We start from the raw sequence: 115,343 nt of genomic DNA on the forward strand, positions 1-115,343 counted from the left end.
GTAGGCGACCATGCCGGTGTGGCTGTAGACGCCGGCGAGCGGATGCCCAGACAGCCCTTCCGCGTGTCCGGCGCTCATGTCGTGGTGCGGGAAGATCAGGTCGGATCCGCCGCCCTGCACGGTGAAGTCGGTGCCGAGCTCCTTCAGGGCGATGACCGAGCACTCGATGTGCCAGCCGGGTCGCCCCGCACCGACGAGGGATTCCCAGGCAGGTTCTCCGGCCCTGGCGGCCCGCCAGAGCAGCGGATCGAGACGGTCGCGCTTGCCCAATCGGTCAGGGTCTCCCCCGCGCTCAGCGAACAGTCGGAGCATGCTCACGAGGTCGAGGTTGCTCTCCTCGCCGAGCGTCCAGCCCGTGTTCGCTTGCGCTGCTGCGATATCGAAGTAAAGATCGGCGGCGATCTGCCCGTCAGCACCGGCCACGGCATCGTCGGTCGGCACGGGGTAGGCCAGCCCGGCATCGCGAAGCGCGGCGACCGCCTCAGCGATCTCGTCAATGACCTCGGTCACGGCGACGAAATCGTTCGGTGGAATGATGCTGAGCGCTTGCATATCGGTGCGGAACAGCTCCACCTGAGATGCGGCGAGTTCGCGCCAGTCCACGCCGGTGGCCGTCGCCCGCTCCAGGAGCGGGTCATCGACATCCGTCACATTCTGGGCATAGTGCACCCGGAAGCCGGCGTCGATCCAAACCCGCTGCAGGGTATCGAAGGCCAGGTAGGTGTTGGCGTGACCAATGTGCGTCGCGTCGTAGGGCGTGATGCCGCAGACGTACAGACGGGCCGCATCGCGTGGCTGTGCCAGCACCAGGCTGTCCGTTTTGGTGTCGTGGAGCCAGGGAGCACTGGATTCCCCGGGGACAGAGACAATTTCGGGTCGTTCCCATGCACGCATACAACCAGCCTAGCTTTCAAAGGGCGGTCGCCTTGCGAGCGGGCTACGCGGAGATGACGTTCGTGCCGAGGAGCACGAACAGCACGATGCCGAGCACGATGCGGTAGATCACGAACGGCAGGAAGCTGCGCTTGGAGATGTAGTTCATGAAGAACGCGATCACGGCGAGGGCCACGAAGAAGGCGATGACGGTGGCCACGAGCGTTTCCAGCGGGCCGAAGATTTCGGGCGTGCAGTTGGCTGCGCCAGCCAGACACGGCTCGGCAATGGACTTATAGATCTGGAAGAAGCCGCTGCCGAGCACCGCCGGAATGGCCAGTAGGAAGGCATAACGGGCGGCGGCAGCGCGCTCATAGCCGAGAAACAGTCCGGCCGTGATGGTTCCGCCGGAGCGCGACACCCCAGGGATGAGGGCGAGGGCCTGGGCGAATCCGAAGATGACGCCGTGACCGACCGTGATGTCCTGCAGCCTGCGCCGTTTGGCTCCGACATGATCGGCGATTCCGAGCAGAATGCCGAAGACGATGAGCATGGTCGCGGTGATCCACAGCGACCGCAGCACGGTCTCGATCTGGTCCTGGAACAGCAGTCCGAGGATGATGATCGGCAGCGAGCCGAGAATGATGAGCCAGCCCATGCGGGCATCCGGATCTGTGCGGGGAACGCTGCCCCCGAGCGATCTGGCCCATTGGCCGATAATGCGCACGATGTCGCGCCAGAAAAAGATCACCACGGCCGCCTCGGTGCCGATCTGGGTGATGGCGGTGAAGCGTGCCCCCGGATCTTCGCCGGTGCCCAGAAACTGGCCGACGATGGCGATGTGCGCGCTCGAGGATACCGGGAGGAACTCGGTCAGGCCCTGGACCAGACCCAGGATGATCGCATTCAGAAAGTCCACACGCTTCGCTTTCTCAGATTATTCAAGGGATGCCCGCTCCGTGTCGGATCCAGGGCTTGCTAGTAGCTGGAGAGCAGGTCGGTCAAAACCCGCCTGCCAAACACTAATGCGTCGAGGGGCACTCGTTCATCCACGCCGTGGAACATGGCCGGAAAATCGAGGTAGGCCGGCAGCCGCAGCGGGGCAAACCCGTAGCCCTTAATGCCAAGCGTGCTCAGTGCCTTATTGTCCGTTCCGGCGGACAGCAGGTACGGCAGCACCGGCGCTCCGGGATCGTGGCGCTCCAGGGTGCTCACTACGGCGTCGATCAGCGGACCGCTGAACTCGGTCTCCAGGCCGATATCGCGGTGCATCGTCACGATTTCGATGTCCGCACCGACGATGTCCTGAATCTGAGCGAGCACGAGGTCTTCCTCCCCCGGCAGCGAGCGGATGTCGATCAGCGCCTCGGCCGCATCCGGGATCACATTGTGCTTATATCCGGCGGTGAGGCCGGTCGGGTTGGCGGTCGTGCGCAGGCTGGCCTGGATGAAGCCGGAGGCGGTGCCGGTCGCCAGGGCGAGCTCGTCGGGGCCGACCCGCTGCGGATCCACGTCGAGAATGCGTGCGATCTCGCCGAGCAGCTGTTCGGTTGTGTCGGTAAGCCGAATCGGCCACTCGTGACGCCCCAGTTTTGCCACGGCCTCGGCGAGCCGGGTGATCGCGTTGTTCGGATGCATACGAGAGCCGTGCCCGGCCTCGCCGCGGGCCACCAGTTTGACCCAGATGAGGGCTTTCTCGCCGGTTTGCAGCAGGTAGGCGCGTTGGCCGCCGAGGGTGATGGAGTACCCGCCGACCTCGCTGATCGCCTCGGTCGCACCGTCGAACAGGTGCGGGTGTTCGTTCACCAGAAAATGGGAACCGAGCACACCGCCGGCCTCTTCGTCGGCGAAGAAGGCGATGACCAAGTCGCGCTCCGGCGCACCGCCGGAGCCGATCACGTCCTGCAGGGAGGCCAGAATCATGGCGTCCATATTCTTCATATCGACCGCACCGCGCCCCCAGAGCAAGCCGTCCTTGATGACGCCGGCGAAGGGGTCGACACTCCAGTTCGCCGGGTCGGCCGGCACCACGTCGAGGTGCCCATGCACGACCAGGGCCGGGCGGGACGTATCGCGACCCTGCACCCGCGCCACCACACTGGTGCGGCCGGGTTCGGAATCGAACAGTTCGGGCACGAGGCCCAGGGCTCGCAGCTTCTGGGCAACGTACTCGGCGGCATCCGTTTCACCGTTTGAACGACCCTCACCATAATTAGTGGTGTCGAAACGGATGAGATCGCGCGCGATTTCGGCGGTCAGATCGAGTTTCGCCGCGGCCGTTCCGGGTGACGCACCCGCTGAATCAGCGGAACTTGCGGCCGGAATCGTGTTCGGGGAGGAAGCCATAACCACACGCTACCCGTCGCCAACGGGTGCAGTGACACAACGGGCGTTCTAAACCGTGCTAAGTTATTACCTCGGCAGCCGGTTCATCCGGAGGCCGTTTCACCCAGTCCGGGTGGCGGAATTGGTAGACGCGCTGGCTTGAGGTGCCAGTGCCCGTTAAGGGCGTGTGGGTTCAATTCCCATCTCGGACACGGAGATTTCTTTCAAGAAATCAACGAGGACTGGTTGAGACAGTTCACAAGGCCGGATCCCCTGGATCCGGCCTTGTCTCGTTAAGATTCATAGCAGTGACGGGAGTCGGTCAGGACAGGATGTCCCTGGTCACGAATCGGCTATAGGCCAAAGCCCCGAAAACGGCCACGTAGCAAAACTGCACGATCGCGTTCTGGCCGAACGAACCCAGGTCGAGCGGTTGCCGAAGCAGATCGGCGAAGCCGAGCCAGTAGTGGCTGAACAGCCACGGGTGCAGCCAGTCGAGCTGCGGGATGACGTCGAGTATCTGCGCGATCACCGAGACCACGATTGTTGCCGCCATGGCTCCGACGGGCACATCGGTGAGGGTGGAAAAGAACAGTCCGATCATGGACAGTCCGAGCAGCGACACCGTGACGTACGCGGCCACCAGCAGCGACCGCAACAGCGATTCAGGCACGCTGATGGTGTCGCCGGAGAGCAGCGTCACTGGCCCGACCGGGAACAGTGCCGCACCGATGAATGCGCCGGACACGGTCAGCGTCAGCGTCGCGACGAGGCAGAACAGGGCAGCGCCGGCGTATTTGACCAATAGCAGCCGTACGCGGCCGGCTGGGGCCACCAGGAGGTAGCGCAGGGTGCCAAGGCCAGCCTCCCCCGCGATGGTGTCTCCGGCGACGACTCCGATGGTTAGTGGCAGAAACAGGGGAATGGCGACCACCATGGCGGTGAAGCCGACGAACAGGCCGTTCTGGGTGACCCGGTCGAGGAACGGCGGCCCCTCCCCCGGTTCCAGCGTCGACGAGGACAGACGCACGGCCACGGCTAGCAAAATCGGGATGAGCGCCACCGCGATGAGCATGGCCCAGGTACGACGACGACGAAACAGCACGGAGATCTCCGAGCCGAGCAGATCCCAGCCTCCCGCGCGGGCTGACAGAACGCGCTCCGGCGTCTGCGGCAGGATTTCACTGGACGACATCAAAACCCTCCCCGGTCAGTGCGACGAAACGTTCTTCCAGGCTGGGTTCCACGATGGCGAAACCACGGATGCGCACGCCACCGGCCACGAGAGCCGTCACGATGGCCTCCGGCTGCCAGTTGGTGTCTCCGAGCGGCGCAACGACGACCGCGTCGGCGGCATCGCTCGTGGCGTGTGCTGGCCCGAGCCCGAGGTGGGTGAGCACCCGGAGGGCGCCGGCGGCGTCCGGTGTGCGCAGGTGGACCCGTGATTCGCCCACCTGCCGCAGCTGGGCCAGGGTGCCCTGCGCGACGAGGCTGCCCGCACTCATCACGGCGGCGTGCGTGCACATCTGCTCGACTTCGGCGAGCAGATGGCTGGACACGAACACGGTCGTGCCCTCGGCGGCCAGCGAGCGCACGAGGCTGCGCACTTCACGCATGCCCTGCGGGTCGAGGCCGTTGGTGGGCTCATCGAGCACCAGCAGCTCGCGTGGGAGGATGAGGGCGTTGGCGATGCCGAGCCTTTGTTTCATGCCCAGTGAATAGGCGTGCACCTTCTTATCGGCAGCATGGGAGAGACCGACCCGTTCGAGAGCACCCTGAACTCGGGCCCGACGGGTACCGCGTGGGGCGAACCGATCGGCGGTATCGAGGCGCCGCAGGTTTGCCGCACCGGACAGAAACGGGTAAAAGGCCGGACCTTCAACGAGGGCGCCGACGCGGGGCAGCACCTCGCGCAGTCGGGCGGGCATGGGCTGACCGAGCACGCTGATGGTGCCGCTCGTCGCCTGGGTGAGTCCGAGGAGCATGCGGATGCTCGTCGTTTTGCCCGATCCATTGGGCCCGAGAAAGCCGAAGACCGAGCCGCGCGGCACCATGAGGTCGATGCCGTTCACCGCCGTTTGCGAGCCGAATTTTTTGGTGAGCCCCCGGGTCTCGATCGCCAGGCCGTCACCCTGGCTTGCGGTTGTCACGGTGCCGGTCATCGTGCCGTGCGCAGGATGCCGGTCCCGGACACCGTTGTCACTCCGCGGCGGCCTGCAGCGCGGCGAGCGGAACCGCGCCGGCGAACACCCGCCCGTCGTTGCTCAGGAACACCGTGACGAGGGAGGTGGTCACGGCACGGCCACCGTCGACGGCCGTGGTCAGCTGGTCAAGCAGGGGGTTGGCGCTCAGCTCGGCCGGCACGGCCGCTGCTGGCACCTCGACGATGGTGGACCAGCCGGTACCCGTCATGACGGGAACCTGACCCGCTGCCGAGCTGTGATCGCCCGGCTGGTCGCCGGTAGCGCCTTCCGTCGGAGCCGGCATGGCCTGTTCCGTCACGGTGGCCGTGGCCGGGGGCGTGAAGGCGAACAGGTCGGCGTTCGGGGCCGCGAAGTCGATGGCGGTGAAGCCGACCTGGAATGCCGGCGAGCTCTGCCCCTGGGCCAGCACGGTCACCTGAAGCGGCAGCCCGGTTTCGGAGTCAACGGCGATAGAAACGGATGCGACGAGCGTTTCGGTCGTTTTTGGCGTGAGGACCAACTCGTACACGCTGCGCCCCGCGACTCGGGCATCGGTGCCGACCGAGACCGTCGTGCTCGGGTCGAGCTCGCCGAGGAAGCGCTCGGCGAGCTGTGCTGGCGTCGCGAGGTCGGTGGGCAGCTGTGACTGCAGTTGGGCGGACTTCGCCTGGGCGGTGGCTTCGAGGTCGAGGCTCAGGTGGGTCGCCGCGTTCGTGTTGGAGTCATACAGCCAGATGTCTCCGCCGTTGTGCACAACATCACGTTCGGCCATGCGGTCTTTGATCTGCACCCGGGACTGGCTTTCGCCGCCGACATACACTCGAAATTCGTGCGAGCCGCTCAGCAATTCGAGGGCCGTGGTCACTCCCAAAGGAATAACGCTGTCGTTGCCTTCGGGCAGGGCTCCCGTCATGGATTCGCTCATGCCCGCGCTGAGGTCTAGTGACGGAAGGCCCAGTTCCGCTGATTGTTCAACGGTTCCCGAGAAAGCGGACACCGTGCTGTCGTTCACCAGAAGGAGAACCTGCTCCGGTGTCTTGTCCGGCAGATCGACGGTGGCACCGGCCTGGAGCGGCACAGCAATGACGGCAGCGACAACGACTGCCGGAACGACGAACGCCGGGAGCCAGCGGAGAGAATTTCGAGACACGAGCTTCATACCGCGATCGTACGCCCCGTACGCCGCACTCAACCGGTGGGGTCAGCGTATTTACAGGTCCCCGGACTCGCTGCTATCGCGGGTCGGTTCGCTCCGGCTCGGTGCCTCATCGGTGATGCCGATGAATTGACTGCCGATGCCGTCGCACTCGGTGCGTCCGAGGCCGTCGGCCGGATCGGGCAGTTCATCCGCCCGGTGGTTCGAGCAGGTGATGTAGGTGAAGGTCGGCCACCACTTCTTGGGCCGCACGGCCTCGGTGTAGCCACAGATGGTGCAGGTGAGCTGCACCCAGACCGGCTTCTTTCCGGTGCGATTCGCGCGCGACTGCAGCAACCAGGCCGGCGGTTCGGCCTCCAGCCTGGCCAGCTGAGCTTCGCTTAGGCGCGACGGAATACCGTGGCGGGTGGCCATTTCCAGGGGGATATCCAGGCGCAGTGCTACTTCTCGTCGCGTAATCATCTCAAACTACGATAGGCGCTTTTTAGGGGCCGCGCGGAGCATCCGTTCGCAGCAGGCGCCCGTCACTATGGGAGAATGACCCAATGTCAAACACTCCGTCCCCGCTGGGGCTGCTCTTGGACGTGGACGGGCCGATTGCGAGCCCGATCACCCGCACGATCAGTACGCCGAGCATTGTGACCGACCTGATCACCCTGGCCGGGGCGCACGTGCCGATCGCCTTCATTACGGGGCGGTCTGCCGATTTCATTCGCGAGCAGGTCGTCGCGCCGCTCGTGGCCGCGGGTCTGCCCGAGAATTTTCGCATGTACGGGGTGTGTGAAAAGGGTGCTGTTTGGTTTCCGATCGGGTCAGACGGCATGGGCACAGTCGTGGTTGATCGGGCCGTCGCCCTACCGCTGGCCGTCACCGACGAAGTGCGCCAACTGGTCGCCGACTCATTCGCCGCCGAGATGTTCTTCGACGAGACCAAGCAGGCGATGATCTCGGTTGAGCAGCGCACCGATGTCAGCCGGGCGGCCTTTCAGGCTCGCCAATCCGAGTTCAATGACGCCGCTTTCGCCATTATGGTCGGGCACGGGCTCGGCGTTCGATTCGAGGATCGCGAAAGCGCCGATGCCTCGGGGCAGATTCCGTTTCGGCTGGACGCCACCATCATCTCGACCGATATCGAATCGGTCACCCTGGACAAGAACCATGCGGCCAAGCGGGCACTCGCTTTCTTTGCCGAGAGCGGTCCGCTTCCCCGGTTGTGGCGGTCGGTGGGTGATTCGCGCAGCGACTACCGCATGGCCGACCACCTGCACGAGGCCGGCTACGACGTGTCGCACGTCGACGTGCGCCCGGCCGATGGAATTCTCGACCGGCCGTATCCGGTCATCGTCATCGGTGATCAGATTCACGATGAAGCCGGGGCAACTTTTCTGCGTTACTGGGTCGACAAGTTGGCGCTACCCGCCTGATCGTCACGCATTAACGAAGCGGATGCCATTCTGCAGCGTGCTGCGCAGCTCGAAGACCTTCTCGAAGCTGCCCCGTTCCATGCCGATCAGTCCTTCACGCACCACGCCGACCAGTCGTGACCGCGGAATGCCGATGATCATCGGGCGGCGGCCGCGCTTCGGCAGGGACACCGCTTCGTCGAGTGCGCCGTCGGGCAGCACGATAATGAGGGCGGTGAAACGCACCTTGAGGGCACGCGTAATCGATTTGGCGGCGTCTTCGAACTGATGGATCGGGCGGTCGTCGGGGTCGAGATCGTCACCGACCAGTTCGCCGCGGCGCAGCTGCACCGGGCCGCCCCAGTCTTCGGAGAGGATGCCGAACAGGCCGGCCGGGCCGAGGATGATGTGGTCGAGTTTGTCGGTCTGCGGGCCGGTGTCGATGTCGTGCCAGGCGGTGAATCCGATGCCGAGGTTGGCCACGAGTTGGGCGGTGGCCTCCTCGGCGAGGGCCTTGGCGAGGCAGTGGCGCACGAGACGTGGGGCGCTGCGGATCAGGGCTGGCGCGTACGGATCGTCGATGACGGTACCGCGGCCGGCCCATTCGCGCACGAGATCCAGGTATCTCAGGCGTGCCTGGCCGCCGGGGTGACCGTGCATGCGGGTTTTCAGGCTGGATTTCGTGGCCGGGCCACGGGCGGCAGGAGCGGCGTAGGCATCCGCTTCTGGATCGGTGTCACCGAAGCGACGGCGATCGTAGGCCGCCCGGTGATCGGGAGTACCGATGCGTTCCCACGCCAGCTGAACGGCATGAAACCGGGTCGCGCTGCCTCCGACGTCGGGGTGAGTTTTGCGCAGGAGGAGCCGGTAGGCACGGCGCAACTCGTCGTTGGTCGCCGTCGGGCTCACGCCGAGCACCTCGTAGGGGGTGGATGCGGCCGGGCTGTCATGCATCCTGAACGGTACCTTTCTGCGGGTGCGAGCAGATCGTCTCAGAGACGATGAGAGAATTTACCGTATCGCGGGAATCTGACATCCCGCCGAGGGCGCCGGTCTCACAGCAGCGAGGGTTCAGCGTGGCTGCTAGTCGCGCAACAAGTGGAACGGGATCGCCATAGAGAGAGACACGCATAGAATTCCGGCTACGAAGGTCAGTCCCATCAGCGACGTGACGGAGAACGCCAGACCGAACAGCCAGAGGCCGAGGACGAAGATCGCGAACGCGGCGATAAAGGCGACAATGTGCATGGGAAACCCTTTCACGGCAGTGCCCGGTGTTTTCGCCCAGCAACTGGTTTGAACGTACTTATTCGAGCGTACCGGCTGGGGCCGATCGGAATTACAGGGAATCGCCGACGATCGCGTCGAGCGGCTCGATCAGTTCGGGTCCATTGCCGACGACCGGCGCTACCGCGTAGAAGTTCAGTGTTTCCACAACCTCATGGGATGCGGCGACGGCAGCATCGACGAGCGTCTGGTCGCCGTCCGTGGCCGAATCCAGCCACTGGTCCCACCACTCCTCGGGCAGGGGAACCGGGGTGCGGTCGTGAATCTGCGTGAGAGGGCCCAGAGCATCCGTTGTCAGGATTGTGGCGGACAGCACCCACCGCGCTGGGTCGTCGTCGGCGGCCGCCGGATTCTTCCACCAGGCGTACAAGCCGGCGAAGGCGAGCGGAAGGCCGTCGTCCGAGTGGATGAAGTACGGCTTCTTCGTAGTTCCGTCGGTGTGCCACTCGTAATAGCCGGTGGCCGGCACGAGCGCACGCCGGGAACGCACCGACGTTTTGAAGGTCGGTTTCTCGGCGGCGGTCTCGGCTCGCGCATTGAAGGTCGGGAACTTCGAGGTGGGCTCGGTGGCGAAGGCCGGAATCAGGGACCAGCGCGCCGATTCCAGCCGGCGCACGGCCGGATCGGTGCGCGCCGACTCGAGCACGATGGGGATCTGCTCCGTTGGCCGAATATTCCACGAGGGTTCCGGCAGGTTCTCTCCCTCATGCTCGACGTCGAACATGGCAGCCAGATCGGGCGCCGTATCGGTAATGATGAATCGACCACACATGTCTCCAGAATACCGTTGCCTACCTAACGTATTGGTGAGCATCAGCTAGCGTCGATGCAATGGACGATCGATACAGCGCAGACGTGCTCTCCCCCGGCTGGCGCGAGGCCGGTCGCATCATTATTCCGACCCAGGAAGCGACCAGGGACCTCGTGGTGGAAGAGGTTGCGACCGGGTTCTGCGGGGCCGTCATTCGGGTCGAGAAGAAGATCGTCACTCTGGAAGACCGCCACGGCAAGCTCCGCCTGTTTCCGCTCGGCTCGGGGTTTCTTATCGACGGTAAACCGGTCACACTGATAGCTCCGACCATGGCGGCAGGCCTCGGCCGAGTGCGCACCGCCTCGGGCTCAACGGCGGTTCCGGATGCCCCGGCGCGCGTCGCGCGCGCCAGCCGGATCTTCGTTGAGGGCCGGCACGACGCCGAACTCGTGGAGAAGGTCTGGGGTGCCGACCTGCGTATCGAGGGCGTCGTCGTCGAGTACATCGAGGGCGTAGACAACCTGGACGAGATTCTGCGCGCGTTCCGACCGGGTGCCGGGCGCCGCGTCGGCGTGCTCGTCGACCACCTCGTGCCGGGGTCGAAGGAGAGTCGCATTGCGGAGGCTGTGGCGCGCGGGCCGTTTGCGGCGAACGTGCTGGTGGTAGGGCATCCGTTTGTCGACGTGTGGCAGTCGGTGAAACCGGCTCGCGTCGGCCTCGCCGCCTGGCCCGAGATACCGCGAAACATCGAGTGGAAGCACGGAATCTGCGCGACACTCGGCTGGCCGCACGAAGAGCAGGCTGATATTGCCAGGGCCTGGCAGCGTATCCTCGGCCAGGTGCGCACTTTTGCCGATCTGGAGCCGCAACTTCTCGGCCGGGTGGAACACCTGATCGACTTTGTGACAGCGGAATGACGGTTTTGTCGTCGTTTTCGGTAATTTCGCATTCGCGGTCATTCCCAGTGGTGGACCCGGAGTTCACCCCTTTTCCGCAGCAAACGACACGCTTTCCGGTAAAAAAGGCGCTGAATTCCGAAACCATCCAGACTTGTGGGCTAGTGTTGGACTCGAAGTTGTAGTGCTTGCACGTCTTAAACGCATTGATCGTGATTCATCTGGATCACAGTTAGTGCGCCACATTCCTTTCGGAAGCGGACGACGAATACCGCGACGAACGGTCCCGACAGTCGGGGCCGGTCTAACACTCCTGGAGGAGTTTTACAAATGGCAACAGGTACCGTGAAATGGTTCAACGCTGAAAAGGGCTTCGGCTTTATCGCACCCGACGACGGAAGCGCCGATGTTTTCGCGCACTACTCCGCGATCGCGTCGAATGGCTACAAGTCCCTCGATGAGAACCAGAAGGTCGAGTTCGAGGTAACCCAGGGCCCCAAGGGTCCTCAGGCCGAGAACATCCGCGCCCTCTAAATAGAGCTTGCGAAGAACGCCTCCCGCTCAGGCGGGGGGCGTTCTTGTTTTAATCCTCGTGGCTGACCGGTCTACTTCACCAGGTCCTGCCACCCATCACCGTCGACATACTCGAAGATCAGGTTGGTCTCGGTGTGGGCGACGGCCGGATGCTCCGCGAGATGTTCCAGCACAAAGTCGCGCAGGTGCGAGGCATCCGCTGCAGCCACGTGCAGCAGGTAGTCGTCGGCACCGGCCGTGTGGAAGAGCCCGATCACACCGGGCCAGTGCGGGGCTGCATTCCGAAAGTCATCGATCTGCACCCGGGCATGTTTGGCCAGCCGCACCGAGATAAGCGCCTGCAGGCTGGCGCCGAGCGCGGCCAGGTCGATATTGGCCCGGTAGCCACGGATATGGCCGAGCTGCTGCAACCGACGCAGTCGCAGCGATACTGTGGACTCGGCCACTCCGATCTCGCTGGCCAGGGCCGCACCGGAGGCCCGAGCATTGACCGACAGGGCGCGCAGCAGTGCACGGTCGACCCGGTCAAGTTCCGGCTTCTTTGATTCCATCAGCAGACTCCCTTATTCCTAGCAAGCTTATGCGATTCGGGTTTGTTATTTGCAAGGGTCTGCATAGTCACTTGCGTTCAAGGGCAGAACCTGTTTCTGTTGGCTCATGTTGCCACCGCTGTCACATATCGAAACCGTTGCCGTGCACGCCGGAATGGACGGTCTTACCGAGGCCGGAACGCACGTTCCGGGCATCGATCTGTCCACCACCAATCCGCTGCGCGGAGTGGAGTCTGGCGGGGATTCTTACGAAAACCTCGCCACCGGCGGCACGCCGGAACCCGGCGATTCCGCCGTCTACCAGCGACTGTGGCAGCCAGGCGTCGCCCGGTTCGAGAACGCACTGTCGGCCCTGGAACGAACCGCCGGCACCGTTGCCTTCGCCACCGGAATGGCGGCCCTGACCGCAACCCTTATTGCCACCGTGACGGCCGACAAACCGCACATTGTGGCGCTGCGTCCCCTGTATGGCGGTACCGATCATGTTCTCGCGAACGGGCTGCTCGGCACGACGGTCACCTGGACCGACCTGGCCGGCGTTGGTGCGGCCATCCGCTCAGATACCGGTCTGGTCATTCTGGAGTCACCGGCCAACCCGACGCTTGAGTTGACCGACATCCGGGCGGTGGCGGATGCTGCCGGTTCGGTTCCCGTGCTGGTGGACAACACCTTTGCGACGCCCGTGTTGCAGCGCCCGGTCGAGTCGGGCGCCACGCTCGTGCTGCACAGTGCGACCAAGTTTCTCGGCGGTCACGGCGATGCTATGGGCGGCACGGTGTCCGGGCCGGCCGAGTGGATGGTGCGGCTGCGACAGGTACGCGCGCTGACCGGCGGCCTGCTGCAGCCGTTCAACGCATACCTGCTGCATCGCGGGCTGCGCACCCTGCCGATTCGGGTGCGCGCCCAACAGACGAGTGCTGGCGAGATTGCTGACCGGCTCAGCGCCCATCCGGCGCTGACCCGGGTGCTCTACCCCGGGCTGCCGGGCCAGGACCCGCACGGGCTGATCGGCAGGCAGAGCGCCGGGGCCGGGTCCCTGATCGCGCTCGATCTCGGCTCCTTTGCCGCCGCTGTGCGCTTCACCGAGGCGCTGCGACTGATCACCCACGCGGTGTCACTCGGCGGGGTTGATTCGCTCGTGCAGCATCCGGCCTCGCTCACCCACCGACCGGTGGCGGCTGATGCACGACCGGGGGCCGGCATCGTGCGGCTGTCGATCGGGCTCGAGCACGTCGACGATCTGATGGACGACATCCTCACAGCCCTGCTGGTCGCCCGCGTGCCGGTGGGAGCAGTCGCGACGGCCTAGCTGCGACCGAGGCGGCGGCGCAGCAGATCGATCCGCATCTGCAGCTGGGTCACGCTGGCCTGGGCGACGGCGGGCCCGCCGCAGATCCGACGCATCTCCGCGTGGATCATGCCGTGCGGTTCATTGGCGAGCTTGGACCACATGCCCACGAGGCTCGACAGCAGGGTGCGCTGTTCCTTCAGGGTTCGGTACAGGGGCGGTGGCTCGAGCGGGGCGATCTCCCCCGTCACCGGATCCTTGCGCTTGTCGGTTGAACGTTTGGACTGCCGTGACTGGCGTTGACGCAGCAGCTCCGACACCTGTTCCGGTTCGAGCAGGCCGGGGATGCCGATGAAGTCGAATTCCTCGTCGGTGCCCGGTTCGGCAAGCTCACCGAATTCGTCGCCGTCGAACATGACCATGTCGAAAGTGGCCTGCGAGTCGAGGGCCTGCCAGGTGAAGTCGTCCAGGCCCAGGTCGTCTGACGCCTTGTCTTCCTTGTTCGCCGCGGCGACCAAGGCATCTTCGGGGTTGTACATGCCGTCGTCGCCGTCGTCACGATTGCTGCGATCGAGGGCGTGATCGCGTTCCAGCTCGAGCGCGTTGGCGAGGCTGAGCAGCCCGGGCACGTTGGGCAGAAAAATGGATGCCGTTTCGCCGCGTCGGCGCGCGCGCACGAACCGGCCGATCGCCTGGGCGAAGTACAGCGGTGTGGCCGCGCTGGTCGCATAGACACCGACGGCAAGCCGCGGCACGTCGACGCCCTCCGACACCATGCGCACGGCGACCATCCACCGACGGGTGTTCTTGGAGAACTCATCGATCCGGTCGCTGGCTTCCTTCTCGTCGGAGAGCACAATGGTGACCGGTTCACCGCAGATGTCTTCGAGGATGACGGCGTAGGCGCGTGCGGTGGTCTGGTCCGTGGCAATGACGAGGCCACCGGCATCCGGAATGCCGCGCCGCACCTCGGTCAGTCGGGAGTTCGCGGCGCGCAGCACCGAGGGAATCCACTGCCCGCTGGGCTCGAGCGCGGTGCGCCAGGCCTGGCTGGTGATGTCCTTTGCGTTGCCCTCGCCGAGCTTGGCTTCCATCTCGTCGCCGGCCCGGGTACGCCACTTCATGTGCCCGGCGTAGACCATGAACATCACCGGGCGCACAACACCGTCGGCGAGGGCTCGGCCGTAGCCATAGGCATAGTCGCTTTGCGACATACGGATGCCGTGTTTGTCGGGCAGATAGCTGACGAACGGGATCGGCGAGGTGTCCGAGCGAAACGGGGTGCCGGTGAGTGAGAGGCGCCGGGTGGCCGGGCCGAAGGCCTCACGAATCGCGTCGCCCCAGCTGAGGGCATCTCCCCCGTGGTGAATCTCGTCGAGGATGACCAGGGTGCGGCTGGACTCGGTGAGCTGCTTGTGCAGGGCGGCTCGGGCAGCCACCTGGGCATAGGTGACGACGACGCCGTGATAGTGGCTGCCGTAACTGCGGTCGGCGTTCTTGAACATGGGATCGAGACGGATGCCGGCGCGCGCCGCAGCATCCGCCCACTGGTTTTTGAGATGCTCGGTCGGCGCGACAACGGTGATGCGGTCGATTGTGCGCCGGGAGCGGAGTTCAGCGGCCAGGCGCAGGGCAAACGTGGTCTTTCCCGCTCCCGGCGTTGCCGCGGCGAGAAAGTCGCGTGGCTCGTGCACGAAGTAGGCCTCGAGCGCCTCGGCCTGCCAGGCGCGCAGCTTGCCGGCGGTACCCCAGGCCGCGCGTTCGGGGAAGGACGGCGACAGGTGTTCGGCTGCACTCGTTCCCTGCGCGGGACCGAAAACCGATGGAGTATTCACTTCTCACAAATCTACCAAAGACCACCGACGTTCGTCGCCGACGGCACCGTTTGCACCAATGGCTCAGGGTTCAGACACAATGGTTTGATGACGAAGCAACAGCATCCATGGTCGCGCTACGTCGCGCTCGGCGATTCGTTCACCGAGGGCATCGGTGACCCGGAAGAGCAGAGCCCTGGTGGGCACCGGGGCTGGGCCGACCGGGTCGCCGAGGTACTGAGCGAAGGGACCGATGATTTCGCCTATGCCAACCTGGCCGTGCGCGGCAAACTCATCCGGCAGATCGCCGACGAACAGATCGAGCCAGCGCTGGCCCTGCGCCCGGACCTGATCACGATTTCGGCCGGCGGCAACGACGTCATTCGCCCCGGAACTGACCCGGATTTCATCGCGGCCCGCTGCGATGAGGTGGTTTCCGGGCTCTCCCGGGACGGCGCGACGGTCGTGCTGTTCACCGGAGCCGACGTGGGATTCTCTCCCGTGTTTCGTAGCATTCGCGGCAAGGTCGCGATCTACAACGAGAACATCCGGGCCATTGCCACGAAGTACGACTGCATCGTGGCCGACATGTGGCAGCTCACCGAAATTCAGGATCCGCGCATGTGGGCGCCCGACCGGCTGCATCTCAATGCCCTCGGGCACCACACCGTGGCGCGCATGGTGTTGCAGACCCTCAATGTGAAGAACTCGCTCGAGCCGAGCGAGCCGGAGCCCATGCCCGGAACCACCTGGCGGCAGGCCCGCACCGAAGATTTTGCCTGGGCGCGGGAGTACCTCGTGCCGTGGGTGCTGCGCCGGGTGCGCCACCAGTCCTCCGGCGATCACGTACTGCCCAAACGTCCCAAAGCCGGCCCCTCCACGCTCCCCCGCGTCTGACCCGCATTTCGGTCCACTAGACGGAGCTGGTCATGGCCGGGCGGGTGGGCAGCCGGGCGGGTCAGCCGGCGGCGAGTTCGCCCGGGTGGCCCATGCGCCAGGCCGGGCCGGGATCAGTGACGCTGTCCTGCAGTTCAAGCGGCACCGTCACCGGAGATCCCGTGCCGATCGCGAACGACAACTCGCCGACGTCGTCGCCGGCCCGGCCCAGCTGCAAATCGGTCGCCGTCGCGGAACCCGAAATAGGTGAGTCTGACCAGACCAAAGCGGATGCCGCCCGCGCGGCGACGATATCGCTCACGTCACCCCACTGGGTCCTATAGCTGCCGTACACGGTGCCAGCCTCGGCCAGGACGACGTCGTGGAACCCGGGCTGCACACTCTGGATCAGCGCGGCGATCGCCGAATTGAGTTCGGAGTGGGTGTCGCCACCCAGCATCACGCCTACGAGCGTGACCGTGTTGTCGCCGACGGTGAAATCGGTGGAAAAGAGCAGGCAGGCGCCGGCGATGTCCGTTGTACCGGTCTTGATGCCGTCGACGCCGTCGCGACCGAGCAGCTTGTTGGTGTTGGTGATGGTGCCGATGACCGGCAGCACCGCCGAGGGCAGGGCGACGATTTCGGCCAGCGCCGGGTGACCGATGACGAGCTTGCCGATCTCAACGAGGTCGGCCGGAGTGCTCACGCTCGACGACGAGATGCCGCTCGTGTCGGCGACGCTGGTCTGGCTGAGTGAGTTGTCGGCCAGCCAGGTTTTCGCTGCCGCCAGGTAGCCGTCGGTCGAGCCGAACGCCCACACCGCGAGAGACGCCGCATAGTTGTTGGCCGAGGGCAGCAGCATCGCTTCGAAAGCCTGCCGCTGGGTCAGTTCCATTCCGGCGACCACGGGCGCAACCGACCCGTTTTCGGCGATCACCTCGTAGTAGATATCGACGTCGGCGTCGGTGAAAGTGATCGCGGGGCCGTCCTCCCCCGCGCCCAGCGGTTTGGCATCGAGGATGACGAGGGCGGTGACCATCTTGGTGATGCTCGCGATCGGCACCGTGTCCTGTTCGCCGCTCGAGGCCAGAACGCCGGGAAAACCGACTGCGCCGATCGCGCTTTCACCGAAGGTCGGCCAGACCAGAGCGGCGGCTGGTTGGGTCAGCGCCGCCGGCTGCACGATCGTGGCAGCGCTCTCCGGAACGGGAGCCAGGGTGGTGGCGCCGACATAGCCGACGCCGCCCAGCACCACGAGCAGAACGCTGGCGACGGCGAGTCGACGCCGTCGGAGGGTGACACGCCGGGAGGGAGACATCCGCTCAGCCTAACTTCTTCGTCGCGCTCAGCGGGTCGGCGCGCTCACGCACGCGTGCGCAGCGCGTACAGCGCGACCGCGCTCGCGGAGGCGACGTTGAGCGAGTCGACGCCGTGCAGCATCGGAATGGTCACGACCGTGTCGGCGGCTTCGAGCGCGTGCTGGCTGAGCCCGTCGCCTTCGGCACCGAGGATGATCGCGAGCCGCTCGGGCGGCGCCTCGGCAAACACGTCGAGGGAGACCGCATTGTCGGCCAGCGCCAGCGCGGCGAGGTGAAAACCGGCGGCGTGCAGCAGCGGGGTGGCCACGCTCCATTCCGGGAGGCGGGTCCACGGCACCTGCAACACCGTGCCCATGCTCACGCGCACGCTGCGCCGGTAGAGCGGGTCGGCGCAGCGCGGGGTGATCAGCACGGCATCGGCGCCAAGCCCGGCCACGGAGCGAAAGATGGCCCCGACGTTGGTGTGGTCGACGATGTCTTCGAGGATCACGATGCGGCGGGCATGGGTGAGAAGCGCCTCGACCGGCTCGAGCACCGGCCGGTGCATCGCGGCGAGGGCACCGCGATGCAGGTTGTAGCCGGTCAGCTGTTCCAGCACGCTCGCCTCGCCGACATAAACAGGAACGTCGGGCCAATCGGCGAGCAATCGCTCGGCGTCGGGCATCCACTGTTCCTGAATAAGTAGGGAGCGCGGGCGATGGCCGGCCCGAAGAGCACGAGCAATGACCTTGGGTGACTCGGCGATATAGAGGCCGCCGGCCGGCTCCAGCACTCGTCGCAGTGCCACGTCGGTCAAACGCGAATAGTCGGCGAGACCCGGGCTGGACAGGTCGGTAATGCGGGTGATCTGCACGGAAAAGTGCCTTTCAGAAGGGGTATTGAGCTCAAGCCTGACAGGTGGGTAGTCAAACGGGAAAACAGACGAGTTTAGAATCAAGGGACCAACATCTTTTGCTGCCCGTCTCTGCCCGAAAGGAACGCCGATGACTGCCGACCCGGTCGTGCCCAGCGACACGGTCCTGGTGGACGCGCTCGAGCCCACCGACGCCCCCGACGCCGCCGCCGCGCTCACCTCGACGGTCGCCCTCGATTCCGAGCGGGCAGTGGATGCCGTCGCCACGCTCCTACGCGGCAAGCGCGCCGCCGTGCTCACCGGTGCCGGCCTCAGCACCGATTCGGGAATTCCCGATTATCGCGGGGAAGGCGCGCCGAAGCGCACGCCGATGACCTTTCAGACCTTTGTCGCCGACGAACGATCCCGCAAACGCTATTGGGCCGGCAGTCACCTGGGCTGGAGCGTTTTTCGACGGGCCGAACCCAACCTCGGACACCGTTCTCTCGTGCAGTTGGAAAGCGCCGGCGCCATTGCCGGGGTCATCACCCAAAACGTCGACGGACTGCATACTCGGGCCGGATCGCGCCATGTCGTCGAACTGCACGGGTCCCTCGACCGGGTCATCTGCCTGGACTGCGGGCAGGCATTCGGCCGGGATAGCATCGCTGCCCGGCTGGAGGCCGACAACCCGGTTCTGCGTGATTCGGACAGCATCCGAATCGCTCCCGACGGCGATGCCGACGTCGGCAACATCGACGACTTCGTGGTGCCGGCCTGCACGGTCTGTGGCGGCATGCTCAAGCCCCGGGTGGTCTTTTTCGGTGAACTCGTGCCGACGGAAACGTTTCTGGAGGCAGCCGCTTTGATTCAGGCTGCGGATGCCCTGATCGTTGCCGGGTCGTCGCTCGCGGTGAATTCGGGCATCCGTCTGGTCGAGCAGGCCAGGCGCCGCAAACTGCCGATCATCGTAATTAACCGTGGGGTGACCAAGGGCGACGGGCGAGCCCTGCACAAGCTCGAGGCCGGAACCAGTGAAACCCTCGCCGCACTGGCCGACCGGCTGCTGGGCTGACCGCGCTTGTGCGCGGCCCGGGGAATCACCGGTGAATCGGGGCAATCACTCGTGACCAGGTTCGCCATTGTGCGTCATGGCCAGACCGACTGGAATTTGAACCAGCGGATCCAGGGCCGCACCGACATTCCCCTCAACGCCACCGGGCGCGCCGAAGCCGTCTCCGCCGCTGAGCGTCTGCAGAGCAGGCAGTGGGATGCCATCGTGACCAGCCCTCTGATGCGCGCTGCGGAATCGGCCAGAATTATTGCCGCGGAGCTCGGGTTGGAGGAACCCGAGGTGGTTCCCGCCCTGACCGAACGTCACCACGGCGCCATCGAGGGCCTCACCTTCGCCGAGCGTCAGTACCGTTTTCCTGACGGTGTGGCTGTTCCCGGACTCGAGACCCGCCGCGACGTCATTGACCGGGTGCTCGCTGCGCTATCAGCACTTGCCGCCGGGCATGCTGGCCAATCCGTTCTCGTGTTGAGTCACGGCGGCATCATCGGAACGCTGCTGCGTCACCTCACGGACGGCGACCGCCCTCGGCACGGCGAGTACATCGCCAATGGGTCCGTGCACGATTTCGCCTGGGCGGACGATCAGCTGCTGCTGACCCACTTCGATGCGTCGATGCGCGAGCCGGGCGACCGCGGCTCGTCGCCGGTGCTGTGACGCCTCCAGCTGATCTGCGGGCGCCTTTAGGGCGCTGAAATTGGCACCTCGTGTTCAGTGGAATGCCTCAGCGGAGCAAGGTGCCACTTTTCGCCCCTTCGTTTTCGCCAGCGGCGAGCACCATGGGGCCAGAGTTGGCACCTCACCCGTGGCCACAAGCCCTGCACGCGTGACCTTCGCTGCTACTCAAATTTGTCGGCGTTGACCCTGGCCGCTGGAACGGCATCGCCGGTCGGGGTTCCGCGGCGAATGCTCACGCTGACCACCGCGGCGATGATGCAGAGGCCAGCGGCGCCGATCCAGGCGACCGTGTAGTGCCCGGTTTCCTCGCGCACGATCCCGGCGGCGACCGACGCGATTCCAGCGCCGATCTGGTGCGCGGCGAACACCCAGCCGAAGACGAGGGGACCGCGATCGCCGAACAGCTCCCGACAGAGCGCGATCGTCGGCGGAACGGTGGCGACCCAGTCCAGACCATAGATGACGATGAAGATCACCATGCTGGGGTGCACGGTTGCCGACAGCAGAAATGGTAGTGCGAGCAACGACAGGCCCCGAAAGGCGTAGTATCCGGCGAGCAGAATTCTCGGGTTGTACCGGTCGGTCAGCCAGCCGGAGGCGATCGTTCCGACAATGTCGAAGATTCCGACCACGGCCAGCAATCCAGCTGCGGTGGTCTCCGGCATGCCGTGGTCGTGCGCCGAGGGGATGAAATGCGTGCCGATCAGGCCATTCGTCGTCGCCCCGCAAATGGCGAATCCGGCGGCGAGAGCCCAAAATGTGCGATGCCGGCTGGCAAATTTCAGGGCGCTGAGGGCTTCGACTGCCGGGTTTCGTTTCGGCGTCGCGACAACGTTCGACAGAGCGGATGCCGCCGGTCCTGCAGCTCCGTCGGCCCGTTCGGGCAGTTCCGGCGTGCCGTAGGGCGTGGTGCCGAGGTCGGCCGGAGAGTTGCGCATCCAGATGAGCACGATCGGCACCACCAGGATCGCGCCGAGTGCGATCAGAAGCGACGCGCTTCGCCAACCGGTCGTGACGGCGAGCTGGGCGATGAAGGGGAGAAAGATGAGCTGGCCGGTGGCGCTTCCGGCCGTGAGCACCCCGGCGATCAAGCCGCGCCGCTTCACGAACCAGGTTTGGCTGATGACGGCCGCGAACACGAGCGCCATCGACCCCGTTCCGGTGCCGATCAGTACCCCCCAGGTGAGCATGAGGTGCCACGGTGACGTGGCGAAGGTACTGAGCGCACTTCCCGCTGCGACGATGAAGAGCGCACCCGTCGTCACTCCGCGAATGCCGAATCGCTGCATCAGGGCAGCGGCGAACGGCGCGGTCAGACCGAACAACAGCAGGTTCACCCCAACGGCTGCCGCGAGTACCCCCCGCGACCAGGAGAATTCCTCCTCGATCGGCACCATGAGCACTCCAGGGGCCGCACGGAATCCGGCCGCACCGACGAGCGCAAGAAAGGCCACGGCGGCGATGATCCAGGCCGGGTGGATGCCGCGGGGCCACAGCAGAGAGAGACCCGACCCGCTTTCCGTGCTGGGGCGGCGCCGGCCGAATCGTGTCATCGTTTGAGAATAGCGAATTCGCAGGCGACTCTCGGTCGATTCACGGCATTAGGTCACGGACCGCGAACGGCTATGCCGGGGGCTCGGTACCTTCCAATACCTCGAGCAGGGTTCGGGCCGAAGCGGCCCAGGTGAACCGCGCCGCCTGATCGACTGACTGGGCCGATCTGGCCGCCCACTCCCCCGGCTCGGCGAGGCGCCGAACAGCCGTAGCAATGGAATTCGCGCTGCGAGGGTCGAAATACAGGGCGGCGACCCCGCCGATCTCCCGAAAAATGGGAATGTCGCTGACCACAACGGGGATGCCGAGGCTCATCGCCTCGACCAGCGGAATTCCAAAGCCCTCATCGAACGAGGCGGTCACCAGTGCGGTGGCCGAGCGCAACAGCCGGTGATAATCGGCATCGCTGACCCCATCGTGAAAGACCAGGCGCGCCTGCGGGGCACGGCGGCTCAGCCGGGAACGTTCGGCTGCGGACACCCGGCTGAGCAGATGCAGCTCGTATTCCGGCAGGTCGGCCATGGCCAGAACCAGGGTGTCGAGGTTCTTGTACGGCATGAACGAGCCCATGTAGACGAGCCGGGTGGTCTCCGGAATGCTGCGATGACGCATCGCCCCCAGAACGGGATCGGCGGCGTTGGCCACCACCGTGACCGGTCGCCTGGTGAGCTGGTGCTCTGTGATCAGCGTCCGGGTGGTCTCGGACACGGTCACGACGCCGTCGGCGCCGTTGAGCAGCATCCGCTGTGGCCACCAGGAGAGGTGGTACGCCCGCCAGAGCAGACGGATAAATGCAGGCAGATCACGCGGTGGTGTGCGGTTGCGGTAATAAATGAGGTCGTGCACGGTGAGAAACAGCCGATACTTGCGGCCCCACGAGCCCATGGTCTGCATCGGACTGAACACCACGTCGGGCTTCAACCGGTTGACCGACAGCGCGATCAGCGGTTCGAGCAGACTGGTCGGTGCCCGCACAAGCTGCCACGGCAAGGCCGGCAGCATCGCCAGTTGCCGATGGTCGCTGATCAGCATGATGAGCGGATGCAGCCGGCCGAGTTCGGTCACCAAACCAGCGGTGTATCGGCTGATGCCGTCGTGTTGATCCAACCGGACGTAGCGGCAGTCGACCACGATTCTCACTCCGGTCGCTCCTCGGCAAGAAATTCACGAATGTAGGTGGCCGCCGGTTTCGGCGTTTCGTAGTGGATGAGGTGACCCACGTTGTCGACGACGCGCAAGGTCGCGTTCGGGAACAAGCTCTGCAGCCGATATTGCGCGGCGAGCGGCGTGATGTCGTCGCGGTCGGCCGCGATCAGCAGCGTCGGTTGCGGAATGCGTGCCGCAAATTCGCTCACGTCGTGGCTGACCGAAGCGGTGAACGCGGCCATGACCACCTGACGATTTGCGAAGGCGCTGAAGTATCGATCATGCTGGTTGTGGATCCAGCGCCGCAACGCCGGGTCCTGCGTCTTCGCCATGCTCACGCTCATGACGCGCACAATAGCCCGGTTCTGCAGCAGGGCGTAGCCCCACCGCTCCGGAAAGGAGGCTGAGGCCCAGTAGTAGAAGACGGCCAGTCGGGTCAGAATTCCACGCGGTCCGGACAATGCCGGGGCGGCGATCGGGTTGACCAGAACGACGTCGTCGGCGGCCAGACCCTCAGCGACGGCCGCGGCGACCACGATCGATCCGAAGGAATGCCCGAGCACGACCAGACGCCCCGTGCGGGCCAGTACCTTCAGAAATTCGCGCAGCCAACGGGAGTATCCGGCCAGGGAATGGTCCCCGTCGGGGAGCGGCTCCGACCGGCCAAATCCGGGCAGGTCCGGTGCGATGATGCGCAGGGCGGGAGCTGCGGCATCCGTTTCGACGGCCCTGGGCAATTCACCGGCACCGAGCAGCTCGGCCACGACCAGTTGCAGTCCGTGGTGATCGCCGCGAAACCCGTGCACGAGAACCAGAGTGGTCGTGGCAGCGGGGTCGCCGTATTCCCAGTACTGGGTGGCGCTGCTTCGCCCGTTGGCGCCGAGAACGCTTGCCGTGAGTTCGCGCACCGTCAGGCCAGCCAGGACTTTGTCGTAGGGAGAAGAAACGATCACCGGCCCTAGTTTAGGCGGGAGACTTCCGCAAAGCTGGACTTGAACCGGATCGCTCGATCTAGACTCAAGCCACGACGCGCAACGAGAGAGAGCCCTTTGCGGGGACGGAAGGACAGCCGTGAGTTTCACTGCACCCATTCAGTTACCCGGATTGGCCCTCGACCCGCTGTGGTATCGCCGCGCCGTCTTCTACGAGGTGATGGTTCGCTCCTTCGTGGACAGCAACGCCGATGGATCCGGCGATCTCTCCGGGCTGGTATCGAAGCTCGACTACCTGCAATGGCTCGGAATCGACGCCCTGTGGATTCCGCCGTTCTTCAACTCTCCGCTGAAAGACGGCGGTTACGACGTGGCCGACTACCGCACGATTTTGCCGGAGTTCGGTACCCTTGAGGAATTCAAGGATCTCGTCACCAAGGCGCACGAACGTAACATGCGCATCGTGATCGATTTTCCGCTCAACCACACCTCGGACCAGCACGAATGGTTTCAGCAGTCCCGTGAAGACCCGGACGGGCCCTACGGCGACTTCTATGTCTGGAGTGACACCGACGAGCGGTATCCCAACATTCGCATCATCTTCACCGACACCGAGGAATCGAACTGGGCATTCGACCCGGTACGTCGGCAGTTCTTTTTTCACCGCTTCTTCTCGCACCAGCCCGACCTCAACTTTGAAAACCCGGCCGTGCAGGAGGCGATCTTCGACGTCATCCGCTTCTGGCTCGACCTCGGCGTCGACGGCTTTCGACTCGACGCGATCCCCTACCTGTTCGAGTCCGAAGAGGGCAACGGTGAGGGCGAGCCGCCGACTCACGAGTTCGTCAAGCGTCTGCGGGCCATGGTCGACCGCGACTATCCTGGCCGAGTCATGATCGCCGAGGCCAACCAATGGCCCCGCGAGGTCGCCGCCTTCTTCGGCACCGAGGAAGAACCGGAATGCCACATGGCGTTCGACTTTCCGGTCATGCCACGCATTTTCTACTCTTTACGCTCCCAGCAGGCCAACGAGCTGGTGCGCGTGCTCTCCGAGACGACCGACATCCCCGAGGGCGCCGGCTGGGGCGTATTCCTGCGCAACCATGACGAGCTCACCCTCGAAATGGTCAGCGAGGAATACCGGCAGGCTATGTACGGCTGGTACGCCTACGACCCGCGGATGCGCGCCAATATCGGCATCCGCAGACGGCTCGCCCCGCTGCTCGACAATTCGCGGGCCGAGCTGGAACTGGCCCACGCCCTGCTGTTTGCCCTGCCCGGCAGCCCCTTTCTTTACTACGGCGATGAGATCGGCATGGGCGACAACATCTGGCTGCCCGACCGGGACAGTTCACGCACGCCCATGCAGTGGACCCCCGACCGCAATGCCGGTTTTTCGGATGCCGATCCGGGCAAGCTATTTCTGCCCATTGTGCAGTCCCTCGTCTACAACTTCACCCAGACCAACGTGGAGTCGCAGCTGGCCCAGTCCGGGTCGCTCCTGCACTGGATTCGCAATGTGATCCACGTGCGCAAGGCACACCAGACCTTCGGACTCGGCACGATCCGCGTGCTCAACACCAACCACGAATCGGTGTTGGTGTTCACCCGCAGCTACGCCGGCTCCGGCTCGATGTTCGGCGACCAGCCCGAAACCGTGCTGTGCGTGTTCAGTTTCTCGCACAACCCGGTCGCGTTCACGATCGACGACGTCGACATGGCCGGAACGCGGTTGTACGACCTGTTCGGTGGAGCAGTCTTTCCGAGCTTCAACGACGAGGGATCGCTCACGCTCACCCTGGGTGCGCAAAGCTTCTACTGGCTGCACTGCGGTTGACACGCAATTAAACGAATGGTACGGCAGATAAACCGATGCTGCGAACTCGGCAAAAGCTCATCCGCTGTCTTTCTTGCCGCAACCGATGGCACGTATCCTTAAGACCAGCAAGCTGTCGTCCTAGGTCTGGGGGCTGGTCGATCGTGCCTGAACTGTCCAGCTCAGATTGTGGCGTCGAGGACGTGGCGCTGTGCGCCAAATTTCTCGACGCGTTGCCGGTCACCGGTGCTGCGGTTTCGGTGTTTGGCGGGGCCGTTCCCGAAACGGTCGTCTGCGCCACCGATGAGCTGGCCGCTCGCCTCGATGAGCTTCAGTTCGATTTGGGCGAAGGCCCCCGGTGGGAGGCGGTGCGCACGCGCATCCCCGTGCTCGAACCTCGCGTGCGCGAGGGTGAGCATCCACTCTGGCCGGTCTTTTTCTCGGCGCTTTTGGACACCGAGGTGGAGGCGCTCTACGATTTTCCACTCACCCTCGGCGCGCTCGATGTGGGCATCGTCGAGCTCTACAGCACCACCTCCGGAGCGCTGGATCGCACCGACCGGGCGAAAGCACTGGTCCTGGCCAACCAAACCGCCTGGAACCTGTTGGATCGGCTGCTTCGGGTCAAGGAATCCACCGCGTCAGCGACGATTACGGAGGCTTCTCCCCTGTCGAGGCGGGAAATTCATCAGGCCACCGGTATGGTGCTCGTGCAGATGAATGTCACGCCGACGGATGCGCTGCTACTCCTGCGCGGGCACGCGTTTGCGCACGGCAAGACCGTGCGCACAATCGCCGGTGACGTGGTTGCGCGGCGGTTGCAGTTCACGCCGGAAACCGAGTAAAAAAACAGGAAAGGTCATAGAATTAACCCATGGTCACTCAGACTCGCGCCTCGATGGTGAGCGCCGCCTTCGTGAAGTTGACGGACACTCTGGTGGGCGAATATGACGTTCTCGACGTGCTGCACACCCTCGTCGAGGAATGCGTTGAGTTGCTCGACGCCTCAGCTGCCGGCCTCCTGCTGGCCGATCCGAGCGGCGAGCTGTAGGTCGTCGCCTCAACCAGCAAGGAAAGTTATCTCGTCGAAGTTTTGCAACAGCAGGCCGGGGCCGGGCCGTGCGTTGACTGTTACCTCACCGGCAAGGTCGTCACCATGGGCGATATTGCCGCTTCCGGCGATACCTACCCCGTTTTCAAGGCGGCCGCGCTGTCCCAGGGTTTCCGCTCGGTGCACGCCATTCCCATGCGGGTACGTAACCGGGCGATCGGCGCTCTCAATCTGTTCCGTACCGAGACCGGCGATGTCACACCCGAAGACGCTGCTATCGGCCAGGCCATGGCTGACGTTGCAACGATCAGCATTCTGCAGGAACGCACCGTGCGCGAAGACGCCGTGGTCAACGAACAGCTGCAACGTGCCCTCAACAGCCGCATCGTGATTGAACAGGCGAAGGGGGTCATCGCCCAGCTCAGCACCGTCGACATGGACGAAGCCTTCAAGAGATTGCGAGCGGATGCCCGCGCCCGCAACCACACCATGCGCGAGAGCGCCGAGAATGTCATCAACCGTCGCATTCGGCTCTAACGAATTCCCCGCCGATAGCCGACCCCACTCCGGGACGTAACCGCGTTGGTTGCTGGCAACAGACACTGCGGCGCCGAAGTCCAGCATTGTGCCTCGCGTACCGACCGCCTACGCCGGACGTGAGCCACCCGCAACTCCTAGGTCGATCTCAGCGCTCGCGGCCAGTTCTCTCGCCGGAGAGTGGCGCCGCGGAAGTGTGTCGGTGGTCGGCCCTAGGGTTGAAGTATGAGCACCTGGAGCGATCACCTCGCCGTATTCGACCTTGAGACCACCGGCATCGACGTAGAATCCTGCCGCATCGTGTCGGCCACCGTCGCAGTCCTCGACGCGAGCGGCACCGCCATCGAGCGCATCGACTGGCTCGTCGATCCGGGCGTTGAGATTCCCGCCGGTGCCACCAACGTGCACGGCATCACGACCGAGTACGCCGTGCAACACGGTCGCGTCGCCACCGAAGCCGTCGCCGAGATTGTTGCGGCACTTCGCGCGCACCTGGCCGACGGACTGCCCATCGTCGCCTACAACGCCCCGTACGACCTCACCCTGCTCAATCGTGAAGCCGTGCGCTATGGCATCGCCCCGCTCGTCTCCCCCAGCCCGGTGGTCGACCCCCTCGTCATTGACAAGGCCGTCGACAAGTACCGCAAGGGGAAGCGCACCCTCGAGGTGACGAGCGCGTTCTACGGTGTCAGCCTCGATGAAGCGCACGATGCCGGAGCGGATGCGATCGCCGCCGGCCGGGTCGCCCAGGCGATTCATCGCGCGCACCGCGTGGCCCTTCCGACCACCCTCGATGAGATGCACGCCCTGCAGGTCACTTGGTATCGCCAGCAGGCCGAAAGCTTTCAGGAATACATGCGCCGCGGCCGCGATCCCGAATTTTTGGCCGATACTGCCTGGCCCCAGCGCTAACTAGGACCAGCGCTGAGCAACAAACTCTAGATAAAAAAAGCGACCAGCCGAGGCTGGTCGCTTTTTCATTGGAACTAAAAAACAGGTGCTATTTGCCGAAACCCTTGTAGCGCGAGTTGAACTTCTCCACGCGTCCGGCGGAGTCCATGATGCGCTGCTTGCCCGTGTAGAACGGGTGCGACTCGGAGGAGATTTCCACGTCGATGACCGGGTACGTGGTTCCGTCTTCCCACTCGATGGTCTTCTTGCTGGAGACCGTCGAACGAGTCAGGAAGGTCGCACCGGAGGCGAGGTCGCGAAAGACCACGGGAGCGTACTCGGGGTGGATGTCAGACTTCATGAGAATTTCCTTTTGCACTTCTGGTGAACAGACTTGTAACTGGTCACAGTGCTGTTCGAATGTTGGGCCCGCAGCCCCAGGAGGCGACAAGCTGGTTGGCCAAATGGCCAGCCATTAACTTTAGCAGAACACCGTGGCCTTGGAGCGCTGGGCGCGCGGCGAAAGCAACCGCCCTAGATCGCTCGTGCCGCGTAGCGTCCATCTGTCTCGGTGAGCTCAATCTTGAGACCGAAGGTCTCGCTGAGCGCCGTGGCGGTGAGCGCCGTGACGATCGGGCCGGCGGCGACGATCTTGCCCTCCGACAACAGCAGTACGTGCGTGAATCCGAGAGGAATTTCTTCGACGTGATGGGTCACCATGATGATGGCCGGAGAGTTCGTCTCGCGGGCAAAACCACTCAGCAGTTGCAGCAAGGATTCCCGGGCACCGAGGTCCAGGCTCGCGGCGGGCTCATCGAGCAGCAGCATCTCCGGATCGGTCATGACCGAGCGGGCGATTTGCACCCGCTTCTGCTCGCCGTCACTGAGGGTGCCGAACTTGCGATCGGCGAGGTGATCGAGGTTCCATTCCTGCAGAACGCGCTGGGCACGGCGTTCATCGATGGTTTCATATTCTTCATTCCAGCGGCCGGTCACCGAGTACGCGGCCGTCATGACAACGTCGATGACCTTTTCGTTGCCGGGAACCTTGCGCGCCATGGCGGTCGAAGCGAAGCCGATACGGGGCCGCAGCTCGAAGACATCCGTTCCACCGAGGGTCTCATCGAGCACCTCGGCCTGCCCGGTCGACGGGTGTATGAAGGCGGCGGCGATCTGCAACAGGGTGGTCTTGCCGGCACCGTTGGGGCCGAGAATCACCCAGCGTTGGTCGTCGTCGACGCTCCAATTCACTGAGTCGAGGATGGCGGTGCCACCCCGGACGACGGAGACGTCGGTGAAATGCAAAACGTTGACCATACAACCATGTTATCGGGCGCCGCGCTTGCCGACAGACCGTGCGAACATGCCTCGGCGCGTCGCAGTGGGACGCGCCGAGGCAGCAGATACGGCCAGCTCAGAGCAGGGCGGCGTAGATCTCCCGTGTGCGGGTGGCGATCTGAGCCCAGCCGAATACTTGCTCGGCACGGACCCGACCGGCGCGCCCCATCTCGGCCGCGCGAGCCGGATCGCTCACGACCTCGGTGAGGGTGCGGGCCAGGTCGGCGACGAACTGTTCGGGGTGCAGGGGCGTTCCGGTGCCGTCGGTGAGCTGCTCGATCGGCACGAGACGTCCGGTCTCGCCGTCAGCGACGACCTCGGGGATTCCACCGGTTGCGGTACCGACCACGGCGAGGCCGCAGGCCATGGCCTCAAGATTGACGATTCCGAGGGGCTCGTAAATAGACGGGCAGACGAACACCGTTCCCTGCGTCAGGACCGCGGCGAGCTCGTGCTGGGCCAGCAGCCGATTGATCCAGACCACGCCGGAGCGTTCCTGCTGCAGGGATTCGACACCGGCCGTAACCTCGGCCAGAATTCCGGGCGTGTCCGGTGCGCCCGCGCACAGCACCAATTGCACCTCCGGAGGCAGCAACTGCGCCGCACGCAACAGGTAGGGCAGGCCCTTCTGTCGAGTGATGCGCCCCACGAAGACGACGGAGGGGCGCTCGGGGTCTATTCCCAGGCCGCGCACAAAATCGTCATCTCTGGTCGGTTTCCACCGCTCAAGATCGATGCCGTTATAGACCGTGTGCACCCGGCTGGCGTCGAGTGCGGGGTAGCTGCGCAGGATATCGCGACGCATGCCGTCGCTGACGGCGATCACAGCATCCGCTGCTTCAAAGGCGGTTTTCTCGATCCAGCTCGACACCCGATAGCCGCCGCCGAGCTGCTCGGCCTTCCACGGTCGCAATGGCTCCAGGCTGTGCGCCGTGACCACGTGTGGGATGCCGTGCAGCATTTGGGCGAGGTGCCCGGCCGCATTCGCGTACCAGGTGTGAGAGTGCACCAGATCGGCGCCAGCGGCGTCCTGCGCCATCTGCAGGTCGACCCCGAGGGTGCCCAAGGTCGCATTGGCGTCGGCCAATTGCGCGGGGACGTCGTAGGCGAACGTGTCGAGGTCGTCACGCGGCGCGCCGAAGCACCGAACGGACACCTCGATGTCATGTCGGAGCGCTCGCACCAGTTCGGTCACGTGCACACCGGCTCCCCCATAGATTTCCGGGGGGTATTCCTTGGTCATCAGATCCACTCGCATGGAGCAAAGGTAGCAAAGGGCGACACGGCGCACAGCCATGTTGCGAGTCGGCTTGCCGGGGAGGCCCTACTCTGTACACATGAAGGCCAAGAAGATCTTTGGAATCGTGCTCGCGGGTGGTGAGGGAAAACGTCTGATGCCGTTGACCGAAGACCGGGCGAAGCCTGCCGTCCCCTTTGGCGGGCATTACCGCCTGGTGGATTTTGCCCTCTCCAATCTGATCAACTCGGGCGTGACCCAGATCGTCGTGCTGACGCAGTACAAGTCACACAGCCTGGACCGCCACGTGTCGCAGACCTGGCATGTCTCCGGTGGGTTATTCAACTCGTACATCGCCTCGGTACCGGCGCAGCAGCGCCTCGGCAAGCGCTGGTTCAGCGGCTCCGCCGACGCCATTCTGCAGAGCCTCAACCTCATTCACGATGAAAAGCCCGACATTGTCGTCGTGGTCGGTGCCGACCATGTCTACCGAATGGACTTCAGCCAGATGATCGACGCACACATCGCGTCGGGGTTGTCCGCCACCGTCGCGGCCATTCGCCAGCCGATCGGTCTCGCCGACCAGTTCGGTGTCATCGAAGTGGATGCCGCCACCCCGGATCGAATCAGCGACTTTCGTGAAAAGCCCAAGGATTCCGTCGGACTCGCTGATGCCCCGCACGAGGTATTCGCCTCGATGGGCAACTACGTCTTCAACACCGACGCCCTGATCGAGGCCGTGCTTCGTGACGGTGAGCGCACCGACTCCAGCCACGACATGGGCGGCGACATTATTCCCGATTTCGTCTCGCGTGGTGACGCCGGCGTCTATGACCTGAAGCGAAACGAAGTACCCGGGTCGACCGATCGCGACCGCTACTACTGGCGCGACGTGGGAACGATCGACTCGTTCTTTGAGGCGCACCAGGACCTCATTTCGGCCCTGCCGGTGTTCAACCTGTACAACCAGAAATGGCCGATTTTCAGCATGCAGTTGAATTCGCCGCCAGCCAAGTTCGTGCGCGACGGCCAAGGCGCCCTCGGCACTATGATCGACTCGATCGTGTCGCTGGGCTGTGTCATCTCCGGCGCGCACATCGAGCGCAGCGTGCTCGGTCCCTGGACGTCGATCGGCTCCGCCTGCGAGGTCGTGGACTCCATCATCTTCGACCGGGTGCAGATTCGACCCGGCGCCATCGTGCGGCGCGCCGTCCTCGACAAGGAAGTCATCGTCGAAGCTGGCGCCACCGTCGGTGTCGACCGGGATCGTGACCTGGCGCGGGGCTTCAGCGTGACCGAATCCGGCATCACCGTCGTCGGCAAGGGCGTGCTCGTTACTCCGTGATCCTTAGCTGCGCAGCACGTTTTCTCGTCGTTCTGGACGCCGACTCCACCCTCATTCAAGACGAGGTGATTGAGCTGCTCGCGGATGCCGCAGGCGCGCGCGAGCGCGTCGCCGAGGTGACCGACCGTGCCATGCGCGGTGAGCTCGACTTTGCCGAGAGCCTGCGTGAGCGGGTGTTGACCCTGGCGGGACTGCCCGAGAGCGTTTTTGCCGACGTGGGGCGACGCATCCGCCCAACCGACGGCGTGCACGAGCTGATCGCGGGCATTCATGCCGGCGGTGGCGTGGTCGGGGTGGTGTCCGGCGGCTTTCATGAGCTGCTCGACCCGCTGGCCGCCGAGCTGGGGCTTGATCATTGGCGGGCTAATCGGCTTGAGGTACAGGCCGGCCACCTGACCGGTCGCGTTATCGGACCGATCATCGATGCCGAAGCCAAGGCTGTCGCCCTGCGCGAATGGGCCGCACAGGAGCAGATCGCGCTCGCGCAGACTATTGCGGTCGGGGACGGTGCCAACGACTTGCGCATGATGGACGCGGCCGGACTCGCCGTCGCGTTCAACGCGAAACCGCGGGTGAAACGTGAGGCCGACCTGGTGATCGACCTGTGCAACCTCAGCCAGGTGCTGCCGCTTCTCGGCCTGCGCGGCTGAACGGACAGCTGCAAAAAGACGGTCAGTGCCCCATGCCGAGACCGCCGTCGACGGGAATGACCGCACCGGAAATGTAGCCGGCATCATCGCCGGCCAGCCAGCTGACGACGCGCGCAACCTCGCTCGGCGTAGCGAACCGGCCGGCCGGAATATTGCGTTTGTATTCGACCTGCTGCGCTTCGGGCAGGGCAGCGGTCATATCGGTTTCGATGAAGCCGGGAGCGACCACGTTCGCGGTGATTCCGCGGGCACCGAGTTCGCGGGTGACCGAGCGGGCCAGGCCGATCAGGCCGCTCTTCGACGCCGAGTAATTCACCTGCCCGGCCGAGCCGTACAGGCCGACGACGCTGGAGATCAGCACGATGCGCCCGAATCGGGCCTTGAGCATACCCTTGCTCGCGCGCTTGACCACGCGAAAGGCACCACTCAGGTTGGTGTCGATAACGGCGGTGAAATCATCCTCTGACATGCGCATTAGCAGGGTATCGCGGGTGATTCCGGCATTGGCCACAACAACCTCGACCGGGCCGTAGGTCGCTTCGATCTCGGTGAAGGCGGCGTCAATGGATGCGGCGTCTGTCACGTCGGCCCGCACTGTGAGGCTGCCGGACGGTCCATGACCGGAGCGGGACGTCACTGCAACCCGATGTCCCTGGGCCAGAAACTCCTCAGCGATGGCGAAGCCGATTCCACGGTTGCCGCCAGTGACGAGCACTGTTCGAGTCGTTGTCATGATGTTCCTGTCCTGGTGCGCTGGGTATCGTAAATCGGGTTCAAGGAAACACCCGGCAAATTCAAGTTTAAGGCGTGCCACAAAGTCGCCGGGCAGACGTAGTCTTGTTAGGTGGAGTTTCCACCGTAGACGAACCCGATGGACCTATGAAGCAGCAGTCGATCACCTCCCTCCCCGCCTCCCCCGAGGTTGAACGCCGCAACCGAATGATCAAATACTCGATTGCCATGGGAGTGCGTGTCATCTGCATTGTGCTCATGCTCTTCGTACAAGGTTGGTGGCTCGTGGTCTGCGCGCTCGGCGCTATTCTGCTGCCGTACTTTGCCGTCGTGGTCGCGACCGTGAAAATTTCCCCTCCGGCAGCAGAAGTGCTCCGGCCCGGCGGCGTCGAGCTCTACCGCGGCAACGACGAGGTCAAGTGAGTGCTGACGCGGTTGCTGGCGGCAGTCCGATGATAGGCCTGGGTCGACCTCTGGAATCTACGACTTGTTCGCGGGCGGACTGCCGCGCTGCAGGAAGGTGGCGGCTGGACTGGCGCAACCCGCGCATCCACTCTGCTGATCGGGTGAAAACCTGGCTGGCCTGCGACGAACACGTGGACTACCTGCGCGAATTCCTGGCCTCACGGGACTTTCCGCTGACGGTGAGCGCACTCGAGACGTGCACGCCCGACTCCTCCGGAGACCAGCAATGACGGGCTGGAAGTTCGCCTTCAGCCGCCGCTGGGCCGGATATCTCGTGCTGACCATGCTGTTCGCCGCGGTCTGCGCCGGGCTGGGCTTCTGGCAGCTGGCCCGCCGCGATGAGGCACTGACCGAGCTGTTCAAGATCGATTCCAACTTCGACTCGAACCCGGTGCCCGTCGCCGAGGCTCTTGAAAACCTGGCCGCCTTCGACGAATCGCAAAAATGGATGCCGGTGGAACTGACCGGAACCTACCTCACCGCTGACGAGATGCTCGCGCGCAACCGCCCGCTCAACGTAAACCCGGGCTTCGAAGTACTGACCCCGTTGCTGCTTACCGACGGCACGATCTTTATCGTCAACCGCGGCTGGCTGCCCACCGGGCAGAAACAGGATGCTCCTGACACCGTTCCGGCGGCGCCCTCCGGAACGGTCACCGTGGTGGCCCGGCTCAAGGCCAGCGAACCTGATCTGCCCGGCCGCACGGCCAGCGGCAACCAGGTCGCGACCATCAACCTCACTACCATCGCAGAACGACTCAATGCCCCGACCTATACCGGCGCGTACGGGCTGATGGACACCGAGAGCCCCACGGCGACCGAGAAGCGCCCGGCCGCCGTGCTTAAACCGATCCGCGATGAGGGCCCACACCTGTCCTATGCGTTCCAGTGGTTCGTATTCGGGCTACTCGCCTTCATCGGACTCGGCTGGGCACTGCGCGAAGAATACCGCAGCGTCAATGCTGAGGACCCCGAGGAGCGCGAACGCGCCGAGGAACGCGCCCGCAAGCGCGCGGCGAAGCCACGCAATGATGCCGAGATTGAAGACGAGCTGCTCGACCGGCAGCGGGGCTAGCCACCTCAACTCTCGAGCTGGCCCACTTCGCTGGTCGAGCCCGCCGAGACGGCTCCTCAGGCGACGGCGCGGTGGTGCTGCCGGGCCTCGGTCGCCTCGTCGAGGAGACCGCGGTACACCCGCACCAGCGACGCTGCCGAACGGTTCCAATCCAGACCGAGGGCATGCTTGCGAGCAGCCAGCGACAGTTCGCGTGCCAGGGTCGGATCGGACAGGATCTGCGCCATCGCGTCGGCCCAGACCCGCGGTTCGCGGGATTCCAGGACCAGTCCGGTGATCCCATCGACAACTGCTTCACGCAGGCCACCGGCCGCCGAAGCGACGACGGGCACACCGCTCGCGGCCGCTTCCAGTGCCACCAGACCGTATGTTTCCGAGTGCGAAGGCACGAGCACCAGGCGGGCACCGCGAAACAGTTCAGCCAGGTGCGCATGGGACTGCGGCCCAACAAAGCGGATGCCGGACAGACCGGCCCGTTCGGCGAGCTGATGGAGCTCCTCAACGTAACCGGAGTAGTCGACTGAGGCATCACCGGCAACAACTAGGTCGGGACGCAGGCCCGCCGGTAGTGCCGCAATGGCCTGAATCGCCAGATCAAGGCCCTTCAGCGGCTGCAAACGCGCGGCGACAACGGCGTAACCGCGGTCGACCGCGCTGCCGGCGGGCTGGCGTTTGGGTGAGAACAAGTTGCTGTCCACCCCTGGAAGCACGATGTTGGTTCGGCTCGCCGAGCCGCCGAGCCGCCCGGAAATCGTGGCGGCCTCCGCCGCACTGATCGCCACCAGCGCGTCGGATTCCCGCGCCAGCCGCGCTTCTCCGCGCATCCGTCCCGGTGATTCGGCGCGTTCTCCGGCCGAAAGCGGGGACGCATCATCCGCTGCAATGCTATGGAAACTCTGAACGTGCGGGACGCCCCAGTTGCGGGCGACGGGAAGCGCTGCCATGCCGGAAAACCAGTGATGCGAGTGGATGATGTCGACCGGCTCGAGAGCGTTGAGCCGGTCGGAGAACTCATCGATATAGTTCTCGTGCGTGCCCTTGGACAGCGCTCGGGCGGGCCCGGCGGCCAGAAAGCGCAGCGTGAGGCCCTCGGCCAGCTGTTGCGATTCGGGCTGATCCGCCGCTGACCGCCGAGTCAGAATCGTCACACGGTGACCAAGGGCGGCCAGCCGCTCGGCCTGATGCCGCACGACGACGTTCATACCGCCGGCATCGCCGGAGCCAGGGTCCGTGCCCGGCGACGTGTGCAGGCAGACCAGCGCGATGCGCAGTGGCGATCTCATCGATATCACGCTCTAGTCCTTTTGCCTGGGTCACCGACAGGTGACCGGGTCACGGAATTGGTTACGACAGCTCGATCAGGTCGAGGTAGTCCTTGTTCCAGTGGTCCTCTGTGCCCTCGGGCATGATTAGGACGCGCTCGGGATTGAGGGCCTGCACGGCGCCCTCATCGTGGCTGACCAGAACGACGGCGCCGGCGTAGTGGGCGAGGGCGTCGAGGATCTCTTCGCGGCTGGCCGGGTCGAGGTTGTTAGTGGGCTCATCGAGCAGCAGCACGTTGGCACCGGAGACCACGATCATGGCCAGGGCCAAACGTGTCTTCTCTCCACCGGAGAGTACGCCGGCCGGCTTGTTCGAGTCATCGCCGGTGAACAGGAACGAACCGAGCACCCGACGTGCTTCCATCTCGGTGATGCTCGGCGAGGAGGAGACCATGTTCTCGAGCACCGAACGCTTCACGTCGATGGTTTCGTGTTCCTGGGCGTAGTAACCGATGCGCAAACCGTGACCGGGTTCGATCGAACCGGTGTCGGATTCATCGACGCCGGCGAGCATGCGCAGCAGTGTGGTCTTACCGGCACCGTTGAGGCCAAGGATGACGACCTTGGATCCGCGGTCGATCGCGAGGTCGACCGCGGTGAAGATTTCGAGGGAACCATAGCTCTTCGAGAGGTCCTTGGCCATAAGCGGTGTGCGACCACACGGCGCTGGCTCGGGGAAGCGCAGTTTGGCAACGCGCTCAACGGCACGCACGGCGTCGAGGCCGGAGAGCAGCTTCTCGGCCCGGGCCACCATTTGGTGGGCTGCGGCGGCCTTGCTGGCCTTGGCCCCGAACTTCGCGGCCTGCAGCTGCAGGGTCGAGGCCTTCTTCTCGGCGTTCGAGCGTTCCTTCTTGCGGCGGTCGGCATCCGCTGTGCGCTGGAGGAGGTAGTTCTTCCAGTTCATGTTGTAGATGTCGATCATCATGCGGTTCGCATCGAGGTAGAAGACCCGGTTGACCGTTTCGCCGACGAGTTCGATGTCGTGGCTGATGATGATGCAGCCGCCCTTGTAGTTCTTGACGAACTCGCGCAGCCACGCCACCGAGTCGGCGTCGAGGTGGTTGGTGGGCTCGTCGAGGATCATCATCTCGGCGGCCGAGAACAGGATGCGAGCGAGTTCGATGCGACGACGCTGGCCACCGGAGAGGGTGCTCAAAGCCTGGTCGAGAATGTGGTCCGGCAGTTTCAGGTTGCTGGCAATGGATGCGGCTTCGGCTTCGGCGGCGTAGCCGCCAAGGCCGTTGAACTCATCGGTCAGACGCCCGTACTTTTTCATGGCGGCGGCGGCGATCTTGGGATCGGAATCGGCCATGGCCATGCTGGACTCCTGCATGCCCAGGGCAATAGTGCCGAGGCCGCGGGCGTCCAGAATGCGCGTACGGGCAAGCATGCTCGGGTCGCCCGCGCGCGGGTCCTGCGGCAGGTAGCCGATCTCGCCGGAGTGGCTGATCGAACCCTTGGTCGGGTTTGTCTCCCCGGCGAGAGTCTTCGTCAGCGTCGTCTTGCCGGCACCGTTACGGCCGACGAGGCCGATCTTGTCGCCGCTCGCGACGCGGAAGTTGACGCCCTCCATGAGCACGCGGGCTCCAACGCGGATTTCGAGATCTTGCACGTTGAGCACAGCAATAGTCCATTCGAAGTGTTTGTACGGGTGTGAAGTGTGGGTGGGCCAGAGCGGTCCAACTCACTAGTATATTTGCCCTCAGGCTGTGCTCGGCACACGGCGCCTACAGTAGGGACGCCAGAAGCGACTTTTCCAGCCAATTCAGGTACGCCTCCGTCGACCAGCCGAGGGACAGCACGAGGGTACGAAACGTGTGCGGGTGGGCCAGCGCCCACATCGTCGCGGCCGCCTCGTGGTCGCTGATGCCACCGCGCAGTCCGCGCTTTTCCCGAAGCGCAGCCGCCACTTCGCCGAAGCCGTGCAGCCGGGCAGCGTCCCGTTTCTGCTCGAACTCCCCCACGTCCGGATCGACAACGGCCGCTTCGCTGACAATGCGCAGAATGCCCGAGGTGCGCTCATTCACGAGCGCACTTGACCGGGCCAGAATGCGGATGACCTCTGTCGCCGTTCGGGCCTCAGCAATGCGCTCGCGTGTGGCCCCCGATAGCAACGCCGGTGCCCCCGGTTCCGCGGCCACTCGATCAAGAACCGCCGCGAGTAATTCCGCTTTCGACCCCACGGAGTTGTAGATGGTCTGCACCACCACGCCAGCCTCCGCCGCGATCGCCGCAACCGAGGTGCCCACGTATCCGCGCTCGAGCATGAGGCGCCCCGCCGCCATAACAATCTCCGCCCGAGTACTCGCCGCCTGCGCCGCACGCCGTCTCATGGCCCCGTTTTCCCCTATATCCATACAACTAGCATACAGTTCTACTGAGTGGAAACCTTTTCTAAAGCGGATGTCGTGGTGTGACGCGCCGGGACGGGTCACCTGCTATTGCTCGGACATTGAGGTTTCGGCGCGACCCGAACCAGGCAGACCGAAGGCCCCTCCTGCGGTGCAGGCGGGGCCTTCAAGATAGAACTAGAGCTACATAGCGAAGCCGAGGGCTCGCATCATGTCGCGACCATCGTCGGTGATCTTCTCCGGACCCCACGGCGGCATCCAGACCCAGTTGATGCGGAACTGGTCGACGACGCCATCGAGCGCCTCCGCCGTCTGCTCCTCGATCACGTCGGTCAGCGGGCAGCCAGCCGAGGTGAGCGTCATGTGCACGATGAGCGCGTCATTCTCGTCGTCCCAGCCGAGGTCATAGATGAGTCCAAGGTCGACGACGTTGATGCCGAGCTCCGGGTCCATGACGTCCTTGAGAGCTTCTTCGATTTCGTCGAAGCGGGCCGGACTGAGTGTTGAGACCATACGACTAGCCTACGTTCGACGGGACAAGAAAGCGATCGTAACCTTCGTCCTCGAGGCGGTCGGCGAGCTCGGGGCCGCCCTGTTCGGCGATGCGTCCGTTGACGAAGACGTGCACGAAATCGGGGTGGATGTAGCGCAGGATGCGCGTGTAGTGCGTGATGAGCAGCAGTCCAAGGCCGGTGTTGGCCTTGGCACGGTTGACTCCTTCGGAGACGATCTTGAGCGCGTCAACGTCGAGGCCGGAGTCGGTCTCGTCGAGTACGGCGAACTTAGGCCTGAGAAGTTCAAGCTGCAGGATCTCGTTGCGCTTCTTCTCGCCACCGGAGAAGCCCTCGTTGACGTTGCGCTCGGCGAAAGCCTTGTCCATGCGCAGGTTGGCCATCGACTCGCGCACATCCTTGATCCAGGTGCGGATCGGCGGGGCTTCGCCCTCGATGGCCGTTTTGGCCGTGCGCAGGAAGTTCGTGACGGTGACTCCGGGAATCTCGACCGGGTACTGCATGGCGAGGAACAGGCCGGCGCGGGCACGGGCATCCACTGTCATCTTGAGCACGTCAGCGCCGTCGAGGAGGATGGAACCGCTCTCGACGTGATACTTGGGGTGGCCAGCGATCGTGTAGGCGAGGGTGGACTTGCCGGAGCCGTTCGGGCCCATGATGGCGTGGATTTCGCCCTCGTTGATGGTGAGGTTGACGCCGCGCAGAATCTGCTTGGTGCCCTGGTCGGTCTCGACGCTGACGTGCAGGTCGATAATTTCAAGAACAGACATGAATGTCTTATCCCTTTCTAAAAATGGCTGGTGAGGCGGTTGCTTTAAGGTGTGACTAGACCGCGACGGTGACGGAAGGATCGACGAAGACAAAGCCGTCGATGAGTTCAACGTTGTAGACCGGGACCGGGTCGTAGGCCGGCAGCGAGAGCGGCTTTCCTGTCGTGAGGGAGAACATCGAACCGTGAGCCCAGCACTCGAGAGTCTGGCCTTCCACGAATCCCTCCGACAGGGAGATATCACCGTGCGTGCAGGTATCACCGATGGCGAAAACATCGCCAGCGGCATCACGCACAAGGGCGATGGCGACCCCGTCGATTTCGACCTTGACGGCCTGGTTTACTTCGAGCTCATCGAGAGCGCAAATCTTCGTCGCGGCCATGCTTAGTCCGTTCCAATAAGTTCGGCTTCGATTGCGAGCTGCAACCGAGCTTCGAGTTCCGGGGAACCGATCTGCTGCACGACCTCGGTGAGAAATCCGCGGACGACGAGCCGACGCGCTTCGTCCTCGGTGATGCCGCGAGACTGCAGGTAGAACAGCTGCTCATCGTCGAAACGACCGGTGGCACTAGCGTGACCGGCTCCGACGATGTCGCCGGTTTCGATCTCCAGGTTCGGGATGGAATCGGCGCGAGTGCCCTCGCTGAGCACGAGGTTGCGATTCTGCTCATAGCTGTCGGTACCAGCGGCCTTGTTGCCGATCAGCACGTCGCCGATCCAGACCGTGCGGGCGTCCTGGCCCTGCAGCGCACCCTTGTAGTTGACTCGGCTGCGGCTCTTCGGAGCGTCGTGGAAGACGTACACCTGCTGTTCCAGGTGCTGACCAGCATCGGCGAAGTAGAGACCGAGTAGCAGCGTGTCGGAGCCGGGTCCGGCCAGACGCACAGACGGGTTCACCCGCACGATGCTGCCACCGAGCGAAACGACGACGTGCTTGAGGCGCGCATCGCGACCAATGGATGCAAAATGGTTGGCCAGGTGCACCGCCGAGTCGTCCCATTCCTGCAACGAGACGACCGTGAGGTTGGCGGACTCGCCGAGGATGATCTCGACATTTTCGCTCAACCGGGCGTCACCCGTGTTCGCCAGGATGACCGTGGCCTGGCTGAACGGCTTGGCCTCGATGATGGTGTGCGCTCCGCGGGCGGAACTCCCGAGGGCCGATCGCGTGACCGTGATCTCCTTGGCCTCTTCGCCGCTCACCGTTATGGCGAGGGCGTCCTCGAAAACGCCCCAGGCGTTCGCGGCGGCGCGTTCTTCCGGCAGACCGGCGGTGCCGATGCGGGCATCCGTTCTGGGGACCCACTCGACGGAGACGTCCTCTGACGGGGTGGACGTTATCTCGTAGCGCGAGCCGTCGAGGGTACCGGCGGTGAGATCGGTGAACTTCGCGACGGGCGAGAGCTTCCAGACGGCTTCGCGGCCGGTGACGGTCTCGAAGTCGGCGACGTTGACACTCTTGAAACGATCCGATCGGGTTTGTACCGGCACGTAGCCGAAACGTCCGTCGGAGTGTTTCTTGATTCCGTGCTGACCGGCTGGCAGAACCGGCTCGGGTGCGGGTGTGGATGATTCGGGCACAGTTGTTGACGCGCTCTTCGAAAGCGCTGAAGCGGCGGACATTTAGCCGACGGATCCTTCCATGCCCATTTCAATGAGCTTGTTGAGTTCGAGGGCGTACTCCATCGGGAGCTCCCGGGCGATCGGTTCGATGAATCCGCGAACGATCATGGCCATGGCTTCGTCTTCGGGCATGCCGCGGCTCATCAGGTAGAAGAGCTGCTCGGCGCTGACCCGGGAAACGGTGGCCTCGTGACCGAGCTGCACGTCGTCGACGCGAATGTCGATGGATGGGTAGGTGTCGGAGCGCGACGAGGTATCGACGAGGAGTGCATCGCAGCGCACGGTGTTGGCGGAGTGGTGCGCGGAGGCATCCATTCGAACCTCACCGCGGTATCCGCTGCGCCCGCCACCGCGAGCGATGGACTTGGAGACGATCGACGACTGCGTGTACGGAGCCATGTGGATCATCTTGGCGCCGGCATCCTGGTGCTGGCCCGGGCCAGCAAAGGCCACCGAGAGCGTCTCGCCCTTGGCGTGCTCGCCCATCAGGTAGATGGACGGGTACTTCATGGTGACCTTGGAACCGATGTTGCCGTCGATCCACTCCATCGTCGCGCCTTCGCCGGCTGTGGCCCGCTTGGTTACGAGGTTGTAGACGTTGTTCGACCAGTTCTGGATGGTCGTGTACCGAACGCGGGCGTTCTTCTTCACGACGATCTCGACCACGGCGGAGTGCAGCGAATCGGACTTGTAGATCGGGGCCGTGCAGCCCTCGATGTAGTGAACGTAGCTGCCCTCGTCGGCGATGATCAGCGTGCGCTCGAACTGGCCCATGTTCTCGGTATTGATGCGGAAATAGGCCTGGAGGGGAATTTCAACGTGCACGCCCGGGGGGACGTAGACGAAGGATCCGCCGGACCAGACGGCCGTGTTGAGCGCGGCGAACTTGTTGTCGCCGGAGGGAATGATGGTGCCGAAGTACTCCTCGAAGAACTCCGGGTGTTCCTTGAGCGCTGTGTCGGTGTCCATGAAAATGACGCCCTGAGCTTCGAGCTCCTCGTTGATCTGGTGGTAAACGACTTCAGACTCGTACTGGGCGGCGACACCGGAGACGAGGCGCTGACGCTCGGCCTCGGGGATACCGAGCTTCTCGTAGGTGTTCTTAATGTCGTCGGGCAGGTCTTCCCAGGTCTGGGCCTGCTTCTCCGTGGACCGCACGAAGTACTTGATGTTGTCGAAGTCGATCTCGGAGAGGTCGGCGCCCCAGGTGGGCATGGGCTTGCGTTCGAACAGCTGAAGTGCCTTCAGCCGTCGCTGCAGCATCCAATCCGGCTCGGATTTCAGGTTCGAGATGTCAGTGACAACCTCGGGAGAAATACCACGACGAGCGGATGCTCCGGCCTTGTCTGAGTCGGCCCACCCGAATTCGTAGGTGCCGATCCCCTCAAGGTCGGGACGGTCTAGCAGGACATCCGACATATTAACCTCTTCTCTACCCATCACAACCCGGATATTAGTCCGGTCATTCCCACGGTGCCTCCAACGGAGACGGGGGAACGGGTTGTCTGGACAGCTACGTTGCGTACCTAGAATATTCATGGAGTATCGCGATGACCCCGAGCCCTGCGGCCCGGATTGAATCCCTCGATCGGATGACCGCGGGAAGGATCTCCATGGATGTTGCAATTCTACAGGTTGATCAGTGGGATTCGCGTGCTTGCCGGTCGATTCACATTTGGACACGGCACGATGAAAACGCACGGGTGATAAGCACGACAGAGAGAGCAGAATCGGTGAATCGGAAAAATCAGGGCTTGTCCAGTGCTATCGGCGCAGGATACCGGGTCGTCAGCCAGAAAATTCGCTACTGGTTACCGAGCGCTGTCGACCGACGAATCCGGGTCGTCGCCTGGCTGTCACTCGTGACGGAGATCCTGATCGTCGGCACCGGAGGCGCTGTACGCCTCACCGGTTCCGGACTGGGCTGCCCGACCTGGCCGACCTGTGTTGCCGGATCGCTCGTGCCGACGCCGGAGATGGGCCTGCACGGCGTTATTGAGTTCGGCAATCGCCTGATGACCGGACTGATCGGCATTATTGCGATAGCGGCCGTCGTGCTGCTGTGGCGACTGCGCACCGAGCGCAAGGATCTGTTCACGCTCGCCGTCATTCTCGGCGTTGGCGTTCTCGCGCAGGCCCTCGTCGGCGGGGTCACCGTGCTGACCGGTCTCAACCCGTTCATCGTCGGATTTCACTTCATGGCCTCGCTGATCATGGTGTGCATCGCCACCGTGCTGGTGCACCGGGTCTACCTCCCGTCGGGTCCGCGCGCCCTCGTCGTACCGGTCGGCTTCGCCGGGCTCGCCCACGCCACGAGTTTCGTGGTGGCACTGACCGTGGTGATGGGAGTCGTGACCACGGCCTCCGGACCGCATTCGGGTGACGCCGAGGCTGGTCGTACTGGGTTCAACGCTGAATTGCTCGAGCACCTGCATGCCTGGCCGGGCTACGCGACGCTGGTCCTGACGATCGTGCTGCTCGCGGCATCCGTTCGAGGCAAGCTGCCCGTGCGTAAACTCGTCGTCACGTTACTCGTGGTCGAGCTTGTCCAGATTGTGGTCGGCCTGCTGCAGGCAAACCTGGGCCTGCCGCCGGTGCTCGTCGGGCTGCACATGGTGCTCGCCTGCGTGCTCGCCGCGGCGATGACCGCCGTCGTGCTGAACCTCAAGGCTCCGACCACCCTCACGGACCGGGTATCCGAAACGACGCACGAGCACGCTCGCAGCTAACTGAACACGATCGAGAGTCGCGAGACGACACCTTCGCCCCACGGACACGCCCTGGGACGGGCGAGACGACACATCCGGCACCGTGAGTTGCTTTGAATGGGCCGAATACGTCATCTCACGCGCATGAAGGAGCCGAAGATGGCACCTCACGGCGCAGCGCAAATACCCCGATCGGAAATTGCCGCGCGGCACTCCCCCGGCGGTGGTCTCCGGTGTATTCTCCAGACATGCACCTCGCGCCGGGAGCCAAGTCGAAGCCGCCAGACGACGCGGCGCGCCTTGCCCTGTTCGGACCGCCGGTGTTCGGCTTCGTGCCGCAACGGCGCATTCAGGAACGCGGCTGGAGTTGGTACGGCAATCACGGCCGCACACTCGAAGCGCAGGCCCATTACTGGCTCGCCGATCCCGCGGGCAATTTCTGGTTCGAGAATTCGCCGGCCGGCCCGATCGGCATCGCCGAATTGCGCGGATTCGTCTTCACCGACGTGCCGGGTTCAACAAATCGGGGCGGAGACCCCATTCGTGATGCACTCAACCAACACTTGCAATACATCGTGATGAACTATGCCAAGAATCCCTACGAGTTCGGGTCTGAACTCTGGGCCGGACGGCACACGCAGCAGCAGGCGGAGATCGAGCTAGCGCTGGCGCACCGATCGAACCTGATCGTCAACGACATGGCCCTGCCGGCCATCACCGTGACGGCCTCCGATTTCACAGGTACCGCGATGGCCGTGGCCGGACGCGTGGTGACCGTCGTGATTCACTCGGCCGATGTCGGCAAGATCGACACCCGCCTCACCCGCCGGGTCTAGCGCGGGCTGTGGCTGGTCCCGATTAGAACGGCAGCAGCGGGTCGATTCCGACGGCCACGAACAGCAGGGTCAGGTAGGCGATCGAGCCGTGGAAGACGCGCATCGGCGATACATGCTCGTGCCGGATGGCCAGGCTGTACAGGCGGTGCGTCTCGTAGATGAACCAGCCGCCGGTGACGAGCGCGACGAAGGTGTACAGCAGCCCCATGTCGGCAATCGGGATCAGCAGCAGCGAGCAGGCGACGGTGGCCCAGGCGTACAGGATGACCTGCAGTCCCACCTGGGCACGGCCGCGCACCACGGCGAGCATCGGCACGCCGGCGGCCTGGTAGTCGGCACGGTACTTCATCGACAGCGGCCAGTAGTGCGGCGGCGTCCACAGAAAGATGATCATGAACAGAATGACCGGCGGCCACGACAGGTCGCCAGTCACGGCGGCCCAACCGATCAGCACGGGCATGCACCCGGCCACACCGCCCCAGACGATGTTCTGCGGGGTGCGACGCTTGAGAATGATCGTGTAAAAGACGACGTAGAGCAAAATGGCACCGAACGACAGTGCGGCGGCGAGCCAGTTGGTCAGCAGTCCCAGCCAGAGAATGGATGCCGCGCCTAACGCCCACGCAAAGATCAAGGCTTCCCGGTCACTCAGTTCACCGGTGACGAGCGGACGGTTCTTCGTGCGCTTCATCAGGCGGTCGATATCGCGATCGAGGTAGCAGTTGAACGCTCCAGCGGAACCAGCGCTGAGGGCCCCGCCCACGAGAGTCGCCAGAATCAGCCAGAGGCTGGGGATGCCCCGTTCGGCGAGCAGCATCGTGGGTGCGGTTACTACCAGAAGCAATTCGACGACTCGCGGTTTAGTCAGGGAGATATAAGCCTTGAGGGTGCGCTTCACTGTGCGCGGTCCGCTTAGGACCGGGGTCTTCAGGGCGACGTTCATTGTTCCTCTAACGCTAGGCAAGTCTTTTTAGTGTAGGTCACCCACTGCCCCTTCCCGACAATGGACATGTCACGTCATATAGAGCGTCCCGCCGCAAACTTCCCTATACTTATAGTGCTCCCCACAGTGAATCAGTAGTTCGGCGAGCCCCCGGGTGGGAGATGGCGGCAACAGCAGGCCAACTCGCTGGGGGTGACATTTCACCTGCATTCTCGCGTCGGGATGGCGCGGCCCCGCAGTGTGAGACGGTTGCCGACACTTGCACATCTATCAAAGGATGGGTTGAGCTCAACCCGCCTTCGCTTCAATGAAGGGTTACGTGACGTGGCAGCTTTCCAATGGGATTCCATTGACGATCAGGCGGTTAACACCGCACGCATTCTCGCGGCTGACGCCGTTGAAAAGGTTGGGAACGGGCACCCGGGTACAGCGATGAGCCTCGCTCCCGCCGCGTATCTTTTGTTTCAGAAGATCATGCGCCGGGACCCGGCCGACAACGACTGGCTCGGTCGCGACCGTTTTATTCTCTCGGTCGGCCACAGCTCGCTGACCCAGTACGTGCAGTTGTACCTCGGCGGCTACGGCCTCGAGCTTGAAGACCTCAAGGCCCTCCGTACCTGGGGATCCAAGACCCCCGGCCACCCGGAGTATGGGCACACCGCCGGCGTCGAGATCACCACCGGCCCGCTCGGCCAGGGACTGGCCTCCGCCGTCGGCTTCGCCTACGCTTCACGCTTCGAGCGTGGCCTGTTTGATCCGGATGCCGCCACCGGTGCCAGCCCGTTCGACCACTTCGTCTACGTCATCGCCGGCGACGGCGACCTGCAGGAAGGCCTCACGAGCGAGGCATCCTCTCTCGCCGGCCACCAGCAGCTCGGCAACCTGATCGCGATCTACGACAGCAACCAGATCTCCATCGAAGACGACACCAACATCGCCTTCACCGAAGACGTCGCCGCGCGCTACGCCGCCTATAACTGGCACGTGCAGACGGTGAATTGGAAGAAGACGGGCTCCTACGTCGAAGACGTCGCCGAGCTGAACGCAGCCATCGAGGCTGCCCAGAACGAAACCGGCAAGCCCAGCCTGATCATCCTCAAGACGATCATCGGCTGGCCGAGCCCGAAGAAGCAAAACACCGGCAAGATCCACGGCTCCGCGCTCGGCGCCGAAGAGCTCGCCGGAGTCAAGACCATTCTCGGCTTCGACCCGGAGAAGACCTTCGACGTCGCTCCCGAGGTCATCGCCCACACCCGGCTGGCCCTCGATCGCGGCGTCACTGCCCACGCCGAGTGGACCGTGCAGTTCGATGCCTGGGCGACGGCCAACCCGGAGCGCAAGATTCTGCTCGACCGGGTCCTCTCCGGCGATCTGCCTGACGGCGTGGACGAGGCCCTCCCTGTCTTCCCCGGCGGCACCGCGGTATCGACCCGCGCGGCGTCCGGCAAGGTTCTCACCGCCCTCGGCGGCGTCATCCCCGAACTGTGGGGCGGCTCAGCCGACCTTGCCGAATCCAACAACACCACCATCGGCGGCGCTGCCTCGTTTATTCCGAGCGAGCACTCCACCGGTGAATGGTCGGGCAACGAGTACGGACGGGTGCTGCACTTCGGCATTCGCGAGCACGCCATGGCCGCCATTCTCAACGGCATCGTGCTGCACGGCAACACCCGCCCGTTCGGCGGCACCTTCCTCATCTTCAGCGACTACATGCGCCCCGCGGTGCGTCTGGCCGCACTGATGAAGGCTCCGTCGATCTTCGTCTGGACCCACGACTCCGTCGCGCTCGGCGAAGACGGCCCGACCCACCAACCGATCGAACAACTCGCAACCCTGCGCGCCATTCCCGGACTCGACGTGGTTCGCCCCGGCGACGCCAACGAAACCGCCTGGGCCTGGAAGACCATTCTGGAACGCCGTAATGGTCCGGCCGGCATCGCGCTGACCCGCCAGAACATTCCGGTCTACGAGCGCGGTGAGGGCGCAGCATCTGACGAGGTCTTCGCCTCGGCCAAGAACGTCGCCCGCGGCGCCTACGTGCTGGCCGAAGCGGCCGGCGGAACCCCGGACGTCATTCTGATCGGCACCGGCTCCGAGGTGCAGCTCGCCGTCGACGCTAGGGCCCAGCTTGCCCGTGAAGGCATCAACGCCCGCGTGGTCAGCGCCCCCTGCCTCGAATGGTTCGAAGAGCAGAGCAGCGACTACCGCGAATCGGTGTTGCCCGCAGCCGTCACCGCACGGGTGTCCGTCGAGGCCGGCCTCGCGCTGACCTGGCGCGGCTACGTCGGCGATGCCGGCCGCAGCATCTCAATCGAGCACTTCGGTGCATCCGCTGATTACCAGACGCTGTTCCGCGAATTCGGAATCACCACTGAAGCAGTCGTCGCCGCCGCCAAGGAATCAATCAGCGCAGCCTGACGTTGTCCCACAGGCATGGATCGTCGCCGCAGGTCAACACCGCGCGTCTCCATGACTCTCCATTAAACCGCTATAGCCAGCTGCCTGACGGCAGCATTATTAGGAGATTTTCACTATGACCACGACTACCCCCCTCGCCCAGCTGTCCGCAGCCGGCGTCAGCATCTGGCTCGACGACCTGTCCCGTGAGCGCATCAACTCCGGCGGTCTGCAGGACCTGATCAAGAACAGCAACGTCGTTGGCGTCACCACCAACCCGACCATCTTCGCCGGAGCCCTCGCCAAGGGCGAGGCCTACACCGACCAGGTAGCAACCCTGGCCGCCGCCGGCACGAACGTCACCGAAGCCGTCTTCGCCATCACCACGGACGACGTTGCCGCCGCCTGCGACATCTTCCGCCCGGTCTACGACGCGACCCAGGGCCAGGACGGCCGCGTCTCGATCGAGGTCGAGCCGAGCCTCGCCCGCGACGCAGCCGGCACGGTCGCCGAAGCCCAGCAGCTCTGGAAGAAGGTCAACCGCCCCAACGCGATGATCAAGATTCCCGCGACGGTCGAAGGGCTCGAAGCCATCACAGCGACCATCGCCCTGGGTATCAGCGTCAACGTCACCCTGATCTTCAGCCTCGAGCGTCACCGCCAGGTCATCAACGCCTACCTGGCTGGGCTCGAGCAGGCCAAGGCTGCCGGCATCGACCTCTCAACCATTCACTCGGTTGCGTCGTTCTTCGTGTCGCGCGTCGACTCCGAGATCAACACCCGCCTCGAAGCCATCGGAACCCCCGAGGCTCTGGCTCTGAAGAGCAAGGCCGGCGTCGCCAACGCGCAGCTTGCTTACCAGGTCTACGAGCAGGCCTTCAGCAGTGAGCGTGCCCTCGGCCTGATCAAGGCCGGCGCCACCAAGCAGCGCCCGCTCTGGGCCTCGACCGGCGTCAAGGATGCCAGCCTGCCCGACACCCTGTACGTAACCGAACTGGTCGCCCCCGAGGTCGTCAACACCATGCCCGAGAAGACCATGAAGGCTGCGGCCGACCATGGCGTCATCCCGGCCGACTCGGTCACCGGCTCCTACGCCGCTGCCAACGCTGTGCTCGACGCACTGGGAGCGCAGGGCGTCTCGTACGATGACGTCACCCGACTGCTCGAAGAAGAAGGCCTCTCGAAGTTCGAGGTGTCCTGGAACGAACTGCTCGACACCGTGCAGACGGCCCTCACCGCAGCGTCGACAACCGCGGCAGTCTAATGAGCTTTCGCATCTCGGTGAGCGGCTTAGCTGCCGATGCTGTACGCGCCACCGTACCGACGCTGGTGACGGATCTCGTCGCCTCCGGCGTCACCGGCCTCAACCCGGCGCTGTGGGGGCCGGAGGCGGAAGCCGAGGCCGCACTGCGCCTCGGCTGGACCGAATCCGTCGTGGTGTCCAGGCCGCTCGTGGCCGAGATTCTGGAGTTGCGGGCCACCCTGCAGGCGCGCGGCGTCACCCAGATCGCCCTCGCCGGCATGGGCGGATCGTCGCTCGCCCCCGAGGTCATCACTCGCACGGCTGGCGTGAACCTCACCGTTCTCGACGCGACCGACCCCGGCCAGGTGCTCGCTGCCCTGAACGACAACCTCGTGGGCACCGCTCTCGTGGTGTCATCGAAGAGCGGCTCGACCGTCGAAACCGACAGCCAGCGCCGCGTGTTTGAGCGTGCGTTTCGTGCCATTGGAATCGATCCAGCCGAACGTATTGTCGTGGTGACCGATCCAGGATCGCCACTCGAGGCATCCGCTCTCGCGGACGGTTATCGCGTCTTCAACGCCGATCCCAACGTGGGCGGTCGCTACTCCGCACTGACCGCGTTCGGCCTCGTACCCTCGGGCCTGGCGGGCGTTGACATCGGTGCTCTTCTCGACGAAGCAGAGTCCATCTCCTTGGCTTTGGCCGTTGACTCCCCAGAGAACCCGGGGCTCGTGCTCGGAGCGGCGATCGCCGCGACCAGCCCGCGCCGCGACAAGCTCGCCATCGTCTCGGACGGCACCCACATTGTGGGCTTCGCCGACTGGGTCGAACAGCTCATCGCCGAATCGACCGGCAAGCTCGGCACCGGCATCCTGCCGGTCGTGCTCGAACTCGATGCTCCGGAACTGACCGAAGCGCTTCCCGATGTGCAACTCGTGCGGGTCGTCGCTGACGCCGGCACCGAGTTGTTCAGCGAAACCGGCGACGAGATCCGCGTCAGCGGAACCCTTGGTGCACAGTTTCTGGTTTGGGAATACGCGACCGTTGTCGCCGGGCGCCTGCTCGGTATCAACCCGTTCGACCAGCCAGACGTTGAATCCGCGAAGATCGCGACCCGCGGTCTGCTGGACGCCCGCCCCGCACCGGAACCCGCCGCGTTCATCGCTGACGGTATCGAAGTGCGCGGCACGCCACACGTCATCGGTGCCGCGAGCGACCTCGCTTCGGCCGTTGATGCACTACTCGAGGAGCTCGGCCCCGACGGCTATGTGGCCGTGCAGGCCTACGTCGACCGGCTCGCACTGCCCGAGCTGGCCGAGGTTCGCAATAAGCTCGCCGCTCTCTCCAAGCGCCCGGTGACCTTCGGCTGGGGACCGCGTTTTCTGCACTCCACCGGTCAGTTCCACAAGGGTGGAACGGCAACGGCCGTCTTCCTGCAGATTCTGACCACACCGGCGGAGGACCTCGACATTCCTGAGCGTCCGTTCACCTTTGGTGAGCTCATTCAGGCACAGGCCAGCGGCGACGCGAGCGTGCTCGCTGAGCACGGCCGGCCCGTGCTGACACTGACGCTGACCCAGCCGAAGCAGAACATCAGCACGCTTTTTGACGCCTTAAGCTAACCAATCGGGGTCCTCTCGGCCAGCGGCCGCGAGGAACCCCACCCGCTTGCGCATCACCCGATTTTTTTTCGTGTCCTCAATTTTCTGCACTGTCCCGTCAAAGGAGCTGCATGTCCCCGGTGGAAATTACCCCGGAGTTTAATCCGCTCAGGTCGCCGTCCGACTATCGTCTGAATCGAATCGCCGGGCCGTCCAGCCTCGTGATCTTCGGCGTCACCGGTGACCTCGCGCGCAAGAAACTCATGCCCGCGGTCTATGACCTCGCCAACCGGGGGCTGCTGCCGCCCGGCTTTGCCCTGGTGGGCTTCGCCCGCCGCGACTGGGACAACGAGGACTTCATGCAGGTTGTGCATGACGCCGTCAAGGAACACGCTCGCACCGACTTTCACGAAGATGTCTGGGCGCAGCTAGCCGAAGGCATCCGTTTCGTTTCGGGCACCTTTGACGATGACGAGGCGTTCGCTCGATTGACGCAAACCATTGACGAGCTGGACCGAGAACGCGGAACGATGGGCAACCATGCGTTCTACCTCGCCATTCCGCCAAAGGCGTTCCCCCTCGTCACCGAGCAGTTGCGCCGTTCCGGCCTGGCCGAGCAGAAGAACGGCCAGTGGCGACGTGTCGTCATCGAGAAACCGTTCGGGAGCGACCTGACAACGGCCCGTGAGCTCAACGATGTCGTCGAGTCGGTCTTTCCACCCGACTCCGTCTTTCGCATCGACCACTACCTCGGCAAAGAGACGGTGCAGAATATTCTGGCGCTGCGATTCGCCAACGAGATGTTCGAACCGCTGTGGAACGCCAACCACGTCGAGCACGTGCAGATCACCATGGCCGAAGACATCGGTGTCGGAGGTCGTGCCGGATACTACGACGGTATCGGCGCGGCTCGCGACGTGATTCAGAACCACCTACTGCAGCTGCTCGCGCTCACCGCCATGGAAGAGCCGATCTCCTTCGACGCCGCCGACCTGCGCGCGGAGAAAGAAAAGGTGCTCGCCTCGGTGCGGCTCCCCGCCGACCTCGGCCTCGGCACCGCCCGCGGGCAGTACGCCGGCGGCTGGCAGGGCGGCGAAAAGGTCGTCGGTTTTCTCGAAGAAGACGGGATGAACCCGGACTCGGTCACCGAAACCTATGCTGCCATGCGTTTGACGATCGACACCCGACGTTGGGCTGGCGTTCCGTTCTATCTGCGCGCCGGCAAGCGCCTCGGGCGTCGCGTGACCGAAATTGCCGTGGTCTTCAAGCGGGCCCCCCAATACCTGTTCGCGCCCGGCCAGACGGCCGAACTCGGACACAATGCCCTCGTGATTCGCGTGCAGCCGGACGAAGGGGTCACCATTCGGTTCGGCTCGAAGGTTCCGGGAGTGGTCATGCAGGTTCGCGACGTGACCATGGACTTCGGCTACGGGCATGCCTTCACCGAGGCCAGCCCTGAGGCCTACGAGCGACTCATCCTTGACGTCCTCCTGGGCGACCCACCGTTGTTCCCCCGCCATGAAGAGGTCGAGCTGTCCTGGAAGATTCTGGACCCGGTGGAAGAATACTGGGCCACCCAGGGCCAGCCGGAACAATACCGCCCCGGCACCTGGGGCCCCACATCCGCTGACGACCTATTGGCCCGCGACGGCCGCACCTGGAGGCGACCATGATCGTCGATCTGCCCAACACGACCACCGCGAAGATCTCCAAGGCGCTCGTGCGCATCCGCGAGGAGGGTGGCGCGGTCGCCCTCGGGCGAGTACTGACGCTGATCATCGCCTCCACCCTCGGACACGAAGAGGAAGCCATTGAAGCCGCCAACGATGCCTCGCGGGAACACCCCATGCGAGTCATCGTCGTGTCGACCCAGGACAACGATGAAACGGATGCGACTGCTCGCGTCGATGCGGAAATTCGCGTCGGCGGGGATGCCGGCGCGAGCGAGGTCATCGTTCTGCGCGTCTACGGTGATGCCGCGAACGATCCGGAAAGCCTGGTCACCGGCCTGCTCTTGTCGGATGCTCCCGTCGTCGCCTGGTGGCCGGGCACCGCGCCAGCCGTTCCCGGCGACTCGCCACTCGGCCGCATCGCCTATCGCCGGATCACGGATTCCTCTGCCCAGCCGGACCCGCAAGCGGCACTGCACCAGCTGTGCGGCAGTTATCGTCCCGGCGACACCGACTTCGCCTGGACCCGACTGACGCTCTGGCGGGCCCAGTTGGCGGCCGTTCTGGACCAGCCACCCTATGAGCCGATCATCGGCATCCAGGTGACCGGCGCCGCAGCCTCGCCCTCGACTGCGCTGCTCGCTGCCTGGTTGCAGATGCAGCTGCAGGTGCCCGTGGACTGCGTACTGACGACGGGCCCCCTGGCCAATGGTGTGAACGGTGTACATCTGACGCGCGCGTCCGGGACCATTTCCCTCGAACGCGAGATTCCCGATATTGCCACCCTCACCCAGCCGGGCCAGCCGATGCAGGACCTGACGCTCAAGCGCCGCAGCCTGCGCGATTGCCTGGCCGATGAACTGCGCCGACTCGATCCCGATGAGCTGTATGGTGAGGTGATCACGCGCGGCCTGCCGCAACTCGATGACGTGGTGGCACAAAGAACCGGAGCGTGACCGTGACCAATGAACGACGCGTGCTGCTGCACCAGAACAAGCAAGCGCTGGCCGGGTCGGTCGCTGCACGCTTTCTGACCAACATGGTTGACGTCCTACACGAACAGGACGAGGCCAACGTCGTGCTCACCGGCGGTTCCGTGGGCATCGCCGTTCTGGCCGCCATCAACGAGTCGGCCGCCCGGGACACCATCGACTGGTCCCGGGTGAATTTTTGGTGGGGCGATGATCGTTGGCTTCCCCGCGCCGATCCGGAACGTAACGAGTTGCAGGCGCGCGAAGCACTTTTGGACCACATCTCGGTCCCTGCGGAAAATATTCACGCTTTCGGAGCGTCCGACGACGACGTCGAAGCGGGGACGGATGCCCTCGACGCTGCGTCCGCCCACTATGCGGCGGAGTTGTTGGCTCGAGCCCCCGAGGGATCCCAGTACCCTCGTTTTGACGTCACGTTTCTCGGAGTCGGACCCGATGGCCATATCGCGTCGCTCTTCCCTCACCGATCGGGTATCCGCGAGCGTGAAGCCAGCGTCATCGCTGTGCGTGACTCCCCCAAACCCCCGGCCGACCGGCTGTCCCTGACTCGGCCCGTGATCAACTCGTCGGATCGCGTCTGGCTGGTGCTGGCCGGATCTGACAAGGCATCGGCGCTCGGACTGGCTCTCGCTGGAGCCAGCCGCGACGAGGTACCCGCTGCCGGGATCAAGGGCCGCTACCACACCGTGTTCTTCGTGGACAACGACGCAGCAGCCCAAGTGCCGGAAAGCCTGATCGCGGCTGCCTACTAGGCTTTCCGAGGGCATCCGCTGAATTGGATTCCCTAATCAGGCGTGAAAAACAACAAAGGGCCGGCTCTCGATTTCTCGAGAGCCGGCCCTTTGGGTGGTGCAGATCAGTTCGTAGGCGACAGCTTGCCCCGACGAACGCGCAACTGGTTGAGTGCTTCTTCAAGGAGCGACTCGGCCTCTTCTTCGGTACGACGCTCCTTGACATAGGCCAAGTGGGTCTTGTAGGGCTCGAGTTTCACGACCGACGGAGGATTCTCCTTGTCCCGGCCAGCGGGAAGCCCCGACGACGGGCAATCAATGGTCACCGGGATCTCTTCATCGGGCAGGCTCGCAGCAAAGTACCGTACCGTCTCATTGCCCAAAGCATCCCAGTATGAGACCTTGATGCGGTCCGCGTGAAAACCGCGGTCCTGCTCGCCCATGGGCCCCGCGCCTACACGAGAGCCACGAATTGCGCTTCCGCCTGATGCCATCTTGTTCCTCCGTTGACTCGTGCAGTCGTGCGCTGCAGGTTCGAGCTGTGATTGGTGCTACTGCTGTAGACAATGTGCCTTGAAAGCCTGTGCACGACAAAGTGCACCGGAAACCTCAGGGTAACTCCGCACTGGTCGAAAAGTTAAGCTCCTGTGTCAAACTTCGTGATCAATCCGAGAACGACGATGCAGGAGATCCAGAGCAGGCCCAGAATGATCGTGATCCGGTTGAGGTTTCGCTCGGCCACCCCCGACGCTCCCAGGTTGGAAGTCACACCGCCGCCGAACATGTCGGAAAGCCCACCACCCCGCCCCTTGTGCAACAAAATGAGCATGGTGAGCAGGAGGCTCGTAATACCGACGAGCACCTGCATGACGACCTGGAGAATCTCCACACGAAACCTTTCACAAACACGGTGGACGCAACTCTGGCGCCCAGACCATCGTAATTATACCCTTCAGCCCACAAGCGAGGCGGTTGCCACACGGGCAACCCCCTCGCTCACGACTGGGAGGGTGCGCGTCGGTTTAGAGACCGACGTGCTTTTGATAGCGGATGATGCTGGAGAACTCTGGAATATCCAGGCTCGCACCGCCGACCAGGGCACCGTCAACATTGGGTTCGCGCATGAACGCGGCGATGTTGCCGCTTTTGACCGAACCGCCATAGAGGATGCGCGTCTTGTCGGCGACGTCCTGCCCAAGCAGTTCGGTGAGAACGCCGCGTAGGGCTGCGGCGACCTGTTCGGCCTGTTCAGGCGTTGCCGCCTGTCCGGACCCAATGGCCCAAACCGGTTCGTACGCGACGACGATATCGGCGGCGTTGGTGACGCCGGCGAGGGCGGCACGCAGCTGAGCGACGGGAACGGCGCTTGGACCGTGAACGGCGAGGTCTTCAGCACTTTCGCCCACGCAGATCAGCGGCACGAGATTGTGCTTCAAGGCTGCGGTCACCTTCGCGGCGACCTGCTCATCGGACTCATTGTGCAGGGTACGGCGTTCGGAGTGCCCGATGATGACGTACTGGCACTCCAGCTGAGCCAGGAACGCCCCGGAGATCTCGCCGGTGTAGGCTCCGGATTCCTGCGCCGAGACATCCTGCGCACCAAAGGCGAGCGGCAGCTTGTCGGCCGAAACCAGGGTCTGCACGCTGCGCAGGTCGGTGAACGGCGGAAAGACTGCCACCTCCACGGCGGCGAAATCATGATTGGCGTCCTTGAGATTCCAGGCGAGCTTCTGCACAAAGGCGATGGCCTGGAGGTGGTCCAGGTTCATCTTCCAGTTGCCCGCGATCAGCGGTGTACGCCGAGGGTTAATGTTCACTGCCATCCGAGGACCTCCAGTCCTGGCAGGCGCTTACCTTCGAGGAACTCGAGGCTGGCACCGCCGCCGGTAGAAATATGACCAAATTGGTCGTCGTTGAAACCGAGAATACGCACGGCCGCGGCGGAATCGCCACCGCCGACCACGCTGAGGCCGGTAACCTCGGTGAGTGCGGCGGCCACGGTACGGGTGCCCTCCGCGAACGGTGCGAGTTCAAAAACGCCCATCGGGCCATTCCAGAACACCGTGTTCGATGCCCGAATTATTTCGGCAAACGCCAGAGCGGTGTCTGGTCCGATGTCGAGGCCGAGTCCGGCTGCGCCGAACGGGGTGTTCTCGATACCGTCGGCCGGTGTGATGACGTGTTCGGCATCTGCACCGAATTTCGAGGCGACAACGACATCGGTCGGAAGCACGATTTTGACGCCAAGGCGATCCGCCTCGGCCAGGTAACCGCGAACCGTGTCGATCTGATCGCTTTCGAGCAGGCTCGCGCCGACCTGGTGCCCCTGCGCGGCCAGGAACGTGAACAGCATTCCGCCGCCAATCAGCAGCGAATTCACGCGCGGCAACAGGTGACCGATGACGCCGAGCTTGTCGCTCACCTTGGACCCGCCGAGGATGACCGTGTACGGCGCCTCTGGCTTTTCGGTGAGGCGATCAAGCACGTCGAGTTCGGCAGCGATGAGCAGTCCGGCAGCGCTCGGAAGGAGCGAGGCGAGATCGTACACGCTGGCCTGCTTGCGGTGGACAACGCCGAAGCCATCCGAAACGAGCGCGTCGCCGAACAGCGCGAGCTGCTGGGCGAACGCGAGGCGATCGGCATCCGTTTTGCTGGTTTCTCCAGCGTTGAAGCGCAGGTTTTCCAGGACGACGATTTCACCGTTCTGCAGCGCTGCCACGGCCTCGGTGGCCGAGGCGCCGACGGTGTCGGTGGCGAAGGCCACCGGAAGGGCCACCAGTTCGCTCAGGCGAGCAGCGACCGGCTTCAGGCTGTACTGGGGATCAACAGCCCCGTCGGGACGCCCCAGGTGAGAAACAATCACTACGCGGGCGCCCTGAGCGACGAGGGCGTTGAGGGTGGGCAGTGACGCCCGCACTCGTCCATCATCGGTGATCTGCCCGTTTTTCAACGGAACATTCAGGTCGAAGCGGACAATAACCCGCTTGCCGGCGAGGGAACCAAGCGAGTCAATCGTGCGTAACGTCACCGGGGGCCGTTAGAGTCGCTCGGCGACGAACTCGGTGAGGTCAACGAGGCGGTTGGAGTAACCCCACTCGTTGTCGTACCAAGAAGCAACCTTGACCTGGTCGCCGATCACCTTGGTGAGGCCGGCGTCGAAGATCGAGGAGTGCGGGTCGCCGACGATGTCGCTGGAGACGATAGGGTCCTCGGTGTAGCTGAGGATGCCCTTGAGGGGGCCCTCGGCTGCAGCCTTGTAGGCGGCGTTCACTTCTTCGACCGTGACCGGGCGCGAGGCCGTCAGGGTGAGGTCGGTGATCGAGCCGGTCGGAACCGGAACGCGCAGCGCGTAACCGTCGAGCTTGCCGACGCTCTCCGGGATGACCAGGCCGAGTGCCTTAGCTGCACCGGTAGAGGTCGGGATGATGTTCAGCGCGGCGGCACGGGCACGCCGAAGGTCGCTGTGCGGGCCGTCCTGCAGGTTCTGGTCTGCGGTGTAGGCGTGGATCGTGGTCATGAGGCCACGCTCGATGCCGAAGTTGTCCAGGAACACCTTGACGAGCGGCGCGAGGCAGTTCGTGGTGCAGGATGCGTTCGAGATAATGTTGTGAATCGCCGCGTCGTAGGTGTCTTCGTTCACACCGAGCACAAGCGTGGCAACGTCAGCACCGGTTGCCGGGGCAGAGACGATGACCTTCTTTGCGCCGGCCTCGATGTGCTTCTGCGCGTCGACGGCCTTGGTGAAGCGACCGGTGGACTCGATGACGATCTCGACGCCCAGGGCTGCCCAGGGGAGGTTGGCCGGGTCGCGCTCGGCGAGCACCTTGATGGGCTTGCCGTTGACAATGATATTGTCACCGTCGACCTCGACCGAGGCGTTCAAACGACCGGCGACGGAGTCGTACTTGAGCAGGTGGGCGAGCGACGCGGGGTCGCTGAGGTCGTTGACGGCGACGATTTCGATGTCGCTGCCCTTCGCGAGGGCTGCGCGGAAGTAGTTACGGCCAATACGGCCGAATCCGTTGATGCCGATCTTTACGGACACAAATAACTCCTGTTAGAAAAGGGCGCCGACTGGCGCGATGAAAAGTGATGCACTACTGGGTACGGGAGGAAAACAGCGGTGCCCCGCCCGCGCACCGAAATGCTGGGGTGGGGCACCGGCAGGCTATGAGAGTAGCAGCAGGCCGTTGGTCTTCTCGCGTGCGACGGTGAAACGCTCCTGAACGTTCGCCCAGTTGGCGATGTTCCAGAACGCCTTGACGTAGTCAGCGCGCACGTTGCGGTAGTCGAGGTAGTAGGCGTGCTCCCAGACATCGAGCATGAGAACCGGAACGGTACCAGCAGCGAAGTTGGACTGCTGGTCGAAGAACTGCTGGATGATCAGGCGCTGGCCAATGGAGTCCCAAGCTAGAACTGCCCAGCCGGAACCCTGCACGCCCAGGGCAGCGGCGGTGAAGTGCGCCTGGAACTTATCGAAGGAACCGAAGTTGTCATCGATCGCGGCGGCGAGTTCGCCGACAGGCTTGTCTCCACCGTTCGGGGAGAGATTGGTCCAGAAGATGGAGTGGTTGACGTGGCCGCCGAGGTTGAAGGCGAGGTCCTTCTGCAGCTTGTTCACGTTGGCGAGGCTGCCGCTGTCGCGGGCCTCGGCGAGCTGGGCCAGCGCGGTGTTCGCGCCGGTAACATACGCCTGGTGGTGCTTGCCATGGTGGAGTTCCATGATGGCACCGCTGATGCTGGGCTCGAGAGCCGAGTAGTCATAGTCAAGGGTGGGCAGGATATATTCAGCCATTACTTATCTCCTTTTCAGTGGTGGCGCCACATCGGATGCGGCGACCTTGTAAGCACATTCAAGTGTACCTGCGCGGTTCCCAGGCACAGAATTGATCACGTCAGGCGTCTTCCGGGTGAACCGGGTAGGGAACGTCGGTTCCCTCGATGCCAAGCTCGACCGCTTTCTTGTCTGCCATGGCGAGCAGCCGGCGGATCCGGCCGGCGACGGCGTCCTTGGTCATCGGCGGATCGGCGTGGTGGCCCAGTTCATCAAGGCTGGAGTCACGAAAATTGAGGCGGAGATCGCCGGCATAGCGCAGGTGTTTGGGGATATCTTCGCCCAGGATGTCCATGGCGCGCTGAACGCGGGCACAGGCGGCGACCGCGGCTTCGGCCGAACGGCGCAGGTTCGCGTCATCAAAGTTGACCAGCCGGTTGGCGGTGGCACGCACTTCGCGACGCTGCCGCAGCGTCTCCCAGTTGAGCACGGTGTTGGTGGCGCCCATGTGCACGAGCATCGCCCCAATGGCATCGCCGTCACGGATGACGACCCGGTGTACCCCGCGAACTTCGCGCGCCTTGGCCGCGACGCCGAGGCGTCCGGCAGCGCCGACCAATGCCATGGCGGCTTCGTTGCCGGGGCAGATGACCTCGAGGGCCGCCGAACGGCCCGGATCCGTCAGAGTGCCGTGGGCGAGGAAGGCTCCGCGCCAGACGGCGGCGATTTCTTCCTTCGAGCCGGTGGTGAGACGGTTGGGCAGACCTCGAATCGGGCGCCGACGGGCATCCAACAGGCCAGTCTGTCGTGCCAGTGTCTCCCCACCCTCGATGACCTGCACGAGGTAGTGGCTGGACTGGCGCAGGCCGGCGGCGGCAATGACCTGCAGGGCGCTGCGCACTCCGTAGAGCTCGGCCAGGTCCTTCCGCACCCGGCGAGCCAGGATGGCGGTGTCCAGTTCCGATTCGATCGCGATGCGGCTGCTGATCATGTGCAAACCTCCGGAGAACCGAAGAATAGTGGCCAGTTCGGCCGCGCGCACGGTGGTCTTGGAGACCTCCACGCGCGAAAGTTCGTCTTTAACGTCGGCGGTGAGTGCCAATCGCTTTTCCATTCTGTTGATCAGTTGCGTTAGGTCTGAGGGATGAGAGTGCGGTGGAGCAGCGGATGCTGCGCCCGGTCTCGCTTATTCGCGTCCGAGGTCGCGGTGCTTGATATTAACCACGACTCCGGGAAGTTTTTCGAGTCGAGACGCCAGTTCCCGGGCCATGGCGACGGAGCGATGTTTGCCCCCGGTGCAGCCGATACCGATCGTGGCATGGCGTTTGTTTTCCCGCTGGTACCCGGCCAAAACCGGTGCCAGGGCGGCCGCATAGTGGTCGATAAATTCGAGGGCACCATTTTGGGCAAGTACAAAGTCTCTCACTTCCGGATCGACACCGGTGTGTGCCCGCAGCTCTGGGATCCAAAACGGGTTCGGCAGGAAGCGGGCATCGGCCACCAGATCGACATCCGTCGGCAGGCCGTACTTGAAGCCAAAGCTCATAATGGTGAGCTGCACGCCGGCCGATCCGGCTGCGGCGAATCGCTCAGTGATGGCCGTCGCCAGCTGGTGCACATTGAGGTCTGAGGTGTCGATGACCAGGTCGCTCGACTCCCGCACGGTCAGCAAGCGAGACCGCTCCGCCGCGATGCCATCGAGCAGGGTGCCATCACCCTGCAGAGGGTGCGGCCGACGTACCGATTCGAAGCGGCGCACGAGCGCGTCATCCCGCGCTTCGAGGAAGATCACCTGAACCTGCGTGTTACTTCGCAATTGCTGCACGGTTTCGAGAAAGTCACCGAACAGATCGCGGCCGCGAATGTCGACCACGGCGGCGATCTTGGGCAGGTTGGTACCGGCACGTTCGACCAGATCGACCAGGGGCCGCAGCATTTGCGGGGGCAGATTATCGACGACGTACCAGTCGAGATCCTCCAGCGCATTGCCGACGGTCGAACGACCCGCCCCGGACATTCCCGTGACGATCAGCACTTCCTGCTTGTCGGGATCCGTAGTCATACGTTCAAAGCGCCTTAATGAAAAGTTGTGGGACTATCCAGCCTACCCAGCGGTGGGCGGTTCACGCGCGCAAATGGGCATGGATCGCCTCGGCCAGCACCGGGCCGATGCCGCGAACATCTGCTATTTCCTGCACGGATGCGACCTTGAGCCGGGCCACCGAACCGAAATGCTGCAGCAGCACCTTGACCCGGGCGGGGCCAAGCCCGGCGATCTCCCCCAAGATCGAGGCTACGTCCTTCTTACGTCGGATGCGCTGATGAGTGATGGCAAACCGGTGAGCTTCGTCGCGGATGCGCTGAATCAGGAACAGCGCGTCGCTGTTGCGCGGCAGAATCACCGGGTAGTCGGAGTCGGGCAGCCAGATTTCTTCGAGCCGCTTGGCGATGCCACACAGTTGAATTCCGGTCACGCCCGATTCAGCGAGTGCCCGTTTGGCTGCGGCGACCTGCGGCTGGCCGCCGTCGACGATGAGCAGGTTGGGCCGGTACTTGAATTTGGCTCGCTTCTGCTCGACCTGGGCGATGTCGCTCTGACCGGCGACTGCGATCGGAGGGGGATCTGCGGCATCCGCTGCCCCGGATTCGGGTTTCAGGTAGGCCAGCCGGCGCGTGAGAATCTGGTAGATCGAGTCGGTGTCGTCGGTGGACACTGGAATGTTGAAGCGGCGGTATTCGTCTTTGCGGGGTAACCCGTCTTCGAAGACAACCATCGATGCGACGATGTTGGTGCCGCTGAGGTGGGACACGTCGTAGCATTCCATCCGCAGCGGCGCGGCCGGCATCTCCAGGGCTTCCTGAATGTCTTCGAGCGCCTTCGACCGTGCGACGAAATCGGAGCTACGCCGGGTTTTGTAGAGCATGAGGGCCTGTTTGGCGTTGTTGGTGGCCGTGACGAGGAGGGCGGCCTTCTCGCCGCGCTGCGCAGCCACCAGCCGTACCTTGCGCCCGGCCAGATCGGCTAGCCAGGTCTCGAGGGCTTCCGCATCGTCGGGCAGTTCGGGCAGTACGATTTCGCGCGGCGGCTTCGACTCGTTGTTGTAGGCCGTCTGCATCATGGAGTCGATGAGCTCGCTCCTGGTCACGTCGAGCTCCTTGTCGACCATCCAACCGCGCACACCGCGGATGCGACCGCCCCGCACGATGAACAGCTGCACGGCGGCGGCCAGCTCGTCCTGCTCGATGGCGAACAGGTCGATGTCGACGTTGTCCCGCAGCACGACGGCGCTCTTCTCGAGTACGGCGTTGAGCGCCCGCACCTGGTCGCGCCGTTTGCCGGCGATTTCGTACTGCTGCGCCGCTGCTGCGTCTTTCATCTCCTGGGTGAGCTCGTTGATGAGTTTCTTGTCGTGACTCCTCATGAAGCTAACGAACTCATTGACGATCTTGCGGTGATCCTCCATCGAGACCAGGCCGGAGCAGGGGCCGAAGCAGCGCCCGATCTGCCCGGCGAAACACGGCTTGCCGCTCTGCATGGCCCGTTTGTAGTTGGCGTTGTTGCAGGTGCGGATGGGGAAGGCCTTGAGCATGAGCTCGATGGTTTCGTGCACGGCCCACACCTTGGGGTAGGGCCCGAAGTAGCGGGCGCCCTTGATATTCTCGGTGCGGGTGACGAGCGCGCGCGGCGCCTCATCGCCCAGGGTGACGGCGAGGTAGGGGTAGGACTTGTCGTCCTTGAACTGCACGTTGAACGGCGGATCGAACTCGTTGATCCACATCCACTCAAGCTGCAGGGCTTCAACCTCGGTGCCGACGACCGTCCACTCGACCCCGGTCGCGGTGGTGACCATGCGGCGGGTACGTTCGTGCAGGCTGTACAGCGGCGCGAAGTAGTTGCTCAGCCGGGCCCGCAGGTTCTTGGCCTTGCCGACATAGAGGATGCGCCCGGTCGCATCGCGAAACCGGTAGACCCCGGGGGTCGTGGGAATCTCGCCCGTTTTCGGGCGATAGCTCAGGGCATCAGACATGGCCTCGCGGCCGCCTAGCCGGCAGCCAGGATCTCCTTCAGGAAGGAACCGGTGAAGCTCTTCTTGACCGTGGCGAGGTGCTCAGGGGTGCCGGTCGCGAGTACCTTGCCACCGCCGGAACCACCCTCTGGGCCGAGGTCGATCACCCAGTCGGCGCACTTGATGACGTCGAGGTTGTGCTCGATCACGATGACGGTGTTGCCCTTGTCGACAAGGCTGTTGAGCACGAGCAGCAGTTTGCGCACGTCTTCGAAGTGCAGGCCCGTGGTCGGCTCGTCGAGCACGTATACACTGCGACCGTTGGACCGGCGCTGCAGCTCGGTGGCGAGTTTCACCCGCTGGGCCTCGCCGCCGGAGAGGGTGGTGGCGCTCTGGCCGAGGCGCACATAGCCCAGTCCGACCTCGACCAGCGTTTTGAGAAAACGGTGGATCGACGAGATCGGCTCGAAGAAATCGGCCGCCTCGCTGATCGGCATGTCGAGTACCTCGGCGATGTTCTTGCCCTTGTAGTGCACGGTGAGGGTGTCGCGGTTGTACCGGTCTCCCCCGCACACCTCGCAGGCCACGTACACGTCGGGCAGAAAGTTCATCTCGATCTTGATGGTGCCGTCACCCGAGCAGGCTTCACAGCGGCCGCCCTTGACGTTGAAGCTGAAGCGACCGGGCAGGTATCCGCGGGTCTTCGATTCGATGGTCTCGGAGAACAGGGTGCGGATCTTATCGAACACGCCGGTGTAGGTGGCCGGGTTGGAGCGCGGGGTTCGGCCAATGGGTGCCTGGTCAACGTGGATGACCTTGTCGAGCTGCTCGAGACCGGTGACCCTGGTGTGCTTGCCGGGCAGCTTGCGGGCGCCGTTCAGCCGATTGGCGAGCACACGGTAGAGGATGTCGTTGACCAGCGATGACTTGCCAGATCCGCTGACCCCGGTTACGGCGGTGAAGGTGCCGAGCGGGAACGTCACCGAGACCTTTTGCAGGTTGTTGGCCTCGGCACCGGTGACGCCGATGAGTCGCTCCGGGTCGATCGGGCGGCGGGTCGTCGGGGTGGCGATGGACTTGCGCCCGGCCAGGTAGTCGCCGGTGAGCGACTTCGTGTTGGCGAGCAGCCCCTCGTAGGAGCCGGAGTGCACGACGTGTCCGCCGTTGACCCCGGCGCCGGGGCCGATGTCGACGATCCAGTCAGCGGTTTTGATGGTGTCTTCGTCATGTTCGACCACGATGAGCGTGTTGCCGAGGTCGCGCAGGGTGACCAGCGTCTCGATCAGGCGACGGTTGTCGCGCTGGTGCAGGCCGATGCTGGGTTCGTCGAGCACGTAGAGCACCCCGGTGAGCCCGGAACCAATTTGAGTGGCCAAGCGGATGCGTTGTGCCTCACCGCCGGACAGGGTCGCCGCGGCCCGCGCCAAGTTGAGGTAGTTGAGCCCGACCCGAATGAGAAAATCGAGGCGCGCGCGAATCTCGCGCAGAACCTGGGCGGCGATGGCGGCCTCGCGGTCGGTGAGCGTGAGCTGGTCCATGAACTCGCGGGCGTCGCTCAAACTGAGCGCGCAGACATCCGCAATGCTCGCGTCGTGCACGAGCACGGCGAGCACCTCGGGCTTGAGCCTCGTGCCCTTGCAGACGTGGCAGTCGACCTCGCGCAGGTATTCCGACCAGCGCTGCCGCTGGGTGTCGCTCTCGGCCTGCAGGTACTGGCGTTCGATGTAGGGCACGACACCCTCGAAGCCGGAGGTGTAGCTCATTTCACGCCCGTAGCGGTTCTTCCATTTGACCCGCACCTCGAAGTTATCGCCGCGCATGACGGCGTTCTGCACCTCGCTGGTCAGGTCACCCCAGGGGGTGTCGAGCGAGAAATCGAGGTCGCGGGCGAGACCGTCGAGGAGCTTCTCGTAGTACTGGAACAGGCCCTTGCCCTGGGTGGTCCAGGGCAGTACAACACCCTCGGCGATACTCAGGTCCGGGTCGCCGAGCAGCAGGTCTTCGTCGACGGACATGCGGGTGCCGAGGCCGGAGCACTCCGGACAGGCGCCGAACGGGGCGTTGAACGAGAACGTGCGCGGTTCGATTTCGGTCAGCTGCACCGGGTGGTTGTTCGGGCAGGAGAGCTTCTCGGAGTAGTTTTGCCAGGCCTTGTCGCCTTCCTCGTCGAGAAAGTTGATCTGCACGAGGCCATCGGTTAGCTTGAGCGCCGTTTCGAGCGAGTCGGTGAGGCGACTGAGCAGTTCGGGGCCGGCGACCAGACGGTCGACAACAACGGAAATGTCGTGCTTCTGCTGCTTCTTGAGCGTGGGCGGTTCGCTCAGCTGAATCTGGGTGCCGTCGACGATCGCGCGGGAGTAACCGCCACCGGCGAGCTCTTGGAAGAGGTCGACAAACTCGCCCTTCTTCTGCGAAATGACCGGGCTGACCACCTGGTAGCGGATACCCGCCTTCAGTTCCATGAGCTGGTCGGCGATCTGCTGCACGGTCTGCGACTGGATAATCTCGCCACAGATCGCGCAGTGCGGCACACCGATACGGGCCCAGAGCAGGCGCATGTAGTCGTAGATCTCGGTGATCGTGCCGACCGTGGACCGCGGGTTGCGGTTGGTGGACTTCTGGTCGATCGAAACCGCGGGGCTCAAACCCTCGATGAAGTCCACGTCGGGGCGGTCAACCTGCCCGAGAAACTGCCGAGCGTAGGCCGAGAGTGACTCCACGTAGCGGCGCTGGCCCTCGGCAAAGATGGTGTCGAAGGCGAGCGACGACTTTCCCGAACCGGAGAGACCGGTGAAGACCACGAGCGCATCGCGCGGAATCTCCAGATCTACGTTGTGAAGGTTGTGTACGCGGGCTCCGCGCACACTGAGTTTGGGACCTGTTTCTACCTTGGTAATCGACACTCATTGAGTCTATGCAACGCCGCTGACAGTGCCTGACAGCAAGCATCGCCGAGAGCGAACACCGGCACATCCCAATATTGTTTCAGAGTATGTATATACTCGGTGACTAATAGCCGTTTGAATTGCCGGAGGTCGTATGTCTGTTCGCCAGAGTCTGCTCGCCATCCTGAACCAGGGGCCGTGCTACGGCTACCAGTTGCGGGCCGAATTCGACCGGCGCACCGGGTCGACCTGGCCGCTCAACGTCGGCCAGATCTACAACACCCTCGACCGGCTGGAGCGCGACGGTCTGGTGCAGAAGGCCGATATCGACGCCGACGGTCAGAATTACGTCGAGATAACGGATGCCGGACGGGCGGAGGTCGCCGACTGGCTCGGCTCCCCCGTGGTGCGCACAATGGCCACCCGTGACGAGCTCGCCATCAAGCTCGCGATCGCCGTAACGCTGCCCGGCGTCGACATCGCCCAGGTGATTCAGGTCCAGCGCACCGCCACCATGCGCACCCTGCAGGAACTGACCCGCACCAAGAACGCGACCGCCGACCCGGAATCATCCGAGCAGCTGGCCTGGCTGCTCGTGATCGACTCGCTCATCTTCGCCGCCGAGGCGGAAGCGCGCTGGCTCGACCACTCGGAGCACCGGCTGGCCAGAGCCCGCGCGGCCGGCCTGGCCGCTCCGCTGCCGCTCAACACCGAGGTGCCCAAGCGCGGTCGCCCGGCCAAGACTGCGGCGGCCAACGCATGACCGGCTCCGACATTCTCTTGCAGCTCGACGGAATCTCGATGCAGTACGGCCGCGGCGAGACCGCGATCACCGCGCTTGCGGGAGTCGACCTGTCGGTGCGCCGCGGCGAACTCGTGGCCGTGATGGGGGCATCCGGTTCGGGAAAATCGACCCTTCTAACGGTGGCCGGCGGACTCACCCCACCGACGGCCGGGGAGGTCGTCGTCGAAGGGCACTGGCTGAGCCAGCTCTCGGCCCGCGAACTCGCGACCCTGCGCCGGCGCAGCCTCGGATTCGTGTTTCAGGATTTCAACCTGATTCCCTCGCTGACCGCGCTCGAAAACGTGAGCCTGCCACTCGAACTCGACGGGTGGACGTCAAAGAAAGCGCACCGTCCAGCCCTCGATGCGCTCAATATCGTCGAGCTCGGTGACCGGGCCCAGCATTTCCCCTCTGATTTGTCGGGCGGCCAGCAGCAGCGGGTGGCGATCGCCCGCGCCGTCGTCGGCGGCCGGTCGTTGATTCTCGCCGATGAACCCACCGGCGCCCTCGATAGCACGACCGGCGAGCTTGTGTTGCGGATGCTCCGCTCGCGAGTCGATGCCGGTGCCGGCGGCATTCTGGTCACCCATGATGCCCGCCACGCGGCCTGGGCCGACCGGATCGTCTTTCTGCGCGACGGGCGGATTGTGGACGAGTCGCGGGCATCCGCTGTGTCGAGCCTGCTGAGCGGGCTGCCGGCATGAGCGTTGAGCCGAGCTCGCTTGCGGGCGGGCGCTCGGGTAGTACCCGAATCGCGTTTCGGATCGCCCGGCGAATGGCCCTGCAATCCCGCGGCCGCAGCGCGCTGATCGCGCTGCTCGTGGCGATTCCCGTGCTCGGACTGGTAGGAATCACCACGGTGGACGCGAGCAACACTGCCTCTCCCGCCGAACGGGTCGTGCTCGAACTCGGCTCGACAGAGGCGCGGGTGATGATCGTCGCGTCGCCCGACCCGAAGTTCACCCAGGACCCGCTCAACGACCGCCATTGGGGGCCGAGCGACGAGGCATTCAATGGCGAAGCCGCGCAGTCAATCGAGCCGGAGCCCGTCACCGCCGCCTCGCTGTTCCCAGCCGGAACCCGTTTGTTGTCCATCCGGCAGGCCAACGTCGTCGCCGAAACGAAGGACGGACTCGGCTCCTTCACGGCGGTGCAGGGACAGCCGTGGGATGCGTCCTTCGCCGGAAAATGGGATGTCACAAGCGGTTCCGCACCCGCGAACGACGGCGAGATCATGGTAACCGCCGCCACGCTCGACCGCTTGGGGGCAACTGTCGGGTCGACGGCCGCGATCACCGCCCCCGAGCCCGGCGAGTTCACCATCGTCGGCACGATCCGAAGCGCCTGGCTCGACGACGCGGCGACCTCGTTCTACGGTCTCCCCGGCGCCTTCGACGGGGTCCTGCCCGATGATTCCGACCTGCTGACCGAGTGGTATCTGCCCGACACCCCGCTGACCTGGAGCCAGATCGGCGACCTCAACCCGCGCGGGGCGACCGTGCTCTCGCGCACCGTGTTGCTCGACCCGCCGCCGGTGAACAGCTATCCCCTGGACGGCACCGTCTCCTTGAGCTTTTTTGATTCATTCCTCATTCTGCTCGGCGGCTTCGCCCTGTTCGAGGTGGCCCTGCTCGCCGGCGCCGCGTTCACCGTCGGCGCCCGAACCCAGCAGCGCACCCTGGCAACCCTGGCCAGCGTCGGCGGCGACAAACGGATGCTGTTTCGCGTTATGTCCTTCGGCGGCGTCATCCTCGGCGCCCTCGGGGCGGCCGTAGGAACGGTGCTCGGCCTGGCCGGAGCGTGGATCTTCATGCAGATTTCGGCGAACGGCAGCGCGGCGCGGTATCCGGGGTTTCACCTCGATCTGCTGTCGCTGCTGATCATCGCGGCCTTCGCCGTTCTCGCCGGCTGGTGCGCTGCCGCGGTGCCGGCCCGGGCAGCCGGGCGGATCGACGTTCTGGGAGCGCTCCGCGGTGCCCTACGTCCGCCGCGTCCGACGCCGCGGCGCCCAGCGGCCGGGATCATCCTGCTGGCCCTCGGTGCGATCGTCGCTGTGAGCGGCGGACTGCTCGAGCTCGCCGCGTACTTCCCCGTCTATCAGGCGTGGCTGGCCAATTTCGGAATCGGCCTCATCATCGCAGGACCGGTGATCATGCAGCTCGGAGCGGTGTTTCTCGCTCCGCTGATTCTGCGCTGGGCCGCCGGGCTCGCCTCATGGTTCGGCCCCGGAGCCAGACTGGCGACCCGGGACGTGGCTCGGAATCCCGGGCGCAGCGTGCCGGCCCTCGCTGCCATCATGAGCTGCGTTTTCGTCGCCGCCTTCGCGATGAGCCTCATCTCGACCTTCCAGGTGAACTCGAGCAAGGACTACTACTATTCCGTTCCCGAGGACACGGCCTGGGTAAGCCTGAACGCCTACGTCGACGAACCGCCGTACGGGACGATGCTGCTGGAGAGCGGACCAGAGGTTCGTAACGCCTTGGACGGGGCCTTCCCCGACTCCCGGGCGCGCCTGCTCAGCAGCGTCGCGAATCCGCCCTCATGGGTCAAGACCCCGGCCGACGGCGAGACCGCAACCGGCAGCACAGCCCCCGTTTTCGCGTACCCGCGCCTCGATCCGGGCACGGTGTGCCCGAGCGACGCGACTCGGTCGGAGGTCGGTCATCAGGAAGATCGCACCGACATTCGCTGCCCGACGCCGTACTACCTCGATCCGATGATGTCGAGCATCAGCGAACACATCTGGGTGGGCGACATAGCAGATTTCGCTGCCATTCTCGGCGTGCCGGTGTCAGACCAGTCCCGGGCCACGCTCACCGCCGGCGGTGCGGTGAGCACCTACCAGCAGTACGTGGTCGATGACACGATCCACCTCGACTGGATGGCCACCCTCGACGCGACCGTGGCACCGGCCCGCAGCGTGGCGCTGGCCGGGAGCGTACAGTCGCCGGAGCATCCGCTGCCCTATGCGATCTTCATGCTCACGGAGACGGCCGATTCCCTGGAGCTGGACCATCGACCAACCATGGTCGTCAGCAGCCTCAATGCGGCTCCGACTCAGGCGCAGCAAGACCAGGTGCAGGGGGCCGTCACCGCCGTCGAACCAGGTCTGTTCGTGCAGGTCGAGCCAGGGCCACAGGCCTTCGGCGCATCGTGGACCTGGGCGCTGCTCGCCCTCACCGCGATCATCGCATTGGTCACGGCGTCGATCACCATCGGGCTCGCCCGCGCTGACGGGCACCGGGACAACGCGGTGCTCACCTCGCTCGGGGCGTCTCCACGGGTGCGCCGGGCGTTCGGGTTCTGGCAGGCGGTGGTGATCGTCGGCCTCGGCAGCGTCATCGGGGTACTGCTCGGACTCGTACCCTCGCTCGCCCTATCGCTGACCCGCGATACCGCTGGGCAGTCTCTGCTGCCGTTCACGCCGCCATGGCTCCAGCTGGCCCTCATCGTGGTGGCGCTGCCGGCGCTCGTTGCGGTCGGCGGTGCCCTCACGGCCGGCGGCAACCGCACCCGGTTCAGCAATCGGGCCGCGTTCGACTGAGTCGGACGGGGGCATCCGCTCTGGCGGCACTCGTTTGGGAAGTTGGCACGTGTTTGAACTAGTGCCGGCTTCTCAAACACGTGCCGCGATCCGCAACGGGACCCATGACGGCCCGGGCACGGCTACTGCAGGTGGCCGGCCTTCTCCATCTGGCGCAACTCGCGCTTGAGCTCGGAGAGCTCATCGCGCAGGCGGGCGGCGAGCTCGAACTTCAGCTCGCCAGCAGCCTCGAGCATCTGCGAATTGAGGTCGGCGATGATCGACTCGAGGTCGTTGGCACCGTTCGCTGCCAGGCCGACCCGGCGGTTGGGCGTCGACGACTTACGGCGGGCATCGCGACCGGCCAGAAGTTCGGCGGTGTCGGCCTCTTCGCGGGCGAGGGCCTCGGTGATGTCGCCGATGCGTTTGCGCAGCGGGGTCGGATCGATGCCGTGCAGCGTGTTGTAGGCGACCTGCTTCTCGCGGCGGCGGTCGGTCTCGTCGATCGCTTTCTCCATCGAGGCGGTGAGCCGGTCGGCGTACATGTGTACCTCGCCGGACACGTTGCGGGCGGCGCGCCCGATGGTCTGGATGAGCGACGTGGCCGAGCGCAGGAAGCCCTCCTTGTCGGCGTCGAGGATGGCGACAAGGGATACCTCGGGCAGGTCGAGGCCCTCACGCAGCAGGTTGATGCCGACGAGTACGTCGTAGATTCCGGCGCGCAGTTCGGTGAGCAGCTCCACCCGGCGCAGGGTGTCGACGTCCGAGTGCAGGTAGCGCACCCGTACCCCCGCCTCGGTGAGAAAGTCGGTGAGGTTCTCGGCCATCTTCTTGGTGAGCGTCGTGACCAGCACGCGTTCGTTGCGTTCAGAACGCTTCTTGATCTCTTCGAGCAGGTCGTCGATCTGGCCCTTGCTCGGCTTGACGATGATTTGCGGGTCGATCAGACCGGTCGGGCGGATGATCTGCTCGACGATGCCATCCGCTATGCCCATCTCGTATTTACCCGGCGTGGCCGACAGATACACGGTCTGGCCGACTCGGTTCTTGAACTCGTTGAACTTGAGCGGTCGGTTGTCGAGCGCGCTCGGCAGCCGAAAGCCGTGGTCGACGAGGGTGCGCTTGCGCGAGGAATCGCCCTCATACATGGCGCCGATCTGCGGCACGGTCACGTGCGACTCGTCGATGACCATGAGAAAATCATCGGGAAAATAGTCGAGCAGGCAGTGCGGGGCCTCCCCCGGTTCGCGGGCGTCGATGTGCCGGGAGTAGTTCTCAATACCCGAGCAGAAGCCGATCTGCTCCATCATCTCGAGATCGAAGGTCGTGCGCATGCGCAGCCGCTGGGCTTCGAGCAGTTTGCCCTCGCGCTCGAGCACCTCGAGGCGGTCGGCCAGTTCGATTTCAATGGTGCCGATCGCCCGGCGCATGACGTCGTCGCTCGCGACATAGTGCGAGCCGGGAAAGACCGAGACCGCGTCGAGTGTCTTGACGATGTCACCGGTGAGCGGATGCAGGCTGTGCAGCGCCTCGATCTCGTCGCCGAACATCTCGATGCGAATCGCAAGCTCTTCGTACATGGGGATGATCTCGATGGTGTCGCCGCGAACCCGAAAGTTGCCGCGAGAGAAGTCGACATCGTTGCGCTTGTACTGCATGGCGACGAATTTGCGCACCAACCAGTCGCGACTGACCTTCTGCCCCACCTGCAGGGCGATCATGGCCTGCATGTAGCCTTCCGGCGTGCCCAGACCGTAGATGCACGACACCGTCGACACCACGATGACGTCGCGGCGGCTCAGCAGCGAGTTCGTGGTGGAGTGCCGCAGCCGTTCGACCTCTTCGTTGATTGAGGAGTCCTTCTCGATGAAGGTGTCGGTCTGGGGTACGTAGGCTTCCGGCTGGTAGTAGTCGTAGTAGGAGACGAAGTATTCGACCGCATTGTTGGGCATGAGGTCGCGGAATTCGTTCACCAGCTGGGCGGCCAGCGTCTTATTGTGGGCCAGAACGAGCGTCGGACGTTGCACCTGCTCGATCAGCCAGGCGGTCGTCGCCGACTTGCCGGTTCCCGTGGCACCGAGCAGTACGATGTCTGTTTCGCCAGCGTTGATGCGGGCCGTCAGGTCGGCGATCGCGGACGGCTGATCGCCACTCGGCGTGTACTCACTGACCACTTCAAACGGGTTCACAGAGCGCGTTGGTTCCATACCTTCATTCTACAAAGGCGGTCTGACAGTCAGTCTTGCGCAGCAGAAGACGGCAAGCGGATGCCGTCGGTCACAGCGATCTTGCCGGCTTCAGCCGCGAGAACCCGCTCCCAGAGCGCGTCGACCGGCGCTAGTGTCGCGGCGATGGACCCGGTGTTGTTGATCACAACGTCAGCGATGGCGAGGCGCTCCTCGTCAGTGGCCTGGGCTCCAATCCGCTGAGTAGCTTCCGCCTCGGTCAACCCGCGGAGGTCGATCATGCGCCGAATTCGGGTTGCGGCATCGGCGTGCACGACCACGACGAGATCGAAGGTCACTAGGCCGCCGGCGACAGCCTCAGCCAAAAGCGGAACGTCATAAACCACGATGGCATGCGGATCGGCGGCGTCCGCGGCTGCAATCCGGTCGCGGGTGAGCTGGCGCACCGCCGGGTGGGTGATCGCATTCAATCGTTCGCGTCGCTCCGGATCAGCGAAGATGATGGCACCGAGCGCCGGCCGATTGAGACTGCCATCCGGCAGCACCACACTATCGCCGAACTCCGCTTGGATCGCGGCGAGGCCGACAGTGCCGGGTGCGACGACCTCGCGGGCCAACTGGTCGGCGTCAATGCCCACAGCTCCGAGCTCCGCCAACCGTTTCGCCACTGTGCTCTTGCCCGAGGCGATACCGCCGGTCAGCCCAATCACATACATCCCGCCAGACTATCTGCTGGCTCGGCTTGCACCGCGCGCAAGCGCCAAGCGAATGCGCCGACTCCTCGCGGGGCCCGCGTCGAAGTTTCGGTCTGGGTCCACTCGGATACCCGAAATCATCACCGCAGACCCAGCGTTGGTCGCTCCCGTAGTGCACGTTCGGGATTCCCTCGAATCGTTTTGCCAGGCTGGCCCGAACCTCGTCCTTGCCCACGTACTGGTCGCCACGGGGCGGAGTTCCCCGCGGCATGGAGACGACGCAGTCGTTTGCGAAATAGCCCATGATGGCGTCGAGGTCGTAGTCATTGCAGGCCTCCAGGAATCCCCCAATCACTTCGCATGTTAATTCCTCCCCCATGCGCGTCACCGTATCCGCTTATTCGAGGGCGCGCTTGATCTCAGCGAGTAACGCCTCACGGTTGAGGTCTGGTTTGTTCATGGCGACGACGGGTTGTCCTGGATCGCTGTCGATGGTGTCTTCTTCCTCGTTGGTGATCGCCGCATCGCCGGTCTCAGCAGATTTGACGCAGTAGGTGGGTTCCTCCACATCCGAAGTCGCCTGCTCGATGGTTTCCCGGTCTTCGTCAACGACAAGAATGCGGCGGGGATAGGAACGATTGAGGCGCAACCCCAGCAGGGCAAGAGAATTCTGCAGTTCCGCTCGCTGGAGCGGTTTTTCCAGCACGGCCGCTGCGCCACGACTCAGCGCCACACTCATGTCCGCATCGCCGGCGATGACCACGACCGGAATTGATGCAAATTTTGGCGAATCATGCAGCTGCAGCAAAAAATTCCACCCGTCTATGCCCGGCAATTTCACGTCGAGGGTGATGAGGCTGAGCGGAATTTTGCGGGCGAGAACGAGCGCCTCCTCGCCGGTGGATGCTACAACCACCGCGAAACCTTCGGCTTCGAGGAAAAGACGGACGAGCTTCGCCGACTTGTGGTCGTCCTCGACCACCAGAGCAGTGGACGTTGCCCCTGACTCAGCCACTTCGGTAACGCCGTCGCGGAGGCCCGGGAAAAAGAATATGGAGTCGTGGTCAGCCGTGGCGATCACTTCGGGCAGGGAGCCTTCCCCGAGTGCAGTATCGTTCTCGTCCCCGGGTATCAAAGATTGCTGCGGTCCGGAGCCGGAAGATGCTCTGACCACGGCGCTGGGGTTGGGCGCTAACGCCGTATCGGCAAGCGGATCGCCGTCGGTGGTCGTTCGGCCAGCACGGCGCGGCACGCCGTTGACTGACGGTGACACAGCTCCGTCGAACGGTGTGCCCGCGTCGTCAGTCGAGCTCCGCCATTCAGAATTGTTCTCGACCCGGTTGTCGGTGTCAGTAACGGGACGAAAACTATGCATGAAACTCTCCGATGGGGCTGTGAAACCGTTGCGCACTGTGCCATTCCACCCAGAAGCCGATTGCACATGGGGGATAGCCGCATCCGCTCGACAATTTTGTGAATACCGGGACGCAACCAAATAGAGGAAATTTCCTCACTACTAGGTATACCACGAACCACGACGTATCTAATGACGGCTGCTTAGTGACGGCGGATACCTCTGTGCGCGCGGTCCGTCGGCATCCGCTTTCGTCGCCCCGGTTAAACACGTCGGGCCGCATCCCGAAAGATGCGGCCCGACGTGCGCAGTCACACTGCGTAGCTGTGAAACAGCGCTGTGGTTAAGCTGTGGTGCTAGTTGCCGCCGGAGAGCTTCTCGCGGAGAGCCGCGAGTGCTTCGTCGTCGGCGAGCGTGCCGGCGCCAGCCGACTCGCTCGAGAAGGCAGAGCCGGCCGGTGCGACGTCGCTGGGGGCAGCGATCTCGTCGTTCGCGGTCGAAACCTGCTTCTTGTGGGCTTCCCAGCGAGCCTGAGCTGCAGCGTAGTCCTGCTCCCACTTTTCGCGCTGCTCGTCAAAGCCTTCGCGCCACTCGTTGGTCTCGGAGTCGAAGCCCTCGGGGTACTTGTACTGGCCCTTGTCGTCGTACTCGGTGAGCATTCCGTAGAGCGCCGGGTCGAACTCGGTGCCGTCGGGGTCGACGCCATCGTTGGCCTGCTTGAGGCTCAACGAGATGCGGCGACGCTCGAGGTCAATGTCGATGACCTTGACGAAGACCTCGTCGCCGACCGAGACAACCTGCTCGGCGAGCTCGACGTGCTTGCCGGAGAGCTCGCTGATGTGCACGAGGCCCTCGATGCCTTCTGCGACGCGAACGAACGCGCCGAACGGAACAAGCTTGGTGACCTTACCCGGTGCAACCTGGCCGATGGCGTGGGTGCGGGCGAAGACCTGCCACGGGTCTTCCTGCGTAGCCTTGAGCGACAGCGAGACGCGCTCGCGCTCGAGGTCAACTTCGAGGATCTCGACGGTGACTTCCTGGCCAACTTCAACGACCTCGCTGGCGTGCTCAATGTGCTTCCAGCTGAGCTCGGAAACGTGAACCAGACCATCGACGCCGCCGAGGTCGACGAACGCGCCGAAGTTGACGATCGAGGAGACGACGCCCTTGCGGACCTGTCCCTTCTGGAGGTTGTTGAGGAACGTGGTGCGGCTTTCGCTCTGCGTCTGCTCGAGCAGGGCGCGACGCGACAGCACAACGTTGTTGCGGTTCTTGTCGAGTTCAAGGATCTTCGCTTCGATTTCCTGGCCCAGGTACGGGGTCAGGTCGCGAACGCGACGAAGTTCGATGAGCGATGCCGGCAGGAAGCCGCGCAGGCCGATGTCGACGATGAGTCCACCCTTGACTACCTCGATGACCGAACCGGTGACAACACCGTCGGACTCCTTGATCTTCTCAACGTCGCCCCATGCACGCTCGTACTGAGCGCGCTTCTTGGAGAGGATGAGGCGGCCTTCTTTGTCTTCTTTCTGAAGAACGAGGGCCTCGACCAGGTCGCCGACCTTGACAACCTCAGAGGGGTCAACGTCGTGCTTGATGGAAAGTTCGCGAGAGGGGATGACACCCTCAGTCTTGTACCCAACGTCGAGGAGAACCTCGTCGCGGTCGATCTTCACTACGGTGCCCTCGATGAGGTCTCCGTCGTTGAAGAATTTCAGAGTCTTTTCGACCGCGGCAAGAAAGTCTTCAGCAGATCCAATGTCGTTGATGGCGACCTGCTTGGGTGCCCGTTCGGTCGTTGCGATTGTCATGTAGTAGTTGCTCCAGGATGGACATAGTCGGGCCAGACGCGAAAAATAATTCAGGTGTTTTTGGATGCTCCGCGGTACAGAAAGACCGTGGAACGCTCCGCGCATGGCAGCGGATAGGCGTCACAAATGTGACACTCCATACTAGCTACCCGACTCCCCCGCGGGCAACTCGACCAGCCCGCCGGTCGCCGACACAAGCGGATGCCCTACTTCAGCAGCGTAGAACGCAGCGTGTCCAGCCCGACGCCGCCGAGGTCGAGGGCGGCGCGGTGAAACTCCTTGATCGAGAAGGCGGCGCCCTGGCGCTGCTGTGCAGCGTCGCGCAGCTGCTCCCAGATGCGCTGGCCGACCTTGTAGGAGGGGGCCTGGCCCGGCCAGCCCAAGTAGCGGTTGACCTCGAATTTGACGAAGCTCTCGTTCATGTTGACGTTCTGGCCGAGAAATTCGAAGGCGTAGTCAGCGGTCCAGGGGCCGGAGCCGTCGGGCAGTTGTTTGCCCAGGTGCACCCCGATATCGAGCACCACGCGAGCTGCGCGCATCCGCTGCCCGTCGAGCATGCCGAGACGGTCGGCCGGGTCGTCGAGGTAGCCGAGTTGTTCCATCAGGCGTTCGGCGTAGAGGGCCCAGCCCTCGGCGTGGCCCGAGGTGCCGGCCAGCTGGCGGCGCCAGGTGTTGAGCTTGGCTCGGTTATAAACGGCCTGCCCGATCTGCAGGTGATGGCCGGGCACGCCCTCGTGGTACACGGTCGTCAGTTCACGCCAGGTGTCGAATTCGGTGACGCCGACCGGAACGGACCACCACATGCGGCCGGGCCGGGAGAAGTCGTCGGTCGGGCCGGTGTAGTAAATGCCGCCCTCCTGGGTGGGGGCGATCATGCACTCGATGGTTTTGATCTCGTCGGGAATGTCGAACTGGGTCTCAGCCAGGTCGGCGACGGCTTTGTCACTGGTTTTCTGCATCCACTCCTGCAGCGCATGGGTGCCGTGCAGTTTGCGGCTCGGGTCGGTGTCGAGGTAGGCGATGGCTTCGAGCACGCTGGCACCGGGCTTGATCTGGTCGGCGACCTTCTCTTGCTCTTCAACCATGCGGGCGAGTTCTTCGATGCCCCACTCGTAGGTCTCATCCAGATCGATGGTGGCGCCGAGAAAGCGGCGGGAGGCGAGGGCGTACAGGTCACGGCCGATCGCGTCGTTTTCGGTGGCCTTACCCTCGAGCTCGTCGCGGAAGAAGGTGGCGAGCTTGTCGTACGCGGTCGCCGATTGGCGGGCACCGAGGCCGAGATCCTTGGCCAGGGAGGCGGGTAGGGTTCCGGTGTCGAGCGAGCCATTCGCGGTGAATTCGGCGAAGAACCCGTCGTTGGAAGCGTGGCGCTGGGCCTGGGCGAATACCTCCCGCACCTGGCGGCGCGCCGGTGTCACACCGCGTTCGATGCCGCGGCGCAGGGTCTCGATGTAGCCGTCGATGGCTGCCGGCAGGTTGCCGAGACGGCTGGAGATGTTGGCCCAGTCCTCGACGGTTTTCGTGGGCATGAGGTCGAAGATTTCGCGGATCTCCTGCGCGGGCGAGGCGATGACGTTGAGGTCGCGGAGCTGCAGCTGCGCGTCGGAGCTTTCAACGGTGAGCGACAGTTCGCTGCGCAGGTCGGTCTGCGTGACTTCGTCGACGCTGTCCACCGGTCGGGCGGCATCCAACTGCGCGATCGTCGTCTTCGCCGCGTCGAGGAACCGTTCATGACCGACCGGGGAGTAGTCGCCGTAGCGACCGTCTCCCTCTGTACGGCCGATGTAGGTACCCACGGTGGGGTCGAGGTCGACGAGGGTGTCCACCCACTCTTCGGCGATCTGGTCGATGGCCGTGGGAGTGCGCTGGATGTCGTTTGTCATGCATTGAGCCTAGAACACGGCGGTTCGTTGCGAACCCCCCAATTGGGGAAATTGGCCGGTCAACGCGACAGAGTGAGTCGCTCGGAAACCGGGCGGGGAAGGACGCCGTGGGCCCCCTCAGCCCTTCAACCGCGCTCAGTTGGACTAGTGAGCGGCGGCGTCCCAGTTGGCGCCGCGACCGACCTGCACGGTCAGCGGAACGAGCAGGTCGGCAGCGGACTCCATGTTGTGGGTGACGACCTGGCGAAGGGCGTCCCACTCCCCCGGGGCAACATCGAAAATCAATTCGTCGTGCACCTGCAGCAACATGCGGGACTCCATCGAGGCATCCATCAGATCGGCGGCGATACCATTCATGGCGATCTTCATAATGTCGGCCGCCGAGCCCTGGATCGGTGCGTTCAGTGCCGCTCGTTCGGCGTTGTCGCGCAGTACCCGTTTCGGGCTGGCCAGGTCGGGGAACGGCCGCCGCCGCCCGAAGATGGTCTCGGTGTAACCGTCGACCTTGGCCTGCTCGACGACGTTGCGCAGGTAGTCGCGCACCGAACCGAACCGCTCGAAATAGTCGGTCATGAGCTGCTTGGCCTCTTTGGTGTCGATGCGAAGCTGCTTGGACAGTCCGAACGCGCTGAGGCCGTAGGCGAGCCCGTAGCTCATGGCCTTGACTTTGCTGCGCATTTCGCCGGAGACGTCGGCGGGATCGACACCGAAAATGCGGGAACCGACGAACCGGTGCAGGTCTTCGCCGGCGTTGAACGCTTCGATCAGGCCGGCGTCTTCGGAAAGGTGCGCCATGATGCGCATTTCGATCTGGGAGTAGTCGGCGGTGAGCAGGCTCTCGCTGTCGGCGCCGGCCTGGAAGGCCACGCGAATGCGCCGGCCTTCCTCGGTGCGCACCGGGATGTTCTGCAGGTTCGGGTCGTTCGAGGAGATGCGGCCGGTGGTGGTGCCGATCTGCACGTAGGTGGTGTGGATGCGGCCGGTCGTGTCGATGGCCTTGTCGAGGGTTTCCACGATCTGGCGCAGCTTGGTGGCGTCGCGGTGTTTGAGCAGCAGGTCGAGGAACGGATGCGGGTTGCTGGCCTGCAGGTCAGCGAGAGCGCCGGCATCCGTTGAAAAACCGGTCTTGTTGGCGCGGGTCTTGGGCATCTCGAGCTGGGTGAACAGCACGTCCTGCAGTTGCTTGGGTGAACCGAGGTTCACCTCACGGCCGATCTCCGCGTAGGCGGCGGCGGCGAGGCTGGCCGTACTCGCACCGAGCTCGGCGGACAGTTCGGCGAGCTGCTCGTGCGAGACGCTGACGCCGGCCAGTTCCATGTCGGCCAGGGCCAGCAGGGTCGGCAGTTCGATCTCGAGCAGCAATTTGAGCGAGCCGGGGTCGAGGACTTTCTCCACGGCGGCAAACAGGCGCAGGGTGTACCAGGCCTGGGCGGGAGCGCCGACCTGCTGGGTCTCGTCGGGAACGAGCTGGTTGGGGTCGGCGATGGGCATGGTCTCGTCGAGGTAGCGCGACACGAGGTCTGCCAGGGTTTTGTCGGGGCCGCCGGGGCGGAAGAGCCAGGCGCCGACCAGGGTGTCGAAGGCGAGGCCGGCGAAGGGCAGCCCGCTGCGACGCAGCGCTTTCACTTGATGTTTGGCGTCGTTCATGATCTTCGGAGCTGCGCTCGCGAGCCACGCTTCGAGCGGGGCGTAGTCCTTACGGCCGGGCTGCCAGGGCAGGTTGATGGTTTCGGTCGGGCTGGCCAGCCCGAAACCGATTGCCTTGCCGTTTTGCACCTCCACCGTGAGGCCAAGGCCCGCCGGGTGAGTCACGGTGGCCCGGTCAAGCCAGGATTGCAGCTCTTCGTCGAGCAGATCCTGCGCGACGGGCGCCTGCACGGCGGGGACCTCCACAATGACGGTAACGGATGCTTCAACCGCCGGGTCCTCGCCGGCCAGCTTGAGCACCCGGTCGAGCAGGGTTTTGAATTCGAGGCGGGTAAAGATGTCCCGCACCGCGTCGGTGTCCATGGCGCCGCGTTCGAGCGCGGCGACGGCCATCGGCAGCTCCAGGTCGGTGACCAGGCGGTTGAGTCGGCGGTTGCGAATCGCGTTCTCCTTCTGCTCGCGCAGGTTGTTGCCAACGACCCCCTTGATCTCGTCGGCGTGTTCCAGGATGCCATCGAGGCTGCCGTACAGACCGAGCCACTTCACGGCGGTCTTTTCGCCGACCTTGCTGATGCCGATCAGGTTGTCGCTGGTTTCGCCGACGAGCGCGGCCACGTCGGGGTACTGCTCCGGTTCGATGCCGTAGCGTTCGCGCACCCGAGCCGGGTCGTAGCGGGTGAGGGCCGACACGCCCTGGCTGGCCGGGTAGAGCAGGGTGACGGTCTCGTTGACCAGCTGGATGGCATCGCGGTCGCCGGAAACGACGAGCACGTTGTAGCCGGCTGCGCTGCCTTCGACCGAAAGGGTCGCGAGGATATCGTCGGCCTCGAAGTCTTCCTTGGTGATGGTGGTGATGTTCATCGCGGCGAGGGCTTCCTGCAGCAACGGAATCTGGCCGAGGAATTCCGGCGGCGTCGCATTGCGGGTGCCCTTGTATTCGGGGTATTCCCGGGTGCGAAAGGAAGCACGGGAGATATCGAAGGCGACCGCGAGGTGGGTCGGCTTCTCATTGCGCAGCAGGCTGAGCAGCATCGACAGAAAGCCGTGGATGGCGTTCGTATGCTGCCCGGCGTGGGTCTGGAAGCTGTCCACTGGCAGGGCGAAGAACGCCCGGAATGCCAGGGAATGGCCATCGATGATCATCAGGGTAGGCTTTTCGGAGTCCAACACTCCCCCAGCCTACAAGTGTCTTCCCGCGTGGGTTCCCCCGACCAAAGGTGATCATGTTCAATACGACTGACGATGCACTCGCCTGGGTTCAGCAGCGCGGTGGCGGAGACCTCGCCGACAAGATGGGGCTGGAGTTCACCGAGTTCACGATTGACCGGGCAGTGGCACGGATGCCCGTGGCTGGCAACACGCAACCGGCCATGCTCATGCACGGCGGCGCCTACGTCGTGCTCGGCGAGTCCCTCGGCTCAATGGCCGCAAATCTGCACGCCGGACCGGGCAAGCTCGCCGTAGGCATTGAGATCAACGCCTCGCACAACCGTTCGGCGACGTCGGGCTACGTGACCGGGGTCTGCACGCCGATTCACCTCGGCCGTACGCTCACCACGCACGAGATCGTGGTCACCGATGACGCCGGTCGACGCTGCTCGACGATTCGCATCACTAATATCATCAAGGACCTGCCGCCGCACGCCTAGTTGGCTGCGTAGCCGGGCTTCTCTGCGGGGTCTGACTTCTCTGCGCGGTCTGACTTCTCTGCGCGGTCTGACTTCTCTGCAGGGTCTGACTTCTCTGCAGGGTCAGGCTCCACCAGGCTGATGAACGCGCTGAGTTCGGTGACACCGGCCGGTGTCACCGGCAGATACTCGGTCAACGCCGGCGAATAGACCAGGTACGCGGCCCATTTCGCGCGTGAGATGGCGACGTTCAGTCGGTTCTTCATGATCAGGAACGACAGGCCGCGCGGCACATCCTCGGCCGAACTGGCCGCAAGCGTAACGATCGCGACGGCGGCCTCCTGGCCCTGGAATTTGTCGACGGTGCCAACCCGCACGCCCGGGTAACCTGCAGCGTCGAGGGACTGCCGCACCAGGGTGAGCTGGGCGTTGTACGGCGTGACGACGATCACGTCGGCTTCGGTCAGCGAGTCATTCCGCCGGTCGGCACTCGGGTCGGTCCACAGCCGGCCGAGCGTGGTCTGCACGAGGTCTACCACGACATGAGCTTCTTCGGGTGAGCAGATGGCGTTGCCGGTGTGCACGACGGGCACCGCGTGCACACCGGGCGCAATGCCGGCGAGCGACCGGGTCGAGGTGACCGGGTTGGCGCGCAACAGGCCGCCATAGGACAGCCGGGAAACGGGAGCGGTCACCGCCGGATGCATGCGGCGACTTTCGGCGAGAAAATAGCCCCGGTCGGCGGGCAGCACGTCGTGGCCGGTGGCGACCCAGCCGAGCGCGGACTGGTCGATTGGCTCGGGATGGGTGCCCTGACTGACCTGCGGTAGTTGCTGCGGGTCGCCCAGCAGCAGCAGATTCTGGGCGCCCACGCTCGACGCGATCGTCGGAGCGAGTGAGAACTGCCCGGCTTCGTCGACGACGAGCAGGTCCAGACTATGGCGCGGAACGCGCGCGGGATTGCTGAAGTCCCAGGCGGTGCCGCCGATCACGAATCCGGTCGCGGCATGGTCGAGCGCGAAGAGCAGCTGGCCATCCTTCGGCAGTACAGTGAAGGCGGCATCGGCCGGGTCGGCCCCGGTCTTCGCCACCTTGCCAACGAGGTCCGGATCGAGCTCCGCCGAAACGACAGCGCAAAGAAGATTCTCGACGACCGCATGGGATTGCGCGACGACACCGATCTTCCAACCGTGCTGCTGCACGAGCGCGGTCATGACGTGGGCACCGAGATAGGTTTTGCCGGTCCCGGGCGGCCCTTGGATCGCGAGGTAGGAGTGGTCGAGGTCGAGCAGCGTCGCAATGACGGCGTCGATCGTGGTGCCAGCGGCCGCGACGGCCGTCAGCTGCCCCGTGCGGGTACGCGGCGGAGTGCGGCGCAGAATGTCGACCATCGGGTCGCTCGGCCAGCGCGGCTGGGCGTCGACGATGGCAGCGGCCCATTCATCGATGGCGGGCTTCTGCTGCATCGGCCGCGGCGGGGCAGCCGGAGCGAGGGCGCTCGGCCGGTGATCGTATCGAGCAACGTCTTTGAGGAGCGTCTCTTCGACCAGGATGCCACCGTCGTCGCTGACTTCGAGCACTTTCACAACGCGGTGGGTGCGCGCGCCGTCGGAGGTATCCGGGTTGGGGAACGGCCCCGGGTAGTCGTAGAGCACATAGGGCCCGGCCTGGTCGCCGGGCTTGATGCTGCTGCCCGGAGCGAGCCGCCCACGCAGCCAGAGGTGGCGGCGGTCGACGCGCTGCTGGCCCTCACGAAACCAGTCGCGTTCCACGGCAACGTGTTCGACGACGAGCACATCGCGGGTGTCCTGCCATTCGTCGATCGGGTACTCGAGCCGAAAATAGTGCCCCCACCAGAAACTCTTCTGCTCGCGCCGGTGGTAGTCGATCGCTGCGGCGGCAAAGGCGGCCGCGGTCTGGTCTACGCTGCGCGGGGTGTGGCTGATCGGGGCCGCGAGGGCGAGCAGGGCGTCCCGCACCGGCGACGGCTCTACCGTGTCGGCATCCGCTTCGAGTGGCGTGCCAGCAGTGCGGATGCCGGCCCCGCGTGCCAGCGCGCGCAGCCAGTCGCGCAGGCGCAGCGTTGACACGCAGTCGTAGCGGTTGTAGTCGGCGATGGAGTCGAGCATGCGCTGCGCTTCGGCCCGATCTCCGTGCTCGTGCAGGTCGCGGGCTGCGGCGTATTCGGTTATGGAATCGGACGCATTGGTGACCTCGCCACCGCGCAACTCGGCCCCCATGTAGAGGGGTTCGAGCTTCTTGATCGAGTAGGAACGCGACCCCACGCGCATCGTCTTGCGAACCAGCGGGTACAGGTCGACCAGCACGTTCTCACGCAACAGCTGGTCGATCTGGTCTTCGCCGACGCCGTGCCGAGCGGCCAGGCTGAGTAGGTGAGTGCGCTCGTACGCGGCGTAGTGGTAGACGTGCATGCCCGGAAACCGCGCTCGGCGATCGGCGAGGTAAGCCAGAAAGTCGGTGAGCGCCACGCGCTCCTCGGCCCAGCTGTGTGCCCAGAAGGCATGAAAGGTTTCATCGGTGTCGACCAGTCCGAACAGGTAGTCGAGGCCCCACTGCGTGCTGGTGCCCGCGGTCGCGCTGCCTTCCGTCACGGCTCCCTCCGTCACGGCTCCCTCCGTCACGGCTCCCTCCGACGCGGCTCCCTCCGACGCGGCTCCCTCCGACGCGTCTCCCTCAGACGCGTCTCCCTCAGAGTAGAGCGGGTCACCCTCGAAGTCGAAGAAGATGTCGCCGGGGTTCGGTTCGGGCAGCACCATCAGTGCACCCGCGTTGTACAGGTCAACCGGCGGGGCAGTGCCCGCCACCGCCTGCAGCTGCAGCCGCGCCTGCGTGCGCAGGGCGGTGAGCGTCGACTCGGCCATTCCGTCGGTACTGCCGGTCGATGCCGCGAGGTCGTCAATGGTGCGGATGCCGCCGGCCGCCAGCCGGGCACGCTGCGAAAGCCGCAGCCCGGCAACCAGCAGCGGATCGCGCTGCTCCTGCACCTCGGTCTCACAGCTGGCACAACGCCCGCAGACGGTGTACCGCGGGTCTCCCCAGGCGACGGCGACGGTGTCGGCGAGACGCTCGGCAATGATCTGCACCAGGCGCTGCCGGCGTTTGCGATAGACCGGCCGAATGTCGGCGAGCCGGTGCACGCTCACGGAACCGTCGCCGAGCAGCAGTTCGACCCGACGAGCCGTGGCAACTCCGAAGCGCTCCAGTTGCTCGGCGTAGGCGGCGAGCTGCAGCAGCGCTGTAACCCGGGCATGCCGGGCGAGTTTGGTGTCCTGCAGCAGCCAGCAACCGTCGCTCTGGCGCACGATGAAGTCGGCGAACCCGAGGAAGGCGATATCTGCGGTGGGCGAGCCGAAGTCGGGGTCAAAGAACGTGGCCTGAAAGACGACTTCAGCGCCAGTGCTGAAAGCGAGCCGCGTGTCGTCGGCGGCTGTCCCGAGGGCGCGGCGGTCCATCCGCTCTGGACGGGCAATTTCGACCACAGATTGGCCGAGCCGGTACCGCTCAAGTACCCGTTGTTCGTGCTCGTCACCGAGCCGGGACGTGCGTTCGAGCATGGCGTCGACCGGGTCGGGCACGACGTCGATGCGGCCGAGCCGCGCGTCGATGCGGCGCAGGAAGGCAAATTCGCAAACGGATGCAGCACTCAGGTCACTTGCACTCGTCACCACGCTGCCGTCCAGTAAAAACATGCGCCCACCCTTGCTTTTTTCGAGCGTATCGGACACCACCGACATACAGTCCGAACCGCCAGCCGGCCACCCGCCCCGGCCACAACGCACAACGGCCCGGCAGAATCTGCCGGGCCGTTCTATCTGATGAGTGCCGCTACTTCTTGGCGCTGAGCTGCTCGATGATCGCCTGCGACACGTCGTGCATGGTGAGACGACGGTCCATCGAGGCTTTCTGAATCCAGCGGAAGGCCTCCGGCTCGGTCAAGCCCATCTTCTCGTTCAGCAGGCCCTTGGCCCGGTCGACGAGCTTACGGGTCTCGAACCGTTCGACCAGGTCGGCGACCTCGGCCTCAAGGGTGATGATCTGGCTGTAGCGCGAGAGGGCGATCTCGATGGCCGGCAGCAGGTCGTTGGGGGTGAACGGCTTGACGACGTAAGCGAGGGCGCCGGCTTCCGTGGCGCGCTCCACCAGTTCCTTCTGGCTGAATGCGGTCAGCAGAACCACCGGAGCGATGTGCTCCTTGGAGAGGCGTTCAGCCGCGCTGATGCCGTCGAGCTGGGGCATCTTGACGTCCATGATGACCAGGTCGGGGCGGAGCTCCCGCGCCAAGGCGACCGCAGTTTCTCCGTCACCGGCTTCGCCGACGACTTCAAAGCCGTTGTCGCGCAGAATCTCGACGATGTCGAGGCGAATGAGGGATTCATCCTCAGCGACGACAACGCGGCGCGGAGGGGTGGGGGTGCTGTCTTGGTCGGTCACGAGGAAAGCCTACGGTATTCTGAACGAGTAGTTGTAAGCCGGTGTGGCGGAATGGCAGACGCGGAGCACTCAAAATGCTTTGTTCGCAAGGACGTGTGGGTTCGAGTCCCACCACCGGTACCAGAAATCACGGCAAGTTTGTGTTGACACGCCCGCACCTGTCAGGCTGGACCGATGATGAATAACATGGCGTATTGGGGCTACCTGTCTTTACTGATCTATCCGGCGCTGATCGCACTGGGGTTTTGGGCGGCCTATTTCGTGATTCGAAACGCCATCCGCTCGGGGCTGCGGCAGCACCAGGAATGGCTCGACGCGCGGGCGCAGAAGCCGCCCGTTCTCTAAACCACACGCAACCACACGCAAAAAAGCCCCGCCGAGATGATCGGGCGGGGCTTTTCGCTTGAAGGCTTACTTCTTGACGTACGCCGGTGCGACCTCGTTGTGGGCGTCGCCCACGCGGTGCACGCGAATGTCGTTCGTCGAGCCGACAATTCCGGGAGGGGAACCGGAGATGACGACGACCTTGTCACCGATTTCAGCGAGGCCCTGACCGATGAGAATGTCATCGACCTGACCGAACATGGCGTCGGTGTGGGTCACCGGCTCCACGAGGTAAGTCTGGATGCCCCAGGTGAGGGCCAGACGACGACGGATGCCCGGCTCCGGCGTGAACGCCAGCATCGGAATCTTGGACCGCAGACGCGACATACGTCGCGCTGAGTCTCCGGACTCGGTGAAAATGCACAGGAATTTGGCTTCAACGAATTCGGCGACCTCGATGGCGGCCAGCGTGATGGCGCCACCCTGGGTGCGCGGACGATTGGTGAGCTTGCCGATGCGCTCCAGGCCGTGAATTTCGGTGGATTCCACAATGCGAGCCATGGTCTGCACCGTGACGACGGGGTACTCTCCGACGCTGGTCTCACCGCTGAGCATGACGGCATCCGCACCGTCGAGGACGGCGTTGGCGACGTCGCTGGTTTCGGCGCGGGTGGGCACGGGGCTCAGAATCATTGATTCGAGCATCTGCGTGGCGACGATGACCGGCTTGGCCATGCGGCGGGCGATCTCAACAGCCTGCTTCTGCACGATCGGCACGGCTTCGAGCGGGAGCTCCACTCCGAGGTCGCCACGGGCGACCATGATGGCGTCGAAGGCGTCGACGATCTCTTCGAGGTTGTCGACGGCCTGCGGCTTTTCGATCTTGGCGATCACCGGAACGCGACGACCTTCTTCGGCCATGATCTCGTGCACCCGGGTTATGTCCTCGGCGCTGCGCACGAAGGAGAGCGCGATGAGGTCGGTGCCGAGGCGGAGGCCCCAGCGCAGGTCCGCTTCGTCCTTCTCTGACAGGGCGGGCACGTTGACGGCCACGCCGGGCAGGTTGATGCCCTTGTTGTTGGAGACGGGACCGGCGACGATGACCTTGGTGGTGACGACGACGCCATCCGTTTCAACGACCTGCACCTTGACCTTGCCGTCGTCGATGAGCAAAAAGTCGCCCGGGTGCACATCGTGCGGCAGACCCTTGAAGGTCGTGCCGGACAGTTCCTTGGTACCGAGCACATCTTCGGTGGTGATCTTGAAGATATCGCCGACGGCGAGGTCGTACGGGCCGCCCTCGAACTTGCCGAGACGAATCTTCGGACCCTGCAGGTCGACCATGACGGCGACGGCGCGGCCAGAATCGTTCGCGGCCTTGCGCACGTTGGCGTACACGCTTTCGTGTACCTGATAGTTGCCGTGGCTCAGGTTCATGCGACAGACGTCAACGCCCGCGTCAATGAGCGCCCTGATCTGCTCGTAGCTGGACGCTGCCGGCCCGAGGGTGGCAACGATTTTTGCGCGTCTCATACTGGTGAATCTCCAATTTCCGCGCCCGGAGGGCGCAATTACAGCGTAGTGAGGGAAAACTCAGGGTTAGAGAGCGAAGGACCGGTCGGTCGGCTTCACGGGGGAGGGCAATTGCGTCTTGCCTTCCAGGAACTGGTCAACCGCGGCCGCTGCGGCTCGTCCTTCGGCGATGGCCCAGACGATCAGGGACTGGCCGCGACCGGCGTCCCCGGCGACGAAGACACCCTCGTGGCTGGTCTGATAGTTGCCGTCGCGTTCCACGTTGCCGCGGTTGTCGAAGGGAAGCTTCAGCTGGTGGCTGAGTTCGTTCGATTCCGGCCCGGTGAACCCCATCGCGAGCAGCACGAGGTCAGCAGGAATTTCCTTCTCCGTGCCGACCTTAGGAACGCGACGTCCGTCGAGGTATTCGGTTTCGGCAATGCGAATGGCACGCACCTCACCGAAGTCGTTGGCCAGAAATTCGACCGTCGACGCGAGGTATTGGCGGGTGCCGCCCTCTTCGTGTGCGCTCGACACCTCGAACAGGGTCGGCGACATCGGCCACGGCTGGCTGTCCGGGCGAGTCGTGCCCGGCTGCTTGCCGATCGCCAGGTTGGTGACGGATGCTGCCAGCTGGCGGTGCGCTGTGCCGATGCAGTCAGCTCCGGTGTCACCACCACCGAGCACCACGACGTGCTTGCCCTCAGCCGTGATCTGCGCTTGGAGGCTTCCGCCGGCACCTAACTTGTTCTGCTGCACGAGGTATTCCATGGCGAAGTGCACACCGGGCAGGTCGCGCCCGGGAATCGGCAAGTCCCGGGGAACCATGGCTCCGGTCGCGACCACGACGGCATCATACCGGGCGCGCAGGTCGTCCCAGGTGATGTCCACACCGATGTTGACGTTGGCGCGGAACCGGGTTCCCTCCGCCGTCATCTGCGCGAGGCGCAGTTCGAGGTGTTTCTTCTCCATCTTGAAGTCGGGAATGCCATAGCGCAGCAGCCCGCCGATACGGTCGTCGCGTTCGAACACGGCGACCGTGTGGCCGGCGCGGGTCAGCTGCTGGGCTGCGGCCAGGCCGGCGGGGCCGGAGCCCACGACGGCGACAGTCTTGCCGGTCAGGCGTCCGGGCGGTTGCGGCTGCACCCAGCCCTTGGCGAAGGCCTGGTCAATAATCGACACCTCGACCTGCTTGATGGTGACGGCAGGCTGATTGATGCCGAGCACGCACGACGATTCACAAGGCGCCGGGCAGAGCCGTCCGGTGAACTCGGGAAAGTTGTTGGTCGAGTGCAGGCGTTCGATGGCCGCTCGGCCCTCGTCGCGCCAGACCAGGTCGTTCCACTCGGGAATGAGGTTACCGAGCGGGCAGCCCTGGTGACAGAACGGTACGCCGCAGTCCATGCAGCGGCCGGCCTGCCGTTTGAGTACGGCCGCGTCACCCTGCTCGTAGACCTCTTTCCAGTCCATCAAGCGGATGGCCACAGGCCGTCGAGCGGGAAGCTCACGTTCCGTGTCCTTTAGAAATCCCTTCGGATCAGCCATTGGTTACCTCCAGAATTCGATTCCAAACAACGAGACCGTCGGGATCGAGTCCCTCGTCGACGGCCGTCTGCCTGGTCTCCAGCACGGCCGCGTAGTCGCGCGGCAGCACCTTGACAAAAGCGTTCATGGTTTCTTGCAGGTTTTCCAGCATCCGCTTGGCAAGTGCCGAGTCAGTCTGGTCCCGGTGTTGTTCGAGCAGGTCGCGCACGATTTCACGGTCGACGCTGTCGAGGGCAAGCAGCCTCAGCTCCCCCGAGGTGAGCGCGTCGCGGTTGACCCGTTCGGCGGTGAGTCCGTAGACGTAGGCCGTGCCACCACTCATGCCGGCACCGAGGTTGCGCCCGGTCTCGCCGAGGATGAGGGCGACTCCGCCGGTCATGTACTCGAGCGCGTGGTCCCCCACGCCCTCGACGACGGCGACGGCACCGGAGTTTCGCACCAGGAACCGTTCGCCGACGATGCCGCGAATGAACATGCTGCCCTGCGTGGCTCCGTAACCGATGACGTTGCCGGCGATGACGTTGTCCTCGGCAGGAAACTGGCTGGTTCGGTCGGGGCGCACAATGATCTGCCCGCCCGACAGGCCCTTGCCGACGTAGTCGTTGGATTCGCCCTCGAGCCGCAGAGTGATCCCGCTCGGCAGGAACGCCCCGAAGGACTGTCCGGCGGAACCGGTCAGCCTGACCTCGATCGACCCAGCGGGCAGGCCATTTTCGCCGTGCCGCAGGGTGACCTCGTGGCCGAGCATGGTGCCAACGGCGCGTTCGGTATTGCGAATCGGCAGATCGATCTGCACCGTGCCGCCGTGTTCGAGCACGCTCCGGCTTCGGCGAATCAGCTCATTGTCGAAGTGCTTCTCGAGTTCGTGCTCCTGGGCCCTGGCCCACTTGCGCGGTTCGCTCTCGGAGAAATCCGGTCCGCTCAGAATGGGCGAGAGGTCCAGCCCCTGTGCCTTCCAATGGGTGAGCGCACGGTTCACGTTCAGGACTTCACTGTGTCCGATGGCCTCGTCAAGGCTGCGGAATCCGAGTTCGGCGAGGTACTCGCGTACTTCCTGGGCGATGAACTCGAAGAAGTTCACGACGTGGTCGGCCTGACCATTGAAACGCTTGCGTAGGTCCGGGTTCTGGGTAGCGACACCGACCGGGCAGGTGTCAAGGTGGCAGACGCGCATCATGATGCAGCCGGCGACCACGAGCGGGGCTGAGGCGAAACCGAATTCTTCGGCGCCGAGCAAGGCACCGATCAAAACGTCGCGTCCGGTTTTCAGCTGGCCGTCGACCTGCACCACAACGCGGTCGCGCATGCCGTTGAGCATGAGCGTCTGCTGTGTCTCGGCGAGGCCGAGTTCCCAGGGCGTGCCGGCGTGCTTGAGCGAGTTGACCGGGCTCGCGCCCGTTCCGCCGTCGTGCCCGCTGATCAAAATCACGTCGGAGAGCGCCTTGGCAACCCCCGCCGCGACGGCGCCGATACCGGACTGGCTGACCAGTTTGGTGTGGATGCGCGCCTTCGGGTTGGCCCGCTTCAGGTCGAAGATGAGCTGCTTGAGGTCTTCGATGGAGTAGATGTCATGGTGCGGCGGCGGCGAGATGAGGCCGACGCCGGCCGTGGCGTTCCGGGTACGGGCGATCCACGGGTACACCTTGGTGGGCGGCAGCTGCCCGCCCTCACCGGGCTTGGCGCCCTGCGCGAGCTTGATCTGGATATCGTCGGCGTGGGTCAGGTACATGCTGGTCACGCCAAACCGCCCCGAGGCGACCTGCTTCACCGCGCTGCGCCGAGTCGGGTCGAGCAGACGGTCCAGGTCTTCGCCGCCCTCGCCGGTGTTCGACTTGCCGCCGAGGCGGTTCATCGCGATGGCGAGGGTTTCGTGCGCTTCCTGCGAGATAGAACCATAGCTCATCGCTCCGGTAGAGAACCGCTTCACGATCTGCGACACCGATTCGACCTCGTCGAGCGGCACGGGCGTGCGCTGGCCGGCGCTGAGGGTGAACATACCGCGCAGCGTCATGAGCGATTCAGCCTGGTCGTCGACCATCTTCGTGTACTCGCGAAAGATGTCATAGCGCTTGGTGCGGGTGGCGTGCTGCAGCCGGAAGATGGTCTCCGGGTTGAACAGGTGCGGGGCACCGTCCCGGCGCCACTGGTATTCCCCGCCGGTCGCGAGGCGCTCGTGGGCGGTCACCGCGGCATCCATTGGGTAAGCGGATGCGTGCCTGGCCAGGTTTTCGACACCGATCACGTCGATGCCGACGCCGCCGAGCTTGCTCGTAGTGCCGGTGAAGTACTGGTCGACGAAGGACTGAGCGAGGCCGACGGCCTCGAAGGTCTGCGCGCCAGCGTAGGACGACACGGTGGAGATGCCCATCTTGGACATGATTTTGAGCACGCCCTTGCCGAGAGCCTTGATCACGTTGCGCACGGCCTTTTCGGGCGTGACGTTGGTGATGATGCCGCTGCGCACGAGGTCTTCGCAAGTTTCCATGGCGAGGTACGGATTGACGGCTGAAGCGCCGTAACCCATGAGCAGGGCCACGTGATGCACCTCGCGCACATCGCCGGCCTCGACCACGATGCCGACCTTCATGCGGTTTTCGGTGCGGATCAGGTGGTGGTGCACGGCGGCGATCATGAGCAGCGACGGGATCGGGGCGAGGTCCTGGTTGGAGTCGCGGTCACTCAACACGATGAACAGCGCGCCGGCTTCGATCGCCTCGTCGACCTCGACGCAGATCGCGGCGAGGCGCTTAGCCAGGGCGTCTGAGCCCTCTTCGAAGCGGTACAGGCCGCGAATGGTCGTGGTGGTCCGGCTGCCGACGGCGGGGTCGATGTGCTGGATCTTGGCCAGTTCGTCGTTGTCGATGACTGGAAAATCGAGAATGACCTGACGGGCATGTTCCGGACCGGCCGTGAGCAGGTTGCGCTCAGGGCCGAGGCCGAGCTTGAGGCTCGTGACGACTTCTTCGCGAATCGAGTCGAGTGGCGGGTTGGTGACCTGCGCGAACTGCTGGGTGAAGTAGTCGAACATGAGGCGCGGGCGGTCGCTCAGAACCGCGATGGGGGTGTCGCTGCCCATGGCACCGAGTGGTTCGGCTCCGGTGCGTGCCATCGGGGTGAGCAGAATGCGCACCTCTTCTTCGGTGTAGCCGAAGGTGCGCTGACGACGTACAACGGATGCCGGCGGGTGCACGATGTGCTCCCGCTCCGGCAGGTCCTTGAGGTTAATACGCCCCTTCTGCAGCCAGTCGCCCCAGGGTTCGCTGGCCGACAGTTCGGCCTTGATCTCCCGGTCGTCGATGATGCGGCCGGCCACGGTATCGACCAGGAACATCTGGCCGGGGCGCAGGCGGCCCTTACGCACCACCCGCGCCGGGTCGATTCCGAGCACGCCGATCTCACTCGCGAGCACGACGAGGCCGTCATCGGTGATGAGGTAGCGACCGGGACGCAGGCCGTTGCGGTCGAGGGTGGCGCCGACGAGAGAGCCGTCGGTGAATACGATCGCAGCTGGTCCGTCCCACGGTTCCATGAGCATGGAGTGGTATTCGTAGAAGTCACGACGCTCATCGTCGAGGTCGGTCTGGTTCTCCCAGGCCTCGGGCACCATCATCATAATGGCGTGCGGCAGGGACCGACCAGACAGGCTGAGCAGTTCGACGACCTCATCAAAGGAGGCCGAGTCGCTCGCGCCGGGCGTGACGATCGGCAGCAGGGGTGCGAGGTCACCGAGCAGCTCGGACTCAAGCTGGGACTGGCGGGCGCGCATCCAGTTGCGGTTTCCCTGCACCGTGTTGATCTCGCCGTTGTGGGCGATCATGCGGAACGGCTGGGCGAGCGGCCAGGACGGGAAAGTGTTGGTGGAGTAACGCGAGTGCACCAGGGCGAGCGTCGATACGAATCGTTTGTCCGACAGGTCGGGGTAGAACGGTTCGAGCTGCAAGGTGGTGACCATGCCCTTGTAGACCAGGGTGCGGCAGGACAGCGAGACGAAATAGATCTCGAGCTCACGCTCGGCCCGCTTCCGCAGCCGAAAGGTCTGTCGGTCGAGCGCGATGTCGCCGAGCAGGTCGCCCGACTCGGTCGTTCGGGTGCTCTGCACGAACAGCTGTTGGATAGCCGGCATGTTCGCACGCGCCTGGCTGCCGAGGTCTTCCGGATGCACCGGAACCTCCCGCCAGCCGAGGATGGTGAGGCTTTCCTCGTCGGCGATCAGGCTGATGGCCCGCTTGATGGCCGTGCGCGCGGTCGGGTCGGTCGGCAGAAAGACGTTACCGACGGCGTACTGGCCAACGGGGGGAAGCGCGAAATCCGTCACGGCGCGCAGGAAGGCGTCCGGTATCTGGGTGATAATGCCGGCACCGTCACCGGTTCCAGCGTCGGAACCGACCGCACCGCGGTGTTCAAGATTGCGCAGCGCGTCGAGGGCCTGGGTGATAATGTCGTGCCCGGCGGTGCCCCGCAGGGTCGCCACCATGGCAAGGCCGCACGCATCGCGTTCGGCGGCGGGGTCGTACAAACCGGCCGCTTCGGGCATGCTGCTGAAGCGGGAATAGAGAGGTTTCTGCGGCATTGAGACCGTCCTCACGAAATGACTAGCAGTAAGGGACGACGCTGGCCCGAAGGAAATGTGTGCAGGGAGTTGTAGCGGGAACCCTGATCGGGTTCGGCCCTGTTCGAGTTTGCCCTGACCGGGCAGCGCTACGAGTGCGTCGGTTGGGATTCAACCGACGTGAGTCTACAGACGCGACGCGCTCGTGCTTGTGGCTGCGGCCTCGGGTGATTCGGTGTGTTCATCGGCATCATCGCTCTGATCCGCGGAGCTTTGATCAAGATCATCCGAATCGCTGTCATCTAATTCTACCCCAGCGTCCGGGCCATTCCATTCCCGACCAGGAACATAGGCGCTGAGCTCTAGTCCGGGGTGACGGTGACGTTGCACGAGGATGATCACCAAGCCGAGCACGACGGCGGCCAGAGCGGCCCAGACGTTGGTGCGGATTCCGAAGTAGATCTCGCTCGGGTCAATGCGAATCGACTCAAAAAAGCTGCGACCCAGTCCATACCAGATGAGATATACGCCGAGCGTCTGACCGAAACGCAGACGGAATTTACGCTCGAGGTAGAGAATGACGGCGACGCCGAACAGATTCCAGATGATTTCGTAGAGAAAAGTCGGGTGGAACAGTGTGTCGGCCGGCAGTCCGACCGGGAAGGCGGCATTGCCGGACTCGATTTCCAGCCCCCACGGCAGGGTCGTCGGCAGCCCGAACAGCTCGTGGTTGAACCAGTTGCCGAGCCGACCGGTGGCCTGGGCGACCAACAAAGCGGGAGCAACAGCATCCGCGAAGCTCCAGAAACGGATGCCGGCCATCCGGCAGCCGATATAAGCGCCGACGGCGCCGCCGATCAGCGACCCGAAGATGGCGTTTCCGCCTTCCCAAATGTAGAGGGTGCGGAGCAGGTCCGCTCCATCAAAGAAGTAGTCTCCCGGGTGCGTCAGAACATGATAAATGCGGGCTCCGACAATGCCGAGGGGAACGGCCCAGAGGATGATGTCGAGTACAACGCCCGGCTCGGCACCGCGCCTGGTCAGGCGGCGCGAGGTGATGATGGTGGCGAGGACGATGCCGGCGAGAATACACAGCGCATAGGCGTGGATGCGGAACGGGCCGAGGTCGAAGAACTGCCACTCGGGGCTCGGAATACTCGTGCTCAGGAGACTCAACAACACCTAGGTACTACCTTTCATCGTGACTCGCGTCACTTGGGGCGAAAATAATCGATCGCCTCGAACAATTTAGTGTAGAGCGCGCCTGCGATTACCGGGGCGCGGAGGCCGGGCGAATATCGCTCGCGCCGGCGGCGAGTTCGAGGGCCAGCCGCGCTACGGCGGTGACTCCCCCTTCGGTGAGCGCCTTCACGAGGGCAGACCCAACGATGGCGCCGTCGGCATAGCCGAGAATTTCCCGTACCTGCTCGGGAGTCGAGATGCCCAGCCCGACACAGGCGCTCGTGCAGCCGACAGAGCGGAGGCGTTCCACCAGGATACGAGCAGCAGAATCGACCCCGGCGCGGGCGCCGGTCGTGCCCATCGTCGAAACGGTGTAAACAAAGCCGCGGCTCGCTTCAATCGCCTGCACCAATCGGGCGTCCGAGGAGGACGGCGCGGCGAGGAAGACCCGGTCCAGTCCGGTGCGTACGCTCGCGGTCATCCAGTCTGCGGCCTCGTCGGGAATAAGGTCGGGGGTGATCAGGCCGGCACCACCCGCGGCACGCAGGTCGTCGGCGAAACGCTCGACGCCGTACTGCACCACCGGGTTCCAGTAGGTCATCACGAGAATGGGGGCGTCGACCTGTGCGGTGATCGCCTTGACGGCTTCGAATCCGTGGCGCAGCTTGAAGCCGTTCGCCAGGGCCTGCTGCGTGGCAGCCTGAATGACCGGGCCGTCCATGACGGGGTCGGAATAGGGCAGACCGAGTTCAATGATGTCGACGCCGTTGGCGACGAGCGCCACGGCGGCGTCAATGCTCTCAGTCAGGGTCGGGAAACCGACCGGTAGGTAGCCGATGAGAGCGCCGCCGCCCTCGGTGCGTCGCCGTGCGATGGTCTGTTCGACCGTGCTCACGGTGTCGTTGGGTGCTGTGACCGTCATGATTGTTCCGCGCCTTCGTCGAGCAGGTCGAAGTACCGGCCGGCTGTTTCCATGTCTTTGTCGCCGCGCCCGCTGAGGTTGATCAGAATGGTCGCGTCCGGGCCGAGCTTCCGGCCGAGCTCGAGCGTGCCGGCCAGGGCGTGCGAGGACTCGATCGCCGGGATGATTCCTTCCGTACGGCTGAGCAGCCGCAGGGCGCTCATCGCGTCGTCGTCGGTGATCGGCAGGTACGTGGCCCGGCCGATGCTGGAGAGCCAGGCGTGCTCCGGGCCGACGCCGGGATAGTCAAGGCCCGCTGAGATCGAGTGCGATTCAACGGTCTGGCCGTCTTCGTCCTGCAGCAGCATACTGCGGGCGCCGTGCAGCACACCGGGGCGTCCCTTGGTAATGGTCGCTGCGTGGCGCGGCGTATCGACGCCGTCTCCGGCCGCTTCGTAGCCGTACAACGCGACATCGGCATCGTCCAGAAAAGCGTGGAAGATGCCCATGGCGTTTGAGCCGCCGCCGACACACGCCGTGACGGCATCCGGCAGGCTGCCGGTCAGGTCGAGAACCTGTTGGCGAGCCTCCTCGCCGATGATCTTTTGAAAGTCGCGGACCATGGCGGGGAACGGATGCGGCCCGGCCACGGTTCCGAAAATATAATTGGTCGTCTCGACGTTGGTGACCCAGTCGCGCATGGCGTCGTTGATCGCGTCCTTCAGGGTGCGGGAGCCGGTCTTGACCGGAACGACCTCGGCACCCAGCAGGCGCATGCGGGCCACGTTCAGCGCTTGCCGCTCGGTGTCGACCTCGCCCATATAGACGACGCATTCGAGCCCGAACAGGGCGGCGACAGTGGCGGTGGCAACTCCGTGCTGGCCAGCTCCGGTTTCGGCGATGACTCGGGTTTTACCGATGCGCTTGGTGAGTAGAGCCTGGCCGAGAGCGTTGTTGATCTTGTGCGAACCGGTGTGGTTGAGATCTTCGCGCTTGAGAATAATGCGGGCACCACCGGCGTGCTCGGCGAAGCGCGGCACCTCAGTAATGATCGACGGACGACCGGTGTAATTGATGTGCAGGTCCATCAGCGCCGCGGCGAAGGCTGGATCCTTCTTGGCGAGTTCGTATTCTGCGGTGAGTTCATCAAGCGCTGAAACGAGGGACTCGGGCACGAACCTGCCGCCGAATTCCCCGAAATATGGGCCGGATTCTGCACGTAAGGATTCTTCTCGTAAAGACATTTATACCGCCAAAAACTCAGAGAGGGTTCGGATGGGATCACTCGTAACAAGCGCTTCGCCGACCAGGACAACATCGGCTCCGGCTGCGCGGTAGTGCGCAACATCGGCTGCTGTCTTGACGGCGGACTCGGCGACGCGAATAACGCCGGAGGGGATTTTGTCGGCGAGGGCGCCGAACAGGTTCTGGTCAAGTTCAAAGGTTGACAGGTCGCGCGCGTTCACCCCGACCAGGCTGGCGCCGATGTCGAGGGCGCGACTGACCTCATCCCCGCTGTGCGTTTCAACCAAGGCCGTCATGCCTAGCTCACGGATGAGGTCGTGCAGAGACAGCAGGGTGGACTGGTCGAGAGCGGCGACGATGAGCAGCACCAGATCGGCTCCGGCCGCGCGGGCCTCGAACACCTGGTACGGCGTTCCAATGAAGTCCTTGCGCAGAATCGGAATGCTTACCGCAGCGCGCACCTGCTCGAGGTCGGTCAGCGAGCCGTGAAAGCGTCGTCCCTCGGTGAGCACGCTGATGGCGCTTGCCCCGCCGGACTCATAGGAGACAGCCAGCGCTGCCGGGTCGGTGATGGCAGCGAGGGAGCCGCGGCTCGGGCTCGCTCGTTTGATCTCGGCGAGAATCTTGACCCGTTCGGTGGGAGCAAGGGCGTGCAGGGCATCGAGTGCAGGCGGGCGGACGCGCGCAGCGGCTTCCACGCTCGCGAACGGGCGGGTGAGTAGGCGTTCTTCGGCGTCGGAAACCGCGCCGGAGAGAAGTTCTTGGAGCACCAGGTGGCCGCGCAGCGGGTCAGTGACCGTGCGGCGTGGCGGTCATGGTGTTTACGCCATAGCCAACCTTGCTCATCACGTAGCCAACAACGAGACCGGCGAGCAGCAGGCCGAAGGAGGCCCAGACCAGCCAGGGCAGCTCGAAGAAGAATGCGGTCGTGCCGATGGTGAATGCCACCAGCATGATGATGACAGCGGTCCAGGCCGCCGGGGAGTGGCCGTGTCCGGGATCTGACGTATCGATGCTCATGGTTCTCCTCGTAAATACATTCTGCTGTGTACGTTGACAAGCACGTTAAGTCTAGCGGAGCGCATGCGCGCGCTTCAGCGTACGGTCGGGTCATCGCCGCGGCTGAGGTCGTCCCAGTCGCCGACGGAGTCGCTCGCTGCGGGCTCAGTCGGGGTTGCCAGTGGTTGTGCACCGTGGGGCGAAGCCACTTGTTCAAACCGAACGGCCTGATACTTACGGGTCGGACCCGGCCACCGACCGCTCGTGACGATAATGGCCACACCAACACCCACCATGACGATCGCAGCACCCATCGCCACGAACGGCCAGGGTGTGATGACCGTGCCGAGCACGCTCAACTGAATCGACTCGTGACCGGCTATTCCCGTGGCGGCGGTCACCGCTGCGGCGCTGGCATCGGCGGGGTCTCGCACGGCCAGGAACGCGGCGAGGAACACCGAAAAGCCGAGGAGCACCTCGAGGGCACCGAGCACGATGCGAATCAGCCGCCCGGCGATGGTGAGCGCCGCGGCGAGGGCGAAGCCGGAGAGCGCGAGGGCGGTCAACGCCGGCGCGGCAATGGCTCCGTCGATCTCCAAGACCTGGGTGCCGGCATCGGGGAGTCCGACTTCGGCCTGCACCCAGACCTGGGTCCAGGCCAGCATGGCGAGCGAACTCGCCGCCAAAACGGAGAGGATGAAAACGAGTTTCAGGCGACGCGCTGACATCCGTTCTGCCATTAGTGCACCCTCCGCATGGCGTTGGCGACGGCGACGGCTCGCAGCGGGGCTGCCGCCTTGTTCTGCGACTCCTGGTACTCGGACGCGGGGTCGGAATCAGTCACGACGCCGCCGCCGGCCTGCACTCGCGCGATACCGTCCTTGATCGTGGCGGTGCGGATGGCAATGGCGAGGTCGGCGTCGCCGGCGAAACCGAAGTAGCCGACCACTCCCCCGTACACGCCGCGCTGGGCCGGTTCGAGGGCGTCGATGATCTCGAGCGCCCGCGGTTTCGGCGCGCCAGAGAGCGTACCGGCCGGGAAGGTGGCGCGGAAGACGTCGATCGCGGTCTTGCCGGGAACCAGGTTGCCCTCGACCGAGGAGACGAGGTGCATGATGTGGCTGAATCGTTCGATACGCATGAACTCGGTCACCTCGACCGAGCCGGCCGTGCACACCTTGAGCAGGTCGTTGCGGGCGAGGTCGACGAGCATGAGGTGTTCGGCCCGTTCCTTGGGATCTTCGGCGAGCTCGATCGCGAAGTCGGCGTCGGCATCCGGTGTCGTTCCCCGCGGTTTGGAACCGGCGATCGGGTGGGTGAAGACGCGTTGGTCTTGCACCTTGACCAGAGCTTCCGGCGACGATCCGACGATCCAGTATGGGTCGCCTTCGTGCGTTTCGAGGCTGAGCAGGTACATGTACGGGCTGGGGTTTAGGCTGCGCAACACCCGGTAGACGTCGATGGGGTGCGCGGTGCAGACCTGGTCGAAGCGCTGCGAGATGACCACCTGAAACACATCGCCGTCGACGATGTGCTGCTTGCCGATGTTGACGGCGGTGAGAAAGTCGTCGCGGGTGGTGCGATTGCGCGGCGAGCTCGGTACTTGCAGGTCGACCTCGGCCAGCCACGCTTCGCTGGGCGCGGCGAGTCGGCCCTGCAGCGAATCGAGGCGCTCGCTCGCGGCAGCCCAGAGCTCGTCGGGCGTGTCGGTACCATCGTTCAGCACGTTGGCGATCAGCTGCACGGTGCCGTATTTGTGGTCGAGCACGACCAAGTCGGCGACAAAGCTGAAGGACTGGCCCGGAACGTCATAGTCGGCCGGCGGCTGGTGCGGCAGGCGTTCGATCTGGCGAATCGCTTCCCAGCCGATGAAACCGACCAGCCCGCCGGTCAGCGGCGGATGTTCGGGCAGCCGCGGCGTCTGCCACCGGTCGAACAGGTACGCCAGCGCCGCGAGTGGGCCGAGGGAGGCCGCAGACCCGAGCGCACGCTCGGCGGAGAGCCCGTAGTCGATCCAGCGGGTTTCGTCGCCCTGTTGGGTGAGCACTCCAAAGGAGGAAACACCGACGAAGGAGAATCGCGACCAGATGCCGCCCTGCTCGGCGGACTCGAGCAGAAAGCTGCCGGGCAGACCGTTGGCGAGCTTGCGGTAGATGCCCACCGGGGTCTCGCCGTCGGCGAAGAGTTCACGGATAACCGGAATGACCCGGTGCTCGCCGATCAGGGCATCGAACTGGATGCGGGTGGTCGAGCCGGCGGTGCGGGATCCTGCAGGGTTACCGGTCATTCCGTGGGCCTTTCCATGGTGGTCACGCCGAGGTCGCGCCCGTCGAAGCAGGTGTGGCTGCCGGTGTGGCAGGCGGCTCCGACCTGGTCGACCTGCACCAGCAGGGTGTCGTTGTCGCAGTCGAAGGCAGCGGAGTGCACGTACTGGGCGTGGCCGGAGGTGTCGCCCTTGCGCCAGAATTCCTGGCGGCTGCGCGACCAGAACGTGACGCGCCCCTCCGTCAGGGTACGGCGCAGCGCTTCCCGGTTCATCCAGCCGAGCATGAGCACCTCGTGGGTGTCCCACTGCTGGATGACCGCGGGCAGCAGCCCAGCGTCGTTGAACACCGCGGCGTCGAGCTGATTGGTGAGTTTGGCGTTCAGTTCATCGGCCATTAGCGCACCAGCATTCCCTCGGCGGCGAGCTCCCGCTTGACATCATCGATGGTCAATTGTCCGTTGTGAAAAACGGATGCCGCCAGCACGGCATCCGCGCCGGCCCGGATCGCCGGGGGAAAGTCCTCCACTCGCCCGGCCCCGCCGGAAGCGATCACCGGAACCCGACTGTTGGCGCGCATGAGCGCGATGAGATCGGTATCGAAGCCCGCCTTGGTCCCGTCGGCGTCGATCGAGTTGACCAGGAGTTCCCCCGCGCCGAGTTCGATCGCCTGCCGGGCCCAGGCCACAGCATCCAGGTCGGTTTCGGTGCGACCGCCGTGGGTCGTGACGACGAAGCCGCTCTCCGTGCGAGCGGATCGCTTCACATCGAGGCTGAGGACAATCACCTGGGCGCCGAAGCGATCCGCGATCTCGGCGATCAGCGCCGGACGGGCGATGGCCGCGCTGTTCAATCCGACCTTGTCGGCGCCGCTCGCCTGCAGCCGGGAGACGTCTTCGACACTGCGGATCCCACCGCCGACGGTGAGCGGAATGAAGACCTGCTCGGCGGTCGCGCTCACGACGTCGTAGGTCGTCGAACGGTTATCGACGGTCGCCGTCACGTCGAGAAAGGTCAGCTCGTCAGCGCCCTGCTCGTAGTAGCGGCGGGCGAGTTCGACCGGATCGCCGGCGTCGCGCAGGTTCTGAAAATTAACGCCCTTGACGACACGACCGTTGGCCACATCGAGGCAGGGAATGACGCGCACACTCAGGCTCATGGCTGGTTGTCCTCTTTCGTGTGCTTAGAGGCGGGCGTTGTGAATGGTGGTGACCAGGATGGCTCTGGCCCCGATGGCGTAGAGCTCGTCCATCACGTTGTTCATGTCCAGTCGGGCGATCATAACGCGCACGGCGGCCCACTCGGGGTCGTGCAGCGAGGACACGGTCGGCGATTCGATTCCGGGGGCAAGCGCGGCGGCCGTGTCGAGCAGCGCGACCGGAATGTCATAGTCGAGCAGCACGTATTGGCGGGCCACGAGCACGCCCTGCAGGCGGCGCAGCAGCGTCGCGATTCCGGCCTTGTCGTTGGTGGAGCTGATCAGCACGGCGGTGGATTCGAGGATGACCGGTCCGAAGATTTCGAGGCCGGCCTTGCGCAGTGTGGTGCCGGTGGAGACAACGTCGGCGACGGCATCCGCTACCCCGAGCTGAACCGCCGATTCAACGGCCCCGTCGAGTTCGACCAGGTCGACGGTCACCGAGTGGGTGGCGAGAAAGCGTTCGACCAGGCCGGGATAGCTCGTGGCGACGCGCAGGCCGTCAAGGTCCTTCAGCTCGGTGAAGCGCCCGGCCGGTCCGGCGAAGCGAAAGGTAGAGTCGCCGAAGTCGAGGCTGGCGATTTCCTGCGCCTTCGAGTGGGAGTCCAGCAGCAGGTCGCGCCCGGTGATTCCGACGTCGAGGGCGCCGGAGCCGACATAGGTGGCGATGTCGCGCGGACGCAGGTAGAAGAATTCCACCCCGTTGCGCGGATCGGCGGTGACGAGGTCGCGCGGGTCGCGACGACCGGTGTAGCCGGCCTCGGCGAGCATCTGCGCGGCGGTTTCAGACAACGAGCCCTTGTTGGGCACGGCAATTCTCAGCATGGGGGGGTACTCTCTCGGTTTTTCGTGCCAGACAAATTTATGACGGATACCAGCGGATGAGCTGGCGCGGGTCACAGATGTCGGTAGATGTCCGCCGGAGAGAGGCCCTTCGCGATCATCATGACCTGCAGGTGATAAAGCAGCTGGGAGATTTCGGCAGATGTTTCATCATCGCTCTGAAACTCGGCGGCCATCCACACTTCGGCCGCTTCTTCGACGATCTTCTTGCCAATGGCGTGCACGCCGGCGTCGAGTTCACGAACGGTGCCGGAGCCTTCCGGGCGGGTGCGAGCCTTGTCGCTGAGTTCTACGAACAGGTCATCGAAAGTTTTCACGCCTCTAGGTTACCCGCCCGTGACGGTGACTCGCCGCGCGTTCGCGCAGCAGGCCGATCTGAGCGGCCGGATTCTCGGCCCCGAACACACTGGACCCGGCCACGAAGGTGTCGGCACCGGCTCGGGCTGCGATCTCGATGGTCTGCGCGGTGATGCCGCCGTCGACCTGCAGCCAGACGTCGAGTCCGGTCTTCTCCACCTGTGATCGCAGCTGGGAAAGCTTCGGCATGGTCTCTTCCATGAAGCTCTGGCCGCCAAAACCGGGCTCGACGGTCATCACGAGCACCTGGTCGAACTCGTCGAGCAGGTCGAGGTACGCCGTGACGTCGGTACCGGGCTTGAGCGCGATGCCAGCGCGGGCGCCGATCTGCCGCAGCCGCCGGGCCAGCGCCACCGGCTCGGTCGTCGCCTCGGCGTGAAAGGTGACCGAGTAGGCTCCGGCCTCGGCGTAGCCGGGCGCCCACCGTTCCGGGTCGTCGATCATCAAGTGGATGTCCAGCGGCAGCGGCGACACCTGCTGCAGCCGCTCGACCATCCCGAGCCCGAAGGTGAGGTTCGGCACGAAGTGGTTGTCCATGATGTCGACGTGCACGAGGTCGGCGGAGCGGATGCGGAAAAGCTCGCTCTCAAAGTTGGCGAAATCGGCGGCGAGGATGCTCGGATTAATACGGGTAGCCATCCCTTCAGCTTATCGAGCTTGAAGGAGCCGCTCGGCGCGTCGAGCCTTCAAACCGGGCAGAGCGCTAGCCCTGCACCAGGCGCTCATACCAGGCCAGGGCGGACTGGTCGGTGAGGCTCGCGACCTGGTCGACGATGACGCGCTTGCGGGCGGCATCGTCGTCGGCGGCCTGCCAGTCTTCGCGAAAGCCGGGGTCGAGGTGTTCGTCGCCGGACTGGTGCAGGGTTTCGGCGAGCAGGGTGAGCACCTGGCGCTGCTGCACGTAGATGGGCTTGCGGGTATTGCGGGTCATGACGAAGGCCGCGACAATGCCCTTGAGCACCGAGATTTCGGCCTGGATCTCCCGCGGCACGATCACATTCGCCCCGAACCGCAGCATGTTCGCACCGGGGTGTGCTTCTTTGGTGGCGTGTACGGCAGCACTGCTGAACCGGCCGATGAGCTGGCTGGTGAGGTTCTTGAGGTGGCCCTGGTCGCGTCGCCCGGCGGTCCAGGAGTCCATCCAGACATCGAGGGAGTCGAGCCGGTTGAACGCGGTCGCCAAGTCCTCCGCGCTGGTCTGGTCGCCGATCCACTCCGACATGGTGGCGAGGAGTTCGTCGTGATCTGCGCGGCTGCTCAGGGCTGCCACGTCGACGTAGCCGTTGACGATGGCGTCTTCGAAGTCGTGCACGCTGTACGCGATGTCGTCGGAGAGGTCCATCACCTGGGCTTCGATGCAGAGTTGTCGGTCGGGCGCTCCCTCGCGCAGCCACTCGAACGCGGCCAGGTCGTCCTGGTAGAACCCGAACTTGGCCCGCCCGCTCGGGTCATAGACCGAGGATCCTTCTGGCCAGGGATACTTGCAGCTTGCGTCGAGGCTCGCCCGGGTCAGGTTGAGTCCGTAGCTTCGCCCGTCGGGTCCAAACACCTTCGGCTCGAGCCGGGTGAGCAATCGCAGGGTCTGCGCGTTCCCCTCGAAGCCGCCGATGTCTTCCGACCACAGGCTGAGCGCCTTCTCGCCGTTGTGTCCAAAGGGAGGATGCCCGATGTCGTGCGCGAGGCAGGCGGTATCGACGATGTCGGGGTCGACGTTGAGGCGGGAGGCGATCTCCCGCCCGACCTGGGCGACCTCGAGCGAGTGGGTCAGTCGGTTGCGGGCAAAGTCGAGCCCCGCCGTGGGACTGAGGACCTGCGTCTTGGCCGCGAGGCGCCGCAGAGCGCTCGAGTGCAGCAGTCGGGCGCGGTCGCGGGCAAAGTCACTGCGCCGCGAGTAGTGCTCTTCGGGAAACCAGCGGGCCTCGTCGGTCTCGCTGTATCCGGTTTTGTTAGCCACCGCTGGTATCCCCTTCGCCCTCGGTCAAATTCAGTCGCTCCGCCCCGAAAAGATCCTGAGACTCGAGCCAGTGCTCGGGCAGCGACGGTTTCTTCGGTGTTCCCGCGCGCCCGCGCGGGCCCTCAACGTCTGAGCCCGGGTAAGGCAGCGAGGCGTCGAGGGTGCCGAGCAGGTCGTCGAGCTGCGCGAGAGACTGCACCATCGCCAGGCTCGCGCGCAGATCGCCGCCGACCGGGTAGCCCTTGAAGTACCAGGCGACGTGCTTGCGAATATCGCGGCAGGCCCGGTCTTCGCTATCGAAGTATTCGGTGAGCAGTTCGGCGTGGCGGCGGAAGGCGTTGATGACCTGGCCGAGCCCCGGTTCGGCTTTGAGTTCCTGACCGCGAAATGCAGCGGCGAGGTCGCCGAACAGCCACGGACGGCCGAGGCAGCCGCGCCCGACGACGACGCCGTCGCATCCGGTTTCACTGACCATGCGCAGGGCGTCGTCGGCCGACCAGATGTCGCCGTTGCCGAGCACCGGCACGTCACTGATGGCGTTCTTGAGCTTCTCAATTGCCGACCAGTCGGCGTGGCCGGAGTAGAACTCGGCGGCCGTTCGGCCGTGCAGGGCGATGGAGGCGACGCCGGCTCCGGCGGCGGCCTTGCCAGCCTCAATGTAGGTGAGGTGGTCGGCGTCGATGCCCTTGCGCATCTTGACGGTCAGCGGAATCGGCCCGGCCGCAGTCACTGCGGCCTCCACGATCTGACGGAACAGGCCGATCTTCCACGGCAGGGCAGCTCCCCCGCCCTTGCGGGTGACCTTGGGAACCGGGCAGCCGAAGTTGAGGTCGATGTGATCGGCACGGTCCTCAGCGACGAGCATGGTCACGGCCTCGGACACCGTTTTCGGGTCAACACCGTAGAGCTGAATGGAGCGGGTGGTTTCGCTCTCATGATGGGTAATCAACCGCATGGTCTCGGTGTTGCGTTCGACGAGCGCGCGCGAAGTGATCATCTCGCTCACAAACAGTCCAGCGCCGTATTCGCGGCACAGCCGGCGATATGCGGTATTGGTGATGCCGGCCATCGGCGCGAGCACCACGGGCACGTCAAGCGTGAGCGGGCCGATACTGAGCGGACCAACGGCCAATTGGTCGATCGGCGCCCGCTGGTCGTAGGCGGAAGTAGGTGAAGTCATGGTGGGTCAATTCTCCCAGAAAGCGCGTGGTGCTCCGAATCCTCTGCATCGCGGATGCCGGGCGCACACAAAAACGCAGCTGCCGCGCCCGGAAAGGGGCGTACGGCAGCTGCGCTGTTGACGAAATGGGCTCAGATCAGCTGCAGCAGCCGCCACCGCAGCAGGAGCCAGCGGCTTCGTCGGTCGCGGTCGCAGCACCCAGGAGCTCGATGGTGGGACGACCGGCAGCGTCGGTGAAGACGGGCGGGGTAGTGATGGTGTCAGTCATGAGTTATCTCCTTGAATCAATTGGGTGAAACGGTGAAGTCTGCGGGTACAGCTGGTTGCTTACCCGTCAGGCTACGCGAGTTCGCTGGGTATCGGGTTACGCGGGGACGTCGTCGGCCCCGTCCCCGGTCTTGGCCGAGCGGTCGGCGCGGGCCTGGTCGAGCGCCTGAGTGAACGCCGTCGGATCCTGCGCGCCGGAAATGCCGTAGCGGCCGTCGATCACGAAGAACGGAACGCCCTGGATGCCGTAGGCGCCGGCCTGTGCCACGTCGGCCTTGACCGCGGCGAGGTGCTCGTGGGCGCTGAGTGACCGCACGACGTCGGCTCGGTCGAGTCCGATCTCGGCGGCGAGGTCGGCGAGGTCTTCGATCCGGCCAACGTGGCGGCCATCGATGAAGTAGGCCTTGAGTAGGCGCTCCTTCATCTCGAGCTGACGGCCGTGCGCCTTGGCGTAGTGCAGTAGTTCGTGCGAAATGACCGTGTTGGTCTGGTGCACGGAGTCGTAGTCGTAGTGCAGGCCAACGCTCTCGGCGATGCCGGTGACACGCTCGAGCATCTGCTCCACCTCGGCGAGGGGCATACCCTTCTTCTCACTGAGGTACTGCACAGGCGTTCCGGCGTAATCGACCGGGGTATCGGGTGAAAGTTCAAAGCTGTGATACTCGACCTTGACGGTCCCGTCGAACTGGGCGACACCGGCCTCAAACTTACGTTTACCGATGTAGCACCAGGGGCATTGCACATCGGACCAGATGTCCACCTTGATGGTGTCGGTGCTCACGGATGCGGACGCTTCGGTACTAGTTGTATCAGTCACACTCGGGCCAACGGGGCACAGGGCCCCGGTATTCCCCAACCGAAATATTCAGGCCGTCGGGGTGTCGACCGCTCCGCCATAACGACGGTTGCGGGCGGCATACAGCTCGACCGCGTGCCACAGGTCGACTCGGGTGAAGTCCGGCCACAGGGTATCGAGAAAAACCATCTCGGCATAGGCGCTCTGCCAGAGCATGAAGTTGCTGGTGCGCTGCTCCCCCGAGCTGCGCACGAACAGGTCGACGTCGGGCAGCTCGGGCACGTACAGCTGCTTGGCGATGGTTTTCTCGGTGATTCCCGACGGCTTCAGCCTGCCGGCGGCGACATCCTCGGCCAGCGCGCGCACGGCATCCGCGATCTCGGTGCGCCCGCCATAGTTCACGCACATCGTGAGGGTGAGTACGTCATTGCCCGCGGTGAGTTTCTCGGCAAACTGCAGCTCGTTAACAACGGATGCCCACAGCTTCGGCTTGCGCCCGGCCCACCTGACCCGCACGCCCCACTCGTTGAGCTGATCGCGGCGGCGGTGCAGCACGTCCCGGTTGAAGCCCATCAGAAAACGCACCTCATCGGGCGAACGCTTCCAGTTTTCGGTAGAGAAGGCATACACGCTGAGCTGTTTGACGCCGATCTGGATGGCTCCGGCGACGACGTCGAGCAGGGCTGCCTCGCCGGCCTTGTGCCCTTCGATCCGGGTGAGGCCCCGGCCGTTGGCCCAGCGGCCGTTGCCGTCCATGACTACGGCGACATGCTCCGGCACGACCTTTCGGGGCAGATCGGGCGGGTACAGGCCGGTCCAGTCGAGCGGTTTGAACGCGACGGCGTCCTTGTGGGTGAACGGTTTATGGCCGAACAGGCCGGCCATCATCGGGCGACGTGTTCCAGCGAGCGAAGCCCGCGGCCCAGGTGCCACTGGGTGTAGGCGGCGACGACTCCGGCGGCCTGGTTTTGCGTGCGATCTGGGCTCGCCGCGGCGTGCTCCCAGTCGCCGGTGAGCAGGGCGCTGAGTAGGCCGATCGTCGCTGCGTCGAGCCGCGGCGACCCGGGTGGGGCGCAAGAGTCGCAGACGATGCCACCGAGCTGCACGACCATGGCCGAGTGTTGCCCGCCATCACTTGACTGCGTGGCGCCGCAGCGGGCGCAGTCCTGAAAGCTCGGCGCCCAGCCGGCCATCGATACGGCACGTAATAAATAGGAGTTGAGGGTGAGGTGGGAGCCGTGCTCCTGCCGGGACAGCGACCGCAGCGCACCGACGAGCAGCAGGTATTGCTGCAGCGACCCCTCGGATTCGGTGAGTTTGTCGGCCGTTTCGACCATGACGCTCGCCGCGGTGTAGCTGCCGTAGTCGGCCGTGATCAGGGCGCCGTAGGAGCCGAGGGACTCGGCCTGCGTGATGATGTCGAGGCTGCGGCCCTCGTACAGCTGCACATCGGCGACCATGAACGGCTCCAGCCGGGCGCCGAACTTGGAGCCGGTGCGGCGCACGCCCTTGGCCACGGCGCGCACCTTGCCGTGCGCGCGAGTGAGCATGGTGACGATGCGGTCGGCTTCACCCAGCTTGTGGGTGCGCAGCACAACGGCTTCATCTCGGTAGACAGGCACAGGTAATTATCCCACTCTGTCGCGCAGACTTCGGTCACGGCTCGAGTACCTGTCAAACGGATGCCTCCGGTCGCTGAAAATGTGTCACGAGTCGCATCAGGCTCTGGTCTTTCCGGGCAGATGGGGGGAAACTTAGAGCACGTTGTCCCCGTGGTATGGAGGTTTTTCATGAAACCAGTCCAGGGCAGTCTGCCCGACATTATGCCCGTGCTGTCGAGAGGCAAGCACCGCACTCCGAAAAGTGGCGGCTGCTTCATGGAGTTCGCCTCCTACCTCGCCGGCGAGTCCTGGAGCGACCACCCGGCCTGCACCCACCCGGTGCTGGCCTCGCTCGCCCGGATGGTCAACGATTGCACTTCCGACGGTGCCAGGTCACGACTCGCCCTGCTGATTCCGTCGGTCATCGGCCTGACCAGTTCCGATCAGCGCATCGACAAGCGAATCGAAATCGTGGTCGCCCTGCGCGCTGGCTGCGAAGCCCTTCCGACAGCGAGCCTGGAACGCCAGCGCGCGCTCGCCGTGGGCGTGCTGACCTGCGAGCGGAACGCATCCGTTCTTGACCCGCAGTTCGCCGAGCGGGTCGGCCCGCTCATTCGGACTGCTCTGCAAAAAGCGCCAGACGCCGAACGGTGGGCGCGTGACTTCCTTGGCAGCGTGCATTCCTGGTCGCACACCAAGTTCACGCCGCGCACCGCCGACACGATCATTCGCGTCGCCGTGCAGGGCATCAGCGAGGCGTGTATTTCCGACCCGGACGCCCGGCTGTATGTCCTGCTGGACCATGCAATCAACGATTGTCGCGTCCTCCTCGGCACCCGTACACCAGACCGAACGGCGCAACTGCCAGCCCTGGCTTAGTACCCAGCACACAGCCAGGCCCCCGACCGCACCCGGATGGTGCAACGAAAGCCCAGACTGCAGAGTCTGGGCTTTCGTGTGTTGCGTTTGAGCGGATGCTGTCAGCTTAGACGGCGGACAGCTCCCGGTCGCCGACCTCGGCGCGAATGCCGCGGTTGACGGCGGAGACAACCGACTTGAGCGAAGCGGTGGAAATGTCCGCGTCGATGCCGACGCCCCAGTAACGCTTGCCGTTCACGTCGAGCTCGACATAGGCGGCAGCCTGGGCGTCGCCCCCGGCCGACAGCGCGTGCTCGACGTAGTCGTAGAGCGTGATCGCGATGCCGCGCTCGGCCATGACGCCGAGGAACGCGTTGATCGGGCCGTTGCCGGGGCCGGTAGCCTGCGCCACGGTGTCGCCGTCACGAAGTTCGACCGCGAGGTCGACGGTGCCGGACAGGTCGCTTGAGGTGCGCGTGGAGTGCAGTTCAAACCGGCCCCACTGGGCTTCCGGGTTCTTGACCGTAGCCGGCAGGTACTCGTCGTTGAAGATGTCCCAGATCTGCTCGCTGGTGACCTCGCCACCCTCGGCATCCGTTTTGGCCTGCACGACGCCAGAGAACTCGATCTGCAGCTTGCGTGGCAGGTCGAGGGCGTGGTCGGTTTTGAGCAGGTAAGCGACGCCGCCCTTGCCGGACTGCGAGTTGACCCGAATCACAGCCTCATAGCTGCGGCCGAGGTCCTTGGGGTCGATCGGCAGATACGGAACGGCCCAGACCAGGTCGTTGACCGTGCAGCCCTGTTTGGCGGCATCGGCATCCATCGCTTCGAAGCCCTTTTTGATGGCGTCCTGGTGCGAACCGCTGAACGCGGTGAAGACGAGGTCGCCAGCCCACGGGTTGCGCTCGGGCACGGGCAGCTGGTTGCAGTATTCCGCGGTGCGCTTGATCTCGTCGATGTTGCTGAAGTCGACCTGTGGGTCGATTCCCTGCGTGAACAGGTTCACGCCGAGGGCGACGAGGTCGACGTTTCCGGTGCGCTCACCGTTGCCGAACAGGCAGCCTTCGATGCGGTCGGCACCGGCCAGGTAGCCCAGTTCGGCGGCGGCAATCGCGGTGCCGCGGTCATTGTGTGGGTGCAGTGAGATCAACACGTTCTCGCGCTGGGTGAGGTGACGGCTCATCCACTCAATGGAATCGGCGTACACATTGGGCGTGGCCATTTCGACGGTCGCCGGCAAGTTGAGAATGACTTTGCGCTCCGGGGTCGGCTGCAAAATCTCGATGACCTGGTTGGAGATGTCAACGGCGAAGTCGAGTTCGGTGCCGGTGAAGCTCTCCGGCGAGTACTCGTAGTAGATGGTCGTGCCGGGAATGGTCGCTTCCATCTGCTTGCACAGGCGGGCCCCGAACAGGGCCAGATCGACGATGCCCTGCTTCTGCTCGCGAAACACCACCTCGCGCTGCAAAATACTGGTGGAGTTATAGAAGTGCACGATGGCCTGTTTGGCGCCGGTGATCGACTCGTAGGTGCGCTTGATCAAATGTTCGCGAGCCTGGGTCAGAACCTGGATCGTAACGTCGTCGGGGATGGCGTTCTCGTCGATGAGGCTGCGCACGAAGTCGAAGTCGGTCTGGCTCGCCGAGGGAAAGCCCACCTCGATCTCCTTGTAGCCCATGCGCACGAGCAGGTCGAACATGATGCGCTTGCGCTCGGGGCTCATCGGGTCGATGAGCGACTGGTTGCCGTCCCGCAGGTCGACCGCGCACCAACGCGGTGCAACCGTGATGCGTTTACTCGGCCAGGTACGGTCGGGCAGCTCGACGGCGAACTGCTCGTGGTACGGGCGGTAGCGGTGAATCGGCAGGGTGGACGCGGTCTGATTGTTCTTCATGATCCTGTTTCCTCGTGGGTGTCGCACAGCCAACGACGAACGCCGCGACGAGGGAGGCCTTTAGATTAGGACCCGTCGCGGCAGCTAAGGAGGAGCGCACCGTTCAACACATTTTCAGGCTAGCACCGTTTGGCCTGGTTTCGACCACGTCGTGTCAGAGGGCCACTGCCAGCGGATGCTACTGGCTCAGTCCCCGCGCCAACGTCACCACTTCCCGCACCGACAGGCTGGGAAGGTAGGCACGAGCGAGCGCGAGGCCGATCTCGGGCAGCGCGACCGGATCCGGGAACGACATGAAGACCGGCGCGAACTCCGGCTGGAACTTGTTCTTGAACAAGAGCAATGACCGAAACCCGTACACCGGCTCGAGCGTGCGACCGAGATAGTCGAGCAGGCCGGCGGCAATACCGCCCTGCCGCGGGCCGGATACCGGCGCGAGCGGCGCCACCGACAGGCTCAGAAACTCGACCTCGGGGCGCTCCTGCATGCGCTCCGCGGTTTGCGCGATCAGAAATTCCATCACTCCGTTGATGCTGTCCGGTCGCCGCCGCATGAAATCAAGGGTCCAACCGATGATCTCGCCGTCTCGGCGGGTGGGCAACCAACTGGTCACGGCGTGCACCCGCTCCGCACTGTCGACGGCGAGCATGAGGCGCACCTCCGGGTCGTGCAGTTCATCGAGCCCGCCGAGGGTGAACCCGAGTTCGGGGAGTTCCTTTTCCTGCACCCACTGCTCGGAGATTTCTGCGATTTGGGCCGCCGCGGTGAGGGACAGCGACCGGTAGGTGGTCCACTCTGCTCGCACCCCGGCTCGATCGGCGCGATTGATTGACGAGCGAATGTCCTGCCACTTCCTTCCGGTCGTGCTCCAGGTGCTCGGCCGCAGGAGCGTCTCCTCCCCCACCTGCATGGTGGGCCAGCCCATAGCGACGAAAACACTTTTCCAGCTGTCGTGCAGGCTGTAGAACACCGAAACCCAGCCGTGGTCGTCGCACATCCGGGCGAAAAACGCGACCGCTTCGGCGGCTTCCGAGCGCGGCCCGATCGGTTCGGACGTTGTGATGGCGATGCCATTGACCACGCGGTAGGCGATGGCCGTTCGTCCGCTCGCGCTGAACCAGAGCGAGTTCCCTCTCCAGGTGGCCATAAACCCGAGCGACCCGCCGCCGAAAGTGCTGAGCAGCGTGCGCAAGCGTGCCGAAGCGTCGACGCTGGGACCGACCGCTACGCTGCGCAGGGCCACGATCGCGCCGACGAAGACGATGATCCAGAACACGGCACCGACGCTGTCATAGAGCGTGGTGGCCAGGGCGTCATTGGGCAGAAAGGACACCCGTTCGAGCCGGAGAAAGCCGACCGGGATGAACCGCTCAGGGACATCCGCTATTAAATCGAACAATGTGACGCCGGGCCGAAAATGGGTCCGGAACAACCAGCCCAGGCCCACGTAGGCTGCGGCGAGGCCGGTGAAACTTCCGACGGTAACGAGCAGAAACCGGTGCCACTGGCCGGTGCGGGTAGCGACCGGAAAGTGACGCAGATTGGCCAGGATGACCACTGCGACCAGGAGCGGAACGAGCACCGACACTCCGAGAATAAGGGTGACCTCCCAATAGCGACCGGACTGCCACTGCCAGACGTAGGGTTGCCCGGAGATCGGCAGCAGCCCGTAATACCAGGCGGCAAGCAGCGCGAGCCCGGCGTTGAGGGTGATGGCGAGCCAGGCGGCGAACCGGCGGCCGCGAGCCAGCCCGAAGGCGGCAACGACGAGGGTGAGCAGGGGAAGTAGGCTCACCAGCACCGGGCCGGCCCCGCCGATGCGTTCGAGGCTGAGCTCCTGCACACACTGCCGGGTGATGTCGCCCAGCAGGCAGCGGTCGACGACGTCGCCAGCCGTCGGTACGTCTTGGGTGAGCAGCAGGCCGAGCGGTGCGAGCGGGCCGTACCGGGCGCCGGAGAAGATGGTGATGACCGGCCCGACGGCGACCATGCCCACGATCGCCGCGAGCAGGGTGCGGGATTCGTGATCGGAGCTGCGCCGCCAGGCGCTCAACGGCCGAATCGGTCGACTCCGCCAGCCAACCCCGAACCAGCCAACGCCGAGCCCGACCAGCACGGCGAGCAGACGGTACAGGTCGGACGGTTGGCCGGAGTACAACACCAGCACCAGCACGGTCGACACCCCGAGCACACGAATACGACGACGCCAGAGCGGCCCGGCGAAGAAACTGGCCGCCAGCGCGCTTCCGAAGATCGGAGTGAACGGGTCCATCGCCCAGAGTTCGCTGACTCCGCGCGACCACATCTCCCCGCCGGCAACGCCGAGGAATTGCGCACCGATGCCGATCGTCGCGCCGAGAATGGCGGTGACGAGAAAGGCGATCGCGGTGCGGCACGTTCCCATCAGCCGTTCGGCGAAGCCGAGCACGATCAGCGTTCCGGCCAGCGCGAGCAGTAGTTCGGCGCCGTCGTCGACGAAGAACACCGAGGTCAGCGGTGACCACCAGTGGCCGTGGTCGATGACCGATTCGTAGCCGGTACCGAGCAATAAGCGGATGCTGCGCGCCGGTCCCGAGATCACTCCGGTCGCGAGGCCCACCGCGAGGAGTGCGGCGGCGTAGCCGACGGCGAACGGTCGCTGCCGCGCCCATCGGATCGACGAGCGCAGTGCGGAACCCGAGCCGGGCCTGCCTGGGTCGCTCGTGGTGGCGTCGGATTTGAGACTGCCGGTGGTCACTGGGTCATCGCAATCATGGCGGGCGCGAGCAGTGCGGTGCGCGCGGCGATGATCGGCAGCGCGGTGGTCCAGGCGTAGTCGACGGTATGCCAGTCGTGGGCGGTACCGGGTGACTCGAAGAGGTGAGTGTCGACGCCGGCGCGCTGGGCGGCATCCGCTACCGCGCGTATGCCGGGGAGAAAGCGAATATCGTCGTCACCGACCACGAAGATCGCACCGAGCCCGGCGTAGGGCGCGTGGGTGGCGAGGATGGCGGTCGGCGCAGCGGTCGCATAGCGGGAAACGCTGCCGCCGAAACCGGATTGCACGGTGTGCGCCTCGCTTCCGTTGCTGGGAACGAGCTCTCCCGAGATGTCCAAAATCGTACTGAATACTTGGGGGTGTGCCGCGCCGAGTTGTATGGAGCAGGTGCCTCCCTGGGAAAACCCGGCGATGGTCCATCCGGCCGGCTGGGCGGCAACGTGCAGGTGAGACTTGATCCAGGCTGGAACGTCGATGGTGAGGTAACTGGCCGAGTTGCCGAGCGCGGAGTCGACGCACATCGGGTTGTTGCCCGGCGCGCCGAGTTGATCGGGAACAACAAGGATCGGGGCGAGACCGGAATGCGCCCGAGAGTAGGTGTCGAGAATGCTCGCCAGATGACCGGCCGTGAACACGTCGCTGGGGCTTCCGGGCTGACCGGAGAGCATCTCGACCACGGGCAGGGCCGGTGGGTACGGGAGCTGCGCCGCTGGCGGCAGATAGACCAGCGCGTCCCGGGCGGCGAAACCGGATTCCGTGGCTGGAATGCTGACCGTGCCCACGACACCGGTACCCTCGGCTGCGAGGCCGGTGGCATTCGCTGAGTCGGGATGTGCCGCTCTGGTCTGTGCGTCCGGGGCCTGTGCAGCTGCGAGGGCCTCGTCGAGCGGCGGGTAGCTCGCGAGCCCGAGGGCGACACGCAGCGTCGGAAACTGGCCGACGTCAGCGTTGATTCCCGCTGCGGCGCTGAGCAGACAGAGTCCGATAGCGCACACCGCTACGACGCGGCGCCAACGCACCTGGCCGCGCAGGTTCAGCACTACCACGGCAAGACTGGCACCCAGGGCGGCGGTCCACAGCCGGGTTCCGGTAGAAAGAGACACTCCCCACGGGTCCCAGACATCGCTGATGAACCAGGCCAGCGCCCAGCCGACAGCCGCGCCCACGACGGCACCGATGACG

Annotated in this window: 104 protein-coding genes, 2 tRNA genes and 1 pseudogene (2 of these 107 cut by a window edge); 34 read left to right on the top strand and 73 right to left on the bottom strand. The window is 64.5% G+C overall.

Annotated features, from left to right (window positions below; translation table 11 throughout):
- The 3 genes in view from mshC to E3O11_RS13935 are tightly spaced (at most 59 nt apart) and all read right to left on the bottom strand, a layout consistent with a single transcriptional unit that may run on beyond the window.
- Window positions 1-894 carry the 5' portion of a cysteine--1-D-myo-inosityl 2-amino-2-deoxy-alpha-D-glucopyranoside ligase gene (gene mshC / locus E3O11_RS13925; RefSeq protein WP_092448596.1) on the bottom strand. It extends 381 nt beyond the left edge of the window, so the window shows 894 of its 1,275 coding nt (coding positions 1-894); the start codon lies at window positions 892-894; its stop codon lies beyond the left edge, outside the window.
- A 43-nt stretch (window positions 895-937) separates the two neighbouring features.
- Complete coding sequence (locus tag E3O11_RS13930) at window positions 938-1,792, bottom strand: undecaprenyl-diphosphate phosphatase (protein WP_092448595.1); 855 nt, start codon at window positions 1,790-1,792, stop codon at window positions 938-940.
- 59 nt (window positions 1,793-1,851) lie between these two features.
- Window positions 1,852-3,219, bottom strand: coding sequence for a M20/M25/M40 family metallo-hydrolase (locus E3O11_RS13935; protein ID WP_092448594.1), 1,368 nt, complete (start codon window positions 3,217-3,219; stop codon window positions 1,852-1,854).
- A gap of 106 nt (window positions 3,220-3,325) precedes the next feature.
- Between E3O11_RS13935 and E3O11_RS13940 the strand changes: the two genes are divergently transcribed.
- Window positions 3,326-3,410, top strand: a tRNA-Leu gene (locus tag E3O11_RS13940).
- Between the two features lie 110 nt (window positions 3,411-3,520).
- On the opposite strand, the gene E3O11_RS13945 is transcribed toward E3O11_RS13940, so the two are convergent.
- The 4 genes from E3O11_RS13945 to E3O11_RS13960 are packed head-to-tail and all read right to left on the bottom strand — an operon-like array spanning window position 3,521 to window position 6,999.
- Window positions 3,521-4,393, bottom strand: a complete 873-nt coding sequence (locus E3O11_RS13945; RefSeq protein WP_092448593.1) for an ABC transporter permease — start codon at window positions 4,391-4,393, stop codon at window positions 3,521-3,523.
- Window positions 4,380-5,360 carry an ABC transporter ATP-binding protein gene (locus tag E3O11_RS13950; RefSeq protein WP_092448592.1) on the bottom strand — a complete coding sequence of 327 codons (981 nt, stop codon included), beginning with the start codon at window positions 5,358-5,360 and terminating at the stop codon, window positions 4,380-4,382. Before E3O11_RS13950 ends, E3O11_RS13945 begins: the two co-directional genes overlap by 14 nt.
- Window positions 5,361-5,397: 37 nt before the next feature.
- Window positions 5,398-6,540, bottom strand: a complete 1,143-nt coding sequence (locus E3O11_RS13955) for a LolA family protein (RefSeq protein ID WP_092448591.1) — start codon at window positions 6,538-6,540, stop codon at window positions 5,398-5,400.
- 51 nt (window positions 6,541-6,591) lie between these two features.
- Window positions 6,592-6,999 carry a hypothetical protein gene (locus E3O11_RS13960; protein ID WP_092448590.1) on the bottom strand — a complete coding sequence of 136 codons (408 nt, stop codon included), beginning with the start codon at window positions 6,997-6,999 and terminating at the stop codon, window positions 6,592-6,594.
- An 83-nt stretch (window positions 7,000-7,082) separates the two neighbouring features.
- Here E3O11_RS13960 and E3O11_RS13965 point away from each other — a divergent pair, with 83 nt between their 5' ends.
- A complete protein-coding gene (locus tag E3O11_RS13965) occupies window positions 7,083-7,961 on the top strand; it encodes a hypothetical protein (RefSeq protein ID WP_092448589.1) in 879 nt (292 codons plus the stop codon).
- Window positions 7,962-7,964: 3 nt separating this feature from the next.
- Here E3O11_RS13965 and E3O11_RS13970 read toward each other — a convergent pair whose 3' ends face one another.
- The 3 genes from E3O11_RS13970 to E3O11_RS13975 all read right to left on the bottom strand — a co-directional run bounded on the left by E3O11_RS13970 (window position 7,965) and on the right by E3O11_RS13975 (window position 9,999).
- Entirely contained in the window at window positions 7,965-8,894 is a 930-nt protein-coding gene (locus E3O11_RS13970; protein WP_092448588.1) for a nuclease-related domain-containing protein, read from the bottom strand.
- 129 nt (window positions 8,895-9,023) lie between these two features.
- Window positions 9,024-9,188, bottom strand: coding sequence for a hypothetical protein (locus tag E3O11_RS17710; RefSeq protein WP_166787591.1), 165 nt, complete (start codon window positions 9,186-9,188; stop codon window positions 9,024-9,026).
- Window positions 9,189-9,279: 91 nt separating this feature from the next.
- On the bottom strand, window positions 9,280-9,999 hold the full coding sequence (locus E3O11_RS13975) for an SOS response-associated peptidase (RefSeq protein ID WP_092448587.1): 720 nt from the start codon (window positions 9,997-9,999) through the stop codon (window positions 9,280-9,282).
- Window positions 10,000-10,058: 59 nt separating this feature from the next.
- On the opposite strand from E3O11_RS13975, the gene E3O11_RS13980 reads away from it, so the two are divergent.
- Window positions 10,059-10,895: a DUF3097 domain-containing protein gene (locus E3O11_RS13980; protein ID WP_092448586.1), complete on the top strand. Its 837-nt coding sequence runs from the start codon at window positions 10,059-10,061 to the stop codon at window positions 10,893-10,895.
- A 309-nt stretch (window positions 10,896-11,204) separates the two neighbouring features.
- Window positions 11,205-11,408, top strand: coding sequence for a transcription antiterminator/RNA stability regulator CspE (gene cspE / locus E3O11_RS13985; protein WP_035840308.1), 204 nt, complete (start codon window positions 11,205-11,207; stop codon window positions 11,406-11,408).
- Window positions 11,409-11,479: 71 nt separating this feature from the next.
- On the opposite strand, the gene E3O11_RS13990 is transcribed toward cspE, so the two are convergent.
- Entirely contained in the window at window positions 11,480-11,959 is a 480-nt protein-coding gene (locus E3O11_RS13990; protein ID WP_092107921.1) for an Lrp/AsnC family transcriptional regulator, read from the bottom strand.
- 106 nt (window positions 11,960-12,065) lie between these two features.
- Between E3O11_RS13990 and E3O11_RS13995 the strand changes: the two genes are divergently transcribed.
- Complete coding sequence (locus tag E3O11_RS13995; RefSeq protein ID WP_092448585.1) at window positions 12,066-13,268, top strand: trans-sulfuration enzyme family protein; 1,203 nt, start codon at window positions 12,066-12,068, stop codon at window positions 13,266-13,268.
- Here the strand turns inward: E3O11_RS13995 and E3O11_RS14000 are convergent.
- On the bottom strand, window positions 13,265-15,082 hold the full coding sequence (locus E3O11_RS14000) for a DEAD/DEAH box helicase (protein WP_092448584.1): 1,818 nt from the start codon (window positions 15,080-15,082) through the stop codon (window positions 13,265-13,267). The two genes, E3O11_RS13995 and E3O11_RS14000, sit on opposite strands and share 4 nt — an antisense overlap.
- A gap of 87 nt (window positions 15,083-15,169) precedes the next feature.
- Between E3O11_RS14000 and E3O11_RS14005 the strand changes: the two genes are divergently transcribed.
- Window positions 15,170-15,958: an SGNH/GDSL hydrolase family protein gene (locus E3O11_RS14005; RefSeq protein ID WP_092448583.1), complete on the top strand. Its 789-nt coding sequence runs from the start codon at window positions 15,170-15,172 to the stop codon at window positions 15,956-15,958.
- 61 nt (window positions 15,959-16,019) lie between these two features.
- Here the strand turns inward: E3O11_RS14005 and E3O11_RS14010 are convergent, their stop codons facing one another.
- On the bottom strand, window positions 16,020-17,255 hold the full coding sequence (locus E3O11_RS14010) for a D-alanyl-D-alanine carboxypeptidase family protein (protein ID WP_092448582.1): 1,236 nt from the start codon (window positions 17,253-17,255) through the stop codon (window positions 16,020-16,022).
- Between the two features lie 44 nt (window positions 17,256-17,299).
- Window positions 17,300-18,109 carry a TrmH family RNA methyltransferase gene (locus E3O11_RS14015; protein ID WP_092448581.1) on the bottom strand — a complete coding sequence of 270 codons (810 nt, stop codon included), beginning with the start codon at window positions 18,107-18,109 and terminating at the stop codon, window positions 17,300-17,302.
- Window positions 18,110-18,239: 130 nt separating this feature from the next.
- Here E3O11_RS14015 and E3O11_RS14020 point away from each other — a divergent pair, with 130 nt between their 5' ends.
- Both E3O11_RS14020 and E3O11_RS14025 read left to right on the top strand, forming a co-directional pair.
- A complete protein-coding gene (locus E3O11_RS14020; RefSeq protein WP_092448580.1) occupies window positions 18,240-19,163 on the top strand; it encodes a Sir2 family NAD-dependent protein deacetylase in 924 nt (307 codons plus the stop codon).
- Window positions 19,164-19,214: 51 nt separating this feature from the next.
- The gene (locus tag E3O11_RS14025) at window positions 19,215-19,817 is read left to right on the top strand and encodes a histidine phosphatase family protein (protein ID WP_166787592.1); all 603 of its coding nucleotides are present in this window, start codon (window positions 19,215-19,217) and stop codon (window positions 19,815-19,817) included.
- Between the two features lie 182 nt (window positions 19,818-19,999).
- Here E3O11_RS14025 and E3O11_RS14030 read toward each other — a convergent pair whose 3' ends face one another.
- From E3O11_RS14030 to E3O11_RS14040, 3 genes are all read right to left on the bottom strand, one after another.
- Window positions 20,000-21,391, bottom strand: coding sequence for an MFS transporter (locus tag E3O11_RS14030; RefSeq protein ID WP_092448578.1), 1,392 nt, complete (start codon window positions 21,389-21,391; stop codon window positions 20,000-20,002).
- A 70-nt stretch (window positions 21,392-21,461) separates the two neighbouring features.
- The gene (locus E3O11_RS14035) at window positions 21,462-22,532 is read right to left on the bottom strand and encodes a glycosyltransferase family 4 protein (RefSeq protein WP_092448577.1); all 1,071 of its coding nucleotides are present in this window, start codon (window positions 22,530-22,532) and stop codon (window positions 21,462-21,464) included.
- Entirely contained in the window at window positions 22,529-23,491 is a 963-nt protein-coding gene (locus E3O11_RS14040) for an alpha/beta fold hydrolase (protein WP_241991024.1), read from the bottom strand. Before E3O11_RS14040 ends, E3O11_RS14035 begins: the two co-directional genes overlap by 4 nt.
- Before the next feature lie 118 nt (window positions 23,492-23,609).
- Here E3O11_RS14040 and treS point away from each other — a divergent pair, with 118 nt between their 5' ends.
- The 6 genes and pseudogenes from treS (at window position 23,610) to E3O11_RS14060 (ending at window position 27,786) form a co-directional block, all read left to right on the top strand.
- On the top strand, window positions 23,610-25,307 hold the full coding sequence (treS, locus tag E3O11_RS14045) for a maltose alpha-D-glucosyltransferase (RefSeq protein WP_092448575.1): 1,698 nt from the start codon (window positions 23,610-23,612) through the stop codon (window positions 25,305-25,307).
- Between the two features lie 143 nt (window positions 25,308-25,450).
- Window positions 25,451-26,131: a GAF and ANTAR domain-containing protein gene (locus tag E3O11_RS14050; RefSeq protein ID WP_241994735.1), complete on the top strand. Its 681-nt coding sequence runs from the start codon at window positions 25,451-25,453 to the stop codon at window positions 26,129-26,131.
- A gap of 29 nt (window positions 26,132-26,160) precedes the next feature.
- Window positions 26,161-26,337, top strand: coding sequence for a hypothetical protein (locus E3O11_RS18585; protein WP_307725661.1), 177 nt, complete (start codon window positions 26,161-26,163; stop codon window positions 26,335-26,337).
- A 36-nt stretch (window positions 26,338-26,373) separates the two neighbouring features.
- Window positions 26,374-26,640, top strand: a pseudogene (locus E3O11_RS18590) (GAF domain-containing protein); the annotation flags it as partial.
- On the top strand, window positions 26,626-26,874 hold the full coding sequence (locus tag E3O11_RS18595) for an ANTAR domain-containing protein (RefSeq protein WP_338419220.1): 249 nt from the start codon (window positions 26,626-26,628) through the stop codon (window positions 26,872-26,874). The pseudogene E3O11_RS18590 and the gene E3O11_RS18595, both read left to right, overlap by 15 nt.
- A 225-nt stretch (window positions 26,875-27,099) precedes the next feature.
- Entirely contained in the window at window positions 27,100-27,786 is a 687-nt protein-coding gene (locus E3O11_RS14060) for an exonuclease domain-containing protein (protein WP_092448574.1), read from the top strand.
- A gap of 88 nt (window positions 27,787-27,874) precedes the next feature.
- Here the strand turns inward: E3O11_RS14060 and E3O11_RS14065 are convergent, their stop codons facing one another.
- The 3 genes from E3O11_RS14065 to glgA all read right to left on the bottom strand — a co-directional run bounded on the left by E3O11_RS14065 (window position 27,875) and on the right by glgA (window position 30,361).
- Complete coding sequence (locus tag E3O11_RS14065) at window positions 27,875-28,126, bottom strand: type B 50S ribosomal protein L31 (RefSeq protein ID WP_092448573.1); 252 nt, start codon at window positions 28,124-28,126, stop codon at window positions 27,875-27,877.
- A gap of 173 nt (window positions 28,127-28,299) precedes the next feature.
- The gene (locus E3O11_RS14070; RefSeq protein WP_092448572.1) at window positions 28,300-29,082 is read right to left on the bottom strand and encodes an ABC transporter ATP-binding protein; all 783 of its coding nucleotides are present in this window, start codon (window positions 29,080-29,082) and stop codon (window positions 28,300-28,302) included.
- A gap of 97 nt (window positions 29,083-29,179) precedes the next feature.
- On the bottom strand, window positions 29,180-30,361 hold the full coding sequence (gene glgA, locus E3O11_RS14075) for a glycogen synthase (protein WP_092448571.1): 1,182 nt from the start codon (window positions 30,359-30,361) through the stop codon (window positions 29,180-29,182).
- 79 nt (window positions 30,362-30,440) lie between these two features.
- Here glgA and E3O11_RS14080 point away from each other — a divergent pair, with 79 nt between their 5' ends.
- Both E3O11_RS14080 and serB read left to right on the top strand, forming a co-directional pair.
- Window positions 30,441-31,685 carry a glucose-1-phosphate adenylyltransferase gene (locus tag E3O11_RS14080; RefSeq protein WP_092448570.1) on the top strand — a complete coding sequence of 415 codons (1,245 nt, stop codon included), beginning with the start codon at window positions 30,441-30,443 and terminating at the stop codon, window positions 31,683-31,685.
- Window positions 31,682-32,335: a phosphoserine phosphatase SerB gene (gene serB / locus E3O11_RS14085; RefSeq protein WP_092448569.1), complete on the top strand. Its 654-nt coding sequence runs from the start codon at window positions 31,682-31,684 to the stop codon at window positions 32,333-32,335. Before E3O11_RS14080 ends, serB begins: the two co-directional genes overlap by 4 nt.
- Window positions 32,336-32,357: 22 nt before the next feature.
- Here serB and E3O11_RS14090 read toward each other — a convergent pair whose 3' ends face one another.
- Window positions 32,358-33,068 (bottom strand): beta-ketoacyl-ACP reductase, encoded by a 711-nt coding sequence (locus E3O11_RS14090; protein ID WP_092448568.1) that lies wholly within the window; start codon window positions 33,066-33,068, stop codon window positions 32,358-32,360.
- A gap of 146 nt (window positions 33,069-33,214) precedes the next feature.
- Between E3O11_RS14090 and E3O11_RS14095 the strand changes: the two genes are divergently transcribed.
- The 3 genes from E3O11_RS14095 to E3O11_RS14105 all read left to right on the top strand — a co-directional run bounded on the left by E3O11_RS14095 (window position 33,215) and on the right by E3O11_RS14105 (window position 34,607).
- Window positions 33,215-33,490 (top strand): DUF3099 domain-containing protein, encoded by a 276-nt coding sequence (locus tag E3O11_RS14095; protein ID WP_092448567.1) that lies wholly within the window; start codon window positions 33,215-33,217, stop codon window positions 33,488-33,490.
- A 143-nt stretch (window positions 33,491-33,633) separates the two neighbouring features.
- Window positions 33,634-33,762, top strand: a complete 129-nt coding sequence (locus tag E3O11_RS18825) for a hypothetical protein (RefSeq protein ID WP_369828696.1) — start codon at window positions 33,634-33,636, stop codon at window positions 33,760-33,762.
- Window positions 33,759-34,607, top strand: coding sequence for an SURF1 family cytochrome oxidase biogenesis protein (locus E3O11_RS14105; protein WP_092448565.1), 849 nt, complete (start codon window positions 33,759-33,761; stop codon window positions 34,605-34,607). Before E3O11_RS18825 ends, E3O11_RS14105 begins: the two co-directional genes overlap by 4 nt.
- Window positions 34,608-34,663: 56 nt before the next feature.
- On the opposite strand, the gene E3O11_RS14110 is transcribed toward E3O11_RS14105, so the two are convergent.
- From E3O11_RS14110 to sufB, 8 genes are all read right to left on the bottom strand, one after another.
- Window positions 34,664-35,890: a glycosyltransferase gene (locus tag E3O11_RS14110; RefSeq protein WP_092448564.1), complete on the bottom strand. Its 1,227-nt coding sequence runs from the start codon at window positions 35,888-35,890 to the stop codon at window positions 34,664-34,666.
- 61 nt (window positions 35,891-35,951) lie between these two features.
- Entirely contained in the window at window positions 35,952-37,550 is a 1,599-nt protein-coding gene (locus tag E3O11_RS14115) for an ABC-F family ATP-binding cassette domain-containing protein (RefSeq protein WP_092448563.1), read from the bottom strand.
- A 106-nt stretch (window positions 37,551-37,656) separates the two neighbouring features.
- Window positions 37,657-38,286 (bottom strand): TetR/AcrR family transcriptional regulator, encoded by a 630-nt coding sequence (locus E3O11_RS14120; RefSeq protein ID WP_092448562.1) that lies wholly within the window; start codon window positions 38,284-38,286, stop codon window positions 37,657-37,659.
- Window positions 38,287-38,463: 177 nt separating this feature from the next.
- Complete coding sequence (locus tag E3O11_RS14125; RefSeq protein WP_092448561.1) at window positions 38,464-38,793, bottom strand: metal-sulfur cluster assembly factor; 330 nt, start codon at window positions 38,791-38,793, stop codon at window positions 38,464-38,466.
- A gap of 4 nt (window positions 38,794-38,797) precedes the next feature.
- Window positions 38,798-39,562: a Fe-S cluster assembly ATPase SufC gene (gene sufC / locus E3O11_RS14130; RefSeq protein WP_092448560.1), complete on the bottom strand. Its 765-nt coding sequence runs from the start codon at window positions 39,560-39,562 to the stop codon at window positions 38,798-38,800.
- Window positions 39,563-39,617: 55 nt separating this feature from the next.
- Window positions 39,618-39,944, bottom strand: a complete 327-nt coding sequence (locus tag E3O11_RS14135) for a non-heme iron oxygenase ferredoxin subunit (protein ID WP_092340113.1) — start codon at window positions 39,942-39,944, stop codon at window positions 39,618-39,620.
- A gap of 2 nt (window positions 39,945-39,946) precedes the next feature.
- Complete coding sequence (sufD, locus tag E3O11_RS14140; RefSeq protein WP_092448559.1) at window positions 39,947-41,185, bottom strand: Fe-S cluster assembly protein SufD; 1,239 nt, start codon at window positions 41,183-41,185, stop codon at window positions 39,947-39,949.
- Window positions 41,186-42,604, bottom strand: a complete 1,419-nt coding sequence (sufB, locus tag E3O11_RS14145) for a Fe-S cluster assembly protein SufB (protein WP_092448558.1) — start codon at window positions 42,602-42,604, stop codon at window positions 41,186-41,188. It abuts the gene before it with no gap.
- Between the two features lie 335 nt (window positions 42,605-42,939).
- Here sufB and E3O11_RS14150 point away from each other — a divergent pair, with 335 nt between their 5' ends.
- On the top strand, window positions 42,940-43,914 hold the full coding sequence (locus E3O11_RS14150) for a COX15/CtaA family protein (RefSeq protein ID WP_241991022.1): 975 nt from the start codon (window positions 42,940-42,942) through the stop codon (window positions 43,912-43,914).
- A 227-nt stretch (window positions 43,915-44,141) separates the two neighbouring features.
- Window positions 44,142-44,729 (top strand): hypothetical protein, encoded by a 588-nt coding sequence (locus E3O11_RS14155; protein WP_092448556.1) that lies wholly within the window; start codon window positions 44,142-44,144, stop codon window positions 44,727-44,729.
- 22 nt (window positions 44,730-44,751) lie between these two features.
- Here E3O11_RS14155 and E3O11_RS14160 read toward each other — a convergent pair whose 3' ends face one another.
- Complete coding sequence (locus E3O11_RS14160; RefSeq protein WP_092448555.1) at window positions 44,752-45,672, bottom strand: heme o synthase; 921 nt, start codon at window positions 45,670-45,672, stop codon at window positions 44,752-44,754.
- A gap of 324 nt (window positions 45,673-45,996) precedes the next feature.
- On the opposite strand from E3O11_RS14160, the gene tkt reads away from it, so the two are divergent.
- The 6 genes from tkt to pgl all read left to right on the top strand — a co-directional run bounded on the left by tkt (window position 45,997) and on the right by pgl (window position 54,327).
- Window positions 45,997-48,090: a transketolase gene (tkt, locus tag E3O11_RS14165; protein ID WP_092448554.1), complete on the top strand. Its 2,094-nt coding sequence runs from the start codon at window positions 45,997-45,999 to the stop codon at window positions 48,088-48,090.
- A gap of 115 nt (window positions 48,091-48,205) precedes the next feature.
- Window positions 48,206-49,333 carry a transaldolase gene (gene tal / locus E3O11_RS14170; RefSeq protein WP_092448553.1) on the top strand — a complete coding sequence of 376 codons (1,128 nt, stop codon included), beginning with the start codon at window positions 48,206-48,208 and terminating at the stop codon, window positions 49,331-49,333.
- Entirely contained in the window at window positions 49,333-50,934 is a 1,602-nt protein-coding gene (locus tag E3O11_RS14175) for a glucose-6-phosphate isomerase (RefSeq protein WP_092448552.1), read from the top strand. Before tal ends, E3O11_RS14175 begins: the two co-directional genes overlap by 1 nt.
- A 110-nt stretch (window positions 50,935-51,044) precedes the next feature.
- Window positions 51,045-52,586, top strand: a complete 1,542-nt coding sequence (gene zwf / locus E3O11_RS14180; protein ID WP_092448551.1) for a glucose-6-phosphate dehydrogenase — start codon at window positions 51,045-51,047, stop codon at window positions 52,584-52,586.
- Window positions 52,583-53,539 carry a glucose-6-phosphate dehydrogenase assembly protein OpcA gene (locus E3O11_RS14185; protein WP_092448550.1) on the top strand — a complete coding sequence of 319 codons (957 nt, stop codon included), beginning with the start codon at window positions 52,583-52,585 and terminating at the stop codon, window positions 53,537-53,539. The genes zwf and E3O11_RS14185 overlap by 4 nt, the downstream gene beginning before the upstream one ends.
- Before the next feature lie 2 nt (window positions 53,540-53,541).
- On the top strand, window positions 53,542-54,327 hold the full coding sequence (gene pgl, locus E3O11_RS14190) for a 6-phosphogluconolactonase (RefSeq protein ID WP_092448722.1): 786 nt from the start codon (window positions 53,542-53,544) through the stop codon (window positions 54,325-54,327).
- Between the two features lie 104 nt (window positions 54,328-54,431).
- Here the strand turns inward: pgl and E3O11_RS14195 are convergent, their stop codons facing one another.
- From E3O11_RS14195 to uvrA, 10 genes are all read right to left on the bottom strand, one after another.
- Window positions 54,432-54,800 (bottom strand): RNA polymerase-binding protein RbpA, encoded by a 369-nt coding sequence (locus E3O11_RS14195; RefSeq protein WP_092107849.1) that lies wholly within the window; start codon window positions 54,798-54,800, stop codon window positions 54,432-54,434.
- Window positions 54,801-54,943: 143 nt separating this feature from the next.
- Window positions 54,944-55,195: a preprotein translocase subunit SecG gene (gene secG, locus E3O11_RS14200; RefSeq protein WP_092107845.1), complete on the bottom strand. Its 252-nt coding sequence runs from the start codon at window positions 55,193-55,195 to the stop codon at window positions 54,944-54,946.
- A gap of 133 nt (window positions 55,196-55,328) precedes the next feature.
- The gene (gene tpiA, locus E3O11_RS14205; protein WP_170851537.1) at window positions 55,329-56,129 is read right to left on the bottom strand and encodes a triose-phosphate isomerase; all 801 of its coding nucleotides are present in this window, start codon (window positions 56,127-56,129) and stop codon (window positions 55,329-55,331) included.
- Window positions 56,120-57,334: a phosphoglycerate kinase gene (locus tag E3O11_RS14210; RefSeq protein ID WP_092448549.1), complete on the bottom strand. Its 1,215-nt coding sequence runs from the start codon at window positions 57,332-57,334 to the stop codon at window positions 56,120-56,122. The genes tpiA and E3O11_RS14210 overlap by 10 nt, the downstream gene beginning before the upstream one ends.
- 9 nt (window positions 57,335-57,343) lie before the next feature.
- Complete coding sequence (gene gap / locus E3O11_RS14215) at window positions 57,344-58,351, bottom strand: type I glyceraldehyde-3-phosphate dehydrogenase (RefSeq protein ID WP_092448548.1); 1,008 nt, start codon at window positions 58,349-58,351, stop codon at window positions 57,344-57,346.
- Window positions 58,352-58,474: 123 nt separating this feature from the next.
- Entirely contained in the window at window positions 58,475-59,101 is a 627-nt protein-coding gene (locus E3O11_RS14220; protein ID WP_092448547.1) for a superoxide dismutase, read from the bottom strand.
- A gap of 100 nt (window positions 59,102-59,201) precedes the next feature.
- Entirely contained in the window at window positions 59,202-60,182 is a 981-nt protein-coding gene (whiA, locus tag E3O11_RS14225) for a DNA-binding protein WhiA (RefSeq protein WP_092448546.1), read from the bottom strand.
- Window positions 60,183-60,266: 84 nt separating this feature from the next.
- The gene (gene rapZ / locus E3O11_RS14230) at window positions 60,267-61,142 is read right to left on the bottom strand and encodes an RNase adapter RapZ (protein ID WP_092448545.1); all 876 of its coding nucleotides are present in this window, start codon (window positions 61,140-61,142) and stop codon (window positions 60,267-60,269) included.
- A gap of 61 nt (window positions 61,143-61,203) precedes the next feature.
- Window positions 61,204-63,108: an excinuclease ABC subunit UvrC gene (gene uvrC, locus E3O11_RS14235; RefSeq protein ID WP_092448544.1), complete on the bottom strand. Its 1,905-nt coding sequence runs from the start codon at window positions 63,106-63,108 to the stop codon at window positions 61,204-61,206.
- Between the two features lie 14 nt (window positions 63,109-63,122).
- The gene (gene uvrA / locus E3O11_RS14240) at window positions 63,123-65,990 is read right to left on the bottom strand and encodes an excinuclease ABC subunit UvrA (RefSeq protein ID WP_092448543.1); all 2,868 of its coding nucleotides are present in this window, start codon (window positions 65,988-65,990) and stop codon (window positions 63,123-63,125) included.
- 136 nt (window positions 65,991-66,126) lie between these two features.
- On the opposite strand from uvrA, the gene E3O11_RS14245 reads away from it, so the two are divergent.
- The 3 genes from E3O11_RS14245 to E3O11_RS14255 all read left to right on the top strand — a co-directional run bounded on the left by E3O11_RS14245 (window position 66,127) and on the right by E3O11_RS14255 (window position 70,300).
- Window positions 66,127-66,735 (top strand): PadR family transcriptional regulator, encoded by a 609-nt coding sequence (locus tag E3O11_RS14245; RefSeq protein ID WP_092448542.1) that lies wholly within the window; start codon window positions 66,127-66,129, stop codon window positions 66,733-66,735.
- On the top strand, window positions 66,732-67,460 hold the full coding sequence (locus E3O11_RS14250) for an ABC transporter ATP-binding protein (protein ID WP_092448541.1): 729 nt from the start codon (window positions 66,732-66,734) through the stop codon (window positions 67,458-67,460). Before E3O11_RS14245 ends, E3O11_RS14250 begins: the two co-directional genes overlap by 4 nt.
- A 71-nt stretch (window positions 67,461-67,531) precedes the next feature.
- Window positions 67,532-70,300, top strand: a complete 2,769-nt coding sequence (locus E3O11_RS14255; protein ID WP_166787593.1) for an FtsX-like permease family protein — start codon at window positions 67,532-67,534, stop codon at window positions 70,298-70,300.
- 122 nt (window positions 70,301-70,422) lie between these two features.
- Here E3O11_RS14255 and uvrB read toward each other — a convergent pair whose 3' ends face one another.
- From uvrB to polA, 7 genes are all read right to left on the bottom strand, one after another.
- Window positions 70,423-72,486 carry an excinuclease ABC subunit UvrB gene (gene uvrB, locus E3O11_RS14260; RefSeq protein WP_092448539.1) on the bottom strand — a complete coding sequence of 688 codons (2,064 nt, stop codon included), beginning with the start codon at window positions 72,484-72,486 and terminating at the stop codon, window positions 70,423-70,425.
- A 29-nt stretch (window positions 72,487-72,515) separates the two neighbouring features.
- Entirely contained in the window at window positions 72,516-73,181 is a 666-nt protein-coding gene (gene coaE / locus E3O11_RS14265; protein ID WP_092448538.1) for a dephospho-CoA kinase, read from the bottom strand.
- Window positions 73,093-73,539, bottom strand: a complete 447-nt coding sequence (locus tag E3O11_RS18830) for a nuclear transport factor 2 family protein (RefSeq protein ID WP_092448537.1) — start codon at window positions 73,537-73,539, stop codon at window positions 73,093-73,095. The genes coaE and E3O11_RS18830 overlap by 89 nt, the downstream gene beginning before the upstream one ends.
- A gap of 18 nt (window positions 73,540-73,557) precedes the next feature.
- On the bottom strand, window positions 73,558-74,571 hold the full coding sequence (locus E3O11_RS14275) for a response regulator (RefSeq protein WP_092448536.1): 1,014 nt from the start codon (window positions 74,569-74,571) through the stop codon (window positions 73,558-73,560).
- 299 nt (window positions 74,572-74,870) lie between these two features.
- The gene (rpsA, locus tag E3O11_RS14280; RefSeq protein ID WP_092448535.1) at window positions 74,871-76,325 is read right to left on the bottom strand and encodes a 30S ribosomal protein S1; all 1,455 of its coding nucleotides are present in this window, start codon (window positions 76,323-76,325) and stop codon (window positions 74,871-74,873) included.
- Between the two features lie 206 nt (window positions 76,326-76,531).
- Complete coding sequence (locus E3O11_RS14285) at window positions 76,532-78,208, bottom strand: DUF885 domain-containing protein (protein WP_092448534.1); 1,677 nt, start codon at window positions 78,206-78,208, stop codon at window positions 76,532-76,534.
- Window positions 78,209-78,352: 144 nt separating this feature from the next.
- Complete coding sequence (gene polA, locus E3O11_RS14290) at window positions 78,353-81,025, bottom strand: DNA polymerase I (protein WP_092448533.1); 2,673 nt, start codon at window positions 81,023-81,025, stop codon at window positions 78,353-78,355.
- A 53-nt stretch (window positions 81,026-81,078) separates the two neighbouring features.
- Between polA and E3O11_RS14295 the strand changes: the two genes are divergently transcribed.
- A complete protein-coding gene (locus E3O11_RS14295; RefSeq protein ID WP_092448532.1) occupies window positions 81,079-81,504 on the top strand; it encodes a hotdog fold thioesterase in 426 nt (141 codons plus the stop codon).
- Here E3O11_RS14295 and E3O11_RS14300 read toward each other — a convergent pair.
- A complete protein-coding gene (locus E3O11_RS14300) occupies window positions 81,501-85,193 on the bottom strand; it encodes an AAA domain-containing protein (RefSeq protein WP_092448720.1) in 3,693 nt (1,230 codons plus the stop codon). The genes E3O11_RS14295 and E3O11_RS14300 overlap by 4 nt on opposite strands.
- A gap of 136 nt (window positions 85,194-85,329) precedes the next feature.
- Complete coding sequence (locus E3O11_RS14305; RefSeq protein WP_035879545.1) at window positions 85,330-85,935, bottom strand: ANTAR domain-containing response regulator; 606 nt, start codon at window positions 85,933-85,935, stop codon at window positions 85,330-85,332.
- Between the two features lie 37 nt (window positions 85,936-85,972).
- Here E3O11_RS14305 and E3O11_RS14310 point away from each other — a divergent pair.
- Window positions 85,973-86,058 (top strand) — tRNA-Leu (locus E3O11_RS14310).
- Between the two features lie 51 nt (window positions 86,059-86,109).
- Window positions 86,110-86,280 (top strand): hypothetical protein, encoded by a 171-nt coding sequence (locus E3O11_RS17715; protein ID WP_158251657.1) that lies wholly within the window; start codon window positions 86,110-86,112, stop codon window positions 86,278-86,280.
- Window positions 86,281-86,346: 66 nt separating this feature from the next.
- Here the strand turns inward: E3O11_RS17715 and pyk are convergent, their stop codons facing one another.
- From pyk to recO, 21 genes are all read right to left on the bottom strand, one after another.
- The gene (gene pyk, locus E3O11_RS14315; protein WP_092448531.1) at window positions 86,347-87,792 is read right to left on the bottom strand and encodes a pyruvate kinase; all 1,446 of its coding nucleotides are present in this window, start codon (window positions 87,790-87,792) and stop codon (window positions 86,347-86,349) included.
- Window positions 87,793-87,858: 66 nt separating this feature from the next.
- Window positions 87,859-89,316 carry a glutamate synthase subunit beta gene (locus E3O11_RS14320; protein WP_092448530.1) on the bottom strand — a complete coding sequence of 486 codons (1,458 nt, stop codon included), beginning with the start codon at window positions 89,314-89,316 and terminating at the stop codon, window positions 87,859-87,861.
- A complete protein-coding gene (gene gltB, locus E3O11_RS14325) occupies window positions 89,309-93,886 on the bottom strand; it encodes a glutamate synthase large subunit (RefSeq protein WP_092448529.1) in 4,578 nt (1,525 codons plus the stop codon). The genes E3O11_RS14320 and gltB overlap by 8 nt, the downstream gene beginning before the upstream one ends.
- Window positions 93,887-94,051: 165 nt before the next feature.
- Entirely contained in the window at window positions 94,052-95,041 is a 990-nt protein-coding gene (gene lgt, locus E3O11_RS14330; RefSeq protein ID WP_233195391.1) for a prolipoprotein diacylglyceryl transferase, read from the bottom strand.
- 94 nt (window positions 95,042-95,135) lie between these two features.
- The gene (trpA, locus tag E3O11_RS14335; protein WP_092448528.1) at window positions 95,136-95,969 is read right to left on the bottom strand and encodes a tryptophan synthase subunit alpha; all 834 of its coding nucleotides are present in this window, start codon (window positions 95,967-95,969) and stop codon (window positions 95,136-95,138) included.
- Window positions 95,966-97,192, bottom strand: a complete 1,227-nt coding sequence (gene trpB / locus E3O11_RS14340; RefSeq protein WP_092448527.1) for a tryptophan synthase subunit beta — start codon at window positions 97,190-97,192, stop codon at window positions 95,966-95,968. The genes trpA and trpB overlap by 4 nt, the downstream gene beginning before the upstream one ends.
- Window positions 97,193-97,963: an indole-3-glycerol phosphate synthase TrpC gene (trpC, locus tag E3O11_RS14345; protein ID WP_092448526.1), complete on the bottom strand. Its 771-nt coding sequence runs from the start codon at window positions 97,961-97,963 to the stop codon at window positions 97,193-97,195. It abuts the gene before it with no gap.
- Between the two features lie 19 nt (window positions 97,964-97,982).
- A complete protein-coding gene (locus E3O11_RS14350; protein ID WP_092448525.1) occupies window positions 97,983-98,213 on the bottom strand; it encodes a DUF6704 family protein in 231 nt (76 codons plus the stop codon).
- 74 nt (window positions 98,214-98,287) lie between these two features.
- Complete coding sequence (locus E3O11_RS14355) at window positions 98,288-98,932, bottom strand: Trp biosynthesis-associated membrane protein (protein WP_092448524.1); 645 nt, start codon at window positions 98,930-98,932, stop codon at window positions 98,288-98,290.
- Window positions 98,932-100,479, bottom strand: a complete 1,548-nt coding sequence (locus E3O11_RS14360) for an anthranilate synthase component I (protein WP_092448523.1) — start codon at window positions 100,477-100,479, stop codon at window positions 98,932-98,934. The genes E3O11_RS14355 and E3O11_RS14360 overlap by 1 nt, the downstream gene beginning before the upstream one ends.
- Window positions 100,476-100,853: a phosphoribosyl-AMP cyclohydrolase gene (gene hisI, locus E3O11_RS14365; protein WP_092448522.1), complete on the bottom strand. Its 378-nt coding sequence runs from the start codon at window positions 100,851-100,853 to the stop codon at window positions 100,476-100,478. The genes E3O11_RS14360 and hisI overlap by 4 nt, the downstream gene beginning before the upstream one ends.
- Window positions 100,853-101,614: an imidazole glycerol phosphate synthase subunit HisF gene (gene hisF, locus E3O11_RS14370; protein ID WP_092448521.1), complete on the bottom strand. Its 762-nt coding sequence runs from the start codon at window positions 101,612-101,614 to the stop codon at window positions 100,853-100,855. The genes hisI and hisF overlap by 1 nt, the downstream gene beginning before the upstream one ends.
- 24 nt (window positions 101,615-101,638) lie before the next feature.
- Window positions 101,639-102,478, bottom strand: coding sequence for an ATP phosphoribosyltransferase (gene hisG, locus E3O11_RS14375; protein WP_092448520.1), 840 nt, complete (start codon window positions 102,476-102,478; stop codon window positions 101,639-101,641).
- 71 nt (window positions 102,479-102,549) lie between these two features.
- The gene (locus tag E3O11_RS14380) at window positions 102,550-102,813 is read right to left on the bottom strand and encodes a phosphoribosyl-ATP diphosphatase (RefSeq protein WP_092107778.1); all 264 of its coding nucleotides are present in this window, start codon (window positions 102,811-102,813) and stop codon (window positions 102,550-102,552) included.
- A gap of 4 nt (window positions 102,814-102,817) precedes the next feature.
- Window positions 102,818-103,492 (bottom strand): ribulose-phosphate 3-epimerase, encoded by a 675-nt coding sequence (gene rpe / locus E3O11_RS14385; protein ID WP_092448519.1) that lies wholly within the window; start codon window positions 103,490-103,492, stop codon window positions 102,818-102,820.
- A 64-nt stretch (window positions 103,493-103,556) separates the two neighbouring features.
- The gene (locus E3O11_RS14390) at window positions 103,557-104,807 is read right to left on the bottom strand and encodes a deoxyguanosinetriphosphate triphosphohydrolase (RefSeq protein WP_092448518.1); all 1,251 of its coding nucleotides are present in this window, start codon (window positions 104,805-104,807) and stop codon (window positions 103,557-103,559) included.
- Window positions 104,800-105,987, bottom strand: a complete 1,188-nt coding sequence (gene dusB / locus E3O11_RS14395) for a tRNA dihydrouridine synthase DusB (protein WP_092448517.1) — start codon at window positions 105,985-105,987, stop codon at window positions 104,800-104,802. The genes E3O11_RS14390 and dusB overlap by 8 nt, the downstream gene beginning before the upstream one ends.
- 136 nt (window positions 105,988-106,123) lie before the next feature.
- Window positions 106,124-106,255 carry a hypothetical protein gene (locus E3O11_RS18500; RefSeq protein WP_255411856.1) on the bottom strand — a complete coding sequence of 44 codons (132 nt, stop codon included), beginning with the start codon at window positions 106,253-106,255 and terminating at the stop codon, window positions 106,124-106,126.
- Window positions 106,256-106,351: 96 nt separating this feature from the next.
- Window positions 106,352-107,071 (bottom strand): DsbA family oxidoreductase, encoded by a 720-nt coding sequence (locus E3O11_RS14400; protein WP_241994736.1) that lies wholly within the window; start codon window positions 107,069-107,071, stop codon window positions 106,352-106,354.
- A 48-nt stretch (window positions 107,072-107,119) separates the two neighbouring features.
- Entirely contained in the window at window positions 107,120-107,938 is an 819-nt protein-coding gene (locus E3O11_RS14405; RefSeq protein WP_241991020.1) for an isoprenyl transferase, read from the bottom strand.
- Window positions 107,935-108,672, bottom strand: coding sequence for a DNA repair protein RecO (recO, locus tag E3O11_RS14410; RefSeq protein WP_092448515.1), 738 nt, complete (start codon window positions 108,670-108,672; stop codon window positions 107,935-107,937). The genes E3O11_RS14405 and recO overlap by 4 nt, the downstream gene beginning before the upstream one ends.
- Window positions 108,673-108,840: 168 nt before the next feature.
- Here recO and E3O11_RS14415 point away from each other — a divergent pair, with 168 nt between their 5' ends.
- Complete coding sequence (locus E3O11_RS14415; RefSeq protein WP_198415605.1) at window positions 108,841-109,530, top strand: hypothetical protein; 690 nt, start codon at window positions 108,841-108,843, stop codon at window positions 109,528-109,530.
- A 106-nt stretch (window positions 109,531-109,636) separates the two neighbouring features.
- Here the strand turns inward: E3O11_RS14415 and leuA are convergent, their stop codons facing one another.
- The 3 genes from leuA to E3O11_RS14430 form a co-directional block, all read right to left on the bottom strand.
- A complete protein-coding gene (leuA, locus tag E3O11_RS14420) occupies window positions 109,637-111,403 on the bottom strand; it encodes a 2-isopropylmalate synthase (RefSeq protein ID WP_092448513.1) in 1,767 nt (588 codons plus the stop codon).
- Window positions 111,404-111,581: 178 nt separating this feature from the next.
- Entirely contained in the window at window positions 111,582-114,140 is a 2,559-nt protein-coding gene (locus E3O11_RS14425) for a DUF2156 domain-containing protein (protein WP_241994737.1), read from the bottom strand.
- Window positions 114,137-115,343 carry the 3' portion of an alpha/beta hydrolase gene (locus tag E3O11_RS14430; protein WP_092448512.1) on the bottom strand. 143 nt of this gene lie beyond the right edge of the window, so the window shows 1,207 of its 1,350 coding nt (coding positions 144-1,350); its start codon lies off the right edge, out of view; it ends in the stop codon at window positions 114,137-114,139. Before E3O11_RS14430 ends, E3O11_RS14425 begins: the two co-directional genes overlap by 4 nt.

Origin of the sequence: Cryobacterium levicorallinum (assembly GCF_004402405.1) — a bacterium.
Taxonomy (GTDB): domain Bacteria; phylum Actinomycetota; class Actinomycetes; order Actinomycetales; family Microbacteriaceae; genus Cryobacterium; species Cryobacterium levicorallinum.

Bases quoted from the DNA above. Each gene is read 5' to 3' on its own strand.
- E3O11_RS13970 (WP_092448588.1), bottom strand. From the start codon at position 8,894: ATGCATGACAGCCCGGCCGCATCCACCCCCTACGAGGTGCTCGGCGTG.
- E3O11_RS13975 (WP_092448587.1), bottom strand. From the start codon at position 9,999: ATGTGTGGTCGATTCATCATTACCGATACGGCGCCCGATCTGGCTGCC.
- E3O11_RS13950 (WP_092448592.1), bottom strand. From the start codon at position 5,360: ATGACCGGCACCGTGACAACCGCAAGCCAGGGTGACGGCCTGGCGATC.
- coaE (WP_092448538.1), bottom strand. From the start codon at position 73,181: ATGTATGTGATTGGGCTGACCGGCGGTATCGCCTCGGGCAAGAGCACA.
- E3O11_RS14070 (WP_092448572.1), bottom strand. From the start codon at position 29,082: ATGGTCAACGTTTTGCATTTCACCGACGTCTCCGTCGTCCGGGGTGGC.
- E3O11_RS14175 (WP_092448552.1), top strand. From the start codon at position 49,333: ATGAGCTTTCGCATCTCGGTGAGCGGCTTAGCTGCCGATGCTGTACGC.
- rpe (WP_092448519.1), bottom strand. From the start codon at position 103,492: ATGGCTACCCGTATTAATCCGAGCATCCTCGCCGCCGATTTCGCCAAC.
- E3O11_RS14220 (WP_092448547.1), bottom strand. From the start codon at position 59,101: ATGGCTGAATATATCCTGCCCACCCTTGACTATGACTACTCGGCTCTC.
- E3O11_RS18830 (WP_092448537.1), bottom strand. From the start codon at position 73,539: ATGGGGGAGGAATTAACATGCGAAGTGATTGGGGGATTCCTGGAGGCC.
- E3O11_RS14010 (WP_092448582.1), bottom strand. From the start codon at position 17,255: ATGTCTCCCTCCCGGCGTGTCACCCTCCGACGGCGTCGACTCGCCGTC.
- dusB (WP_092448517.1), bottom strand. From the start codon at position 105,987: ATGACTTCACCTACTTCCGCCTACGACCAGCGGGCGCCGATCGACCAA.
- sufB (WP_092448558.1), bottom strand. From the start codon at position 42,604: ATGTCGGATGTCCTGCTAGACCGTCCCGACCTTGAGGGGATCGGCACC.
- zwf (WP_092448551.1), top strand. From the start codon at position 51,045: ATGTCCCCGGTGGAAATTACCCCGGAGTTTAATCCGCTCAGGTCGCCG.
- sufD (WP_092448559.1), bottom strand. From the start codon at position 41,185: ATGTCCGCCGCTTCAGCGCTTTCGAAGAGCGCGTCAACAACTGTGCCC.
- E3O11_RS14300 (WP_092448720.1), bottom strand. From the start codon at position 85,193: ATGTTTTTACTGGACGGCAGCGTGGTGACGAGTGCAAGTGACCTGAGT.
- tal (WP_092448553.1), top strand. From the start codon at position 48,206: ATGACCACGACTACCCCCCTCGCCCAGCTGTCCGCAGCCGGCGTCAGC.
- hisG (WP_092448520.1), bottom strand. From the start codon at position 102,478: ATGCTGAGAATTGCCGTGCCCAACAAGGGCTCGTTGTCTGAAACCGCC.
- E3O11_RS14110 (WP_092448564.1), bottom strand. From the start codon at position 35,890: ATGAGATCGCCACTGCGCATCGCGCTGGTCTGCCTGCACACGTCGCCG.
- E3O11_RS13980 (WP_092448586.1), top strand. From the start codon at position 10,059: ATGGACGATCGATACAGCGCAGACGTGCTCTCCCCCGGCTGGCGCGAG.
- E3O11_RS14090 (WP_092448568.1), bottom strand. From the start codon at position 33,068: ATGACAACGACTCGAACAGTGCTCGTCACTGGCGGCAACCGTGGAATC.
- leuA (WP_092448513.1), bottom strand. From the start codon at position 111,403: ATGAAGAACAATCAGACCGCGTCCACCCTGCCGATTCACCGCTACCGC.
- E3O11_RS14120 (WP_092448562.1), bottom strand. From the start codon at position 38,286: ATGGATATAGGGGAAAACGGGGCCATGAGACGGCGTGCGGCGCAGGCG.
- rapZ (WP_092448545.1), bottom strand. From the start codon at position 61,142: ATGACTACGGATCCCGACAAGCAGGAAGTGCTGATCGTCACGGGAATG.
- E3O11_RS13935 (WP_092448594.1), bottom strand. From the start codon at position 3,219: ATGGCTTCCTCCCCGAACACGATTCCGGCCGCAAGTTCCGCTGATTCA.
- E3O11_RS13965 (WP_092448589.1), top strand. From the start codon at position 7,083: ATGTCAAACACTCCGTCCCCGCTGGGGCTGCTCTTGGACGTGGACGGG.
- E3O11_RS14060 (WP_092448574.1), top strand. From the start codon at position 27,100: ATGAGCACCTGGAGCGATCACCTCGCCGTATTCGACCTTGAGACCACC.
- glgA (WP_092448571.1), bottom strand. From the start codon at position 30,361: ATGCGAGTGGATCTGATGACCAAGGAATACCCCCCGGAAATCTATGGG.
- E3O11_RS14030 (WP_092448578.1), bottom strand. From the start codon at position 21,391: ATGACACGATTCGGCCGGCGCCGCCCCAGCACGGAAAGCGGGTCGGGT.
- E3O11_RS14360 (WP_092448523.1), bottom strand. From the start codon at position 100,479: ATGACCGGTAACCCTGCAGGATCCCGCACCGCCGGCTCGACCACCCGC.
- E3O11_RS14320 (WP_092448530.1), bottom strand. From the start codon at position 89,316: ATGGCTGATCCGAAGGGATTTCTAAAGGACACGGAACGTGAGCTTCCC.
- E3O11_RS14065 (WP_092448573.1), bottom strand. From the start codon at position 28,126: ATGAAGTCTGACATCCACCCCGAGTACGCTCCCGTGGTCTTTCGCGAC.
- E3O11_RS14350 (WP_092448525.1), bottom strand. From the start codon at position 98,213: ATGAGCATCGATACGTCAGATCCCGGACACGGCCACTCCCCGGCGGCC.
- trpB (WP_092448527.1), bottom strand. From the start codon at position 97,192: ATGTCTTTACGAGAAGAATCCTTACGTGCAGAATCCGGCCCATATTTC.
- E3O11_RS14295 (WP_092448532.1), top strand. From the start codon at position 81,079: ATGTTCAATACGACTGACGATGCACTCGCCTGGGTTCAGCAGCGCGGT.
- E3O11_RS18595 (WP_338419220.1), top strand. From the start codon at position 26,626: ATGGCTGACGTTGCAACGATCAGCATTCTGCAGGAACGCACCGTGCGC.
- E3O11_RS14160 (WP_092448555.1), bottom strand. From the start codon at position 45,672: ATGAACGTCGCCCTGAAGACCCCGGTCCTAAGCGGACCGCGCACAGTG.
- uvrC (WP_092448544.1), bottom strand. From the start codon at position 63,108: ATGTCTGATGCCCTGAGCTATCGCCCGAAAACGGGCGAGATTCCCACG.
- E3O11_RS13960 (WP_092448590.1), bottom strand. From the start codon at position 6,999: ATGATTACGCGACGAGAAGTAGCACTGCGCCTGGATATCCCCCTGGAA.
- E3O11_RS14195 (WP_092107849.1), bottom strand. From the start codon at position 54,800: ATGGCATCAGGCGGAAGCGCAATTCGTGGCTCTCGTGTAGGCGCGGGG.
- E3O11_RS14080 (WP_092448570.1), top strand. From the start codon at position 30,441: ATGAAGGCCAAGAAGATCTTTGGAATCGTGCTCGCGGGTGGTGAGGGA.
- E3O11_RS14245 (WP_092448542.1), top strand. From the start codon at position 66,127: ATGTCTGTTCGCCAGAGTCTGCTCGCCATCCTGAACCAGGGGCCGTGC.
- E3O11_RS14255 (WP_166787593.1), top strand. From the start codon at position 67,532: ATGGCCCTGCAATCCCGCGGCCGCAGCGCGCTGATCGCGCTGCTCGTG.
- E3O11_RS17715 (WP_158251657.1), top strand. From the start codon at position 86,110: ATGATGAATAACATGGCGTATTGGGGCTACCTGTCTTTACTGATCTAT.
- uvrB (WP_092448539.1), bottom strand. From the start codon at position 72,486: ATGGAACCAACGCGCTCTGTGAACCCGTTTGAAGTGGTCAGTGAGTAC.
- E3O11_RS14095 (WP_092448567.1), top strand. From the start codon at position 33,215: ATGAAGCAGCAGTCGATCACCTCCCTCCCCGCCTCCCCCGAGGTTGAA.
- E3O11_RS14185 (WP_092448550.1), top strand. From the start codon at position 52,583: ATGATCGTCGATCTGCCCAACACGACCACCGCGAAGATCTCCAAGGCG.
- E3O11_RS14135 (WP_092340113.1), bottom strand. From the start codon at position 39,944: ATGGCCGCGACGAAGATTTGCGCTCTCGATGAGCTCGAAGTAAACCAG.
- E3O11_RS14415 (WP_198415605.1), top strand. From the start codon at position 108,841: ATGAAACCAGTCCAGGGCAGTCTGCCCGACATTATGCCCGTGCTGTCG.
- E3O11_RS14125 (WP_092448561.1), bottom strand. From the start codon at position 38,793: ATGGTCTCAACACTCAGTCCGGCCCGCTTCGACGAAATCGAAGAAGCT.
- cspE (WP_035840308.1), top strand. From the start codon at position 11,205: ATGGCAACAGGTACCGTGAAATGGTTCAACGCTGAAAAGGGCTTCGGC.
- E3O11_RS14155 (WP_092448556.1), top strand. From the start codon at position 44,142: ATGCACCTCGCGCCGGGAGCCAAGTCGAAGCCGCCAGACGACGCGGCG.
- E3O11_RS18500 (WP_255411856.1), bottom strand. From the start codon at position 106,255: ATGACTGACACCATCACTACCCCGCCCGTCTTCACCGACGCTGCCGGT.
- rpsA (WP_092448535.1), bottom strand. From the start codon at position 76,325: ATGACAATCGCAACGACCGAACGGGCACCCAAGCAGGTCGCCATCAAC.
- E3O11_RS13990 (WP_092107921.1), bottom strand. From the start codon at position 11,959: ATGGAATCAAAGAAGCCGGAACTTGACCGGGTCGACCGTGCACTGCTG.
- E3O11_RS14355 (WP_092448524.1), bottom strand. From the start codon at position 98,932: ATGGCAGAACGGATGTCAGCGCGTCGCCTGAAACTCGTTTTCATCCTC.
- E3O11_RS13995 (WP_092448585.1), top strand. From the start codon at position 12,066: ATGTTGCCACCGCTGTCACATATCGAAACCGTTGCCGTGCACGCCGGA.
- E3O11_RS14105 (WP_092448565.1), top strand. From the start codon at position 33,759: ATGACGGGCTGGAAGTTCGCCTTCAGCCGCCGCTGGGCCGGATATCTC.
- E3O11_RS13955 (WP_092448591.1), bottom strand. From the start codon at position 6,540: ATGAAGCTCGTGTCTCGAAATTCTCTCCGCTGGCTCCCGGCGTTCGTC.
- E3O11_RS14250 (WP_092448541.1), top strand. From the start codon at position 66,732: ATGACCGGCTCCGACATTCTCTTGCAGCTCGACGGAATCTCGATGCAG.
- E3O11_RS18585 (WP_307725661.1), top strand. From the start codon at position 26,161: ATGGTCACTCAGACTCGCGCCTCGATGGTGAGCGCCGCCTTCGTGAAG.
- E3O11_RS17710 (WP_166787591.1), bottom strand. From the start codon at position 9,188: ATGCACATTGTCGCCTTTATCGCCGCGTTCGCGATCTTCGTCCTCGGC.
- trpA (WP_092448528.1), bottom strand. From the start codon at position 95,969: ATGACGGTCACAGCACCCAACGACACCGTGAGCACGGTCGAACAGACC.
- pyk (WP_092448531.1), bottom strand. From the start codon at position 87,792: ATGAGACGCGCAAAAATCGTTGCCACCCTCGGGCCGGCAGCGTCCAGC.
- E3O11_RS13945 (WP_092448593.1), bottom strand. From the start codon at position 4,393: ATGTCGTCCAGTGAAATCCTGCCGCAGACGCCGGAGCGCGTTCTGTCA.
- tpiA (WP_170851537.1), bottom strand. From the start codon at position 56,129: ATGGCAGTGAACATTAACCCTCGGCGTACACCGCTGATCGCGGGCAAC.
- gltB (WP_092448529.1), bottom strand. From the start codon at position 93,886: ATGCCGCAGAAACCTCTCTATTCCCGCTTCAGCAGCATGCCCGAAGCG.
- E3O11_RS14405 (WP_241991020.1), bottom strand. From the start codon at position 107,938: ATGATGGCCGGCCTGTTCGGCCATAAACCGTTCACCCACAAGGACGCC.
- hisF (WP_092448521.1), bottom strand. From the start codon at position 101,614: ATGAGCCTGAGTGTGCGCGTCATTCCCTGCCTCGATGTGGCCAACGGT.
- E3O11_RS14005 (WP_092448583.1), top strand. From the start codon at position 15,170: ATGACGAAGCAACAGCATCCATGGTCGCGCTACGTCGCGCTCGGCGAT.
- sufC (WP_092448560.1), bottom strand. From the start codon at position 39,562: ATGTCTGTTCTTGAAATTATCGACCTGCACGTCAGCGTCGAGACCGAC.
- E3O11_RS14020 (WP_092448580.1), top strand. From the start codon at position 18,240: ATGACTGCCGACCCGGTCGTGCCCAGCGACACGGTCCTGGTGGACGCG.
- E3O11_RS14285 (WP_092448534.1), bottom strand. From the start codon at position 78,208: ATGACAAACGACATCCAGCGCACTCCCACGGCCATCGACCAGATCGCC.
- hisI (WP_092448522.1), bottom strand. From the start codon at position 100,853: ATGGCCGATGAACTGAACGCCAAACTCACCAATCAGCTCGACGCCGCG.